The organism is Lacinutrix salivirga (assembly GCF_053604675.1).
Genome location: NZ_JBSHNP010000126.1, coordinates 1 through 115343 on the forward strand (window position 1 = coordinate 1; position 115343 = coordinate 115343).

At 31.0% G+C, this 115343-nt stretch carries 107 protein-coding genes and 1 tRNA gene (1 of these 108 running past the window's edge); 18 read left to right on the plus strand and 90 right to left on the minus strand.

Features of this window, described 5'->3' with window-relative positions:
- The first annotated feature begins 248 nt into the window (after nt 1-248).
- Nucleotides 249-758 (plus strand): acyl-CoA thioesterase, encoded by a 510-nt coding sequence (locus ACVC5O_RS11045; protein ID WP_452221538.1) that lies wholly within the window; start codon nt 249-251, stop codon nt 756-758.
- A 14-nt stretch (nt 759-772) separates the two neighbouring features.
- On the opposite strand, the gene ACVC5O_RS11050 is transcribed toward ACVC5O_RS11045, so the two are convergent.
- From ACVC5O_RS11050 to ACVC5O_RS11140, 19 genes are all read right to left on the minus strand, one after another.
- A complete protein-coding gene (locus ACVC5O_RS11050; protein ID WP_452221539.1) occupies nt 773-2002 on the minus strand; it encodes a murein hydrolase activator EnvC family protein in 1230 nt (409 codons plus the stop codon).
- Nucleotides 2002-2778: a DUF4292 domain-containing protein gene (locus tag ACVC5O_RS11055; protein WP_452221540.1), complete on the minus strand. Its 777-nt coding sequence runs from the start codon at nt 2776-2778 to the stop codon at nt 2002-2004. The genes ACVC5O_RS11050 and ACVC5O_RS11055 overlap by 1 nt, the downstream gene beginning before the upstream one ends.
- Nucleotide 2779: 1 nt before the next feature.
- Nucleotides 2780-4147 carry a tetratricopeptide repeat protein gene (locus tag ACVC5O_RS11060; RefSeq protein ID WP_452221541.1) on the minus strand — a complete coding sequence of 456 codons (1368 nt, stop codon included), beginning with the start codon at nt 4145-4147 and terminating at the stop codon, nt 2780-2782.
- Nucleotides 4148-4201: 54 nt separating this feature from the next.
- Nucleotides 4202-5221: a sugar phosphate nucleotidyltransferase gene (locus tag ACVC5O_RS11065; protein WP_452221542.1), complete on the minus strand. Its 1020-nt coding sequence runs from the start codon at nt 5219-5221 to the stop codon at nt 4202-4204.
- 123 nt (nt 5222-5344) lie between these two features.
- Complete coding sequence (gene dut / locus ACVC5O_RS11070; protein WP_452221543.1) at nt 5345-5779, minus strand: dUTP diphosphatase; 435 nt, start codon at nt 5777-5779, stop codon at nt 5345-5347.
- 48 nt (nt 5780-5827) lie between these two features.
- Nucleotides 5828-7288: an oligosaccharide flippase family protein gene (locus ACVC5O_RS11075; protein WP_452221544.1), complete on the minus strand. Its 1461-nt coding sequence runs from the start codon at nt 7286-7288 to the stop codon at nt 5828-5830.
- A gap of 56 nt (nt 7289-7344) precedes the next feature.
- On the minus strand, nt 7345-7818 hold the full coding sequence (locus ACVC5O_RS11080) for a hypothetical protein (protein ID WP_452221545.1): 474 nt from the start codon (nt 7816-7818) through the stop codon (nt 7345-7347).
- 216 nt (nt 7819-8034) lie between these two features.
- A complete protein-coding gene (gene atpG / locus ACVC5O_RS11085; protein WP_452221546.1) occupies nt 8035-8895 on the minus strand; it encodes an ATP synthase F1 subunit gamma in 861 nt (286 codons plus the stop codon).
- 99 nt (nt 8896-8994) lie between these two features.
- Entirely contained in the window at nt 8995-10575 is a 1581-nt protein-coding gene (atpA, locus tag ACVC5O_RS11090) for a F0F1 ATP synthase subunit alpha (RefSeq protein ID WP_452221547.1), read from the minus strand.
- A gap of 61 nt (nt 10576-10636) precedes the next feature.
- Nucleotides 10637-11176, minus strand: coding sequence for an ATP synthase F1 subunit delta (atpH, locus tag ACVC5O_RS11095; protein ID WP_452221548.1), 540 nt, complete (start codon nt 11174-11176; stop codon nt 10637-10639).
- A gap of 50 nt (nt 11177-11226) precedes the next feature.
- The gene (locus ACVC5O_RS11100; RefSeq protein ID WP_452221549.1) at nt 11227-11727 is read right to left on the minus strand and encodes a F0F1 ATP synthase subunit B; all 501 of its coding nucleotides are present in this window, start codon (nt 11725-11727) and stop codon (nt 11227-11229) included.
- A gap of 96 nt (nt 11728-11823) precedes the next feature.
- A complete protein-coding gene (atpE, locus tag ACVC5O_RS11105; protein WP_004569351.1) occupies nt 11824-12012 on the minus strand; it encodes an ATP synthase F0 subunit C in 189 nt (62 codons plus the stop codon).
- A 42-nt stretch (nt 12013-12054) separates the two neighbouring features.
- Nucleotides 12055-13173, minus strand: a complete 1119-nt coding sequence (gene atpB / locus ACVC5O_RS11110; RefSeq protein ID WP_452221550.1) for a F0F1 ATP synthase subunit A — start codon at nt 13171-13173, stop codon at nt 12055-12057.
- Nucleotides 13174-13284: 111 nt separating this feature from the next.
- Nucleotides 13285-13662, minus strand: coding sequence for a DUF6168 family protein (locus tag ACVC5O_RS11115; protein ID WP_452221551.1), 378 nt, complete (start codon nt 13660-13662; stop codon nt 13285-13287).
- Nucleotides 13659-13883, minus strand: coding sequence for an AtpZ/AtpI family protein (locus tag ACVC5O_RS11120; RefSeq protein ID WP_452221552.1), 225 nt, complete (start codon nt 13881-13883; stop codon nt 13659-13661). The genes ACVC5O_RS11115 and ACVC5O_RS11120 overlap by 4 nt, the downstream gene beginning before the upstream one ends.
- Nucleotides 13855-14259, minus strand: coding sequence for a bactofilin family protein (locus tag ACVC5O_RS11125; RefSeq protein ID WP_452221553.1), 405 nt, complete (start codon nt 14257-14259; stop codon nt 13855-13857). The genes ACVC5O_RS11120 and ACVC5O_RS11125 overlap by 29 nt, the downstream gene beginning before the upstream one ends.
- Nucleotides 14260-14276: 17 nt before the next feature.
- The gene (gene porW, locus ACVC5O_RS11130; protein ID WP_452221554.1) at nt 14277-16865 is read right to left on the minus strand and encodes a type IX secretion system periplasmic lipoprotein PorW/SprE; all 2589 of its coding nucleotides are present in this window, start codon (nt 16863-16865) and stop codon (nt 14277-14279) included.
- 124 nt (nt 16866-16989) lie between these two features.
- Complete coding sequence (locus ACVC5O_RS11135; protein ID WP_452221555.1) at nt 16990-17700, minus strand: ABC transporter ATP-binding protein; 711 nt, start codon at nt 17698-17700, stop codon at nt 16990-16992.
- 5 nt (nt 17701-17705) lie between these two features.
- A complete protein-coding gene (locus tag ACVC5O_RS11140) occupies nt 17706-19178 on the minus strand; it encodes a DUF5687 family protein (RefSeq protein ID WP_452221556.1) in 1473 nt (490 codons plus the stop codon).
- Between the two features lie 101 nt (nt 19179-19279).
- Between ACVC5O_RS11140 and ACVC5O_RS11145 the strand changes: the two genes are divergently transcribed.
- Complete coding sequence (locus tag ACVC5O_RS11145; protein WP_452221557.1) at nt 19280-20338, plus strand: 2Fe-2S iron-sulfur cluster-binding protein; 1059 nt, start codon at nt 19280-19282, stop codon at nt 20336-20338.
- Nucleotides 20339-20573: 235 nt separating this feature from the next.
- Here ACVC5O_RS11145 and ACVC5O_RS11150 read toward each other — a convergent pair whose 3' ends face one another.
- The 3 genes from ACVC5O_RS11150 to ACVC5O_RS11160 form a co-directional block, all read right to left on the minus strand.
- Complete coding sequence (locus ACVC5O_RS11150) at nt 20574-21587, minus strand: glycosyltransferase family 9 protein (protein WP_452221558.1); 1014 nt, start codon at nt 21585-21587, stop codon at nt 20574-20576.
- A gap of 58 nt (nt 21588-21645) precedes the next feature.
- The gene (locus ACVC5O_RS11155; RefSeq protein WP_452221559.1) at nt 21646-22254 is read right to left on the minus strand and encodes a DUF4254 domain-containing protein; all 609 of its coding nucleotides are present in this window, start codon (nt 22252-22254) and stop codon (nt 21646-21648) included.
- 85 nt (nt 22255-22339) lie between these two features.
- Nucleotides 22340-24700, minus strand: coding sequence for an SdrD B-like domain-containing protein (locus ACVC5O_RS11160; protein WP_452221560.1), 2361 nt, complete (start codon nt 24698-24700; stop codon nt 22340-22342).
- Nucleotides 24701-24909: 209 nt separating this feature from the next.
- Between ACVC5O_RS11160 and upp the strand changes: the two genes are divergently transcribed.
- Entirely contained in the window at nt 24910-25569 is a 660-nt protein-coding gene (upp, locus tag ACVC5O_RS11165) for a uracil phosphoribosyltransferase (protein ID WP_452221561.1), read from the plus strand.
- On the opposite strand, the gene ACVC5O_RS11170 is transcribed toward upp, so the two are convergent.
- A complete protein-coding gene (locus ACVC5O_RS11170) occupies nt 25558-26481 on the minus strand; it encodes a DUF6427 family protein (RefSeq protein WP_452221562.1) in 924 nt (307 codons plus the stop codon). The genes upp and ACVC5O_RS11170 overlap by 12 nt on opposite strands.
- A 38-nt stretch (nt 26482-26519) precedes the next feature.
- On the opposite strand from ACVC5O_RS11170, the gene ACVC5O_RS11175 reads away from it, so the two are divergent.
- Nucleotides 26520-26747 carry a DUF6341 family protein gene (locus ACVC5O_RS11175; RefSeq protein ID WP_452221563.1) on the plus strand — a complete coding sequence of 76 codons (228 nt, stop codon included), beginning with the start codon at nt 26520-26522 and terminating at the stop codon, nt 26745-26747.
- Here ACVC5O_RS11175 and purD read toward each other — a convergent pair.
- Nucleotides 26742-28013 carry a phosphoribosylamine--glycine ligase gene (purD, locus tag ACVC5O_RS11180; RefSeq protein WP_452221564.1) on the minus strand — a complete coding sequence of 424 codons (1272 nt, stop codon included), beginning with the start codon at nt 28011-28013 and terminating at the stop codon, nt 26742-26744. The genes ACVC5O_RS11175 and purD overlap by 6 nt on opposite strands.
- A gap of 64 nt (nt 28014-28077) precedes the next feature.
- Here purD and ACVC5O_RS11185 point away from each other — a divergent pair, with 64 nt between their 5' ends.
- Nucleotides 28078-29388 carry a phenylacetate--CoA ligase family protein gene (locus ACVC5O_RS11185; RefSeq protein ID WP_452221565.1) on the plus strand — a complete coding sequence of 437 codons (1311 nt, stop codon included), beginning with the start codon at nt 28078-28080 and terminating at the stop codon, nt 29386-29388.
- On the opposite strand, the gene ACVC5O_RS11190 is transcribed toward ACVC5O_RS11185, so the two are convergent.
- The 17 genes from ACVC5O_RS11190 to ACVC5O_RS11270 form a co-directional block, all read right to left on the minus strand.
- Entirely contained in the window at nt 29369-30169 is an 801-nt protein-coding gene (locus ACVC5O_RS11190) for a glycosyltransferase family 2 protein (protein WP_452221566.1), read from the minus strand. The two genes, ACVC5O_RS11185 and ACVC5O_RS11190, sit on opposite strands and share 20 nt — an antisense overlap.
- Nucleotides 30159-31568 (minus strand): exopolysaccharide biosynthesis polyprenyl glycosylphosphotransferase, encoded by a 1410-nt coding sequence (locus ACVC5O_RS11195; protein ID WP_452221567.1) that lies wholly within the window; start codon nt 31566-31568, stop codon nt 30159-30161. Before ACVC5O_RS11195 ends, ACVC5O_RS11190 begins: the two co-directional genes overlap by 11 nt.
- 6 nt (nt 31569-31574) lie before the next feature.
- Nucleotides 31575-32570, minus strand: coding sequence for a UDP-glucuronic acid decarboxylase family protein (locus tag ACVC5O_RS11200; protein ID WP_452221568.1), 996 nt, complete (start codon nt 32568-32570; stop codon nt 31575-31577).
- A 3-nt stretch (nt 32571-32573) separates the two neighbouring features.
- A complete protein-coding gene (locus ACVC5O_RS11205; protein WP_452221569.1) occupies nt 32574-33872 on the minus strand; it encodes a UDP-glucose dehydrogenase family protein in 1299 nt (432 codons plus the stop codon).
- Nucleotides 33873-33888: 16 nt separating this feature from the next.
- Nucleotides 33889-35847 (minus strand): polysaccharide biosynthesis protein, encoded by a 1959-nt coding sequence (locus tag ACVC5O_RS11210; protein ID WP_452221570.1) that lies wholly within the window; start codon nt 35845-35847, stop codon nt 33889-33891.
- Between the two features lie 36 nt (nt 35848-35883).
- Nucleotides 35884-37218, minus strand: coding sequence for a hypothetical protein (locus ACVC5O_RS11215; protein WP_452221571.1), 1335 nt, complete (start codon nt 37216-37218; stop codon nt 35884-35886).
- On the minus strand, nt 37211-38350 hold the full coding sequence (locus ACVC5O_RS11220; protein ID WP_452221572.1) for a DegT/DnrJ/EryC1/StrS family aminotransferase: 1140 nt from the start codon (nt 38348-38350) through the stop codon (nt 37211-37213). The genes ACVC5O_RS11215 and ACVC5O_RS11220 overlap by 8 nt, the downstream gene beginning before the upstream one ends.
- Before the next feature lie 3 nt (nt 38351-38353).
- Nucleotides 38354-39037 (minus strand): PIG-L deacetylase family protein, encoded by a 684-nt coding sequence (locus ACVC5O_RS11225; RefSeq protein ID WP_452221573.1) that lies wholly within the window; start codon nt 39035-39037, stop codon nt 38354-38356.
- 5 nt (nt 39038-39042) lie between these two features.
- Nucleotides 39043-40005, minus strand: coding sequence for a formyltransferase family protein (locus tag ACVC5O_RS11230; protein WP_452221574.1), 963 nt, complete (start codon nt 40003-40005; stop codon nt 39043-39045).
- A 34-nt stretch (nt 40006-40039) separates the two neighbouring features.
- Complete coding sequence (locus ACVC5O_RS11235; protein WP_452221575.1) at nt 40040-40642, minus strand: sugar transferase; 603 nt, start codon at nt 40640-40642, stop codon at nt 40040-40042.
- A gap of 1 nt (nt 40643) precedes the next feature.
- Nucleotides 40644-41501, minus strand: coding sequence for a sulfotransferase family protein (locus ACVC5O_RS11240; protein ID WP_452221576.1), 858 nt, complete (start codon nt 41499-41501; stop codon nt 40644-40646).
- Nucleotides 41502-41504: 3 nt separating this feature from the next.
- A complete protein-coding gene (locus tag ACVC5O_RS11245; protein WP_452221577.1) occupies nt 41505-42725 on the minus strand; it encodes a glycosyltransferase family 4 protein in 1221 nt (406 codons plus the stop codon).
- Nucleotide 42726: 1 nt separating this feature from the next.
- Nucleotides 42727-43863, minus strand: coding sequence for a non-hydrolyzing UDP-N-acetylglucosamine 2-epimerase (wecB, locus tag ACVC5O_RS11250; protein ID WP_452221578.1), 1137 nt, complete (start codon nt 43861-43863; stop codon nt 42727-42729).
- Nucleotides 43864-43930: 67 nt separating this feature from the next.
- Nucleotides 43931-45049, minus strand: coding sequence for a polysaccharide biosynthesis C-terminal domain-containing protein (locus ACVC5O_RS11255; RefSeq protein WP_452221579.1), 1119 nt, complete (start codon nt 45047-45049; stop codon nt 43931-43933).
- Complete coding sequence (locus ACVC5O_RS11260) at nt 45046-45483, minus strand: WxcM-like domain-containing protein (RefSeq protein WP_452221580.1); 438 nt, start codon at nt 45481-45483, stop codon at nt 45046-45048. The genes ACVC5O_RS11255 and ACVC5O_RS11260 overlap by 4 nt, the downstream gene beginning before the upstream one ends.
- Before the next feature lies 1 nt (nt 45484).
- Nucleotides 45485-46489 carry a polysaccharide biosynthesis protein gene (locus tag ACVC5O_RS11265; RefSeq protein WP_452221581.1) on the minus strand — a complete coding sequence of 335 codons (1005 nt, stop codon included), beginning with the start codon at nt 46487-46489 and terminating at the stop codon, nt 45485-45487.
- Entirely contained in the window at nt 46479-47498 is a 1020-nt protein-coding gene (locus ACVC5O_RS11270) for a glycosyltransferase (RefSeq protein ID WP_452221582.1), read from the minus strand. The genes ACVC5O_RS11265 and ACVC5O_RS11270 overlap by 11 nt, the downstream gene beginning before the upstream one ends.
- Before the next feature lie 100 nt (nt 47499-47598).
- On the opposite strand from ACVC5O_RS11270, the gene ACVC5O_RS11275 reads away from it, so the two are divergent.
- Nucleotides 47599-48477, plus strand: a complete 879-nt coding sequence (locus tag ACVC5O_RS11275) for an NAD-dependent epimerase/dehydratase family protein (protein ID WP_452221583.1) — start codon at nt 47599-47601, stop codon at nt 48475-48477.
- Here ACVC5O_RS11275 and ACVC5O_RS11280 read toward each other — a convergent pair.
- The 21 genes from ACVC5O_RS11280 to ACVC5O_RS11380 all read right to left on the minus strand — a co-directional run bounded on the left by ACVC5O_RS11280 (nt 48474) and on the right by ACVC5O_RS11380 (nt 70057).
- Nucleotides 48474-49346, minus strand: coding sequence for a polysaccharide deacetylase family protein (locus ACVC5O_RS11280; protein ID WP_452221584.1), 873 nt, complete (start codon nt 49344-49346; stop codon nt 48474-48476). The two genes, ACVC5O_RS11275 and ACVC5O_RS11280, sit on opposite strands and share 4 nt — an antisense overlap.
- A 4-nt stretch (nt 49347-49350) precedes the next feature.
- Nucleotides 49351-50265 carry a sulfotransferase domain-containing protein gene (locus ACVC5O_RS11285; RefSeq protein WP_452221585.1) on the minus strand — a complete coding sequence of 305 codons (915 nt, stop codon included), beginning with the start codon at nt 50263-50265 and terminating at the stop codon, nt 49351-49353.
- The gene (locus ACVC5O_RS11290; protein ID WP_452221586.1) at nt 50266-51513 is read right to left on the minus strand and encodes a lipopolysaccharide biosynthesis protein; all 1248 of its coding nucleotides are present in this window, start codon (nt 51511-51513) and stop codon (nt 50266-50268) included.
- Nucleotides 51506-52795 (minus strand): O-antigen ligase family protein, encoded by a 1290-nt coding sequence (locus ACVC5O_RS11295; protein WP_452221587.1) that lies wholly within the window; start codon nt 52793-52795, stop codon nt 51506-51508. The genes ACVC5O_RS11290 and ACVC5O_RS11295 overlap by 8 nt, the downstream gene beginning before the upstream one ends.
- Nucleotides 52792-53928 (minus strand): O-antigen ligase family protein, encoded by a 1137-nt coding sequence (locus ACVC5O_RS11300; RefSeq protein ID WP_452221588.1) that lies wholly within the window; start codon nt 53926-53928, stop codon nt 52792-52794. The genes ACVC5O_RS11295 and ACVC5O_RS11300 overlap by 4 nt, the downstream gene beginning before the upstream one ends.
- A 142-nt stretch (nt 53929-54070) precedes the next feature.
- Nucleotides 54071-54604 (minus strand): hypothetical protein, encoded by a 534-nt coding sequence (locus ACVC5O_RS11305; RefSeq protein ID WP_452221589.1) that lies wholly within the window; start codon nt 54602-54604, stop codon nt 54071-54073.
- Nucleotides 54605-54625: 21 nt separating this feature from the next.
- Nucleotides 54626-55879: a sulfate adenylyltransferase subunit CysN gene (gene cysN / locus ACVC5O_RS11310; protein WP_452221590.1), complete on the minus strand. Its 1254-nt coding sequence runs from the start codon at nt 55877-55879 to the stop codon at nt 54626-54628.
- 16 nt (nt 55880-55895) lie between these two features.
- Nucleotides 55896-57221, minus strand: a complete 1326-nt coding sequence (locus ACVC5O_RS11315) for a hypothetical protein (RefSeq protein WP_452221591.1) — start codon at nt 57219-57221, stop codon at nt 55896-55898.
- A 3-nt stretch (nt 57222-57224) separates the two neighbouring features.
- On the minus strand, nt 57225-58625 hold the full coding sequence (locus tag ACVC5O_RS11320) for an MBOAT family O-acyltransferase (RefSeq protein WP_452221592.1): 1401 nt from the start codon (nt 58623-58625) through the stop codon (nt 57225-57227).
- Nucleotides 58626-58698: 73 nt separating this feature from the next.
- Nucleotides 58699-59604 (minus strand): sulfate adenylyltransferase subunit CysD, encoded by a 906-nt coding sequence (gene cysD, locus ACVC5O_RS11325; RefSeq protein ID WP_452221593.1) that lies wholly within the window; start codon nt 59602-59604, stop codon nt 58699-58701.
- Nucleotides 59601-60200, minus strand: coding sequence for an adenylyl-sulfate kinase (cysC, locus tag ACVC5O_RS11330; RefSeq protein WP_452221594.1), 600 nt, complete (start codon nt 60198-60200; stop codon nt 59601-59603). The genes cysD and cysC overlap by 4 nt, the downstream gene beginning before the upstream one ends.
- A gap of 10 nt (nt 60201-60210) precedes the next feature.
- Nucleotides 60211-60663 carry a DUF2061 domain-containing protein gene (locus ACVC5O_RS11335; protein ID WP_452221595.1) on the minus strand — a complete coding sequence of 151 codons (453 nt, stop codon included), beginning with the start codon at nt 60661-60663 and terminating at the stop codon, nt 60211-60213.
- A gap of 1 nt (nt 60664) precedes the next feature.
- Nucleotides 60665-61456, minus strand: a complete 792-nt coding sequence (gene cysQ, locus ACVC5O_RS11340) for a 3'(2'),5'-bisphosphate nucleotidase CysQ (protein WP_452221596.1) — start codon at nt 61454-61456, stop codon at nt 60665-60667.
- An 82-nt stretch (nt 61457-61538) separates the two neighbouring features.
- Entirely contained in the window at nt 61539-62399 is an 861-nt protein-coding gene (gene rfbD / locus ACVC5O_RS11345) for a dTDP-4-dehydrorhamnose reductase (protein ID WP_452221597.1), read from the minus strand.
- A gap of 10 nt (nt 62400-62409) precedes the next feature.
- Nucleotides 62410-62955, minus strand: a complete 546-nt coding sequence (rfbC, locus tag ACVC5O_RS11350; RefSeq protein ID WP_452221598.1) for a dTDP-4-dehydrorhamnose 3,5-epimerase — start codon at nt 62953-62955, stop codon at nt 62410-62412.
- A gap of 2 nt (nt 62956-62957) precedes the next feature.
- Nucleotides 62958-63815, minus strand: a complete 858-nt coding sequence (gene rfbA / locus ACVC5O_RS11355; RefSeq protein ID WP_452221599.1) for a glucose-1-phosphate thymidylyltransferase RfbA — start codon at nt 63813-63815, stop codon at nt 62958-62960.
- A 38-nt stretch (nt 63816-63853) separates the two neighbouring features.
- Nucleotides 63854-64870, minus strand: a complete 1017-nt coding sequence (gene rfbB / locus ACVC5O_RS11360) for a dTDP-glucose 4,6-dehydratase (protein WP_452221600.1) — start codon at nt 64868-64870, stop codon at nt 63854-63856.
- On the minus strand, nt 64867-65973 hold the full coding sequence (locus ACVC5O_RS11365) for a hypothetical protein (RefSeq protein WP_452221601.1): 1107 nt from the start codon (nt 65971-65973) through the stop codon (nt 64867-64869). Before ACVC5O_RS11365 ends, rfbB begins: the two co-directional genes overlap by 4 nt.
- A gap of 1 nt (nt 65974) precedes the next feature.
- A complete protein-coding gene (locus ACVC5O_RS11370) occupies nt 65975-67657 on the minus strand; it encodes a DUF6909 family protein (protein ID WP_452221602.1) in 1683 nt (560 codons plus the stop codon).
- Between the two features lie 28 nt (nt 67658-67685).
- Complete coding sequence (locus ACVC5O_RS11375; protein WP_452221603.1) at nt 67686-69188, minus strand: GH3 auxin-responsive promoter family protein; 1503 nt, start codon at nt 69186-69188, stop codon at nt 67686-67688.
- A complete protein-coding gene (locus ACVC5O_RS11380; protein WP_452221604.1) occupies nt 69188-70057 on the minus strand; it encodes a M23 family metallopeptidase in 870 nt (289 codons plus the stop codon). The genes ACVC5O_RS11375 and ACVC5O_RS11380 overlap by 1 nt, the downstream gene beginning before the upstream one ends.
- A gap of 115 nt (nt 70058-70172) precedes the next feature.
- Here ACVC5O_RS11380 and ACVC5O_RS11385 point away from each other — a divergent pair, with 115 nt between their 5' ends.
- Nucleotides 70173-70361 carry a twin-arginine translocase TatA/TatE family subunit gene (locus ACVC5O_RS11385; protein ID WP_452221605.1) on the plus strand — a complete coding sequence of 63 codons (189 nt, stop codon included), beginning with the start codon at nt 70173-70175 and terminating at the stop codon, nt 70359-70361.
- A gap of 74 nt (nt 70362-70435) precedes the next feature.
- On the opposite strand, the gene ACVC5O_RS11390 is transcribed toward ACVC5O_RS11385, so the two are convergent.
- Genes ACVC5O_RS11390 through ACVC5O_RS11405 form a run of 4 tightly spaced genes read right to left on the minus strand, consistent with a single transcriptional unit; the run spans nt 70436 to nt 75914 of the window.
- Nucleotides 70436-71446 carry a DUF4837 family protein gene (locus tag ACVC5O_RS11390; protein WP_452221606.1) on the minus strand — a complete coding sequence of 337 codons (1011 nt, stop codon included), beginning with the start codon at nt 71444-71446 and terminating at the stop codon, nt 70436-70438.
- Between the two features lie 15 nt (nt 71447-71461).
- Entirely contained in the window at nt 71462-73039 is a 1578-nt protein-coding gene (locus ACVC5O_RS11395; protein ID WP_452221607.1) for a LysM peptidoglycan-binding domain-containing protein, read from the minus strand.
- A gap of 44 nt (nt 73040-73083) precedes the next feature.
- The gene (locus ACVC5O_RS11400) at nt 73084-74274 is read right to left on the minus strand and encodes a phosphoglycerate kinase (RefSeq protein WP_452221608.1); all 1191 of its coding nucleotides are present in this window, start codon (nt 74272-74274) and stop codon (nt 73084-73086) included.
- A gap of 11 nt (nt 74275-74285) precedes the next feature.
- Nucleotides 74286-75914 carry a hypothetical protein gene (locus ACVC5O_RS11405; RefSeq protein WP_452221609.1) on the minus strand — a complete coding sequence of 543 codons (1629 nt, stop codon included), beginning with the start codon at nt 75912-75914 and terminating at the stop codon, nt 74286-74288.
- Between the two features lie 155 nt (nt 75915-76069).
- Here ACVC5O_RS11405 and ACVC5O_RS11410 point away from each other — a divergent pair, with 155 nt between their 5' ends.
- A complete protein-coding gene (locus ACVC5O_RS11410; RefSeq protein ID WP_452221610.1) occupies nt 76070-77224 on the plus strand; it encodes a DNA polymerase III subunit in 1155 nt (384 codons plus the stop codon).
- Between the two features lies 1 nt (nt 77225).
- Here ACVC5O_RS11410 and ACVC5O_RS11415 read toward each other — a convergent pair whose 3' ends face one another.
- The 6 genes from ACVC5O_RS11415 to ACVC5O_RS11440 form a co-directional block, all read right to left on the minus strand.
- On the minus strand, nt 77226-79310 hold the full coding sequence (locus ACVC5O_RS11415) for a hypothetical protein (RefSeq protein ID WP_452221611.1): 2085 nt from the start codon (nt 79308-79310) through the stop codon (nt 77226-77228).
- Between the two features lie 159 nt (nt 79311-79469).
- Nucleotides 79470-79982 (minus strand): OmpH family outer membrane protein, encoded by a 513-nt coding sequence (locus tag ACVC5O_RS11420; protein WP_452221612.1) that lies wholly within the window; start codon nt 79980-79982, stop codon nt 79470-79472.
- A 200-nt stretch (nt 79983-80182) separates the two neighbouring features.
- Nucleotides 80183-81058 (minus strand): class I SAM-dependent methyltransferase, encoded by an 876-nt coding sequence (locus ACVC5O_RS11425; protein WP_452221613.1) that lies wholly within the window; start codon nt 81056-81058, stop codon nt 80183-80185.
- A gap of 143 nt (nt 81059-81201) precedes the next feature.
- Nucleotides 81202-83073 (minus strand): tRNA uridine-5-carboxymethylaminomethyl(34) synthesis enzyme MnmG, encoded by a 1872-nt coding sequence (mnmG, locus tag ACVC5O_RS11430; RefSeq protein WP_452221614.1) that lies wholly within the window; start codon nt 83071-83073, stop codon nt 81202-81204.
- Nucleotides 83074-83218: 145 nt separating this feature from the next.
- Nucleotides 83219-83638, minus strand: a complete 420-nt coding sequence (gene ybeY, locus ACVC5O_RS11435) for an rRNA maturation RNase YbeY (RefSeq protein ID WP_452221615.1) — start codon at nt 83636-83638, stop codon at nt 83219-83221.
- On the minus strand, nt 83638-87075 hold the full coding sequence (locus tag ACVC5O_RS11440) for a DUF4175 family protein (RefSeq protein WP_452221616.1): 3438 nt from the start codon (nt 87073-87075) through the stop codon (nt 83638-83640). Before ACVC5O_RS11440 ends, ybeY begins: the two co-directional genes overlap by 1 nt.
- A gap of 158 nt (nt 87076-87233) precedes the next feature.
- On the opposite strand from ACVC5O_RS11440, the gene ACVC5O_RS11445 reads away from it, so the two are divergent.
- On the plus strand, nt 87234-88286 hold the full coding sequence (locus tag ACVC5O_RS11445) for an alkane 1-monooxygenase (RefSeq protein WP_452221617.1): 1053 nt from the start codon (nt 87234-87236) through the stop codon (nt 88284-88286).
- 363 nt (nt 88287-88649) lie between these two features.
- On the opposite strand, the gene ACVC5O_RS11450 is transcribed toward ACVC5O_RS11445, so the two are convergent.
- The 3 genes from ACVC5O_RS11450 to ACVC5O_RS11460 all read right to left on the minus strand — a co-directional run bounded on the left by ACVC5O_RS11450 (nt 88650) and on the right by ACVC5O_RS11460 (nt 91636).
- Complete coding sequence (locus ACVC5O_RS11450; RefSeq protein WP_452221618.1) at nt 88650-88913, minus strand: hypothetical protein; 264 nt, start codon at nt 88911-88913, stop codon at nt 88650-88652.
- 215 nt (nt 88914-89128) lie between these two features.
- A complete protein-coding gene (locus ACVC5O_RS11455) occupies nt 89129-89482 on the minus strand; it encodes a hypothetical protein (RefSeq protein ID WP_452221619.1) in 354 nt (117 codons plus the stop codon).
- A gap of 6 nt (nt 89483-89488) precedes the next feature.
- Nucleotides 89489-91636: an EndoU domain-containing protein gene (locus ACVC5O_RS11460; RefSeq protein WP_452221620.1), complete on the minus strand. Its 2148-nt coding sequence runs from the start codon at nt 91634-91636 to the stop codon at nt 89489-89491.
- 281 nt (nt 91637-91917) lie between these two features.
- Between ACVC5O_RS11460 and gltX the strand changes: the two genes are divergently transcribed.
- Entirely contained in the window at nt 91918-93480 is a 1563-nt protein-coding gene (gene gltX / locus ACVC5O_RS11465) for a glutamate--tRNA ligase (protein WP_452221621.1), read from the plus strand.
- A 110-nt stretch (nt 93481-93590) separates the two neighbouring features.
- On the opposite strand, the gene ACVC5O_RS11470 is transcribed toward gltX, so the two are convergent.
- On the minus strand, nt 93591-94274 hold the full coding sequence (locus ACVC5O_RS11470) for a hypothetical protein (protein WP_452221622.1): 684 nt from the start codon (nt 94272-94274) through the stop codon (nt 93591-93593).
- A 75-nt stretch (nt 94275-94349) separates the two neighbouring features.
- Here ACVC5O_RS11470 and ACVC5O_RS11475 point away from each other — a divergent pair, with 75 nt between their 5' ends.
- Nucleotides 94350-95288 (plus strand): SPFH domain-containing protein, encoded by a 939-nt coding sequence (locus tag ACVC5O_RS11475; protein WP_452221623.1) that lies wholly within the window; start codon nt 94350-94352, stop codon nt 95286-95288.
- Nucleotides 95289-95351: 63 nt separating this feature from the next.
- On the opposite strand, the gene ACVC5O_RS11480 is transcribed toward ACVC5O_RS11475, so the two are convergent.
- The 4 genes from ACVC5O_RS11480 to ACVC5O_RS11495 form a co-directional block, all read right to left on the minus strand.
- Nucleotides 95352-96512 (minus strand): GNAT family N-acetyltransferase, encoded by a 1161-nt coding sequence (locus tag ACVC5O_RS11480; RefSeq protein WP_452221624.1) that lies wholly within the window; start codon nt 96510-96512, stop codon nt 95352-95354.
- Between the two features lie 66 nt (nt 96513-96578).
- Nucleotides 96579-97064: a DUF1761 domain-containing protein gene (locus ACVC5O_RS11485; RefSeq protein WP_452221625.1), complete on the minus strand. Its 486-nt coding sequence runs from the start codon at nt 97062-97064 to the stop codon at nt 96579-96581.
- Between the two features lie 97 nt (nt 97065-97161).
- A complete protein-coding gene (locus tag ACVC5O_RS11490; protein ID WP_452221626.1) occupies nt 97162-98010 on the minus strand; it encodes a T9SS type A sorting domain-containing protein in 849 nt (282 codons plus the stop codon).
- Entirely contained in the window at nt 97979-99994 is a 2016-nt protein-coding gene (locus ACVC5O_RS11495) for a glutamine--tRNA ligase/YqeY domain fusion protein (protein ID WP_452221627.1), read from the minus strand. Before ACVC5O_RS11495 ends, ACVC5O_RS11490 begins: the two co-directional genes overlap by 32 nt.
- 149 nt (nt 99995-100143) lie before the next feature.
- Between ACVC5O_RS11495 and ACVC5O_RS11500 the strand changes: the two genes are divergently transcribed.
- From ACVC5O_RS11500 to ACVC5O_RS11510, 3 genes are all read left to right on the plus strand, one after another.
- Nucleotides 100144-100344: a zinc ribbon domain-containing protein gene (locus ACVC5O_RS11500; RefSeq protein WP_452221628.1), complete on the plus strand. Its 201-nt coding sequence runs from the start codon at nt 100144-100146 to the stop codon at nt 100342-100344.
- Complete coding sequence (folB, locus tag ACVC5O_RS11505; protein ID WP_452221629.1) at nt 100344-100706, plus strand: dihydroneopterin aldolase; 363 nt, start codon at nt 100344-100346, stop codon at nt 100704-100706. The genes ACVC5O_RS11500 and folB overlap by 1 nt, the downstream gene beginning before the upstream one ends.
- A gap of 50 nt (nt 100707-100756) precedes the next feature.
- Nucleotides 100757-100827 (plus strand) — tRNA-Cys (locus ACVC5O_RS11510).
- A 589-nt stretch (nt 100828-101416) separates the two neighbouring features.
- On the opposite strand, the gene ACVC5O_RS11515 is transcribed toward ACVC5O_RS11510, so the two are convergent.
- The 5 genes from ACVC5O_RS11515 to ACVC5O_RS11535 form a co-directional block, all read right to left on the minus strand.
- A complete protein-coding gene (locus tag ACVC5O_RS11515; RefSeq protein WP_452221630.1) occupies nt 101417-101767 on the minus strand; it encodes a ribose-5-phosphate isomerase in 351 nt (116 codons plus the stop codon).
- The gene (locus ACVC5O_RS11520; RefSeq protein ID WP_452221631.1) at nt 101768-102448 is read right to left on the minus strand and encodes a LysE family translocator; all 681 of its coding nucleotides are present in this window, start codon (nt 102446-102448) and stop codon (nt 101768-101770) included.
- Between the two features lie 121 nt (nt 102449-102569).
- Entirely contained in the window at nt 102570-103253 is a 684-nt protein-coding gene (locus ACVC5O_RS11525) for a head GIN domain-containing protein (protein WP_452221632.1), read from the minus strand.
- A gap of 62 nt (nt 103254-103315) precedes the next feature.
- Entirely contained in the window at nt 103316-103639 is a 324-nt protein-coding gene (locus ACVC5O_RS11530) for a YbjQ family protein (protein ID WP_452221633.1), read from the minus strand.
- A gap of 104 nt (nt 103640-103743) precedes the next feature.
- Complete coding sequence (locus ACVC5O_RS11535; RefSeq protein WP_452221634.1) at nt 103744-105987, minus strand: ribonuclease R family protein; 2244 nt, start codon at nt 105985-105987, stop codon at nt 103744-103746.
- A gap of 753 nt (nt 105988-106740) precedes the next feature.
- Here ACVC5O_RS11535 and rpiB point away from each other — a divergent pair.
- The 3 genes from rpiB (at nt 106741) to ACVC5O_RS11550 (ending at nt 108628) form a co-directional block, all read left to right on the plus strand.
- Nucleotides 106741-107175, plus strand: coding sequence for a ribose 5-phosphate isomerase B (gene rpiB / locus ACVC5O_RS11540; RefSeq protein WP_452221635.1), 435 nt, complete (start codon nt 106741-106743; stop codon nt 107173-107175).
- Nucleotides 107176-107178: 3 nt separating this feature from the next.
- Entirely contained in the window at nt 107179-108096 is a 918-nt protein-coding gene (locus ACVC5O_RS11545) for a cation diffusion facilitator family transporter (RefSeq protein ID WP_452221636.1), read from the plus strand.
- An 85-nt stretch (nt 108097-108181) separates the two neighbouring features.
- Complete coding sequence (locus ACVC5O_RS11550) at nt 108182-108628, plus strand: GNAT family N-acetyltransferase (protein WP_452221637.1); 447 nt, start codon at nt 108182-108184, stop codon at nt 108626-108628.
- Between the two features lie 44 nt (nt 108629-108672).
- Here ACVC5O_RS11550 and ACVC5O_RS11555 read toward each other — a convergent pair whose 3' ends face one another.
- The 5 genes from ACVC5O_RS11555 to ACVC5O_RS11575 form a co-directional block, all read right to left on the minus strand.
- A complete protein-coding gene (locus tag ACVC5O_RS11555; RefSeq protein WP_452221638.1) occupies nt 108673-109521 on the minus strand; it encodes an OmpA family protein in 849 nt (282 codons plus the stop codon).
- Between the two features lie 191 nt (nt 109522-109712).
- On the minus strand, nt 109713-110573 hold the full coding sequence (locus ACVC5O_RS11560; RefSeq protein ID WP_452221639.1) for an OmpA family protein: 861 nt from the start codon (nt 110571-110573) through the stop codon (nt 109713-109715).
- A gap of 8 nt (nt 110574-110581) precedes the next feature.
- On the minus strand, nt 110582-112219 hold the full coding sequence (locus ACVC5O_RS11565) for a S41 family peptidase (protein ID WP_452221640.1): 1638 nt from the start codon (nt 112217-112219) through the stop codon (nt 110582-110584).
- A 4-nt stretch (nt 112220-112223) separates the two neighbouring features.
- Nucleotides 112224-112586, minus strand: a complete 363-nt coding sequence (rnpA, locus tag ACVC5O_RS11570; RefSeq protein ID WP_452221641.1) for a ribonuclease P protein component — start codon at nt 112584-112586, stop codon at nt 112224-112226.
- Between the two features lie 22 nt (nt 112587-112608).
- Nucleotides 112609-113421, minus strand: coding sequence for an XRE family transcriptional regulator (locus ACVC5O_RS11575; protein WP_452221642.1), 813 nt, complete (start codon nt 113419-113421; stop codon nt 112609-112611).
- Between the two features lie 346 nt (nt 113422-113767).
- Between ACVC5O_RS11575 and ACVC5O_RS11580 the strand changes: the two genes are divergently transcribed.
- On the plus strand, nt 113768-115343 hold the beginning of the coding sequence (locus ACVC5O_RS11580) for a hypothetical protein (RefSeq protein ID WP_452221643.1). It continues 2042 nt past the right edge of the window; 1576 of the gene's 3618 nt are visible here — the first part of the coding sequence; it begins with the start codon at nt 113768-113770; its stop codon lies beyond the right edge, outside the window.

The following is a 115343-nucleotide window of genomic DNA, read 5'->3' on the forward strand; positions in this document are numbered from 1 at the left end:
GAAGAATCTCATTAATATTAATTTTTAATATTCTTCGCTGCGCTCTGAATGACAAAACTTACCATAAATAGCGTTATATGTTACAATGTCATTCAGAAGGAAGTATGACTGAAGAATCTCATTAACATAATTTTTTTAGATTCTTCGCTGTGCTCTGAATGACAAAGCCTTAATTTATTATAAAAAACAAGCTTTAAAATCTTATTTCGTTTTACCTTTGCACCACATTTTAAAGAACTATAAAATTAATGGAAGCAAAGACACCTAAAGACTCACGTACAATTATGACAGATATGGTTTTACCTGGTGAAACCAATCCTATAAATAATCTTTTTGGTGGCGAATTATTAGCCAGAATGGATCGTGCTGCAGGTATTAGTGCACGACGTCACTCTCGTAGAATTGTGGTTACAGCCTCTGTTAATCATGTAGCTTTTAATCGTGCCATTCCATTAGGTAGTGTTGTCACTGTAGATGCTAAAGTTTCACGTGCTTTTAAAAGCTCTATGGAGATTTATATTGATGTTTGGATAGAAGATAGAGAATCTGGTATAAAAGACAAAGCAAACGAAGCTATTTACACCTTTGTGGCTGTAGATGAAACAGGACGCCCTGTTCCTGTACCAGAATTAAAACCTGAAACAAAATTAGAAATTGAACGTTTTGATGGAGCTCTACGTAGAAAACAATTAAGCTTAGTACTTGCAGGAAAGTTAAAACCTAATGATGCAACGGAGTTAAAGGCATTGTTTGAGTAGTAAAAAACTATTTATCACATTTTATAAACCCATTCTGCTGGATTTTGTGTTTTAGAGTCTTTCCACACTTGGAAACTTAACTCTGTTTCTCCTGTAGTTCTATTAGTAAATACTTCGCCTATTTCTTGCCTAGTTGTAATTTTATCTCCTGTTTTTACAATAACTTTAGAGAGGTTTTTATACACCGAAATATAATTACCATGTTTAATCATTACTGCCAAGTTTCCTCTTTTTATTTGTTGTACACGTATTACTTCACCTTTAAAAACAGCTCTAACTTTGGCATTGGCTTCAGTTGAAATTCTAACACCATTGCTTTTTATAGTAACCGTTTTTACAACAGGATGTGGTTGATTACCATAACGCAGTTTAACAACTCCTTTTTCTACAGGCCAAATTAATTTTCCTTTATTAGACGCAAAATCTGCAGCCAAAAGTTTAGCTTCTGGGGTTAATGCAAAACCAGACGATTTTGTGTTTTTTATACCAGCTTTCTTATTAGATTTAGCAATGGCATCGCGAATAATTTTTTCTATTTGTTGGTCAATTTTATTGGCTTCGCGTTGTTTTTGCTTTATCTCTTTAGTGTATTTACTAAGGTTTTTATTTATAGAAGCCATTACAGTTTCGTGCTGTTTTAAATCGGTTTCTAATGTTTTTTGCGTGGCTCTATTGTCTTCAATTAGTTTTTGCTTTTCGCTTTTTTGTACCAGTAAACTCTTATTTATCTCTTGTAGTTCCTGTGTTTTTTTCTTTATAGATTCGCCTTGCTGCTTTTGGTAATCTGCATATTGATTAATATACTTTGCGCGCTTAAAGGCTTGTTTAAAGTCGCTAGACGAAAGTAAAAACATCACTTTGCTTTGCTTACTCTTACTTTTGTAAGCTTTATTAATCATGTCTGCGTAGTTTTTTCGCAACAGCTCCAACTCTTCTCGTAAATCACTAATTTTATTTTGGTTAGTGTTTATCTCTCGAGTTAATAAATTGGCTTGTTGGTTAGTTACTTTTATTAAGTTTCTACGCACATTTACTTTCTGATTAATCTCTTCGATTATAGAGGTTTGCGATTTTTTTTGAGATTTGTTTTCGCTTAAAAGGCTATTAATTTTTTGTATTTGCGCTCTTAATTCCTGTCGTCTTTGCTCTAATTCTTTTTGTTTATTAGATTGTGACCACACCGAAACACTACTTAATAAAAAAGCAACTATAAAAATAAGTTTATGAACAGGTTTTAGCTTCATTATTTTAATTCTATTTCGTCGTAGCCAGAAGGTATGGTAAAAGGAAAACGTAACGATTTGTTAAGTTCTACATTTTTTAATTCTAACTCTATAGTGGTTTGGTCTAAGTTTTCGATTGCAATAATTTTTGTTTCCTGCGGAAGAATTTGCGTGCCTACCGTTTGATAGTTTAGGTAATCAATTTGTAAAAAACGAGACTCGCTTCGCTGTTCTATTTGTTGCGAATCCATTTTAAAGTGTGAAGGATTCATTAAAAAGAAAATTTCGAATAACTGATTTTGTTGTTTAGGCTGTAATAAATAAGAGTTTTCGTGTGTAGAAAGTTTGTAGTCTTTATCGTTTAACTCGTATAATGCTTCGCCTAAAAGCATATTTTGTACTTTCTCAAAATCTAAATCTGTACCTAATAAATCACTTAAATAAGAAAAATCTCCATCAAAATAAGTGTTGTCTAATTTATTATAAAAAGCAACGCGATTTGGAGTTATTAATGCTTTAACAATGCCAAGTTTACTCATCCAAATGGCTTTGTCTTTTTCCATTCGCATACTTACTGTATAGCTTTGCGAATTGTCTTTTTGAGTTACTGCGATTTTTAATCTGGCTGCTAACGTTTTAAATTTTGCATTGTTTTTAGTACTGTTTTTAAGTAGTTGTTTAGTAGATAAATTACTGTTTAACTCACCATTAGAAACTACACTTTTTGTTCCTTTACAGCCAAAAGCTAAAAGTAAAATAAGTAAAACGGCATATTTGGAGTACTTAGGTAAAGTCATATTAGTTAGTAGATTCTAATTGTTTCGCTTTATCAGTAAACGTCTTTGCTTTGGTAAAATTGTTTTGTAGCGTATATGCTTGACTTAATTGCTTATAAAAATCGATTTCCATTTTAGGATCGTCAATCACATAATCCAAGCCTGTTTCTAAACTTTCTATAGCTTTTTTTGGCTTATTAAGCTTATTATTAGCTACTCCATTTACTAAATACAAAACAGGTTGCGAAGGGTAATTTTCTAAACCTTTGCTGCTTTTTTGAGAAGCGATATCATATTTTTCGAGATCAATATACAAGAGCAATATGTTTCTTAAAATCCCAAAGTTATCTGGTTCTTTTTTATGTGCTTCTTCGTAAAAACTTAGTGCTTTTGCTTTTTCACCTTTTACTAAGTAGTATTGAGCAACTTCGACTAGCGTTTTTGCATTATCTTCTTTACTAGTAATTGAGGAAGTAACTTCAACTAAATCTTTTTCGTATTGCGGATTGTTACCAACAAATTTTACAAAATCGGATAATACTTTAAGCTTTGCTTCTGGATTAATTTTAGTACTATTTAGTGCTATTTTCATAGAACTAATGGCTTTTTCTGGTTGGCTATCGTCTAAATAAAACTTGTATAATGCTAAATGTACCAGTTCTGATTCTGGATTAACTTCAAGCAATTTTTTAGCGGTTTCAAATGCTTTATTGGTGTCGTCGTTTTTACTATATCTGTATATTAATGCTAAATAGTTTTCTTCTGTGTCTGGATTATTTTCTACACGCTCTTCGAGATTTTTTATTTGTGCTTTTTTACGTCCTGTTGCAGCATACGCTTGATTTCTTAAATAATCTCTTTGTTTAGACACTCCTAATTCTTCATCTAGTTCGTCTAAAATTTTTAAAGCATCGTTATACTTTTTTGTTTGCACATAAATGGCTGCTAAATCTTCTTTATAATCCGGATGGTATTTTACTAATTGCTTAACTGTTTTTATGGCTTTGTCAAATTCTTTTTGCTTAACATAAACATCGTATAACTCGTCTAAAAACCATTCGTTATCTGGTATTTTGGAGATGGCTTTTTTTAAAGCATCTTCTGCAGCTCCATAGTTTTTAAGTGCATTGTAATTTTTACCTAATTCGAAATATATTGTTGCGTCCGAATCGTTTATTTTAAGGCATTTTTCGAGAGCATCAACTGCTTTTTGATAATTTTCTATTCCTTTTTGTTTTAATGCTTCGAAAAAAAACTCCTGATAATCACTAGAAACATTACCTAAATCATCGTCTGGTGTTTTATTAAAATCCACTTGAGCAACACTAACTATTGGAACAAGTAGTGTTGCTAACAGAAATATGGTAAATAGGTGTTTCGTTGTTTTCATTTTAAATGGTCTTCGCTACGCTCTAAATGATGGTTTTATTTTGTAATTCAAGAATTATTCCATTATAGAATAATCGCCAATACTTAGTTTTGTAAAATTACCATCAAACTTTACGTGATTACCAATCATAGCCTCGTCTAAATTAGCGTTTTTGATTGTAGTTTGGTTTTGTATTAAGCTATTTTTAACGGTTGAGTTTTCGATAATACAATCGCTTCCTATAGAAACATTGGGTCCAACAGTTGTATTTATTAGCTTTACGTTTGCACCAATACAACAAGGTTCAATAATTTTTGAATTTTCTAAAGTTACTGAATTTGCAATTAATTGCTCCTCTCCATCTGTTTGTAAAAAGCCTAACATTCTTGCATTAGTCTCTAAGGTTACCGCTTTGTTTCCGCAGTCCATCCATTCACTTACTTCACCTGTTTTAAATACTTTTCCTTTAGACATCATACCTTTAATACCATCATTTATTTGGTATTCTCCTCCATTTATAATGTTATTATCGAGTACAATTTGTAATTCGTCTTTTAAAACGCTAACGTCTTTAAAATAGTAAATTCCAATAACTGCTAAATCGCTAACAAATTGTTCTGGCTTTTCTACAAGTTCCACAATTTCTTGCTTATCATTTAGTTTTACCACACCATAAGCTTCTGGTTCGTCCACTTGTTTTACCCAAATTACAGCATCTGCATCTGGATCTAAATTAAAATCTGCACGAATAAGTGTATCTGCGTAAGCAATAACTGCTGGTCCAGAAAGTGACTCTTTTGCACACATAATAGCATGTCCTGTTCCTAAAGGTTGATCTTGTCTATAAATAGATGCTTTTGCTCCTAAACCTTCAGCTAAGGTTTTTAAGCTTGTTACAACCTCATCTCCAAACCAAGCTGGATCTCCTAAAACAAAGGCGATTTCGTCTATGGGTTGGTTTAAGACTTTTACAATATCTTTTACTAATCTGTGAACTATAGGTTGTCCTGCAACAGGAATTAATGGTTTAGGAACAGTTAAACTGTGTGGTCTTAAACGTGAACCACGTCCTGCCATTGGTACTATTATTTTCATCGAAAAATTTATTTTTCGTTTCCACAAAAGTGGAAATCTGTTGGTTAATTATTTTATTTTACATCGACTATTATTAGTCTTTATTTTTATGCCTACAAGGTTTTAAAAACCTTGCAGGACTTTCTAAGAAGTTCCTGTACTTCCAAAACCACCTTCTCCACGTGAGGTTTCGCTTAGTGTTTCTACTTCTTCCCATTCTGCACGTTCATGTTTTGCAATAACTAATTGTGCAATTCGTTCGCCATTTTCTACAATAAAATCCTCGTTAGATAAGTTAACAAGAATCACACCAATTTCTCCTCTGTAATCAGCATCTACTGTTCCTGGTGCATTAAGCACAGTTATTCCTTTTTTAGCAGCTAAACCGCTTCTTGGTCTTACTTGCGCTTCTGTTCCAATTGGTAATTCTATAAATAGTCCGGTTTTAACTATGGTTCGCTCTAATGGTTTTAATGTAATTGCCTCTTTTATATTGGCTCTTAAATCTACTCCTGCAGAAGCTATAGTTTCGTAATGCGGTAATGCGTGATTAGAATTGTTTATTATTTTTATTTTCATGTTTACTTTGTTTAATCTGAGATTCTTCGCTTTGCTCTGAATGACAAATCAATTGCTTTTTAGTAATTGTTTTATTTCCTTTTTTTCAAGCTGAAATACTATGGCTAAAAATACAATTAATGCACCAATTCCAATAACATAATTACCTCTAAAATTATAGAAATATACCATTGAAAATAGTGTTGAAAGTCCTAAATACAAGATAATATTTTTTAGGTTATATGGAATAGGATAATATTTTCTGCCGAAGAAAAAGGATAGTAACATCATAACTGCATAAGCTGAAAGTGTTGCGATTGCAGAGCCTTTAAAACCTATTAAAGGAATTAACATATAATTTAATAGTAGCGTAATTAGTGCTCCAAAAATTGAAATATAGGCACCAAATTTTGTGCGATCTGTAATTTTATACCAAACAGAAAGGTTGTGGTAAATCCCTAAACAAAAGTTGGCTAAGAGAATAAATGGTACAATCCACATGGCTTCGTAATAGGCTTCGCTTCTAATAATATAAGGTTTTAAAACATCTGCAAAAACCACTACAGTTATAAATATTATTGAACCGAATGCCACAAAAAACTCTAAAATTTTAGCATAATTTTTTTGAGGGTTTTTTGCTTTAGAATGACTAAAAAAGTAAGGTTCAATGCCTAAACGGAAGGCGGTTGCAAACAAGGTCATAAACAATGCGAGTTTGTAACAGGCTGAGTACATTCCTATTTGCTCGTCTGCGATATTAGCTGGTAATAATTTTTCTAATAAAATACGATCGAAAGTCTCGTTTATAGAATAAGCAATTCCTGCAAGAAGTACAGGCATCGCGTAACGCATCATTTTTTTCCATAAAACAGCATCGAATTTGAATTTAATTTGAGTGTAAAATGGTAGTAATAACAATAACGTAATTCCGCTTGCGATTACATTAGAAATAAAAATATAACTGATTTCAAAATCGGGTTTATAGATACTGTTAAAAAACGAATTGCCTTCTGCTAAATTCTTTAAATACAATAACAGAAACACATTTAATCCCAAGTTAATGGCTACGTTTAGTATTTTAATAATAGCATAACGCATTGGTTTTGCTATGGCTCTTAACCATGCAAATGGGATAATTACTAAAGCGTCAAACAACAGTATTATAAATACTAAATTAAGATACTTGAGCTCGATATTTATTAATGAAGAAATTTGATGTCTAAATAAAAACGCCACGCCTAATAAGGCAAAAGAGCTAATTATTAACGAAATTGCAGACGTGCTTGTTACTTTTTGTTGGTCTTCTTCTTTATTAAAAAATCTAAAAAAAGCTGTTTCCATTCCGTAAGCTAATACCACGTTAAATAGTACAAAATAGGCGAATATGAAAGATACACGACCATATTCTGCTGTAGATAATACTTCAGGATCTGTATAGAGAGGCACTAAAATAAAACTCAACATTCTTGGTAGCACAGTTGCTAAACCATAAATAAATGTTTGCTTAAAGAGGGATTTTATTGCACTCAAAAAAAAGGGTTTTAATTGCTAAAAGTACGTTAATAATCAACGATTTGCAACGGTATTTATTTTAAAGCATAAGGATGGCCTTTTTCGTAATATACACCTTCGTTTTCTGCTATGTTGGATACTTTTAAGTACTTTTTCTCACCTTGCTCAATATAACTAATCACACATTCGTTGTTAGTGAGTTTAAATGGGAATTTAGATTTCTTATTTGCAATTTCTGCGAGTTCGTGTGCAGTTTTATGTTTAAGTATGGCTGTGTATTTTGCTCTTCCTTTTTCTAGTTTCCCCTTTAGATTTCTAAAAAACACACTATCTATTTCAATGGAGTTGGTGTTATTTAAGTTTGGGAAATACATATTAATACCTGTTCCACCTACTTTTACACCAGCAAACCATTCTTGAAAATACACGCGTTTAGTGTTTAAAGGAGTTTGATCTTGTAACTTATATTTAGAGCCACAGCTTTGAAGTGTTGATACAGTAATACTACCAATTAGTAGATAGAAGACTATTTTATTTAATAGTTTCATAGGAATGTAGGTTAAGATTTGGAAGACAAATATAGGTATAAATCCGATTAAAAACAAAAAACCTCGCTGAAAAGCAAGGTTTTGGTTTTTATGTTGTACTGAAATATTCAGTAGTATTGGATAAAGTTTTAGTTGTTTAACGCTTCCGCTGAATTAAACATTTGACTAACGTCTAATTGTTTAACGCTTCCGCTAAATTAAACATTTGACTAACGTCTAATTGTTTAACGCTTCCGCTCCACCAACAATTTCAAGAATTTCATTAGTAATTGCTGCTTGACGTGCTTTGTTATAAGTCAGTTTTAATTGATCTCTTAGTTCTGTAGCGTTATCGGTTGCTTTGTGCATAGCAGTCATACGTGCGCCATGTTCACTAGCAAAACTATCTCTAATCCCTTTGTATAATTGAGTTTTTAAAGATTTAGGAATTAAGTATTCTACGATTTCTAGTTTAGAAGGTTCAAATATATAATCTGAATTATTATCTGCTTCACCTTCAATAGGAACAATTGGTAAAAATTGTTCTGTCATTATAATTTGAGTGGCAGCATTTTTAAATTTATTGTAAACGATTTCAATTTTATCAAAATCACCAGCAACAAACTTCTCCATTAATAGTTCTGCAATATTTGCAACATTATCAAAAGTTAAATCGTCAAATATTTCGCTTTTATTAGCAATTACAATTCCTTTTTTAGAAAACGCATCGTTAACTTTTTTACCAATAGCTAAAACAGATACTTTTTTACCAGCGTGAACATTAGAAATTAAGTTTTGTGTTTGCTTAATAATATTAGAGTTAAAAGCACCTGCTAAACCTCTATTAGAACTAACTGCAACAATTAAAACGTTGTTAACTTCTCGTTGTGTAGAGAATTTACTTCCGGAATCTGCATCTAATGTTGCGCTTAAACTTTGTAAAAGTTCCGTTAACTTATCTGAGTAAGGACGCATTGCTGTAATAGCATCTTGAGCTTTCTTTAATTTTGCAGCAGATACCATTTTCATGGCACTTGTAATCTGCATCGTTGAAGATACTGATGATATTCTATTACGTATTTCTTTTAAATTTGCCATTTTTTCCTCTCCTAACCTCTCCAAGGGAGAGGGATTGATTAGTGTAATATAAAATTCCCGTTCCAATTACTCCTTCCCTTTGGGAAGGTTGGGATGGGATTAAGCTCTATACTTAGCTGAAAGGTCTTTACATACAGTTATTAATGTATCTGTAGCCTCTTCAGTTAATTTCCCTGCTTTTAAAGTATCTAATACATCTCTATGTTTTGCATTTAAAAACTCTAAATAGTTGCGTTCAAATTCTTTTACTTTCTCTACAGGAACGTCTTTTAATAAGTTTTTAGATCCAGCGTAAATAATTGCTACTTGATCTTCTACTTTAAACGGGTCGTTTTGTGCTTGTTTTAAGATTTCAACGTTACGTTTACCTTTATTAATTACGTTTAAAGTTACAGCATCTAAATCTGATCCAAACTTAGCAAACGCTTCTAATTCGCGATACTGAGCTTGATCTAATTTTAATGTACCAGATACTTTTTTCATAGACTTAATCTGTGCGTTACCACCAACACGAGATACTGAAATACCTACGTTAATTGCTGGACGAACACCAGAGTTAAATAAATCTCCATCTAAGAAGATTTGTCCATCTGTAATAGAAATTACGTTTGTTGGAATATATGCCGAAACGTCACCTGCTTGAGTTTCAATTATTGGCAATGCTGTTAAAGAGCCTCCACCTTTTACAATTGGTTTTAACGACTCTGGTAAATCATTCATTTCTTTAGCAATAGAATCATCATTAATGATTTTTGCAGAACGCTCTAATAATCTTGAGTGTAAGTAAAATACATCTCCAGGGTATGCCTCACGTCCTGGTGGACGACGTAATAATAAAGAAACCTCACGATAAGCAACGGCTTGTTTTGATAAATCATCAAAAACAATTAATGCTGGACGACCAGTATCTCTAAAATATTCTCCAATAGATGCTCCTGTCATTGGTGCATAAACTTGCATTGCAGCAGGATCTGATGCATTTGCAGCTACTATTGTTGTGTAGGCTAAAGCGCCTTTTTCTTCTAGCGTTTTAGCAATAAGTGCTACTGTTGAAGCTTTTTGACCAACAGCAACATATATACAAAATACAGGCTCACCTGCATCATAAAATTCTTTTTGATTTAAGATCGCATCAATACAAACAGCAGTTTTACCTGTTTGTCTGTCTCCAATAACTAATTCACGTTGTCCTCTACCTACTGGAATCATGGCATCAATTGCTTTAATTCCTGTTTGTAATGGCTCTGTTACTGGCTCTCTGTAAATAACACCAGGTGCTTTACGCTCTAAAGGCATCTCGTAAGTTTCACCAGTTATAGGACCTTTTCCATCTATAGGATTACCAAGAGTATCTACAACACGACCAACAATACCTTCACCTACATTAATAGATGCAATACGCTCTGTACGTTTTACTGTAGATCCTTCTCTAACTCCTACTGAAGTTCCTAAAAGTACGATACCTACGTTGTCTTCCTCTAGGTTTAGTACAATACCTTCTGCACCTCCTTCGAATTCTACTAATTCTCCATATTGAGCGTTAGCTAATCCGTAAGCACGTACGATACCATCACCTACAGTTAATACTGTTCCAACTTCATCTAAAGAAGCGCTAGCTTCAAATCCTGAAAGTTGTTGTTTTAAGATTGCTGATATTTCAGCTGGTTTTACTTCTGCCATCTTTATTTAGTATTTAGCTTTTAGTTGTTAGCCTTTAGCAGGTGCTAACCTAAAAACCTTATTAATTTATTGTAAATTCTTTTTTCAATTTATTTAATTGATTTGAGATACTAGCATTGTATTGCGTGTCTCCAACACGTAGGATGAAACCACCTAAAATGCTTTCGTCCACAATATTGTTAATCTCTATTTTTTGAGCACTTGTAAGTTCTTTAACTTTAGCAAGTACTTTGTTTTTTAAATCGTTTGTTAAAGGCACAGCTGTTGTAACGTTTGCTACTTCTATATTTTGTGACTTCTCATATAATTCGACATATTTAGAAGCAACATCACCTAAAATATTTATACGCTTATTTTGCACTAACACATCTAATAAGCCAGCAAACATTGGGTTTGCGTTAGGGAATACTTTTAATAAAGCTTCTTTTTTATCGCTAGCAGTTATTACTGCATTTTGAAGCATATTGCTTAAATCTTGGCTTTCGTTTACAGCATTGGCGATTTGTAACATGTCCTCATTAACTGCTGGAGCAGTTTTTTGAGTACTTGCCAAATCTAAAACCGCTTTTGCGTAACGTATTGCTGCTCTAGTTCCTGCCATATCCTATTTGCTAAATCCTTTTCAAAGAAAAAGACTGTTTAAATTTATTATTAATTTAATGTTGCTTCACCTAACATTGACTCTACTAATTTTAGTTGTTTGTCTTTGTTAGATAATTCTTCTTTAACTACTTTTTCTGCAATTTCTATAGATAATCCTGCAACGTGGCTTTTTAATTCTGCCATTGCTGCTTTCTTTTCGCTTTCTATAGCTGCTTGTGCTTGAGAGATCATGCTATCTGCTTGTGCTTGTGCTTCTGTTTTAGCCTCATCAATCATAGCATTTTTCATCTCACGTGCTTCTTTAAGCATTGCTTCGCGCTCTGCACGTGCTTCTTTTAAAAGATTTGCATTATCTGCTTGAAGGTTTTGCATCTCTAACTTTGCTTTTTCTGCAGAGTCTAATGCATTTTGAATACCTTCTTCTCTATCTTGTAAAGCGTTTAAAATAGGCTTCCAAGCAAATTTTTTCATTAATAAAATTAATATTAATAAAATAAAGGCTTGCATAAAAAATAAGCCAACTGAAAAATCATTTAATAAAGCTTCCATAGTGTATAGATTACTTAAGTTCTTTTTTTGTTTAATTTAAAACAGTTTCTGCAACCAACCGTTGCAGAAACTTGTTTTTTTGTTTTTAGGAAATTCTTATTTCCCTAAGATTAATGCTCCAAAGGCTAAACCTTCTAATAAGGCTCCAATAATGATCATTGCAGTTTGAATTTTTCCTGCTGCTTCTGGTTGACGAGCAATACCTTCCATTGCTTTTCCTCCAATTTGACCTAATCCGATTCCTCCTCCGATTACGATTAATCCTGCTCCAATTAAATTGTACATAGTAATTTGGTTTTTATAAATATTAATTAAACAAATTCTTTTTTAATGATGTTCGTGTTCTTCCACAGCCATCCCAATAAATAATGCTGATAACATTGTAAAAATAAACGCTTGTAAAAACGCTACTAATATTTCTATTACCATAATAAATAATGATAACACTAGTGACATTCCTGTAGAAACTACAGGTCCAAATGACGCTTTTAAAGTTATCATTAATGCAATTAAGCTCATTACCACAAAGTGTCCTGCAGTAATATTTGCAAACAAACGTACTAATAATGAGAATGGCTTAATAACAATAAACCCAATTAGCTCTATTACAGCTAATATTGGTCTTAAAATATAAGGTACTCCTGGCATCCATAATGTGTGTGCCCAAAAATCTTTACTACCACTAAAGATGTAAATAATCATTGTAAAAATAGCTAAACAAGCTGTTACTGCTATTTGTCCTGTAACGTTAAACCCTAATGGAGTTAACCCTAACATGTTTAAAATCCATATAAAAAAGAATACAGATAGTAAGAAGCCCATGAAATTACGGTACTTTTTCTCTCCAATATTTGGTCTTGCAATTTCGTCTCTTACATAGATTACTAATGGTTCTAACACTCTAGAAAACCCTTTTGGTATGCTATTGCCTTTTTTATAACCTCTTGCTAAAGCGCCAAAACCTAACAACATAAGTAAACCTGTTAATAGCATTCCAAAAACCGACTTGGTAATTGAGAAGTCTAATACTTTACTTGCATTTGTTGCATGGTGTGCCTCATCGAAACTTACAGCTGTTGCACCAGGCTCTAACTCATATATTTTGCTGTGTAATTTTACAAGGTTAACTCCATCTTTTTCCACAATTACTTGTCCATTATCATCATGATGGAATGCTGAAGACATAAATGTTCTAAGTCCTTTACTTGTCCATACAATTACAGGTAGTGGAAATCCGTAATGCTTACCTGTTGCATTGTTTGTATAAAAATGAAAGTCGTGAGAGTCTTTTAAGTGATGAGAAATATACTCTTTAATTTCACTTGGAGTGTCTATAAGATCTCCCTTTTTATCCTGCTGCTGCCCATCTTTAGCATACCCAGAAAAAGAGGTTAATGCTAAAATGAATATTACTATAAACTTGATAGATTTTTTTGCTACCGCCATACTTTCTAAATAATGAAATTGTGCATTTCAAATTTTGTGCAAATGTAAGGAATAAATTAAAAATTCAAACCCTTTTTTTAACTTAGTTTTTTTACGCCAAAAAAAGGAAACTTAGTGCGGTTTTTTATTTAATAATTTAGAGACAAAAATAGCCTCTAAAATTAAGAAAATAAATAGTGGTATAATTAGAGACAGACGTTCCTCTTTACTAAGAACATCTATTGAGAATACAGAGTTTTTAAAGACTAAAACAAATACACCCATTTTAATAAATACAGTTGTTAAATAGGCATAGCCAGCTTGGTTTGGTAGATTTTTATATGTAATTGCAACTAGTGCATACACAATTAAAGCTGCTATACCATGGTAAGCATAAATAGCATTTAATGAAAACCTAAGGGGTTGTGTTATTAATATAGAGTTTAGAAAAGCTACAGAAATAGATAAAATTAAGCATAAAAAAAAGACAGTTATAAAATCTTTAATCATTTATTTTGGTGTTTTGTAAATTTAATAACTTGCATTATTACGCTATAAATTGCTATAAACACAGCTAATAAAGTTATTGTATTCTCTAAATAAGTTAAAGCATATTTTTTATCTAACCACAATCCTAAAGCATTACCTAAATATATAGTAAGTCCCATTTGTAAGGCAATTGCAGTAAACCTAATATAAGGATTAAGCTGTTTTTTTTGTTTTTGAGTCACCTTTTAAGTCTTTTACAGTACTTTTCATGGTACAATTTACATTAAAATTTGCTCCTGGTTCAACAGCTAATTTACTAAGTGTTACTTCGCCTTCTATGGTTGCAGAGGCTTTAAGAGTAAGTGTGCCAGAAAGCGTAAGTGTACCAGAGAATGCACCTTCAAAATACGCATCGTTTGCTTCTAATGTTCCTTTTATTTTTCCTTCTTTTCCAACAACAACTTTACCTGGAGTTTTAATATTACCATCCACTGTTCCATCTACTCTTAAATCGCCATCACTAATAAAATCGCCAGTTATGGTTGCTCCTTTTGCGATAATATTTTGGTTAGAGAAAGTATCTTGACTGTTGCGGTTTTTTTTATTATCGGAAAACATAATTATTAAATTTGCTATTAATTACTACTTAAATAAGCTTCTAAATTTTTGTGTATTTGTACTATTTGATAGTTCTCTGAAGAGATGGCGAATACTGGCTTGGTAAACTTATAACGGTCTTCGCTTTTTAACATATCTGAAAAGCCTTTGGCTCCACTTATACTTTTTAATCCATGCACAACTACAAACGTTTTATTGCCATCATACACATCTATAGAGGTACGCAATCTATAATATTCGATTTTTGCAGTTGCTTCTGCTAGTGTTTTATTAAAATTTTCTATTTCTGAAGCTGAAGCATTTTCGAATGTATAAACTGCTTTAAACTTACTAGAGTCTTCTTCTGGTACAAATGTCGAGTTTTCTAATTTTGGTAAAGCGTCCTTTACTATGTTTTGAGCTTTTAAGCCTTCCGGAGTATTTGCAAAATTTAAAGCGACATAATTAATGGCTTCCTTATAGTCTTTAAACCCTTTTAAGCGACCAATTGCTGTTGCTTTTAATAATTCAAATTTTGAAACAATAGCATCGCCATCAAATTGAGTGATTAGTTTGTTACTATTATCTATAACGGCTTGGTAGTTTTGAGCTTCAAATAACTTATAAGTGCTTTCGTATTTACTCTCTGGACTTTCATTATCTTTAGTAGCTGCTAATTCTGGATTGTTTAAAATAAGTGCATAACGCGACTCTGGATAGTGACTTGTAATATCGTTTTTAGCGATTTGTGCTTCTTGGTTTTGGCCTAACAATTCATATATTTTAAACAAGTTGTATTTACTTGGAAGGATTAATTTTTCTTCTGGATTGTTTTCCAAAAGTGCTGTAAATCTATCTTTTGCTAAGTTATACTCTTTAAATTTCTCTTTATATATTAATCCTAACTGGTAGTAGGCATAGTTTCGCTCTTTACCAATACTATCTATTGCTTTAGTTTCTGTTGGGATTTTAGCAATATAAAATTCTGGATCAAAACGCTCTTCGTCGCTTGCAGAGGCTAAAATAGCGTTAGTTGTATTGTTATTGTCTAAGGTTATTCCGTTTGTGGACCATCTCCAATTGTCTTTATTTTTTCGGTCTCCCCAAACTTTCTGAAATTCATTTTTCCCGTACGCTACAGTTGATGGGTTATAAAAATAAAATGTAGGTGTTGCTCCTGGAGGCATCCCTCTACCTGCTCCTGGACTAGAAAGTGATGCGCTACTATTTGCGTTTACATTAGTTTTACCATTTTTATTATCTATAGTAACTATGCCTTGATTTTTACGTTCTGCAGCTTCTTTAGCTAATTTTTCTTTTTCGGCTTGTTGTTTAAGTTTATCAATGTAATTATTAATAAATAAAAGTTGCTCTGCCTTTGGTAATGCTGCAAGTTTAAGTACACTATCGTTTGCTTTGGCTATGTCTTCGTAATAAATTACATCGTCTAAATTGTCGCGTTTACGCTTAATAATTCTAAAGGGTTTACTGTCTTTAACTAAGCTCAACATTGTACTGTCGTAATAAGCACCTGCTTGCTTATAAATAGCATTATCAAAATTAATATCTCCAAGAATTTCGTAGTTTCTGGCTACTAAAATTTTATCTGCAGAGTTTGTACGTAGCGATTTGTTATAATAAGCAACAGCAAGAGAATCCATATCGTTTTGTAGATAATACTCTGCTATTTGGTGATTAATTTTATCTAAATAAGGTCTGTTTTCTCTATTTTTTTCTAAATCTCTTAGCGCTTCAATAAATTCTAATTTATTTCCGTTTTCGTAATCAAAATTCTTAGCTTTTTCTATGTGTGCACTAATGAGATATATACGAGGTGTTTTTCGGTTTAAATCTATAACCTTATTAAAAGCAATATTCGCACTGTCTTTATCATTAATTTTATTGTATAACTGTCCTTGAATAAAGCGGTAACGTCCACGCTCGTCGTTATTTTTTGTGTGTTTTGCAGCAATATTTATTTGAGTTAACGCACTATCTATAGCTTCTGTATTTATGTAGGCTTGTGCTAGCATTGAAGTAGCATCTGCTAAATCCTGATCCTCTAATTCTTCTTGTTCTATTAAGCGTTTTAGATTTTTAATTGCCAGCTCGTTATTATCTAACCTCATATTGGTTTTTTCTCTCCAAATTTTGGCTTGATTTATCTTGTCGCTTTCAGGATAATTGTATAGAATATGGTTAAAGGCGTCTAAAGTTGGCACAAAACGTTGGTCAAAATACCTCGCTTTACCTAGTAATAAATACGCTTCGTCTATTTGCGGATTTTTCTCTCTACCATTAATTTCCATACTGTGTTTTTGTATGGCTTTTACAGCTTTTTCTTCGGCAGTAGTAAAATTGGCATTTTTAGATTGACCAGGTAATACAATTTCATCTTCAATTTGCATGCGTTCTATTGGTAAAACGTCCCAATAGTTGTCTTGATAAGAGTCGTTTAGGGTTTTTCTGCCTTGTTCTAAGGCATTATAACCATTAAATAAGGCATTATATTCCGCAGTTACAGCATGAAAATTTCGACTAATAAAATTGTCTTTTTTTCGCGAACAACTTGTTATTACTACTGTTGTTACTGCTATTAACGCTATTGTTTTTAAAGTTACTTTCAAAGGTCTGTTATTTAATCTATTACATAACTACAAAGGCTTGTATTTATTATGTAAGCACGTAAAAATAAACATCTTTTTGAGTTTATACCAATTTAACCTTAAAATGTTGCAAAATGACTTGTGTTTATAAGGCTTGCGTGGTTCCAGAAAAATGAGATTCTAATTCTTTAAGTGTTGCTTCGCTGGTTACTAAGTCTTTTACAACTTCGCCTTTTTCTAAAACAACTATACGCTCGCAAACATCTGTAACATGCATTAAATCGTGACTAGATATTAATACTGTTACGCCTTGTTTTTCGGCTAAATCTTTTACAATTTGTTTTAATCTAATTTGAGTGGTTGGGTCTAAATTAGCAAAGGGTTCGTCTAAAATAATAACTTCAGGATTACCAATTAGTGCTGCAACAATTCCTGCTTTTTTCTGGTTTCCTTTACTTAAATCTCTTAAATATTTTTTTTGCTGAAGGATTTCTCCGTGAAAAAAATCTTCGAATTTAGATAGCAAATTATCGACATCAGATTTGTTTTGACCTCTTAATTCTCCTATAAAATAGAAATATTCTTCGGCAGTTAAATAGCCAATCAAAAAGGTTTCGTCTATAAATGCAGAGGTAAATGGTTTCCAATCTTCGCTTTCGCTAACCAAAATATTATTATTTTTTATATGTCCTGTTGTTGGCTGAATAAGGTCTAGCAAACAACTAAAGTAAGTAGTTTTACCAGCTCCATTATTGCCCACTAAGCCAAAACTTTGACCTTTTGGAATGTCTAAATTATCTATGCTTAAAACGGTAGTTCCGTTGTATGTTTTTGTTAAGTTTGAAGTTGTTATCATCTCAATTAGTTGTTTTGTTTGTAAGCTGCTAATGTTTTGTATTTTTCGGTTTTGTAAATTTTCTCCACAATAGCAAATACTTTATTTTTAAATAAGAAGCCTAAAATACCTGCTAGTGCAACTAGTAAAAAGCCTAGAATTTCGCCATGTAAAAAATGACCAACGGCGTAAATTGCCATTGGTAGCAATAATTTAGGAATGGTAAGCATTAACGTTTTTACATTAAATGCTTTTTTGTCTCCAAATGCCTTTTTATTAGACGTTAAATCTATTGGTGTTTTTATATAGGCTCCTCCCCAAAGTACGACATGCGAGTTTACACCAATATTATAAATTGCACCAACTACAACAGCTGCATACGCTTGCCAACCAAAATAGAGGTAAAAGGAAGCAATACCAGTAGATACAACTGTGGCAATTACCATTAAATACCACTTAGATTCTAAATACTCTTTATAGCGAATATTCTGGCTCATCATTAATGGATAATAAGCACTGTCCCAACTTGGCACAAATTGTCCAAAACTAAAAAGAAATCCTCCAGACACCATTATACCAGCAAAAACGCGCCAAAATGGTCCGTCGTAAGTTTCTACAGCACCTGTAAAAAAGAGCAGACCATAAAAAATAAACATCACACTCATTAATACTGTGGTTTTAGAGCGTTTGTTTCTTTTAATGAGTTTAATGTCGTTTTTTAAAAATGTAGATATGCTACCAAAACGATCTAAATACGACATATTATCCGTTTCTGCTATATCTACTTTTTTTGCTAACCCAGCATCTAAATAAAAGTTTTTTCTAAAATAACTAAACGCCATTTTATAAAGTACCACAGCTAATAGTATAGGAATAATTGCCAAGTATGGCATCTCGTAAAATGCAGTAAAGATTGGTGCTGTAAACGTTGTAATGTCAAACACATTAAAGTACATTAAGGATCCCAAAGCAATTAATAGTCCTACTATACTATAAAACACAACATCTTTACTATTTACAAATATGTTAATGAAGTTATTACAATATATAAGTGCTGCAATACTTAAATGCCATCCAATAACGTTAATTGCTGGATGCCCTTCTATTAATAAAACAATTGAAAATGGAATAAAGAAAAAAGCATGAATGCTATTAAAAAAAGAAACTATAGTTTTATTAATTCCAAAACTTACAATCTGATTTTTTTTAAGTGGTAAATAGAGTAGTGGTTTAATATTTACAATTGGCATTTTTTGTAAAAAATAGCGCATTGCTAAATCTGCAAAAACATAAAAAATTAGAATTTTATTGATCACTTTTAGAGGATCTTGATTTAATTGATCTTCTATTAAAAAATAAGAAGCAGCTCCCATTACAGAAAAGGAAACAATCATATAAAGTGCGAAAAAAATCATTAAGATTTTAAGTCCAAGATTCATTTTAAATGATGCTGAACGAAAAAAAGATTTCCACTCTAAACTAATAAAATGTTTAAGCATTGTTTATGGTTTGGTTTAAAGGTTAGTAGTAGTAATATAGTTTTTGTTACAATAAAAACATAAATAGTGTTGAGTTTGTTATTTTTACAAAAAAAAACAATATGTCTCAATTTCATACCTTAACAATTAAAACTATTGATAAAGTAACCGATAAAGCAGTTGCTATTACTTTTGAAGTGCCAGAGCATTTAAAAACAACTTATAAGTTTAAATCTGGACAGTATATTACTTTAAAAACTACTATAAATAATACAGAGGTAAGGCGAGATTACTCCTTATGCTCGTCTCCTAAAAGCGGAGAATTAACTGTTGCTGTTAAAGAAATTAAAGATGGTACATTTTCATCTTACGCTAATAATACTTTAAAAATTGGTGATACTTTAGAAGTCGCTACGCCTAACGGTCGTTTTGTTTTTGAACCCAACGATAATAAAACAAAAAACATTGCTCTTTTTGCAGCTGGTAGTGGAATAACACCAATATTGAGTATTATTAAATGTGCTTTGGAAGAAGAAGTACAGAGTAAACTAATTTTAGTGTATGGTAACAAAACGATTGAAGATGCTATGTTTTTTAACCAACTTTTAGAGCTTCACCACAACTATAAAGAGCGTTTTGATATACAATTTGTATTTAGCCAAAAAGATGAAGAGGATGCAATTTTTGGTCGTATTGAAAAAAGTACAGTTAACTATGTAATGAAAAATAAATATAAGCATATTGAGGCTAATGCGTATTATTTATGTGGTCCTGAAGAAATGATACATACAGTAAAAGATGTATTAACAGAGCATGGTATTGACAATGATAAAATTTATTTTGAATTATTTAAAGCTGCAAAACCAAGTGAAATAGAATCTAATACTGGCATTAGTAATGGGCAAACAGAGATTACTGTTACTGTAGATGATGAAACAACTACTTTTAATATGTCTCAAAAACAAACCATACTCGAGGCTGCTTTAGATGAAGATTTAGACGCTCCTTACTCATGTCAAGGCGGAATATGTAGTAGTTGTATTGCTAGAATTGTTGAAGGTGAAGCAACTATGAGACAAAATAATATTTTAACAGATAATGAAGTTGCCGAAGGATTAATTTTAACTTGCCAGGCACAACCAACATCCTCAAAAGTTAAAGTGGATTATGATGATGTGTAGTTAAAAATAAACAGAATGCTTATTGATAAACGCATTTAATCTATAAAAATATATTTTTTATCCTTATAATGTGTATTTCGTCGAATTTGTTGGTAATCCTTTTCCTAAATAATTTCTTAATCTAAAAAAATAAAATACATTCGTATCGACGTTAAGCGCTAAAATTAGGTTTAGGGATAACTTATTTATTACGTGTTTAATAACAGGCCTTACTTTTAATTAAGTAAGGCTTTTTTTATATCACATTTAAAAGTGTATTTACTACTTTTTCTGGAGTAATTGTAGAAGCTACATCTTCGTAATTTTTTGGATATTTGTTGCCATAAACAGAAGTTGGTAATAGTGGAAAATCTTTTTTACTAGGTAATAAAGCATTTTCTATAGGTTGCTGGTAAGGGTAAAACCCAGCATAAGGATGTGTAACACCCCAAATTGTAACTACTTTAACACCTTGCATTGCAGCTAAGTGAGCATTACCAGAATCCATTGCAAGCATCACATCTAAATTACTAATTATATCTATTTGATCGCCAAGGCCTATTTTACCTGCAATATTTACTGTGTTTGGGTAGTTTAAAGCAATTGTATCTAATATTTCAATTTCTTTATCTCCTCCTCCAAAAAGCAGTATTTGGTGGTTTTTAGACAGTGTTTCAATAACTTTTTCCATTAAGTTAACAGGATACATTTTTCCTTTAAAGGCTGCGAAAGGCGCGATTCCAATCCATGGTAACGTAGTTTTTCCTGTTAATAACTGTGCAGATTGAGATAATGTTTTTGGCATTATTTCTAAAGGGTTATCTAAGTTAATAGAGTAGCCAAGAGCTTCAAAAACATCTGCATAGCGTTGATGAGTTGTTTTTAATTGTTTGAAAATTTTATTTGTTGTTAGTGCTTTCTTTTCTGCTCTGCCTTTATCAATTTGCTTAAATTTTGTACCTAAAAAAAAGAGTTTTAAAATTTTAGTTCTTAGCACATTGTGTACATCTGCTACAGCATCAATTTTAAGTTGTTTGAGTTCTTTTGCCAGTTTGTATAACCCAAAAAAACCTTTATGACCATTACTAAAATCTGGCGTGTAAACAGTAACGTTTAAATCTCTAAATAGAGGTTTTAAAAAAGCTTTTGTTAAAATAGTGAGTTTTACTTCTGGATATTGTTTTTGAAAAGCAGCTAATACAGGAACCAACATAGCAACATCACCTAAAGCAGAGAGGCGGATTATTAATATGTGTTTAGGTTTTTGCAACTCAATAGTTTTGAGAATTCTCAAAAATGTAATACTAGATTAATAGTGTGTTAAGATTTTACTTTTGCGAGCGCAATACAGGGTTTAGCTCATCGTCATTATACATTTTCATTTGTTTATACACTTTCATGTACTTATCGCCTTTTTCTATATCGTTAAGTAAAGTATCTATTGCTGTAGATAAGTCTGTACGTTGTTCTAAAAGCACATTAAGTTTTGCTTGGCAGTTTGCTCTATGTGTTTCCGAAGCGTTTTCTCTAGTTGCTTCTTCATTCATGTGATATACTTTTAAAGCTAATATAGAAAGTCTATCGATTCCCCAAGCTGGACTCTCGGTATTTATTGTAGCATTTTCTTTAGGTGATACAGATTTATATTTTTCTAAAAAATAGCTGTCTATATACTCTACCATATCTGTACGGTCTTGGTTAGACGCGTCAATTTTTCGTTTTAACTTTAAGGCTGCAACAGGATCTATTTGAGGATCGCGAATTATATCTTCGTAATGCCATTGTACTGTGTCTATCCAACATTTTCTATATAATAAATGCTCTAATAGTTCTTTATCCTTATCATATACATTTGTAAAGGGTTGATCTACAGTGTTTATAATGTGGTATTTATCGATTACTTGCTGAAAAATGGTATTGGCTATTTCTGAAAACATACTAATTTATTTTAGAATACAAATATACATTAATGTAACAAAAAAGCCGCTTAAAGCGGCTTTTTGTAGATAATAATTATTTTAATTAGTTTTTATAAATTGTTTTAACAACGGTTTCTGAATTCACACTTAACCTTACATAATGAAGTCCTGTGTGTAATCTCGTTATATCAAGCCTTATAAGTCCTAGAGCATTAGCTTCTAGTGTGTTAGAAATTAGTACTTGTCCGTTTCTACCTAATACCTCAGCTTTTATTGTTTGACCAGCAAGTGCACTGTTCTCTAAATAAATAAAGTCTTTTGATGGGTTAGGGAACACTTTCATGCTCTGGGACAAATCACTATTTGTTTCTTCAAGTACTTGTGTACTATTTAGCGTTTTGTCTTCATTGGTTTTAATATCCTCGTTAGTCATCACTCTAGAGTTTCCTTGAATTTTATCGATACCAAAATCTACATCATTTTGTACTCCTAATAACTCGGTAGCATATATCCCATCAGGTTCTGTTGTACCAGAGTCTGGATCGTAAGTAACTTCGTAAGTTAAAAAAGGTAGAACATCGTCTGGCTTTACGGCTTCTACAATAAAAAACCCAGGATCTAAATCATTAAATTCATAATTAGGATTATTACTCGTTGTAGTAAATGAAGATAGTAAAGTATCTGAATTTTCTAAAACACCATTTTCATTAGTGTCTTGATACAGGTTAACAGTAACGTTTGCTAAATAAGTTTCGCCATCGTTAACATCTTTAACTCCATCTTTATTGTTATCATCCCAAACAACACCACTTATACCAAATGAATTAGGAGCTTCTTTTACTCCAAAATCTACTCCTGTTACATCTGTAGTAGAGGTTATTGCAATTACTTCTTCTGTAGTTAAAGTAAATGTGCTTAATACTCCTCCTTCTGGTAAAGTTATTTTTACTAAAACATTTTCTTCTGAGATGGCGCTAAACTCATAATTTCCTTCGGTATTACTAGCCGTATTACCTAACTCAGCATCTTCTGAGTCTAAACTTCCATTTGCATTAGTATCTGCAAAAAGAGTTAAGTTCACATCATTTATGTTTCCTTCTCCAGAATCCTTTATTCCGTTTTCATTCTCATCATTAAAAATGTTTCCTTGAATTTTGTAAAGGGTGTCCATATTAAGGTTTAAATAATCTGCAGCATCTGTAATTTTACCAACATCTGCAGATTGTAATCCAGAAATTTCATTTAAAGAACCCAATTGTATGTTATTATAGGTTTGTAATTGTGCTGGTGGAGTATAGCTTTGTAAATAGCTCTTTCTAGAACAATTACAATTATTGTCATCGTCATCATCGTCATCATCGTCATCGTCGTCATCATCGTCATCATCGTCATCATCGTTGTTATTATAATGGTTGTTAGAACACTGAATAACGTTTTTTGCTAATTGAAAATCATTGTTTTTGTCTTTGGCAATTTGCGCATAAACATCTTCGTTATTTGCCCAACAAAACGTGTTAGTATTAAAATCAAAGTGCTGTATTTGGTACGATGTAACTGCGTAAATTTCGCCATTTTCGCTAACAGCAATATCTCCTAATTCACCTCTATAAAGAAAACTAGAATATCCATAAATATCGTATTTAGGCGCTGCAGTTGAAACCGCAGAGGTGTTCCCTGTATTATCGCTTAAGTTATCAAAACAAACCTCTAAAAGGTATATTCTATTGTTATAACGATAGTAGTTACGTTGAGACATATTATCACTCAACTTTATTTTACCTGATTTGATCTTTTTTTCTGGAGAATAATCACTTAATGTTTCTCCTTTAATATTAGCACCATCAAGCTTTACAAATTCTGCCTTAGAGTCTCCTTTGCTTCCTGAGCCTCTTAAAGAATTATCTAAACCAGTATTTTTAATCGAACCTTTTTTTAAATTATTTGGTAATTGATCTTTTAATTCGTCCTTAACATTTACTTCACCACTAGAAGTTCTATAATTATAACAACGTGTTGGATATTCCATTGCGAAATATAATTTACCATTGTAAAATGTAGCTCCTCCAGACCCTAAGCCTCTAGATGAGTATGCATGGCCAGTTGCAGTAAAATATCCTCTAATGTCACCAAAAGATTTGTGAGTGTCTGTATATACATTGTAACCAAAAACAGTCCAATTATATCTAGAAGCTTCATTACTTACATAAAAAATCCATCCAGTAGTAGCATCTACAGCTAGTGAGTTAATTTCGGCAACATAAGGTGACGTTGTTAATAATGTGGCATTGTAAGTGGTTAAATCTACAGTGTAGATGTTGCATCGTGCTGAGACTATTAGTGAATTATCACTAGTAGTCATAATTTCGTTGTAATTGTCTGGCAGACAATTAGTGTCGCTTGCATTAACAAAATTTAATCCCATAAATAGTGTTAATAAAGCTAAAAGTGTAGTTTTTAATCTCATGTCAATCAGTTTAAATTATTAGTGTTTTAGCATTTAAAACCAGTAACGTAAAGAGGTTGATTCTGAGAGTAGAAATGTACTTAAGGGTATTGCAATTTATTTTATTAATTTTTAAAATCCTCTATTTTTAAATAAATTGGACAAACTACACTATAAATTAGATAAAAAACATAAATTGTAGCATTAAAAACTCTTTTACATAATTTAAAATGAAAATTTACAACATAGGCTTAGAGCAATCTGTACTAAACACTTTTATGTCTGAAATAAGAGACACTACAATACAAAAAGATAGTCTGCGATTTAGACGTAATATAGAACGTATTGGAGAAATTTTAGGTTATGAAATGAGTAAGAGTTTTGCTTACAAAAATACAGTTGTAAAAACACCATTAGGTGAAAAAACAATGAATCTTCCAGATGAGGAAGTAGTACTTTGCTCAATTTTAAGAGCTGGAGTGCCATTACATAATGGCTTATTAAATTATTTTGACACTGCTGAGAATGCTTTTATTTCGGCTTATAGACAGCATAAAAAAGATCCTGAGAGTTTTGAGATTGTTGTGGAATATTTAGCCTGCCCTAGTTTAGAAGGTAAAACCTTAGTGCTTGCAGATCCAATGTTAGCAACAGGACAGTCTTTAGTGGCAACTTTTGAGGCTCTAAAACCTTTTGGCACTCCAAAACATATTCATTTAGTAGCTGTAATTGGTGCCCAAGATGGTGTAGATTATGTAAACCAACATTTACCAGAGCATACAAATTTATGGATTGCAGGTATTGACCAAACTTTAAATGATAAAGGGTATATTATACCAGGTCTTGGAGATGCTGGTGACTTAGCTTTTGGAAATAAATTACAGCACTAAAAGTACAATTGGCACAATTATAAATATTGAAATAAAAACTTCTTTAAACCATTTTTCTTCAATCATTTCTATATAATTTGTAATTATAATTGCTATAGGAGCAAAAAGAAATAAAAACTCACTACCATTTTTTATAGGTGAAATTATTGCAAGACATAACGCTACTATTGATGTTATAAAAAGTAAAATAAGTGCTGGTCTTAATTTTTTCATTTTCTTTTTAATACTCCTTAAATAGTAAAATGAAGACCATAATGCTAAAGATAATATAAGCGTTAAACCAACAATAAATTGTGTGCTATTATAAGAACTAAAATCGAAACTAGGTAAATAGTCTTGTATTGAAATAGTATAAAATGAATTGGTACTAATAATTGAAATACTTTGTATTATTAATACACTTGCAAAGCAACCTACTATAGGAATCATTACATTTTTTATATCTACAATTCTGTAAAAAAACAATGCAAAAAATACAATTATAATAAATAGAAACGACCACACATAAAAATAAGAAGCAATAGTAATTAAAACCGCAGCATCTAAAAGCTTCTTTTTTATATCTATTTTAGAATGTAAACTAAGTAATCGTCTAAGCGCTAATAGTATAAATAGGTTTGCTAAAATTGTATCTGAGTGCAAAACGGTTTGAGGTAATACTAATAAAAACAGGCTAAACAATAAAATTTCATAATTATTTTTTTGAGTTAACCCATTTTTAGACACAATAAAATTTAAAAGTAAAATACTAAAATAGACGACACAAAAAAGTAGCATTATCTTTACAACATAAGCCGAAGTAAAAACCTCTGAATTATACCTAAAAATAGCTAAAACGAAAGCCGACAATGTTATAAAAAACACAATTATAAAATTAATTGGCTTGGATTTACTAAAAATACTTGTAATCATTATTGGTTTTTGTATTTTTGTTGTTTAAATATACAATTATGAAAGATTTCTTTTACGCTATACAAGATTTATTTGTTGATGTTCTTTTTGCTCCTTTTGATGCACTACGTGCTTTAGAGCTTGAGAATTGGTTTGCTGCAAATTTTATGTCTTGGGTTTTTATAATTATTGGTATGGTTGCCTTTGTGTACTGGATGCTTCAATTAAAAAAGTTTAATGATAATAATGAGGAAGATAAAAGTATTTCTTCTCATTCTTACTTATAAATCGAAACCAATATCTTTTCGATAATTCATCTTATCAAAGTGTAGTTTTTCTATATTTTGATAAGATTTTTTTATGGCCTCTTGGAATGTTTTTCCATAGCTTGTTATAGCCATAACACGTCCTCCAGAGGTTACTATTTTATTTTCTTTTAATTGTGCGCCTGCATGAAACACTAGAGAGTCTTTAATGTTTTCTAAACCTGTAATTTCTTTTCCTTTCTCGTAAGCTTCAGGATAACCACCAGAAACTAACATTACTGTCGTTGCTGCTCGCTCATCCACTTCTATTTCTATAGTGTTTAGAGTTTGGTTCGCAACAGCTTCAAAAACAGTAACTAAATCGTTTTTTAAACGTGGCAGTACCACTTCTGTTTCAGGATCTCCCATTCTCACATTATATTCTATAACAAATGGGTCTTCTCCTACTTTTATTAAACCAATAAACACAAAGCCTTTGTAAGGTAAGTTGTCTTTTATTAATCCATTAATTGTTGGTTTAACTATGCGCTCTTCTACTTTATTTAAAAATACTGAGTCTGCAAAAGGTACTGGAGATATTGCTCCCATACCTCCTGTATTTAAACCTACATCTCCTTCTCCAATACGCTTATAGTCTTTTGCTGTTGGTAATATTTTATAATGTTTACCATCTGTTAGCACAAAACAGCTTAGCTCTATACCATCTAAAAACTCTTCAATAACCACTTTTGCGCTTGCAGTACCAAATTTAGAATCTAAAAGCATCGCTTTTAATTCTGCTTTAGCTTCTTCTTTATTATTTAAAATAACTACGCCTTTACCTGCAGCTAATCCATCGGCTTTTAAAACATAAGGCGGTTTTAAGGTTTCTAAAAACGTATATCCTTCTTCTATGTTAGAAGCATTAAAACTTTTATAAGCTGCAGTTGGAATATTGTGTTTATACAAAAACTCTTTTGCAAATTCTTTGCTCCCTTCCAATGTTGCTGCAGCTTTTTGAGGTCCTATTACTGCTACATTTTTAAGATCTTTATCTGCTAAAAAATAATCGTGAATACCTTGTACCAAAGGGTCTTCTGGTCCAACTATTACCATGTTTATACTATGCTCAAGTACTGTTTTTTTAATGGCTTCAAAATCGGTTACCGAAAGGTGTAAATTTGTAGCAATTTTATCGGTTCCTGAGTTTCCTGGAGCAACGTAAAGTGCTTTACATTTAGGACTTTGTGCTATTTTCCAAGCAAATGTATGTTCTCTTCCGCCAGAACCTAATATTAAAATGTTCATAGTTGTAGTTGTTTGCGCAAAAATAATTATTTACTTTACAAATTCATATTTATAACTTTTTCTTTTGAATCTATTTGAACTTTCTCTAAAATTAAAAGGATTTCCTATTAAGGAAGCGAAAGTGGCATTGAAAAATATTCAAAATAAAACTGAAGCTAACTATTTAGACTATTTAGAAGCTTCTCGGCACTCTATTTTACAGTTTCATCTTAAACATAATTCATTTTATAAACTTAAAACAGATGGTATTGCAATTACTAATTGGAATTCTGTGCCAATTCTAACAAAAAAGGATTTACAACAGCCTTTGCAAAACAGGCTCTCTAAAGGGTTTACTCAAAATAATTGTTATGTAAACAAAACGTCTGGTTCGTCTGGCGATCCCTTTATTTTTGCAAAAGACAAATTTTGCCATGCGCTTAGTTGGGCTGGCTTTATAGAGCGTTATAGTTGGTATGCTATTAATTTTAAAACATCTAAGCAAGCGCGTTTTTATGGTATTCCGTTGGATAAAAAAGGCTACTATAAAGAGCGTTTAAAAGATTTACTTAGCAATAGGTTTCGGTTTTCGGTTTTTGATTTAAGTACTGCCCAATTAGAAAAAAATCTTGAAAAATTTAAGACCACAAATTTTAATTATATAAACGGTTACACTAGCGCTATTGTACAATTTGCTAAGTATTTAGAACAAAAACAAGTGGTTTTAAACTTAATTTGTCCTACTTTAAAAGCTTGTATTGTTACTTCCGAAATGCTCTTTGCTGATGATAAATTACTGCTAGAAAAGCAATTTGGCGTACCAATAATTAATGAGTATGGCTCTGCAGAATTGGGTTTAATCGCATTTCAAAACCCTAATAACCTTTGGCAAGTGAATAGTGATGATTTATATGTAGAAGTTGTAGATAATAATAACGCTATATTGCCTTATGGCGAAACAGGACGACTTGTTATAACTTCTCTTTATAATAAAGCGCATCCATTTATTAGGTACGATATTGGAGATATTGGAGCGCTAGACGAGCAAAGCACGCCTCAAAAACCAATACTAAAAAATTTAATTGGCAGAACAAGTGATATGGCGACTTTGCCAAGTGGAAAAAAAGCGGCAGGCTTAACCTTTTATTACGTTACAAAAAGTATTATTGAAGACGGTAGTACTGTTAAAGAGTTTGTTATAGAACAACTTAATTTGGAAACATTTAAGGTGATTTATGTTGCAACTAAGGCGCTTTCTGAAGAAAAAAAAGTACTTATTTGTAATAAAATAGACACTTATTTAGAGCCTAACCTCACAGTATTGTTTGAAAAGAAAGACATTATTAAACGGTCTAAAAGTGGTAAACTAAAACAATTTACGTCGTTTGTGAAGTAGTTGTTTGTTTGGATTTTACAAAGAAGTGTTCTTTTAAAAAAACAAGCATTCTATATACAGAGTTAACTGTAGAAAAGCCTAGTCCCTTTTTGTAAACCCAATAATTGTACTTTAATAAATGAAATTTATTTGAAGATATAGAATTGTCTCTTACACGATACAAGGCTAGAGATTGGCTTATACCTTGTGCTGGTTTGTTTGAAGCTTTTAAAGCCTTAAGCCATAATAACCAATCTTGGCGTTTTCGTAAATTTGGCGACTTTATTTTACCTAATTTTTTAGCATTATAAATACCTGTAAGGTTCCCTATATAGTTGCTTTTTAATAATTTTTTATAGGTTAAAATTGGTAAAGCTTGTACTGTTTTATGAAGTGAGTTTCCATTTTCGTCCATTAACTCATAGCTAGTAAAACAAACATCTACTTGTTTTTTAAGCATAAAATCTAGCTGTACTTCTAGTTTTTTAGGTAGCCATAAATCGTCTGCATCTAAAAAGGCTATAAAATCGCCTTTTGCAGCATCGATACCTTTATTTCTGGATATTGCTGCGCCTTGGTTGGTTTCATTTTTTATAAGTTGAATTGTAGGGTAGTTATTTTGGAATTTTTCTATAATTATTAGTGTTTCATCTGTAGAAGCATCATCTATTAAAATTAATTCCCAGTTGGTATAGGTTTGATTAATAACGCTATTTATGGTTTGGGTAATAAATTTTTCAGAATTATACGTTGGTGTAATTATAGACACTAATGCTGTAATATGTTTAGAATTAGTAAGCATTTTGATCGCCTTTAAACATTGTAATAAAAGTTTGAAAAATAATTTTTATATCTAAAAATAACGACCAATTTTCAATATAAAATATATCGTATTTAATACGGTTTACAATGTCTTCGTCAGATTTTATTTCGCCTCTATATCCCTTAACTTGAGCCAATCCAGTAATACCTGGCTTAACTTTATGTCTAAATATAAAGCTGTATTTATCTATTTTTTTAGAGTATTCATCTGTATAAGATAGCATGTGAGGTCTTGGTCCAACTACAGACATATCGCCTTTTAAAACGTTTATAAATTGTGGCAACTCATCTATACTTGTTCTGCGTAAAAACTTACCAATTTTAGTAACTCTTTTGTCGTCTTGTTTAACATAAGTGCCTTTAACAACTGTAGTTGTTTTTAATGATCTAAATTTATAACACATAAACTCTTTATAATCAATTCCGTTACGTTTGTGTTTGTAAAATAGAGGTCCTTTAGATTCTAATTTTATTAAAATAAATAATATTACAGAAACCCAAGACAACACAAATACAATTATAAATAGTGAAAAGAGTACATCAAAAATTCGCTTAATAAACTTATTTAACTCGTTATTTAACGACACTTCTTGTATAGTTAAAACAGGTTGATAGTTGTAAAAGTCTGTTTTAAATCGTTTAGTGTAAAGCGCTTTAGAATCTGAAATAAATTTTATGTTACAATGGTTAATATTAGCGTATTTAACGTATTCGTTTACTTGCGCCTCACTTAATTCGTCTATGGCACAGTAAATTTCGTCTATCCCTTTATTTTCTTCTAAAAAAATAAAACTATCTCTAATATTACCATCTAAATTAGCATCGTTTAAATCGCTAAAAATCCCTTTAAGTCTATATCCTAATTCTTTATTATTGGTAAATAGGGATTTTAATTCATCTGCACCACTGTTTTTGCCTATAATTACTACTTTACGAACGTTTCCTCTAAAGTAAGATCTGTATTTTTTTAGAGCATAAAAGCTAATAATTTTAAGCAATGCTATAAGAAGAAATGATAACAGTAAATATTTAAAAGTTTCAAATGCTTGGATATTTATACTTCTAAACACACCAATAAACGCATAAAATATTAATGTATATACTAAAAACTGTTTTATTAGAAGTGATAAAATATTTAATATAGAGGTGTAACGATACACTCTATAAAATTTTAAAAAATAGGAAGATAATAACCAAAATATAACCGAATAAACAATATAGAGTACGTGTTTATTGTTTAGAAAGTCATTGTGGAAAAAGTATAGTTTTTCTGAATTAAAGTCGAAATAATATAGTGATAATAAATTTATAACGGAAATATCAAAAAGCATAAGAAATGGCCTTAAAAGCCATGAGAACCTACCTCTTTTATATTCCATTTTTAATTATTTATTATTGTAGCTTGAAAAATCCTTATGTTCACTTTTATACAATTCGTCTTCTGTAAGACCTCTAAAATAGTCGAAAGTAATTTTCATACCTTGTGACCTTGATACTTTAGGCTCCCAATTTAATATTTTTTTTGCTAAAGTAATATCTGGTTGGCGTTGCATTGGGTCGTCAACTGGTAAATCTTTATAAATTACTTTTTGGTTTGTACCTGTAAGTTTAATAATTTCTTCGGCAAAATCTTTTATTGAGATTTCGTGTGGATTACCAATATTAACTGGTAATGCATAATCGCTTAATAAAAGTCTGTAAATACCTTCTACTTGGTCATCTACAAAGCAGAAAGAACGTGTTTGGCTTCCATTTCCAAAAATTGTTAAGTCTTCGCCACGGAGTGCTTGTCCCATAAATGCAGGAATTACTCGACCATCGTTTAGTCGCATACGTGGTCCATAGGTATTAAATATTCGTACTATTCTTGTTTCTAAGCCATGAAATCTATGGTAAGCCATTGTGATGGATTCTTGAAAACGTTTTGCCTCATCATAAACACCTCTTGGTCCAATTGAGTTTACGTTGCCATAATAGTCTTCTGTTTGTGGATGGACTAATGGATCTCCATACACTTCGGAAGTAGATGCAATAAGGATTCTTGCATTTTTTGCTTTTGCTAATCCTAATAAATTGTGAGTTCCTAACGAGCCTACCTTTAAAGTTTGAATAGGAATTTTTAAATAATCTATTGGACTTGCAGGTGATGCAAAATGTAATATATAATCTAATGTTCCTTCAATTTTAATAAACTCTGTAACATCATGCTCAATAAAGGAAAAGTTGGTGTTCTCTAATAAATGCTGAATGTTTTTTTGGTCTCCAGTAATAAAATTATCCATCCCAATTACTGAGTAATTTTCCTTTACAAATCGGTCACATAAATGCGATCCTAAAAATCCTGCAGCACCTGTAATAAGTATTCTTTTTTGTGTTGCCATATATTATCGTCCTATAGAGTAATAGTCGAATTGCTCTGAAGTAATATCATTTACATCGTAAAGGTTTCGGCCATCAAAAATAACGTGGCTTTTCATTAACCTTTTCATTTTATTTAGGTTTGGTGTTCTAAAAATACTCCATTCTGTGCAAATGACTAACCCTTCTGCATCTTGCAAGGCATCGTACATTGAGTTAGCATATTGTATTTTGTCTCCTAATTTACGTTTTACATTTGGCATAGCTTCTGGATCAAAAACTGTTAGTTCTGCTCCTTGTGACAATAACTCATCAATAACATAAAGTGATGGCGCTTCTCTTATATCGTCTGTTTCTGGTTTAAAGGCAAGTCCCCAAATTGCAAGTTTTTTCCCTTTTAAATTGTTTTTAAAATGGTTTTTTATTTTAGGAACTAAAATGGTTTTTTGTTTAGAATTAACATGAATTACTGCATCTAATATCTTAAAATCGTAATTGTGGTCTTGTCCTGATTTGTGTAACGCTTTTACATCTTTAGGAAAACAAGATCCTCCATAACCTATTCCTGGAAACAAAAATCGTTTTCCAACTCTGGAGTCTGTTCCCATTCCTATTCTTACTTTATCTACGTCTGCTCCAACTTTTTCACAAAAGTTAGCAATCTCATTCATAAACGTAATTTTGGTTGCTAAAAACGCGTTTGCTGCATATTTAGTAAGTTCTGCAGAACGTTCGTCCATTATAATTATTGGATTGCCTGATCTTACATAAGGTTTATAAAGTTTTTTAATTAACTCTGTTGCTTTTTCGCTGCTAGAGCCAATGACTATACGTTCTGGTTTTAAAAAATCATCTACGGCAAAACCTTCTCTTAAAAACTCTGGATTAGAGACAACATCAAAATCTACTTTTGCGTGTTTAGAAATTGTTTCTTTAACTTTATCAGATGTACCAACTGGTACTGTACTTTTATCTACAATTACTTTATAACTAGTAATTAATTTTCCTATATCGTTAGCAACACCTAAAATGTATTTTAAGTCTGCAGATCCATCCTCATCTTCTGGAGTTGGTAATGCCAGAAAAACAATATCTCCATGTTCTAAACCTTCTTCTAAAGATGTCGAAAATTTAAGCCTATTGGCTTTTATGTTTCTTTCAAATAACACATCGAGGTGTGGTTCGTAAATGGGAACTACACCTTTTTGCATTTGTTTAACTTTATCTTTATCTATGTCTATACACAGTACATCATTACCTGTTTCTGCTAAACAAGTTCCTGTTACCAATCCAACATAGCCTGTTCCTATGACACTAATTTTCATATATTTATTGTGTTGTTTAAGATGGAGAATCCAATCTTTCGTATTCTGAGTTAAGGCTAATATATTCTGGTACAATAACCTTCATTTGACTAACTATTTTATGATTATCTACTTGATTTGCGTAGTCTATTAAAATAGAAATTTCTTCGCTAAGTTTATTAAAATTGTTGCCTTCTACCTGAGCAATCATAATTTTTTTGTTGTAAGTAGGTAAGGTTTTAGATTTATCGTTAAGTAGCTCTTCGTATAATTTTTCTCCTGGCCTTAAACCAATTATTTTAATATCGATGTCTTTGTAAGGTATATAACCAGCTAATTTTATAATTTTTTTTGCTAAATCTATGATTTTAACTGCTTTACCCATATCAAAAATAAATATTTCGCCTCCTTTTCCCATAGATGCAGCTTCCAGAACTAATTGACAAGCTTCTGGAATAGTCATGAAATATCTAATAATATCTGGATGGGTAATTGTTAGTGGTCCACCAGCTTCTATTTGTTTTTTAAACAATGGGACTACAGAACCATTTGAGCCTAGTACATTTCCAAATCTAGTGGTAATAAAATTGGTTTTTAGATTTGCCGATTGTTTAGAGAAAAAGTGAAGTGATTGCACATACATTTCGGCAATACGTTTAGATGCTCCCATAACGTTACTTGGGTTTACAGCTTTATCTGTAGAAACCATAACAAACTTATCGACATCATATTTTAGAGATAAATCTGCAAGATTTTTAGAACCTAATACGTTGACTAAAATAGCTTCGGATGGGTTATTTTCCATTAAAGGAACATGTTTGTATGCTGCTGCATGGTAAACCACTTCTGGTTTATAGTGATTAAAAACTTTATCTAATTTATCATAATTAGATACATCTGCAATCACAAACTCAAAGTCTAAACCTGGATAAAGCCCTAAAATTTCTGAGCGTATTTGGTAAAGAGGCGTTTCTGCTTGATCTAAAATTATAATTTTTTTAGCTTTATAGTTACCTATTTGGCGTGCAATTTCACTACCAATAGAGCCAGCTCCTCCTGTTACAAGTACTGTTTTATTAAATAAATCTTTTGCAATTAATTTATTATCTAATACTATTGGGTCTCTTTCTAATAAATCTTCAATTTGAATATTTTGAATTTGATTAGTTAGCCTTTTATCATCTTCTAAATCAGATACTAAAGGTGCTCTAAATACTTTAAAATTAAATTCTAAACAGTCTTCTACAATCTTGATTCTTTTTTCTCTAGAAATGTTGGCGTCTGATATGATTAAAGCCTCTGCATTATTTGCTCTTAGTAGTACAGATATTTTTTTCTTTAAATGAATTATTGGTAACCCTAATATTTGCTTGCTGTTATTTTTATTGTCGTTTGTAACAAAGCCTAAAATTTTAAATCTAGATGGTATTTCTGCTTTTAATGCACTTGCAATTGCTATTGCATTTGCGTTAGAACCATAAATTAATACTTTAATGGATTCAGTACTATTGTCATTATTAAAGTAAGATACGAATACTTGTTTTACAAATAGTCTAAACAGATATAATAAACTAAATGATATTAGGAAATAAATAAAGAGAAAAGGCATCATAAACAACCGTTCATCAAACACATAAATAAATGTGTAATTAACAATTGTTAAGGTAATAAAGGTCAATACTGAAGTTAAAAATATTTTTATAGCATCTATATAGGTTGAATGCCTTATTAAACCTGCATAAGTTCTAAATAGTATAAAAAATACTGTATTTGTTGCAATAATGATTAAGCCCTCTGAAAGGAAAGATAGTGGGTCTTCAAAATTAATATTCCCAATAGAATTTACTACAAATAAAGAGGAGAGTAGTGCTAAGCAAACTATCCCAATATCCATACACAAAATCGCCCAACGTGGCAAATAGCTTAGATTCCTAAAGTCTATCTTTTTTTTAGTGGATTTTAATACTTGGTTTAATCCTTGTTTTAATCTATTCATTTGAAAGAAAATATACCGCAAATATGGTGATTTTTTTTAAAACGCTTTAATTTTTGACGTTTTTCTAAGTATAAAAAACAGAAGTAGAGTGAAAAATAAGTAGCCGCATAAGTTTGCGAATGAGGCTCTTAAACTCCCTCTTAATATTAAAAACTCAAAAGGGATTAAAAATAAATAAATAATTGTAAAATAACTTTCTTTTTGTGTATTAAACCAAAATCGCATATCGCAATACGAATTAATCTTAGCTAATAAAATTGTAAATAACGCTATACCAATGTATCCAAAATTTATGTAGCCTTCAGCAAAAAAACCAATAGCTACATTTGAAAACCCATCATACTCTAATGCATTTGCTAAAACGTAACTGCTACCAATTGGCTTAGACTCCCAATACACTGAAGGAATGTAAAAAAATATTGTGCCTAAAAACTGTTGACCATTAGTTATTATATCATTAACTATTATGTTTAATGAGTTTTGATACGAGTCAAAATCAAGTTCTGTGAACATATTAAAGTTAAATGGATTTACAAATAAATCATCATTATATCTAAAATGATGTAAATAAGGAAATACAACTAAAAAGCTAATTATAAAGAATGCTGTGAAATAATTTTTTCTTAAAAAAGGTTTAATATAAATTAAGCATAGCGGTAAAAAAGTAGCCGCAACTCTATATCTAGAAATACCTGTTGGGAAGTTGCTAATAACAATTAATATGAGTAATACAACCTCTAAAGTTGTATTTTTTTTGCCATTTAATTTAAAATATAAGAGCATTATTAAAGGTACACCTCGTATTACATTAAAAATTGCTACCATAGGTGTAGAGTAATTGTCAATTTCTAACCAAAGCACTTTGCGTGAAAAAACTGCTTCTAGATTAAATTCAAAATAACCAAAAACTACAAGTATGGACAGTATAGATATTGTAAATATATGACTGTTTTTAAAAGTACTTGTACATGTTTTAAAAGCCGTCATTAAAGCTCCATTATTTTTATAAGACGATTTGTTGCTAAAATAATAGTAAAGCAATGTATAAAGTATTAGCGTAGCTAAAAAAATTAGATTACCAAATATAAAATTAGTGGTTGTTAAGTGGCTTTTTTCTCCCATAAAAAACACATCTTTTTTATATTGTAATGCAGGTGAAATCCCTATAAAAAAAAGAAAGAATAGATTAGTGATTTTGTGTAATGAAAAAGGTAATGATTTACTAGAGAATATTTGATATGTTGTAAATACAATAATAGTGTAATTAAGAAGTAAGACATAAAAATTATATCGAACTCCATTATCTAAAAACACAATAAAACCTAGTGCTAATAGTATTAACGCTACTATTATTTTAATTTTTTTAGACATTAAAAGTTGTTCTTACTACCTTTTCAATTCTCTCTAAATCTTCTTCTTTTAAATTTGATCCACTTGGAAGACAAAGCCCGTTTTTAAAAAAAGATTCGCAATTGTTTTCTCCAAAATACACAGTGTTTTTATTAATCGGTTGCATATGCATGGGTTTCCATAGTGGTCTTGATTCTATGTTTTTTTTAGATAATTCATTAAAAAGATGCTCTTTTGTTACGTTGCTTTTTGCCTCATCAACAAGTATGCAGCTAAGCCAATGGTTTGAGTAATAATCATCAGATGGCTCAGAAAACACAGTTATTCCATCAATGTTTTTAAAAATTTCTTTATAAAAATTATTGTTTTTCCTTCTTAGTGCTATGTGTTTGTCTAAAACTTCCATTTGCCCTCTACCAATACCTGCCGAAATATTACTCATTCTATAATTATACCCAATTTCGGAATGTTGATAATGATTTGCTTTATCTCTAGCTTGAGTAGAGTAGAAAATTGTTTTTTCTTTTTCTTCTATGGTTTTTGTTACAAGGGCTCCTCCTCCAGATGTTGTAATAATTTTATTTCCATTAAAGGATAAAATAGAAAAATCACCAAAAACACCACAAGGTTTTCCTTTGTATTTAGACCCTAAAGCTTCTGCTGCATCTTCAATTAAAGGAATTTTGTATTTCGAAGTTATAGCTAATATTTCGTCCATTTTTGCAGGCATTCCATAGAGATGAACTAATATTATTGCTTTAGGTTTTTTTCCGTTTTTTATTCTGTCTTTGATTGCAGATTCTAAATACTCTGGACTCATATTCCATGTGTCTGTTTCGCTATCTACAAATACAGGTTTAGCTCCAACATAAGCTATTGGATTTGTTGTACCGCAAAATGTAAAGCTTTGACATATTACCTCGTCTCCAAAACCAACATTTAACTGAATTAAAGCTAAGTGAATTGCTGCAGTACCAGAGGATAAACATGCTATGTGAACATCGTTTTCTAAATACGACTCTAATGCGTTTTCAAAAGCTGTTACATTTGGTCCTAATGGAGCAATCCAATTAGTATCAAAAGCTTCTTTTACATATTTTTCTTCTGTTCCACCCATATGAGGTGAGGATAACCAGATTTTGGGATTTGCCATTGTTTAGGATTTAGAGAAAATTAATTTAAAAGCTTCAGCGTGCTCAACTCCTATCATGTTTCCAAAATATTTTGAAGAGTTATTAATCCCATCTATACTTCTTGGATGAGGATAATCTCTTAATTCTGTTTTATAGTGACTCATAGCATCTAACTTGTGAGATATGGTGTCTTTAATATCTATAAATACATTTGGTTTAAATGGATTATCCAATAAGATGTTTCCCCATTCTGTAGATGAGTTTACGTAGTACGAAAGCAAATGGTTAACTTTTTGATTTGGGTAAGGTCTGCAAGCTACTACTGTGCTTTCAAACAGTTCTCTATGGTCTTTATTTATGTCTGAACCATTTTGAATAAAAACAGTATCGTATTCCCCTTCACTAATAATTTTAGTAAGTGCTATGTTTTTATCTACATGTGCAACGGTATCTAATCTCATATCTGGAAAATCTAGCCTATTTAATAGTCTTGCTCCAACTGCTTCATTTGCTAGCTTAGCTTCTATAAATTTATCTTCTAAAATAGCTGAATTATCAAAGTATTGGGTACTACTTCCATCAGTAAAAATTAATACATCTACTTCTTTTCCCATTTTTGCTAGCTTAGACATGGTTCCACCAACACCTAAAATTTCGTCATCTGGATGAGCTGCAATTACTAATATTTTATTAAAAAGGTCTATCATTTTATTTATTTTAAAAACTTGTTTCTAAGAAAATAGATTTCATCTTGAATATTATATCCTAAACGGTCGCCAATTCTAAAAAATTTAGAATCTACAACTTCTTCATTTTCATTGGTTGGGTTATTTAACCATAAATTCCCATCTTGAAATTGAACTAAAATACCATTTTCCGATTTTTTATGTATTTGTCCTAATGTGCCGTAATTAACATTCTCAGAGTCGTTACTTACTTGCCAAAAAATTATTTTTTGATCTTTATAATAACAATATGCTCCTGGATAAGGTTTAGATACTGCTCTAATAAGTTTGTGATTAAAGTCTATTGTTTTAGAAAAATCTATTAAGCCATCTGCTGGTGTTCGTTTACCTCTTACTGTTAAACCTTTTTCTGACTGCGCCTTAAAATTGATTTTGGTATTTGAAATTAATTTTTGATAAATTAAATTAAAGCCCTTACCTAGTTCACTAGCTACAATACTGTATAACTCGTTTGCATAAACATTTTTAGGTATTTTAAATTCTCTTTGAAAGATTATGTTTCCTGTGTCTATTCCTGTATCTATTTTAAAAAAACTAATTGCTGAAGAATTAAGTCCATCTAATATTGTCCAAGGAATTGGAGCGCGTCCTCTTCCATATGGTAATTTTGAGGGATGAGTTCCAATTATATAATTGGAAAAACAGTTTATAAAATCTTGCTTAAATATTTGACTCCATCCCAAAGTGAACAAATAATCTGGTTGATTAGCTTTTATAGTCTCTATAGTTGCTTTTGAGTTAACGTTTGTTGTATCAATAACACTTATGTTTTGCTGATTACAAAATTCGTGCAAATCTACATAATCTGAAACACCTTCACTTTTCTTACTAGGCAAAGTAATAAGAGTGTCTATTTTACAATTATTGCTTACTAAATACTTCAAGGCTATATAAGATTCAAGGTTTGAGCCTATGCAATATATTTTCATTTCAAATTGTGTTAATGTATGATTAAACTACATTTTATTTCTTGATTTCCCACTCATCGTCAGAAACAGGATGTGTTTCTGCTTTATTAGTCAAAATAAGATTTATTGTTTTTATTATTATTTTAATATCTAATAAAAATGTCCATTTATTAATATATTCTATATCTAGATTTATTCTTTCTGGCCATTGCATAGATGTGTTGCCACTTACTTGTGACAAACCAGTTATTCCGGATTTAACCTTGAATCTCTGTCTTTGATGTGTCGTCATTCTCTCAAAATCTGATGCTACTGTTGGCCTAGGACCTACAATAGACATCGTGCCCAAAAGTACATTAATTACTTGTGGTAATTCGTCTAATTTAGTTTTTCTAAGAAAATTACCAAACTTTGTAACTCTTGGGTCATCCTTTACTGTAATGGTGGAGTTATAGCCTTTAATTTTCTTCATTGACTTAAGTTTGAATATTTTAAAGGGTTTTTCGTTTTTACCTATTCGTTCTTGCAAATAAAATCCATTTGATTTATGTACAATAGAGCTTATAATGAAACACAGTAAAATAACCCATCCAAAAAAGACCAGTATTAATAAAGAAAAAACGAAATCAAATACTCTTTTTAATAATTGAGACATCATTTTATATTTTATAATTAAGCTTTTGTAATGTGTCTTCTAATAGACTATTTAGCGTTTTAAGTTCGTCTTCATTAAACCTTTTTTTGTAATTGCCAACACTTTTTTTACTAACCCCTTTTACAAGTTCGTCTATATTTATTTTTTTATTAAATTTAAGAAACTCTAATAGCTTTACCATTTCTTCTTTGGGATTATTTACAAATGTTTCATATTTAATATCAAAAATATTCTCTACAGGTATTTGTTCTCTGTATCTAATTGTGTTTTCTGCACAATGCATCCATTGTTGAGCGCAAAGTTCCATTAATGATGCTTTTTCAATATCGTTATGAATACCTTTATATACAGGGCCCCAAAAAGATAAGCTTTCTTGTTTAAAGACTGTCTTTTTTATTCTATTGGCTCCAAATTTCCAAACATAATAAAATAAGTCTTGCAATGGAACATACCTTAGCTTTTTTAATGTGTATTTAAAATCAAAACTAGATTTCCATCTTTTCATTGCGCTTGGCACGACATCTCTTCCGTCTCTATTTATTATTATATATTTTGCATCCGGAAAAATTTCGTAAACATAGTCTAGGCGTAAAGAATTTGCACAAGTTTTCTCTACTATATATTTGGCATTATTTTTTTTATGGCGTTTTTTAAATCTATTTCTAATGTATTTTTTTATTTTATTTGATGCTTGATTTGGTGACAATTCGTCGGTTTCGTTGTCTCTATTGCCATATCTCCAAATTGGATTAATCTCATCACAATCCCAAGTATCAAAATCTGGTATAGATGTTATGATGTCTCTTAACATGTTAGTGCCAGATCTACCTGAGCCTATTATAATAACTGGTGTATAATTCATTTATTATTTTGTGATTTTTATGAAATTTTTCTCAAGCTTGTTGACGCTAGAAATTATGGATAAATTGTTTTTATAATATTCTTTGCCATTGTCTCCCATTTCTTTTATTTGGTCTGGACTTAAAGATATCATTTTTTTTATTTTTGTTTCTAAATCTTCACTGTTATCTGGCTCAAAAGTAAAACCTGCTTTTGCATTTTTTAATATCTCACTAGCATCTCCTTTTAATCCCATTAATATAGGCTTTCCAGATTTTAAATACGCTAATATTTTTGAAGGAATTGTAATTTCGAACAATGGATTATTATTTAAATGCACTAATAAAAAATCTGCTGCATTTAGGTATTTTGAAACCTCTGCAGATTCTACTCTTGGTATAAAACTAACATTTTTTAAATTGTTTGTTTGAGCGTATTCTTTTAAATTATTTTCATCTGCTCCTCCTCCTAAAAACACAAATTGTATTTTATTTAATTCTTGCTTTTGAATGCTTTTTGCTGTAATTAAAATAGTTTTTAGAGATTGGACAATCCCTAAATTTCCAGCATACAAAATATTTATTTTGTTTTTATCAAAATATGTGTTTAGTATGTTGTTGGGTAACATTTCGTCACTTATAACATCTCTACTCCAGTTAGATACTATTTCTATTTTTTTTTCTGGAACTCCTTTTTCTATTAGGCTTTTTTTAAATCCAGGAGTAGCTACTGTAATAAAATCTGCATTTCTGTAATTCCAATGGCACCACTTATTAATAAGCTTTAAAATAATAGGTTTACTCATCATTCCAGATGCTGCAACAGTTTCTGGCCAGAGATCATTAATATCATAAAGAAAAGGAATGCCTTTTAATTTTTTTAATACTATAGCTGGTATTGCTACTGGTATTGCTCCTTGATATACAAAGCATACGTCTGGTTTTTTTACTAACCACAATCCTATAAACGTCGCAGATATTGCATAAGAAATATAGTGTAAAAATCGTTTTAGACCAGATGCACTATGGTCTGGAAATATTGGCACTCTTATTAAACTTACACCTTCCATAGTTTCTCGTTTATAAAGTCTTTGCTTGTAACCTTTATATATTTTCCCAATTGGATAGGAAGGAAAGCCTGTTAATACCTCAACTTCGTGACCTCTGGCTACGAGCTCTTTTGCAAAATCTAAACTTTTAGCTGTAGGTTCTGGGTTAAATAATTGTTTGACAAGTAATATTTTCATTCTATCCTTTTGACCAAACAACTCTATTAATATAATCTGTGTAAGAAATAATTATTCTTACCATTTTCTCTGAAACATTTGGCATGGAATAATCTGCAACTTCTCTAAAATTACGTTTTGGGTTTCTTTGTTGAGCGTCTAATGCTGCTAAGCCTTGCATAATACGCTCTGGGTTCATACCAACCATCATTACAGAGGCTTCTTCCATGGCTTCTGGACGTTCGTGTGCATCTCTTATGTTTAATGCGTGAAAGTTTAGTATTGAAGATTCTTCGGAAATTGTTCCACTATCAGAAAGTACTGCAAATGAATGCATTTGTAAGGCATTATAATCGTTAAAGCCTAATGGTTTTAAAAACTGAATGTTTTTGTGTGTTTCCAACTTTTTAGCTTCTAACATATTACGTGTTCTTGGGTGTGTGGACACAATAACAGGGTAATCGTATTTGGCTGCAATTTGGTTTAAAGACTCTATTAGGCCTTCAAAGTTTTTAGGGTTACTAATATTTTCTTCTCTATGAGAAGAGACTACAAAGAATTTTTGTTTTTCTAATCCTAATTTATTTAGTACGTCCGAAGCTTCAATTTTAGTCTTAAACTTGTTAAGCACTTCGTACATTGGGCTTCCTGTTTTTATAACTCTATCTGGAGATAAGCCTTCGCGCAGTAAATACTCTCTAGCGATATCGCTATATGTGAGGTTAATATCTGATACGTGATCTACAATTTTACGGTTTGTTTCTTCTGGTACACGTTGATCGAAACAACGGTTACCTGCTTCCATGTGGAATACTGGTATTTGTCTTTTTTTAGCAGGAATTGCACATAAACAAGAATTGGTGTCTCCTAAAACTAAAAATGCATCTGGATTTTCTTGTTCTAAAATAGGATCTATTTTTATTAAAATATTACCTACAGTTTCTGTAGCGTTTTTACCAGCTGCGTTTAAAAAGTGGTCTGGTTTACGTAACCCTAAGTCTTCAAAAAAGATTTCGTTTAATTCGTAATCATAATTTTGACCTGTATGGACTAAAACATGCTCAATAGCTTCGTTTTTATCTAATGCTAATAATGTACAGGATAATCTAATAATTTCTGGTCGAGTACCAACAACCGTAATAACTTTTAATTTTTTCATAGAACTATTTTACAGCTGCAAAAATAGTGTTTTTTATTCTTCATATAAAACAATTAAACTACCGTTTTTACACCTCAACAAAATAAGTGTCAGGATCTTCTGGGTTGTATGGTTCGTTAATCCAAAATAGGGTTATTAACTCTTTGTCTCCAATATTTGTTATGTTGTGTGTGTACCAAATTGGCATATCTACATAAGCAGGTTCGTTGCCATCTAGCTCGTAATTAATAACCTCGTTGGTATTGATTTTACGAAGTTGAATGCGTGCTTTACCACTAATAACAGCAAAACGCTCTACTTTACGTGTGTGGTAGTGATTACCTCTTGTAATTCCAGGAACTGTTGTAGAATATGAAGATTGACCAGATGTATTTGCTCGCATTATCTCTACGAAAGCGCCACGATTATCTGTGTGTTTTATAAATTTACGTGGAAAATAATCTTTTGGAATAAAGCTAGTAAAGGTATTAAATAGGGCTAACTCAAACGGATCTCTTAAGTCTGCAACTACGCCATTATCCATATAACTTTCTTTGTAATGGTTGAGAAGGTTAAGTACTTCAGATACTTTTTTAGTGGCTGTATATGGAAGTGTTTTTGTTACTATGTTAGTTGTGTTGTCACTTTTAATTTCTCGGTAAAATGCTTCGGCTAACTCATTAATATAAATTAAATTTACTTCGCCATCGCTATTTATAGTTGGTGTTTCTCCATTAACTATTTGATGACAAAAAGTAGCGATAAACGAATTGTAAAATGGTTTCCCAAAAGGACCAAAAACATTAGGTATTACTAATGAGCTTACTTTTGCTCCAGAAGTTTTAGACCATTGCTCAAAAGCAGTTCTGCCATCTCGTTTAGATTTTCCGTAGAGATTGTCTTTTTCTTCTTGTGTGGAAGAAGAAAATATAATTTTAGGCGTTGCTTTTGTAGCTTCACAAGCTTCAATAAGTGTATTTACTAAACCTACGTTAGTGTTGTAAATTACTTGTTGATCGTCGTGTCTATTCATGGCTGCAATGTGTAGTATAACATCGCAATGGCTTACAAATGATTCTAGTTTCGAAGAATTTTCAAAAAAAGAGCGTTCAAAATCTATGAGTTCTATGTCTTCTTTTGTTCCTAAATAATTGTATAAATGACTTCCCATGAAGCCTGCTTGACCTGTTATTCCTACTTTTATCATTTGTCCCAATTTGTCCATTTATTACTATCAAACCTATAATGGTCGTCTTCTATTTCGTTTAATCCATAATTAGACATAATCATTAGTTTGGAGTCTTCAGTTTTTGCTTTAAATCCGTTTGCAAATCCATTTGGTATATATAATACTTGAGGACTATCTTCATTTAGTTCAAACTCAAAAACTTCACACGAATCAGAAGGGTTTTCCCAATCATCAATTTTTACAAGCTTAATTTTAAAGGTTCCTTTTACACAAAAAAACCATCGGCTTTCTATTTTATGTCCTTGCCATGCTCTTATGGTTTCTGTGCTTGGATGTGTTGTAAAATACATACGTTTTATTACAGCCATATCAAAATCATTAATAAATTGTAATGATCCTCTATGGTCTGAAAAAACGCCACCTTCAATAAGTTTTGGTTTGGAGTCTTTCATGTTACTTAATATCTTCTCTAATAAAATCTAGTTTTAATAATAGCTTTTTCATGCCTTCCACATCTAACTGCTCTGTATTATGTGAGTGGTAATCTTCTATTTTATTCATATCCACTTCGCCTTCAGAGAAATAGTTAGCATAATTTAAATCTCTATTATCTGCAGGAACTCTGTAATAATCTCCTAAATCTTCAGCTTTAACGCGTTCTTCTCTTGTTAAAAGTGATTCGTAAAGTTTTTCTCCATGTCGTGTGCCTATCACTTTTAGCTTACTATTGGATTTGTAAAGTTCTATTAGGGCTTTAGCTAAAGTTTCTACTGTTGCTGCAGGTGCTTTTTGAACAAACATGTCTCCTGGTTCTGCATGGTTAAATGCAAATAACACTAAGTCTACAGCATCTTCTAATGTCATCATAAAACGTGTCATTTTAGGATCTGTAAGTGTTAAGTCTTCGCCTTTTTCCATTAACTCTACAAACAATGGGATTACAGAGCCTCTAGATGCCATTACGTTTCCATAACGTGTGCCTGAAATAACTGTGTTTCCTGCATTTCTTGATTTTGCGACTAGTACTTTTTCCATCATTGCTTTGGAGATTCCCATTGCGTTTATTGGATAAACTGCTTTATCTGTACTTAAAACTACAACACTTTTTACGTTATGGTTTATTGCTGCTTCTAATACGTTTTCTGTACCTAAAACATTTGTTTTTACTGCTTCTACAGGGAAAAACTCGCAAGAAGGCACTTGCTTTAATGCTGCTGCATGATATATGTAATCTACTCCACGTACTGCGGTTTCTACAGAACGATAATCGCGTACATCACCAATATAGAATTTAACTTTAGGGTTAGATAAACGACGTCTTAACTCGTCTTGCTTTTTTTCGTCTCTTGAAAAAATTCTAATTTCTTTAATATCAGAATTCACAAAACGGTCTAATACTGCGTTACCAAATGAGCCAGTTCCTCCTGTTATTAATAATGTTTTGTTTTTAAATTCCATGTTTGTTGTCTATGAGTAAATTTACGTAATCGTCTAATTGGTTGACTACTTTTGATATTTGTTTTGTGTGTTCTAACTCTCCGTTTAAAAAGCGCTTCATTGTGTTTGCAATACTTTCAACATTTTCTGGATCAAATGTACTAACTTCCTCAAAAACATCAAATGCATAAGGTAAGTTAGATACTAATACTTTTAATCCAAGATCGTGAGCTTCAATTAATGGCATTCCAAAAGCTTCTGCTACAGAAGGAAAAATTAAAGCTCTAGATTTTAAATATACTTTTTCTATTTCTGAGTTATCTATATATCCAACATTAATTATTGCATTTTGGTGCTTGCTGTTTATTTCTTCTATTCTGCCTAAAAGATGATCTTGATGGCTTGGGATTGTTAATATTATGTTTGTTTTTATGCCTTGATTTAAAAGTAATTCTAAAGCATCAAAAAGTTTATTGTGATTTTTGTGAGGTGCTGCACTACTAATGTAACAAAAATCGTATTCTTTTTTTATGTTTATGCTTTTATCAAATTTTTTATAAATAGGTATGTTTTTAACGTGAGTACAATTGGTTTTTTCTCTAATTAATTTTTCTATGTGAGGTGATTGTACAATTACGGTGTCTATATTTTTATTAAATAGTTTAAACCATAGATTAAAAAGGGTGAATTTAATGCCGCTTTTAGAAAGCAAATTTTTCTTTTTAAAAAACAACTCATTGTAAAAGACTAAAAATGAATCTTTATTTTTTACAAAAGGTGGTAAATTACACAAAAAAACAACGTCTTTTCGCTTTTTTAAATACCTAAACATGGTGTCTCTGGTATTTGTTTTTATTATGTTTAAATTATTATATTTTTCTTCTTGTATTTCTTCAACTACATGTTTGTAGCCTAAATATATGTCTGCTTTAACGTTTAATTTATTTAATTCGTTTAATAGAAGTTTAAGAAGCACTAAGCCTCCACCTGAATAAATATTACTAGCTTCTAAAATAATTTTATTTTTCAATATTTTTTATTTTCGGCAAAATTAAACAAATGTTTTTAAAGGCTTCCTATTAAGTGTAATAAAAGCTAATTACCTTTGTGTTTAAATTTGATTTTTATTTATGTCTAAAAAAATAATACTCTTAACTGGTGGTACAGGTTTTCTTGGTAAAGAAATAATTAAATATTTAATTAGCGAAGATTATTATGTTCGTGTTTTAACACGAAATACTTCAAAGTTAAAAAATAGTGAGCGTGTTACTTATGTTAAAGGAGATCTTTTAGATACTAAAGCTTTAAAAATGCATTTATCTGGTTGTTTTGGTGTTATACATGCTGCTGGAGAAAAGAAGGATGTCTCTTTGATGGAAGCTATAAATGTTAAAGGCTCTATAAATATTTGTAATGTGGCTAACCAGAGTACAATTAGTTATTTTTGTTACGTAAGTAGTGTTGGTGTTGTTGGCTTAACTCCAAAAAATATTATAACAGAAGAAACCGATTGTAATCCCATAAATTTTTACGAAAAAACCAAGTTTGAAGGTGAGCTTTACTTTTTAAAGAATTTTAATTTAAAAGCATGTACTTCTGTTATTTTAAGGCCTACTAATGTTTTTGGTAAAAATCATTTAAATTTTAAAAATAGCTTTTTTGGCAAAATAAAACGCGCTATAAAAGGTAACGAAATTGCTAACTATATTTATGTTAAGGATGTTGCTTATGCTTGTGTTTATTTTTTAAATAAAAAAAATATAACTAAACAGGTTTACAATTTAAATGATGATTTAAAAAATAATACGTTTAAAAAAATAGAGGCAATTGCTACAGGTAAAAAGGTGGCTACTATAAATGCACCAGTGTTTTTACCGTATTTACTTCGTTTTTTAAAATTTGGTAAAAATAATATTGGGAATAAATACTATTCTAATACTAAATTAATTAATACTGGTTTTGTTTTTCCTTACGGATTGAAAAAAGGGATTAAAGATGCTTTGAGTTAGTTTGTTGTTTTTTCCCAGTATGTATTATCAACATGTGCTTTCTTTTGTGCTTTTCTTAAAAAATATTTAACGAATCTGAGTGGCTCTTTAAAAACAACCACGTCTCTTCTAATAGCAATGTTTTTATCTATTGTATTTGTTTTTTGATTTATATGGCAACCTCTAACAGCTGTAGCGCAAGTACTATACCCTAACTCATATACTGTATTTAAATATGCTTTTTTAAAATACTTAAAATGACCTCTTGGAAAAGCATAATGCTTAATCTTATTTTCTAATTTATTATTGAGGGCTTTTGTGCTTTTATCAAAATCTTGTTTAAACTCTTCTGGTGTTAAATCTCCTTGCACTTTATGATCTAAGGAGTGATTTCCTATTTCGTGTCCTTCTTCTATTAAGGTATTTACATCTTCCCAAGTTAAAATTTCGGTTAATGGAACTCCCAACCTTTCGGTACATACCATATTATGAAAGCTTACCTCTCTATTAGAGATTGTTTCTGGGTTTATAAAAAAGCAACAACTTATATTATGCTTTTTGAATATTTGCGAAGCTACTAAATTACTCTTTAAACCATCGTCACTACTAAAACAAATATAATAATCATCTATAGTATTGTTTTTAATTCTTTCTGTAGCTTCTGTATAACTAATAACTTTAAAATTATTTGCTATCCAACTAATTATTTTTTCTGCATTTTCAATTTCGTCATCATAGATATAATGAAAATATAAAAACTGAATACCTTTAAAGTTTTTATCTACCTTAGTGCTTATAGAAAGTAGGTTTAGGACTAAATGCCTTATTGTTCTTTTTGTTGCTCCTCCTCTCCATTTTAAGACGTCTTTATATGTTGTAGTGTAGTTCATATTACTATATCCAAGGTGTTTTACCTATGAGTTTTAATATCTCTTGTTTCTCTTGTTTATAATCTGCTTCTAATTGCATTATAACAGTATCGTCTATTGATTTTGGTGTGAGTTTTTGAGTGTTTAACTTTTTGTATAATGGACTAAAGATACTTTTAAGTACTTGTCCAAATTTTACTCCAACTTTACCTTTAAAAAGGTACTTAATATAAAAAGATCTTAATGCGTTATAAATTACATTTATACTTTTAGATCTTGTTTTTACTGTTTTATTGTAATGCTTAAAATCATAGTGATTATAAAATGTTGAATCTAAACCCACTCTTTTACTAAAGTTAATGATAAAGTTTGATGGGTTTTCTATTAATTCTTCGTAAAAGAAAACCTCTATGTTTTCTGAATCGAAATCTCGAAAAAATTTAATTAGATACTTAGAATAAAACCCTGTTTGATAAGCCATTAAGCTTGGGCTAGAATTGCCTTTATAATTTTTGGATTGTGTGTAAAAATCACTAAAACTAGTAGATTCTGGTAAATCTCCTTGTTGCTTACCAAAACTATACCATGACTTAAATCTTGATACTGGGTCTCTTAAAATAAAAATTAGCTTCGTTTTATGTGCTTTTGTAAATGCTTTTAATCTATTAGCACTTTCGTTGTAGTACATGTAATCTGGTGTCGCTTCCAGCTTAAAAGGTTGTGATTCTTGACAGGAAAAGTAATTTTTATAATTAACCATGTCGTTACTGTATTGATAAGTAGAATACAAACCTAATGTAGATTGCGTTTCGGAATCTAAAAAATAATTTGTTTGCTTAATACTAGATTCACATACATTAGGATGATCTGCTAAGTAATTAAAAACAGATGTTGTAGCTGCTTTGCTTGTGCCTGACAATATGAGATAAGTATCTTTCAATTAAAGTTTGTATGGATTTATACCTAATTTTTTCTTTACAATTAATAGTGAAGCAACGTTTTGAAATAACATATATACTAAATAATTAAGTGCAACAAAATTAATACTCAACGTTTTAGCTATTATTAATGTTGACAACACTAAATACAGAGATGTGATAAGAGTTAATGCATTATATATTTTTTCATTATTTGTTAACTGCAATACTATTCCTACTGGTCCAGACCAATTATTTACTAACTGCGCACAAACCAAAAGTGCAAATAAAACCCAATAAGATTGAAAATCTACGTTAAAATATTTACTATATATTATAAATACAATAGTCACAAATAACGCTGCAAAAGTACTCATAATCACTAACATTTTTGTAATCTTCCCTATATATTTTCTAAGATCATCTATTGCATTATTGTTAAATAACTTAGATGTCATATACATTACTCTTCCGTTAGTAGCTATTAATGGCAAAGCAATAACGAGCGAGAATTTTAGTACTCCATCGTAAAAACCTAATGTTTCTGTTGAGTAATTCGTTTTAATTATATAATATAAAACAGAGGTAGAAATAATAATTATAGAATTAGATAAAAGGAAATGATAAGCTTCTAAATAAATCTTTTTTAAACTTTCTACTTTTAAAAAAAGGTTTGCTTTAAAAATAACGTTGTTTTTAATAAAAAAATAAGAGAAAAATACTACTGCGAATACAACATTTACATATAAAATACTGTTTATAAAATTAAAATTAAAGTATTGAGTTAAAACTATTGAAATTAAAACTGTGGTTTGAAACAATACAAATTCAAAAAAGCCATATGCAATCATTTTATTTCTTCCTCTGTAAAAATGACTTGTAAACCTCCATAAGGCAAAGAGTATGCCACCAACTAAAAAGGAATACCCAATAGAAGCAAATTGGTTTATAACAATAAAAATTAATAGGCCTAAAACAAAATTTAAGAGTAGAGTTTTGCCAATATCAACAAAAGACTGCATGCTTTTGTTATTGTCATTAAGCTTTTTTACCAATATGATATCTAATCCGAAAACAAAAAAGATCATTAGTGCTTTTGACTGGGCCACAAAATTTGCAATCTCACCATTACCATATGCTCCAAAAAAGCGAAGTATTAAAAGTAAAGCAATGTAATTTATTACTATTCCACTTGCTTTAACAATCAAAAGACTGCCAACATTTTTATAAGCAAAATTTAATCCACTAAAAAGTTTCTTTTTTCTACTCATTATTATCTTTACTCTTTAAAGTAGATGAATTATTAGTATTAAAAATATACAAACTTGTGTAAAAAATGCTTAAAGCAAACCAATCATGAAAGCTTGGAAGACCATTGTTTCCACCAACCATCATCCTTATAATTACTAACAAAGGAAATCCGTAAATAAAATAATATTTAAAATTTTTACTTTTAAATTTTATTTTGTTGTAAAATTTTAGACCCAATTCTAAAACAACTATTAACGAAAATAGTAGTCCTAAAATTCCTGAAGAATACCATGCTGCAATAACAAAGTTGTGGACATGATTTATTTTACCATTTGTTTCAATTAAAGCGCCAAAACCTTTGCCTAAAATAGGGTTTGAAAATATTTCGTTAAATGTATTTATAAACATATATACTCGAGCATCTTCAGAGAATTCTGTAAAACGTTGAAACACACCAAAATCGAAAAACAACAATGCAACTAACAATACTAAAGGTGAAAAAAGAAGGACTAAAAATAGTTTTTTACTTTTTTTATTTACTAAATATTTTATAGAGAAAATAATAAGAAAAATTATCATTGTACTCCTTGACTGTGAAATAAATATTAAAACTATAAGAAAAACTTTAAGTGATTTTTCCCATCTACTAGGATTCTTTATAGTATCTAATATAGAATATACAATGATTATAGAAACTCCAAAAATATTTCTAAAAGAAGGTACATGGAAACCATCATCTCCCCAAACTAAAAAGTCAAAATCTAAAATTCTAAAATTTACTAATCTAAAAAAATAGCGATAGTTAATTTTATTAGCATTTTCACTAAAAACACCAAATATTGTTTTAAAAAAAATATCTTCTCCTAGCGCAATAGTAACTAGCACATTATAAAAAACAAAGATATAAATAGATAGTTTTGCGTATTTAATAATACGCCTTTTAAAATTATCAATATCTCTTAAAAAAAAATCACTTATTAATATGAAAAACACAAAATAAATAAAGTTTTTTACAAAAAGTGTTATACCATAAGACTTGTTTACTGACCAAAAAATGGATATAAAAAAAATAGTAAAAGATAAAAAGATAAAAAACGTAAAGTAAGTAGATGTAGGAATGATTTTTATTTTAGGGTTTAGTGTGAATTTTACTATTAATAACACTATTGCTATATGAAAAAATCGAACTTCAAAACTACTTCCTAAACTCCCAATACTAAACCAAGGCAACAAAAGTCCACAGAATACTAAAAAGTATATGCTTTTATCAAAAATAGTATTAATGTTTAGCTTTAGACTCATTGTGATAGACTCTGTTCATGATGTTTATAGGCAACTGCCAAAACATAAAAAAAGGTAAAAAAAGATATTCCTATGTAAATATTAAAAGCACATTCTGTAATATTAAAAAACAATATTAAACCTATAAATATAATTGATAGATTTTTACTAAAATTATTCATTGTTTTAATTTGCTTAAAGAAGACAAAAATTGAAATTAAATAAACAATTAAACCTACCACTCCAATTTCTAAAATAAATTGAAGATACATATTGTGAGAATCTAACTTTTTTATTTGAGCAGCAAAACCAAATTCTCCCTCTTTTGGATAATTTTTATCAAGTAATTTTTGTGCATTTTTTACTCCATTACCAAAGAAAAAATTACTAGAGTCTATAGAGTTTAAAGCGGTATGCCATATTAAAACTCTGGAGTCTATTTTCTCTAATTTTTCACTATCAAAATAGGATTGTTTTTCTTTTTGGCTTACTACTCCAAGAAAAAGAATAAAACCAGAAACTACAGTTATAATCATTGGCTTTTTTAAGCTTGGTTTTATTAATGAAAACACAACAAAAATCAACATTAATATTCCTAATACTGATGCTAATTGTAATACTCCCAAAATCAATAAAACAGAAAATAAATACTTTTGCTTTTTTGTAAACAGCTCTTTAACAGTATATAGTATTGCCAAAGACATAGAAAAATACATAGCTAAAGCTGTTGGATTCATGTCTAAAGTAAAATTAACACTCAAAAAGTTGTTTGTAAGTAATGGTGAGGCATTAGGGTTTACAAGCTCGTTTGATTTATGTGAGGCTAATGTGGTATCAAAAGATAGTGGGTTAAAGCTAAAAGAATTATAAAAGCCTATTATTAATGAGAGTAAATAGGCTACAATACAGCCATAAACAAAGTACTTTAATATTAACTTGTAGTTTATTGTATCAATACTTGTTATTGAAAAAACTAAAGGCAATGCTAATACAATAGCCTTTCTCTCAAACATTAAATTAACTATTTCAAAATTATCTCTATAATAACCTATTGCATAGAGTAGGTATAGTAAATAAAAGGGAATAAAAACCTTAAAAGTTTTATAGGAAAAATCTTTATAATAATAAAGGCTTGTTACGGTTAATACCAACATTAATAGGGTTGATATTCTTTGGTTTATTGGTAAAAAAAAAGAAAAACTCATTAATAAAACGATAAGGATATTAAACTTAGTTCGTTTTTTATTAATGAGCTTGTTTTCTAATAACAAAATATTGAAATTAAATTAATCGTTTTTACTTTAAGCTAAATAGTCTATTAATAAAACCTTGTCTTAAAGTAAGTGTTGGAGAGTGTTTACCTCCTATACTAATAGTTTCAACAATATTACTGTCGTTTTCTATTTTAACATACTTGTTAGCTGCGAAATATCTTTTTACATCATTTCCATTAACAATAATTTCTTTGTCTTCATATTTAAAAACCATTTTGTTTACAGTTAGTTTTTTAGGAGAGTTTCCTAGTCTTAACTGTACATTACCTGTAACATAGTCGCCAAACATTTCAAACTTTGACACACTAAATGTTTCGTTAGGCATTATGCTTTCAGTAATGACGTAAGCCCCTTTTTGGTTGTTAGTATTTAATTCAATTTTAGAAAACACGCACTGAATATTATCTTTAGTGTCTGTTTTACTATCGATTGTAATTACTAATTTACTTGGTTCTTTTACTTTTTGTTGTACTGGAGTTACTTCTTTTTTTGCTTCTTCTTGTTTACATCCTACAACTAAAGCAATGCAAAATAATGCTAATACTATTTTCTTCATTTTATAACTGTTTTTATTTAATTAAACTATCATTCCTGCTGCAACGGTTTCGTTTGTAGCATCGTCCACAAGAATTATACTTCCTGTGGTTCTATTTTCTCTATATGCATCTACCATTAGCGGTTTTGTTGTACGAATTTTTACTTTACAAATATCATTCATACCAAGCGTTTTATCATCGTTAATACGCTCTAAAGTATTGATATTATATTTATATATTACTTCTTTAATCATCGCTTTTTGATCGTTAGAAGTATGTTTTATAGTGTATTTCGCTCTTGGTTTTGCAGGATTATTGTGTAACCAACATAGCATAATTTCAATGTCTTGAGAGGCTTCTGGCTTGTTGTTAGAGCGCACAATCATGTCTCCTCGACTAATATCAATATCATCCTCTAAGGTTATGGAAATAGACATTGGAGCGTAGGCTTCGTCTAGTTCTCCATCTAAAGTATCTATTGTTTTAATTTTTGAAGTAAATCCTGATGGCATTACAGTAACCTCATCTCCTTTTCTAAAAATTCCACTTGCTACTCGTCCTGCATAGCCTCTGTAGTCTATAAAACCTTCTCGTTGAGGTCTTAATACAGTTTGTACAGGGAAACGTGCATCTACTTTATTAATATCGCTACTAATATGCATGGTTTCTAATGTATGTAACATTGGCGCTCCTTGGTACCAAGGCATGTTTTCCGATTTGTTAACCACGTTGTCTCCATTTAATGCACTCATTGGTATAAATCGTACATCTGTTACTAGCATTTTTGAAGAAATGTCTTCAAATTGTCTAATAATTTTATTGTAAACGTCTTCAGAATAATCTACCAAGTCCATTTTGTTTACACAAACAATAATATGTGGTATTTGTAATAATGAAGCTATAAAAGCGTGTCTTTTTGTTTGTTCTATCACACCATGTCTTGCATCTATTAATATGGTTGCCACATTTGCTGTAGAAGCTCCTGTTACCATATTACGTGTGTATTGGATGTGTCCTGGTGTATCTGCTATTATAAACTTACGTTTTGGTGTTGTAAAGTATCTGTAAGCAACGTCTATTGTAATACCTTGCTCACGCTCGTCTCTTAAACCATCTGTAAATAACGCTAAATCTACACCTTCATGACCTTTCTTTTTACTAGTGTTTGTAATGGCTTCTAATTGGTCTTCAAAAATAGATTTTGAATCGTATAATAAACGTCCTATTAGAGTACTTTTTCCGTCATCTACACTTCCTGCAGTTGTAAAACGTAATAATTGATTGTTGTCTAACATTTTTGCTGATTTCTAACTATTTTATATGTAATTCAAATTTATTTGATAAGCTTACTGCTTTTCTGTTTTTTGCTATAAATAACATAAAAACTACTTTTTCTATTTTTTCAAATTTTGACAAAGGTAGTTTAAAAACTAAAGTGTTACTTATATTTTCTTTACTGTTAAGCTTTTTATTTAGTACTTTAATCTTATTATTTGTTGAATCTAAATAATGAATCCCTAACTTTTCTTGATTAAAAGCACCTAAATCACCTCTAAAATGAAATAATAAAAATGAATTTGAATGGTCTTTAATCAATTCAATATTTTTAATTATAACACTATCGGTAAGCTTCTTATTTTTAAACTCATTAAAAGTAATTTGTTGCAAATAATTTTCTGTTGTTATATTTTGTTCTTTTAAATCATTGAATATTCTTTTTGTGAACATAATTCGTCCTTTTTTATTTAAATGGTCTGTATTTAAAAAATAACTTGCTTTATTTTCAAATTCCTGATCATGCGAGTAATCTAAAAAAGGGACATTATATTTATCATTAGATTTCTTTATTTTACTAATAACATTAGTATTAACCCAGTCTTTAGAAAAATGTTTATTATATTCTTTATGATAAGGTGTTATTAGTAATAATGGTTTAAAACCGTCTTCCTTTATTTCTTCTATTAGTGTTTTAAGATATTTAATATTTCTATCGTCTTTTATGTAAGCTGCTTTTTTTTTAAAACTTATAGATCTTCTTTTTCCGTGATCTTCAAAATTAAATTTTTTTAGACCTTTTTCTAAATTCCTTTTAGATAGATATGCATTTGCATTAAAATAAGAAGGTTTGCTTGTTTTATAATCTCTTTTAGCAGAAAATATTTTAGGAATGTTTTCTTTAATTGTTGTTGAAACTAAGTCTGAATGCTTACCTAAGCTATAATCCTTAATTTGGGTTGGTAATAATCTATGATAATATTCATCAACAAAATTATTCGTGTCTAAAGAATCTTCTTCAACCCAATCATTTTCTTCTTGTCCAAATGAAAAATATGATACAGGTACAATGACTAAAGCATCCTTTTTTAAATGTTTTTTAATACTTCTATATATTTGTAAATCATAATATATAGTATTTCCTCCTCTATTAAAACGCCTTCCATTTATACCATAGAAACCATATATGAAGCTATTACCATGTGAGGTTCCTAAATTTACAACACTATATTTATTATTGTCTTCTACTTTATATCTTATACTTGGATTATCTAATTTATAAATAACAGTTAAAGTACCAATTACTATTATTACTACTAGTAAAATTTTTAATCCTTTTTTTATTTGATTTGCAATATTCATAAATTAAAATTGAAAATAAATAAACTCACCGACTTCTATAGATCGATATACAAATATTATAGATACTATAATACCATAACTTGCCCACCTAAAAATCACATTTTGGTTATTAAATGCTTTATACAAATTGAATTTAGTTCTTAAATATTCGAATATTAATAATGCTACTATACTTAATAATGCAATATCAAAGTCTAATGCACTCCAGCCAATATCATATATACTAGAGTTTTTTACACTAAAGTTAAACATATTGCTAATTAATAGCATAGAGTCATTTAATGAATTGGCTCTGAAAAACAACCAAGCAAAACATACTATAATAAATGTAATTAATGAGAAAAACAATCTATTTGAAAACGTGTTTTTACTTAGACCTAGTTGGTCGTATGCATTTTTTCTAAAATTTACTGATGCTTTCTCTATCACTATTATTACTCCATGAATAAATCCCCAAATCACAAATGTCATAGCTGCACCATGCCAAAGACCACTTACAACAAATACAATAAATAAATTCGCATAAGTTTTATATTTGCCGTTACGACTTCCACCTAAGGGTATAAACACATAATCTCTAAACCATGTTGATAATGAAATGTGCCACCTTCTCCAAAACTCTGTAATTGATTTCGAAAAATATGGGCTATCAAAGTTTTTCATTAAATCAAATCCCATTGTCCTAGCTGCTCCAATTGCTATATCTGAATATCCAGAAAAATCACAATATATTTGAAACGCAAAGAGTACTGTGCCTAAAATAATTTCAAAACCATGATAATCTGTAGGGTTGTTATACACTTGGTTTACATAAACTGCAACCCTATCTGCAATTACCATTTTTTTAAAAAGACCAAAAGCCATTAATAAAAGACCAGATTTAACTTGGCTGTATTTAAATTTATGAGTTTCGTAAAATTGAGGTAATAAATGTGAAGCTCTTTCTATTGGTCCAGCTACAAGCTGGGGGAAAAACGATACAAATGCAAAAAAAGATAACCAATCTTTAGTAGGTGTTAATTGCTTTCTATAAATATCTATTGTGTAACTTAATGTCTGAAAAGTATAAAAACTAATACCTACTGGTAAAATAATATTAAGTGAATTAACTTGTATTGCCCTACCAAAAAAAGTGAAGGCATCAACAAATGTTTCTATAAAGAAGTTTGCGTATTTGAAATAAATTAAAAATCCTAAATTTACTGCAAGACTTCCGTAAAGTAAGAGTTTTCTTTTTTTTTGATTCTCAGTGTTTTGAAGTGCCTTTCCAATATAAAAATCTATAAAAGAACTAATTACTATTAAAATTAAAAAACGGGGATCCCACCAGCCATAAAAAATATAACTAGCAATTAAAATAAGTGCGTTTCTTAAAATAAGCTTTTTTGAAAATAACCAGTACAAACAAAAAACTATAGGAAAAAAAATCGCAAAATCAAGCGAATTAAATAACATTTAATAGAGATTACTTAGATTATTAGAAATACCCTTGGCGTTTTCTGTCTTCCATTGCAGATTCTGAGCGCTTATCGTCACTTCTGTTTCCACGTTCTGTGTTACGCATTCCTGCAACTTCTGCAGCAATTTTTTCTAATGTATCTGCTTCAGACTCATCACCTCCTGTTATTGTAATATCTCCTAAAGTTCTAAATCGTATTTTTTTAACTACTACTTCTTCATGGTCTTCTAGGACTAAAAACTCTGAGTTTGGAATCCAAGTATTTTGCCTCCAAACTACTTCGCGCTCGTGAGCAAAATAAAGAGATGGAATAGCAATATTCTCTCTTTTTATGTAATTCCAAACATCCATCTCTGTCCAATTACTTATTGGGAATGCTCTAAAGTGCTCGCCTTCAAAGTGTCTGCCATTAAATAAATTCCATAATTCTGGTCGTTGGTTTTTAGGATCCCATTGTCCAAAATCGTCTCTATGCGAAAAGAAACGCTCCTTTGCTCTTGCTTTTTCTTCATCACGACGTCCTCCTCCAATAGCACAATCTATTTTATTTGCTTCAATAGCATCTAAAAGTGTTGTAATTTGTAGTGCGTTACGTGTTGCATTTTTACCTTTTTCTTCTGCTACACGACCATCGTCAATAGAATCTTGTACAGAACCAACAATTAGTTTTACACCTAAATCCTTAATAATATCGTCTCTAAATTGTATAGTTTCAGGGAAGTTATGTCCTGTATCTACATGCATTAATGGAAACGGTATTTTTGCAGGATGGAACGCTTTTTTAGCTAAATGTGTTACTAAAATAGAATCTTTTCCTCCAGAAAATAATATTACTGGATTTTCAAATTGTGCCCAAACTTCACGTAAAACAAAAATTGCTTCACTTTCTAATTCATCTAAATAATTTAAGTAGTATTTACTCATTGCTCCAATTTTAATTTTGGTGTTATAAAGTTCATAATTTCCTGAACTGCTTTTTCCACTGTTTTTTCTTCTGTATTGATCTCAACATCTGGATGTTCTGGTGCCTCGTAAGGTGCCGAAATTCCTGTCATGTTTTTTATTTCTCCAGCTCTTGCTTTTTTGTAAAGTCCTTTAACATCTCTTCGTTCACATTCCTCTACACTAGTGTTTACAAAAACCTCGACAAAGTTAACATCTTTAACGATATTTCTAATGTTTTCGCGGTCTTTTTTGTAAGGTGATACAAATGCAGCTAAAACAACAAGTCCTGCATCAATCATTAAATTAGATATTTCTGCAATTCGTCTTATATTTTCTGTTCTGTCTTCTGGTGCAAAAGTTAAATCATTATTTATCCCTTTTCTTATATTATCTCCATCTAAGGTGTAGGTTTTAATGCCTTTTTTATATAATTCTTGCTCAACAACATTCGCTATTGTTGACTTACCAGAGCCAGAAAGGCCTGTAAACCAAATTAAAAACGAATTGTGGTGGTTGTTGTTTTGCCTATCTTCTTTAGAGATTTGATAGCTATGTGGAATAATATTTTCTTTCATCTGTAGGTAATTATTTTCTGCCTAAAAAGTAGTTTCTAATTTTTCCTAATGGTAATTTTAACCATATTTTTTCGTGTATATAGTACAATACGAATTTTGTAATTAATTCAGTTAATGCAATATAAAGAGCAACTTCGTCAAAACCATTTAATACAATTCCTGAAATTATAAAAGTCGTTGTAGTGGCAACAATTCTCCACGAAATGGATTTATAAAGTATTTCTTTATTTGTTGTTGCTTGTTTTCCTAAATAACGCAACCAAATTCTCTCGTGAAAATAAAATATTGCTAACTTTAATAAAAACTCTGAAGCTCCAATTTTTATTGCGCTTTCTATACTACATTCTCCTAATAAACAGGTGATTAAAAGCACTACTAAAACAGTGTCTGTAGTGGCAACAACACGCCAAGATATTCCTTTAAGAATACTCCTTATATGTGACGATTTTTTTAGTTTTCCCATATTATTTAGAGACTAAAAACCAAGGGTTTAATAAGTTTTCTTTATTATATAATAATGGTTTATTGGTTTGATTAGAAATAACCTCGACACCAACTGCATTGCATATTGCTTGTCCTGCAGCAGTATCCCATTCCATTGTAGGTGCAAACCTTGGATACACATCTGCATTGCCTTCGGCAACTAAGCAAAACTTTAATGAGCTGCCTTTAGACACTATTTCGACTGTTTTACCTTTTTGCTTTAAGTCTTCAACATAATCTAAAGTTTCTTTGCTCATGTGAGATCTACTTCCTACTACCTGAACTGTACCTTGTTTATTTTGTTTTGGTTGTAAGGGCTCTGCCTTTTTTATTACCTCTTCTAATGCAGTATCGTGCGATTCTAATTGGGTTTTATACCCTTCTTTTTTATCTACATCTGCAAAATAAATGGTTTTAGTTGCTGGTACATAAATAACACCTAGTTTTGGCTTACCGTTTTCTACCAAAGCTATGTTTACTGTAAACTCTCCATTGCGTTTTATAAACTCTTTAGTGCCATCTACTGGATCTACAACCCAACAGGTCTTCCATTTTTTTCTTTCCTCATAATTGGTTTGTTTATTTTCTTCACTAATTATAGGGAACTCTGTATTTACTAGGTAGGAGTTTATAACATCATTAGCTTTCTTGTCTGCTTCTGTTAATGGCGATTTATCGTCTTTAACTTCTACATTAAAAGCTGTATCATACACTTGCATGATCACTTTTCCTGCTTCTAAACTTGCTTTTATTGCGGTATCTAAACTATTCATTATTAATTGTAAAAGACTGCAAAACTAAGCTTTTATATTTAATTAGAAAGGTTGGCGTAAGGAATATATTTAGCGAATTGTTTTAGAGAAAGTTTTTAAGTAGGCTACTCACACTATCTTTCCAATTTGGAATTTCAATTGCAAAGGTATTTGTTGTTTTTTCTTTAGATAATACACTATAAACAGGTCGCTTCGCTTTGGTCTTAAAATTTGAAACAGGATCAATTTTCACTTTATTTTGTAAAGTTTTAGCTTTTGCAATTTCTAAAGCAAACTCGTACCAATTGGATTGTCCTAAATTAGAATAGTGATATAAGCCATAATTTTGAGATTGACTTATAATTAAATACACTATAAAATTAGCTAAATCTACACAACTTGTTGGTGTTCCTTTTTCTGAAGTTGTTATTTTAAGATCAACACCTTCTTTAATTTTACTAACAATTGTTTTTAGAAAGTTTTTACCAAAGGCAGAATACAACCAAGAGGTTCTAATTATAAAATAATTGCTTAAGTGCGTTGCTATATTTTGCTCACCTTTTAGTTTGGATATACCATATTGATTTATTGGGTTTGGAGTATCCTCTGGTGTGTAAGGCTTAGTTTTTGTGCCATCAAACACATAATCTGTAGAGATATGGATTAGCGTAGTCCTATTTTCGTTACAGGCTTTGGCTAAATTTGCTACTGCAATAGCGTTTACCTTGTGTGCTAATTCTGGATTATCTTCTGCAGCTTCAACATTTGTGTAAGCTGCACAGTTAATACAATATTGAAATTTATGAGTGCTAAAAGTTTTCGCAATGCTTGAGTTGCTTGTTAAGTCTAGTGTTTCTTTTGTGGAGAAAACAAACTCTATTGCTTCTTTATTGTTAGAAAAAAGTTCTTGAAGTGTTTTTCCTAATTGTCCGTTTGAACCTGTTACTAAAACTTTTATACTCATTTGTAGTTAGCTATAATACTAAATCTGAAAATGCAGGAAGTTGCTTGTCTTTTTCTGAAAGGATTATGTTTTTTTCTGAAAAATTCCAATCAATATTTAGTGTTTTGTCATTATAAATCACTCCGCTTTCTGAAGCTTTATTATAAAAATTATCGCATTTGTAACTAAAAATAGTGTAGTCTTCTAACACTAAAAAACCATGTGCAAATCCTCTAGGAACAAAGAGTTGTTGTTTTTTAACAGCATCTAATTCTATTGAAAAATGTTGACCATAGGTTTTTGAGCCTTTCCTTAAATCTACACATACATCTAATACTTTGCCTTGTAACACTCTAACCAATTTTGCTTGTGCGTGTACTCCTGTTTGCAGGTGTAAACCTCTTAGTACGCCTTTAGAGGATTTTGATTGATTGTCTTGCACAAAATTTACGGTTTTGCCTATTTGCCTATCAAATTTTTCTTTGTTATACGATTCAAAAAAATAACCTCTGCTGTCTTCAATCACAGTTGGTGTAATTACAAAGCAATCTTTTAATGGTGTTTCTACACAAGTCATATTTATTCTAAAAGTTTTAAATATTTACCATAGCCACTTTTTAGTAATGGTTCTGCTAATTTATGTAGTTGTGCTTTGGTTATAAAGCCCATTTTATAAGCTATTTCTTCAATACAACCAATTTTAAGACCTTGCCTTTCTTCTATTACTTGTACAAATTGTGAGGCTTGCATTAAACTATTAAAAGTACCAGTGTCTAACCAAGCTGTGCCTTTATCTAAAATCTGAACGTGTAGTTTACTTTGTTCTAAGTACTTTTTATTAACGTCTGTAATTTCTAATTCGCCACGTTTACTTGGTTTTATGTTTTTAGCTATTTCGATTACAGAATTGTCGTAAAAATAAATTCCTGGTACTGCAAAATTAGATTTTGGGTACTCTGGTTTTTCTTCTATAGAAATAGCTTTGTTATTGTTATCAAACTCTACAACACCATAGCGTTGTGGATCTAATACGTGATAAGCAAAAATGACGCCTCCATTTGGGTTTGTATTATTCGCTAACGTTTCATTTAAACCAGATCCATAAAAAATGTTATCTCCTAGTATTAAAGCGACGCTATCTTTACCAATAAATTGTTCTCCAATTATAAACGCTTCAGCTAAACCATTTGGCTGTTCTTGTACTGCATACTCAAAAGTACAACCAAAATCTGTTCCATCTCCTAAAAGTTCTTTAAATCTTGGTGTGTCTTTAGAGGTTGAAATAATTAATATTTCTCTTATTCCTGAAGACATTAAAGTGGTTAAGGGATAGTAAATCATAGGTTTATCATAGATAGGCATTAGCTGTTTACTAACCACTTTTGTAAGTGGATGTAGTCGCGTTCCTGAACCTCCTGCTAATATGATTCCTTTCATGTTAATCTTGTTTTTTTAATAAAGAGAATCTGTTTATTCTATTCCAAATATTTTTTCAAATACCAATCTATTGTTTTAATTATACCAGATTCAAAATTTTCTTCAGCTTTCCAACCTAATTCGTTTTCTAATTTAGTGGCATCTATTGCATATCTAAAATCGTGTCCAGGTCTGTCTTTTACAAAAGTAATTTGTTCTTTGTAGGAAGTGTTCTTTGGCTTAAGCTCATCTAAGATAGTACATATTTTATCAACTATATAAAGATTGTTTTTTTCGTTTTTCCCACCAATATTATAGGTTTCGCCTGCTTTTCCTTTATGATAAACAAGTTCAATTCCTTTGCAGTGATCTAAGACGTACAACCAATCTCTTATATTTTTTCCGTCGCCATAAATAGGAATATTTTCGCCTTGGATGGCCTTCCTGATTATGGTTGGTATTAATTTCTCATTATGTTGTTTTGGCCCATAGTTATTGGAGCAGTTGGTAGTGACCACGTTCATTCCGTAAGTATGAAAATAACTGCGTACTAAAAAGTCTGATGATGCTTTAGAAGCGCTGTATGGACTATTTGGCGCATAAGGTGTTTGCTCTGTAAATAAACCTGTTGCTCCTAATGTTCCATAAACCTCATCTGTAGAAATGTGATGAAATCTTGCATTTTGGAATCCTTTTTTATAACTGTTTGGCGAATCCATCCAATGGTTTTTAGCAACATCCAAAAGATTAAAGGTGCCTTGGATATTTGTTTTTATAAACGCATCTGGGTTGCTTATTGAGTTGTCAACATGCGACTCTGCAGCAAAATGGATAACGCCCTGGAAGTTATATTTGTCGAATAACTTTTGTATTAACTCTCTATCGCAGATATCACCTTTAATAAACTCATAATTACTATAATTAGCGATTTCTGTTAAATTAGAAAGCTCACCTGCGTAAGTGAGCTTGTCTAAATTAATTAATCTATAATCGTTATTATGCTCAATAAAATGAGGTATAAAGTTAGAGCCAATAAAGCCTGCTCCTCCAGTAACTAATAGTGTTTTATCAATCATTTTTTTAATAATCTGTCTTTACTTCCGTAGGTTTTTATAAAGTCTTTAAAGCCTAGATTAACATATATGTAATATATAAGAACTAATAGCATTAGTAAAATTGATAATAAAATAGCTTTACCTTTGTAATTACTTTCTTTTCTTATTGGTAAATCGAAATCTTTTTGTAGTTCAATTATGTTTGATTTTGTTCTCAACTCATCCTTTAAAAGTGTTAAATCCTCTAAAAGTTTAGACTGTTCTTGGAATAAATCAAACTCTTTAGTGTTAATTCTATCCTTTCCACTATTAGAAAGATTCAAATTAATTGTTGAACTCGTTTCTTTTTTTTCGTCAGATTGTCCGTAATAATTTTTTAATAAATCTAAATAATTTTTTTGAAGCGTATCTGAGTCTTTTAAAATTCGTTCAATGTCATTTATTTTATTATTTATTAGTGCAGTGTCTTTATTTTGTAATTCTGAAAAATACTTATTATCTGTTATTGCAGATAATATTCGAGGCGCTAAAGAATCATAAATCGAAGGATTTAAAGATCTAACAGAAACGTTTTGGATGGCAAAATCTTCAAGATTTTTTTGATCTAGAAAATTTTGATATGAAATTTGCAAATTAGAATCTGTTTCAACAAACCTATAATACTCCTCTAGTAGTTTGTTTCTATTGGCTCTGTGAACTATGTTAAAACCAGTGAGTTTAGAGGCTATACTAACATCAATACCTAATACTTTAGATAAAGAAATAGAATCTTTGCTTTCTGCAAGAGAGTTGTAATTATTAATAACGTCATATAAAACTCTACCTGTTTCGTAATTTTGCTTAATTATTATATTTGAAACATATTGAGGTTTTTCAGATTTTTCTAAAAGAAAAATTAACCCAAATCCCAAAACACCTGCAACTATAAATTTTATAAAATGTTGTCTTATAATATTTAAAGAAAATAGAAAGAATATTAATAACTTATTTAAAACCCATATAATAATTTTTACAATTTTGGTTATTAAATCCCCTATTTTTTTAAAAAGCTTTTCGATTGAAGTAAATATAACTCCTAAATCTACCTCTTCTGGCTTATTATTTTCTGGTAAATTGTTACTCATTTTAATTAAATATTTGTTGTAAAATTTTACGTGTTATTAAATAGGTTGGTCTTACTCCAGAGGTTCCTAAACCTCCAGAAGCTAGTGTGCTTCCTGTTTCTAAAGGGTTATCACTTGCATAATAGGCATAACGTACTTTAACGTCTGGATTTATACTCCCTCTAACTTTAGAGGCTGCTTGTATTGCTTTTTGATAATGTGCGCCTTCCATTTCTAAGCCTATAACATTCCATGTTGAGTTAAAAAAGAATTTTAAAATATCTTTGTTTTGTAAAGAGGTTCCTAAAACAGACACCATTGAGCCTTCGTAAACATTAACACCTTGACCTTCCAAATCTTTTTTACTAAGCTCGTTTTTAAATGGGTAATTATCTGCTGTACCTTCAAAAATATGAGCCGATGGAATCATAATATCACCTTTTCCTCCTTCTAAAATTCCTGCTTTTCCCATAATAGAAACAGACTCAATATCTAAATGTATTTTATTATTTCCTTCTCCATAAGGTTTTAATAGCTCGTCTATAGTTTCGTAAGCTTGCTCTCCAAAAGCGTAATCCATGACAAATATAACAGGATGATTGGAATCTTTATTCTTTTTTATATCTAAATCTGTTTTTGTTAAATCTAGTTTAGAGGTGTCAAAAATCTGAACATCTATATTTGTACCAGATTCATCTTCAATAAAAATCATTCCGTTTTGTAAAGCTGTTTGTGTCACTTTATTTCTTAACGCTTCATTCTCTTTACTACTTAAGGCTTCGTAAACCTGAAAAATATCTTTTTTACTGGCTAACTGTTTTAATGCAGTTGACGCAAAAAGTGTATTCATTACACTGTGTAAATTTGCGCTAATAATATGAATAGGTCGTTCTAAAAGATTGTGCTTTTTTAAAGTTTCTTTAATTTTATCTGCCCAAATTTCTCCATGGATATGGTGTCCTAAACGCTCTCTTAATACTGGACTAAACGTTACCGTTCTTTTTTGGTTATTTACAACCTCGTTAATGGCAAGCTTACCTAACCAATACACAATGTTTAATAAGCGTTCTGGCTGTTTTTTTGTAGCAAATTTTGGGTAAACTTCTGTGAGTTCTTTAAATGTGCGACCTAATATATTTGCTGTATGTGTTATGGCAATTTCGCGTTCCTTTTGCGTTAGCTTCTTTTTAGATAAAGCTGCTTGTTCTAATTTAATCCAATCTCTTGTTGTATTTCCTTTTTCGTCTATAATTACACGACGACTAATTTTATGAGATTCTATAAATAAAAAGGTAAGATGCGTTAAAATATCGTAGATTTCCGAGCGTCCTCTAGTGATTTCAATATTCATTTGCTCTTCATCTATTCGATAGCAATTACGCCTTCTTTTTGGTGGTATTATAACTTCGAAATGAGAATCTCCATAACCTTCATCACTAGTTAAATTTATAAATAGACATTCTTCTATGCCATAAGGTAGTCTATCTATAACGTAAAGCAATCCTTCTAGCTCTGCTTTTTCTTCTGCAATAGAACCATAGATTTCTGGTCTTAATACCAAAAGTGCTTCTCTAAGTGTTTCACCAGAAACTCCCATAGGTTTGTAAAACCCACGATTAAAAAGGTGTCGCATAGTAATATACATTCTCTCAATGGCATTTGAGCTTTCCTGAGCTCTCGTTCTTGCATGATGTTTTTTCTTCATATATCGTATTTAACAGGCAAATATAGTATTATTTCGCTAAAATAAAGTTATTTAAAGCGTCGGCAATTTTACGATCGTTGGCCAAACGTGGTAACTTGTTTTGTCCGCCTAACTTTCCAATGGATTTCATATAATTTTGAAATCCATTTTTTTCTATCGGTGTAATTTTTAAAGGCTGAAGTACTTTTCCTTTTATTAAATCGAAATAATAACTGTTTTGTTGCTGTAAAGAAGCATCTATTTTTTGCGCTAATGCGGAAAGATTTTCAGGTTTGTTTTCAAATTCTATAAACCATTCGTGGTATGGTAATCCTGAAGGAGGATTAATTTGTGGTGCCACAGTAAATTCGTTTATTCGTACTGTTGTATTTTCTATTCCTGCTTGTAAAGCTTGCTCTACCTCTTTGCCAATAACATGTTCTCCAAAGGCCGAAATAAAGTGTTTTATTCTACCAGATACAATAACTCTATATGGCTTGATGCTAGTAAATTGTACAGTATCTCCTAAATTATAAGCCCACAGCCCTGCATTAGTACTAATAATCATTACGTAATTTATACCAACCTCAACAGCTTCAATAGTAATGCGTTTTGGATGTTCTGAGAAAAACTCATCGGCTTTAACAAACTCATAAAAAATTCCGGAATTTAGCTGAAGCAACATACCCTTTTCAGCTTGCTTATCTTGAAAAGCAAAAAATCCTTCACTCGCAGGATACAGCTCTATACTATCTACTTTACGGCCTATTAAATTCTCAAATTTAGCCTTATAAGGCTCATAATTTACTCCTCCAAAAATGAATAAATTAAAATTTTTAAAAATATCTCCTATTTTTTTTCCTGTTTTTTCCTGAAGCTTTTCAAAATACATTTGTACCCAAGACGGAATACCAGAAATTACAGTCATATTTTCTGGTAATGTTTCTTCTACTATAGCTTCAACCTTAGTCTCCCAATCTTCAATACAGTTAGTTTCCCATGAGGGCATTCGGTTTTTTTGAAGATATTTAGGGACATAATGTGCAACAATTCCAGACAAACGTCCTAATTGAATGCCTTTCTTTTCTTCTAAAACTGGACTTCCTTGTAAAAAAATCATTTTACCGTCTATAAACTTAGTATTACCCGTTTCATGTATGTAAAGTAGTATTGCATTTCGTGCAGCCTTTACGTGTGTTGGCATACTTTCTTTAGTAATAGGTATATATTTTGCGCCAGAAGTTGTACCAGAGGTTTTAGCAAAATATAGTGGTTTACCTTTCCAAAGTATATTTTCTTCTCCTCTTACAACGCGTTCTACATAAGGTTTTAAGGTTTCGTAATCTCTTATTGGAACTCGGTTTACAAAATCACTATGTGTAGTTATAGTTTTAAAATCATGGTCTTTGCCAAATTGTGTTGTTGTTGCTTTATTAATTAACTCTTTAAAAACGTTTTGTTGCGTTTTAACAGGGTTTTCAGACCATTTTTTTATGGATTTAAAAATACGTTTTGCAAATGGTTTTGCTAGTGCTGATTTTATTGAGCGCATTATTTAAAATCTATAAAGTTTGTTGGGTTAACAGGATAGCCATCACTCCATAACTCAAAATGTAAATGAGGTCCTGTTGTTAAACTACCTGTATTACCTGAGGTTGCAATAACTTCACCTGCTTTTACTAAATCGCCTTGCGATTGTGTTATAGAAGAGTTGTGTTTATACACCGAAATTAAAGCATTACTGTGCTCAATTATTATTACATAGCCTGTGTCTGATGTCCAACTTGCAAATATTACTCTACCATCTGCAGTAGCTTTAACAGGCGTGCCTTTTGGGACAACAATATCTACTGCATAGTGTCTATTTTTTATGTCGTAACCTTCACTAATAGTGCCACTAACAGGAGGGAACAATACAAAATTAGCTTTAGACGTTGCCGTTTCGAAAAGGTTATATTTATCTTCTTTTTCTACTTTTTCTCTTAAAATAGAATCTGCTTCTATAGGTGTTAAATCCACATCGCTTAAATCTACTTTTGCAGCAGCAATTATAGAATCTCTATTAAAATTTACAGTTGATACTTCACCTTTTAAAACTTTTTTAATAGACTCGTAATATTTTTCGTTTAAGTTAATTACTTGTTGTAAAGAGTCTGTTTTATAACTTAATGCAACGGCTTGTTTTTTTAATTTAACCGATGAATATCCAGGTATATACTCTCGTAAAGGTGTGTAAGCAATTAATAGCGTGGTTAATACTATTAGCATAATAGAAGATAGCATTAATAGAACAAAAACATTTAGTCGTGTTAGTTTTAGTGATAATCGTTCTTCAAAAGTGTCTTCATTTAAAATTACTAAACGATACTTGTTAAGTAGTTTTTTTAGCCTCCTTTTCTCTTTGGGTTTTTTATTTGCCATTACAAGCAAAAGTAAATAAAATTATAATTCATTCTCTTTAACAATATGCTAAAGTTATCTTTAAAACGCTTTTATTAAAGTTTAATTATTAACTTTGTAATCTAAATTTTAAGTTATGAATACATTAAGTATATTATTAGGGTTTGTTGGTCCTTGGCAATGGGTTATTATTGGCTTGGCAATTCTTTTGCTTTTTGGAGGTAAAAAAATCCCTGAATTAATGAAAGGATTAGGGAGTGGAATTAAAGAATTTAAAGACGCTAGTAAGGAGGAATCTGAACCAGAAAAGAAAACTAAAGAGTAGTTTAATACACACAAATTAATACAAAAGCCAACGCAATGCGTTGGCTTTTTTTATAGGCTTATTTTACTTATTATTTATTTTATCTCTAAGGATTTTATAATAGCTTCTAGCTCAAACATGTGATCTCTTTTGCTAACTGAAGGTGCAAAAGTAAAGCCTTCTACAACAATATATCTATTATTTATTTTGTCCTCCACCATATAATTAATAAATGGACCAGACATAAAATCGCCTTTTAAATCCCAAACACCTTTAGTTTCTATAGTTGGTTTGTTATCTATTATAGTTTCGAATAAAAATGGTGCATAGGCTTTTTCTGTAATCATATAAGAGTTTATAACTTCTCCTTTAGCGTTTAATTTACCATCAGACCTTCCTTTAACATAAATACTACCAATAGAATCTCTTACACGAATAACTTGGCTTGCTATACTATCGTTACGCTTAACTGCGCTTAAAGGTAACTCATAAACCATAAAATTAGTGGTTCCTGTAGGAATGTCTTTTCTTGCCCAAAAAAATGTTCCGTCTTGTTTTGCAATTTTATAAGCCGATGGAAATTTTATACTTACACCAAAGTGTTTCTCTAAGCTGTCGTTAACATATAGGGATTTTTTAATGCGTTTTTGTCGTTCTTTTATTTCTGTATCTTTAAATGCTTTTACAATTTTTGGTCCACTCTCTTTAATTTGCTTTACAATATCTTGTACTGTCTCGCCAGAGACTATAGCTACTCTTTGTGGTTGTGCATAGACATTATTACCAATTTTAGTATCTGCAGGCTTTCCTTTTTCAATTTTTAAGATGGTTCTGCTTTTGGTTGTAAATCCAGAAAACACATTTGGTGGTATTTGGTTCATATTAAACAACGGTTCGTCTTGGTTTAAACCATCTACAGGAGCTGCCAAAACAGATCTAATAGCATCTCCAACACTACCTTCCCATAACTCATTATCTACAACTACAGAAACGTAATTAATCTTACCTGATGATTGAGATAATATTTTTTTGTTAGATTTTTTACTGTCTTCACAAGAAGTAAATACAATTAGAAAAAAGATGCTTAATAAGGATAAATAGCGCATAACTGTTATGTTAAATTAAATTTTAGACACTTTTAGTGTCATTCCAGGTTTTAAATTAGTACCACTAATACCGTTCCATTGTTTAATATCGCTAACAGAAATTCCAGGAAATTTTTGAGCAATGCTCCATAGAGAGTCTCCACTTTTAACTGTATAGGTTTTGCCTTTAAAGTTAGAAGGTATTGGTTTTACTGTACTTTCCTTCGTTTTAACACTTCTTGCTGAAGTATTTCGAGGGTATATTGTAAGGCGTTGTCCTATTTTTAAATTATTGCTTCGTAATCCATTCCATTGTTTAATTTGGCTAACTCTTACACCAAATTTTCTGGCTATTTTACCTAAATAATCTCCAGACTTTACTCTGTAGCGTGTTTTACTTTCAGAATTAAAGAGTTGTGGTAATGGTTTTTCTCTTTTATCTAATTCTGCTTTAGCAAATGCGTACAATTTATCTTCATTATTTACAAACTTACCTACAGATTCTCTAGGCAAACGAAGTGTATAATTTTTTCCTTTTATATAAGGAATAATATCTAGTTTATAAGAAGGGTTTAAAAACTGAAGCGTTTCCATTTCGACACCTGTGAATTCCGAAACCTGATCTAAAGTAATCATTTGTTTTACATGTATTGTATCGGTTTCTATGTGCCTAAATTCTGGTTTATGCTTTACAAAACCATGCTCATCGGCATACTCAAAAATATACATTGTTGCCAAAAACAAGGGAACATAGCCTGCTGTTTCTCGAGGGAGATTAGCTCTAATATTCCAATAATTCTCATAACCTCCAGAGCGACGTATCGCTTTACTAACATTTCCTGGTCCTGAGTTATAAGCGGCAAGTGCTAAATCCCAATCGCCAAATATTTGATATAATTTTGCTAAATAGCGCGATGCTGCTTTTGTAGATTTTATAGGATCGCTACGCTCATCAACATAACTACTTACATCCAATCCATATTGTTTTCCTGTAGCGAACATAAATTGCCATAAGCCTGTAGCTCCAACGCGAGAACGTGCTCTTGGTTTTAATGCAGATTCTACAATGGCAAGATATTTCATTTCTAAAGGAATGTCGTAATTATCTAATTCCTGCTCAAACATTGGAAAATAATATTCGCTTAATCCCATTAAACGCTCGAGTGATTGGTGTCTATTTTTTAGCCAAGATTTAATTACACTTTCTAAAATAGGATTGTATTCTACATTAAAAGGTGTTTTCGCATTTAAACGTTCTAATCTAGCTTTAAGAGTGTCTGTGGATAGTTCTGGGTAATAAACCGCTTCGTATTTTAAATTTGTTACATCTCTATAAATAGTATCAAACAGTGTTGTACTATACAGTTCGTCCATCCATTTTTTATCTATCCCTTCGGCTAATTCATTATCTAAGAGCGGTTCGTTTGTGTCTAATGGCTCAATAGTTTTTACTTCTTTTTTAAAAAATGCTTTACCATCAATTATAGTATCAATAACATAGCTTTGTCCTGCAACAAGTTGAGATTCGTCTATTCGAGTATTTTCTTCTTGAGATATTATTAATTGCGTAGAAAACAGCAATAGAATAGCGATTAAGCGTTTTAAGGGATTCATGTAAACAAGTTTTATATAAAACGTGAAGGGTTTGTTTTTGGTATTTAGTCTTCTAAAATAGCAGCAATTCCTGGAAGTGTTTTTCCTTCTAAGCTCTCTAACATTGCTCCACCTCCTGTACTTACATAGCTTACTTTTTTCTCAAAACCAAATTGTTTTACTGCTGCGACAGAGTCTCCTCCACCAACGAGAGAAAATGCGCCTTTTTTAGTAGCTTCGGCTATTGAGTTACCAAGTTCAATTGTGCCTTTGGCAAAATTTTCTAGTTCAAATACTCCTAATGGTCCATTCCATAAAATGGTTTTGCATTGCATAACGACCTCATGAAAGTTCCGTATGGATTGTGGTCCTGCGTCTAAACCTTGCCAATTATCTGGTATCTTATCTACATCTACAATTTGTGTGTCTGCATCGTTAGAGAAGGCGTTTGCTGCCAAAACATCTACAGGCAAGTGTATGTGCACGTTTTTGGCTTTTGCTTGTTTTAGAATCTCTAAAGCAAGCTCCATTTTATCGTCTTCGCAAATAGAGTCACCAATTGCTCCTCCTTGAGCTTTTATAAAGGTAAAGGTCATTCCGCCTCCAATAATTAGGTGGTTTACTTTATCGAGTATATTTTCGATTATAGTTATTTTAGACGATACTTTTGCGCCTCCAAGTACTGCTAGTACAGGTTTTTCTCCTGTTTCCATTACTTTTTTTATGCTTTCTATCTCTTTAGATAGCAGTGCTCCAAAACATTTTTTTTCTGGAAAAAACTGAGCTATTACTGTTGTTGAGGCATGTGCTCTATGTGCTGTTCCAAAGGCATCGTTTACATAAATATCTCCTAATTTAGACAATGCTTCTGCAAAATCCTTATCTCCTTCAGTTTCTTCTTTATGAAATCTTAGGTTTTCTAGAATTAAAAGTTGACCAGGTTTAAGGTCTTCGGCTGCTTGCTTGGCTTCTTCTCCTGTACAATCTGAAACAAATTTTGTTTCTACACCAATAATGTCTTCTACTTTACTTGTAATATGCTTTAGGGAGAACTCCTCTTGAACACCTTTTGGTCTTCCTAAATGCGACATTAATATACAGCTTCCTCCATCTTCTAATATTTTAATTATTGTAGGTTTGGCAGAGCGTATTCTTGTGTCGTCAGTGACTTGAAAGTTGTCATTTAATGGCACATTAAAATCTACTCGTATTAATGCTTTTCTATCTTTAAAATTGAAGTCGTTTAGGGTTTTCATTGGCTATTTTTTTACAGGTTGGCTTTTAAAATCCAAGTGTCCCATAATTTATTTTCTTGTTTTGTGTCTTGTAGTGTTGTAAAGGCTGTTTGTATGTCTTCGCTAGCATAAATATAAACGTAATGCCAGTTATTTGATGGGTTTATAAACGTAATTGGTTTAAAGCCTTTTGTAATTAAAAAACTCTCCCACTTGGCAACATTTGATGGGTCTGCAAATACATTAGTTACTACATAATAGCCAGGATCTATACCTTCGATAATTGCAGATCGACTATCTCTTAATCTATAAAAATCTCTTGATGTAAGACTTTTTCTAACAGGACGTTGCCTTACTTTTTTAGCACTACTAGTGTTTGTTGTTGCGTAAGTATTACTCGACGTGTTTGAGGTAGAACTTGAATTCACTGTTGAGCTTGTTGTTGAACTCGCAGTTGTTTTTGTATTAGAATTTGTATTGTAGTTAGCATAAGAGTTGTTGTTAGTGGTGTTTGCATACTCTGTATTGTCGTCATAAACAATATCCTGAGGAGAGTCATTAAAATAGGTCTGGCTAATCTCTGTTTGGAACGCTGTAAAATAGAAGTAATAACGGTCTGATTTTGTATTTAAACGTATTGTAGTTTCATTAACCTCGTTATTAATTATCGTTCTGTTATAATTAGGAATACTTAACTCTGCAATATCAAAACCTAATGTGTTAGCGCTATTTGGAACTCTATCGGTATTAATTTGGCCGTTTTTAGAAATGCTACTATTAAAAAAGTTGTTTGGTCGTCTAAACTTATTTCCTAAAGGTAAAAAAGAAGAGCCATCTGCTTTAATTATAGCGCATTGGTCTCTTTTTAGTGACGCATCACCTTCTAAAGCAGAAACCACAATAGAGGTTCTGGAGTCTCCTAAGTCTATACTTTTAAAGTTTTTAAAAGTAACATCTACTGGGTCTTTGTTTACTAAGGCAAAACCATCGAAAGTAGTAATAAACTTAGGGTTATCGGTTGGCGATTTATAAATAACATATAACATCCAACCTGCTGCACTACCTCCTGTAACATAACCTTGAGTTGCTCTTACGTTTGCAATAGTATAGAGTCCGTTTTTAGTGCTTGCATTTTTCACTAACTCTGTAACATCTGCGTAACAAACGTAAGGGGAATTTATTCTGTGTTCCTTTGTGTTGTGACCATCAAAAACAACAGAGCCTGTTATGGTGTTATACTCGCTTTCTGGCGTTTTAAATTTTATAACATTTATGTTATTATCTCGTTTTCCTTTGCTTTTGTAAATTAGGCTTCCGCTAAATTCTTCTTTTATACCTAATTCTTTATTGTAAGTTCCTGTCCAGTAAAGTCCTGCGTAAACCACTTCTTCTAAATTATCTGGTAGAGACAAACCTGCTTTACTAGAGCTAAATGTAGTGTCGTCGTTATCCACATCTACGTAGGTCATTTCCAGGTCGTCATTGTTATCTGTAGCATCGTTAAAAGCTTCGGTAGGATGCGTACTCATTATAGTATTTCCTATAGCTTGAGCATCTCCATAAATATAAAACTCGTTTTTAACTTTAAATTCTACACTATCTTGTGCTATAGCTGTAAAGCCGAAAACACAAAATAAAATGAGGCTTAAAAAATATTTCATTAGTTTAGTTTAAATAGCATTTTAAATAAAAGTAACATCAAATATATGCAAATCAAGTGATACTGTAATAAAATAGGTACAATAAAATGCATTTATAGGTTTAAAGGCGTTTGGTTTCCGCTCTGTTTTATCGAATAATAAATTATATTTGCGCTATGTATTTTTCCAGTATTTTAGGTCAACAACATATAAAAAAACACCTTACGCAAAGTGTAGATAATGGTAGAATACCACATGCTCAACTTTTTGTAGGACCTGAAGGTTCGGGTACTTTACCTATGGCAATTGCTTATGCGCAATACATTTTGTGTGCTAATAGCAATGGAGAAAATAACGGAGACAATACTGCCTGTAATTTAAAATTTGAGCACTTTTCGCATCCTGATTTACATTTTGCTTTCCCTGTAACTACAAGTGATAAGGTTAAAAGCAAACCTGTATCTAGTTTTTATTTAGAAGAATGGAGACAGCTTTTAAAACAACAACCTTATGGTAACTTATTTGATTGGTATAAATTACTTGGTGTTGATAATAAGCAAGGACAGATTGGTGTTGACGAAGCGCATGAAATTGTAAAGGCGTTAACCTTAAAATCTTACGAAGGTGGCTACAAGGTAATGCTGATTTGGATGGCAGAAAAAATGAATACTGCTGCAGCCAATAAATTATTAAAGTTAATTGAAGAGCCTCCAAATAAAACCGTTTTTTTACTTATTGCTGAAGATGAAGAGCAGATTATTAGTACCATTAGATCGCGTTGTCAGGTTTTACACTTTCCACCTTTAGCAGAAGAAACCATTAAACACGCTTTAATTGAAAACTTTAGTTTAAATGAAGCTATTGCAACAAAAATAGCGCACCAAAGTGACGGAAACTTTAATAAAGCAGCAGATTTAGTGTATCATGATAGTGAAGACACACAGTTTGAAGATTGGTTTATTTTCTGGATAAGAAGTGCTTTTAAAGCTAAAGGAAACAAAAGTGCAATACACGATTTAATTAATTGGAGTGAGGATATCGCCAAAACAGGTAGAGAAACCCAAAAACAATTTTTAAATTTTTGTTTAGACTTTTTTAGACAAGCATTACTGGTTAATTATAATGCAGAATCTCTTGTGTATTTGCAACCAAAAAATGAGAAATTTAAACTCGAAAACTTTGCGCCCTTTGTGCATGGCAATAATATAATGGATATCTCTAATGAGTTGCAAGATGCTATTTACCATATAGAGCGTAACGGAAACTCTAAAATTATCCTAACCGATTTGTCTATAAAATTAACACGTTTATTGCACGCAAAAAAGGAGTAGTTTATTGCTTAATGTTAATTATCCAACAATTTTTTAGTAGTTCTGTTTTAGAAAAGGCTTTACGTTGCATAAAGACATCGTAAAAATTTGTTGATTTAAATAAGTAAATATAAAACTTGTTGTTGTTTTGGTCCTCAATAATATTAGAGTTTATACCATTTACTTTTAATTCAAATTGCAAATCTATAGCGTCTTTTGCGTTAGTAACTATAGCGTTTATTATATAATATCCTTCTTCTGCACCTACTATTACTGTAGGTTTTTGATTGTAAACACGTTTAAAGGTTTGTGTTTCGTAGATGTAATCATCTGGAATTAATAATTCTTTATAATTTTCTCTTGTTAACTCTAAATAATCACCTATTAATCGTGATGATTTTGGACTAAATTTGGAAGTTTGTACCTTATTATTTTGAGTTATTGTTTTGTTATCGTTTTGTTTTAGCCAAACAGGTAACTCTGATGTGCCAGAAGCAATTTTTTTCTTAGCATTTGCTGCCATTTCAGGCATTTTTTGTTTTTGCTCTATAGGAACTATTTCTTTAAATTCTGGAGTTGATTCTGCTGCAGTTTGCTGTATTTCTGGTTTACGGAGTTTTTCTTTTTTAGTAAGCGCTTCTTTCTCACTTTTAAGTTTTTCTTCTTTTTCTTTTAATGCTTTCTCTCTCTTTTCTAATTCTTCTTTTTGTTTCTTAACTTTTTCTGCACTTTCTCGTTTTTCTCTAGCATCTTTATCTCTTTTTTCTTTTTCGGCTTTCTGTTTTTTAGCTTTTGCTTCTTTTTCTGCTTTAGCCTTCTTCTCTCGCTCCTCTTTTTCTTTTTTGTTTTTGGCTGCTTTCTCTCGTTTCGCTTTTTGTTTACGCGCATCAATTTTATTAGAAGAGATTTGAGCTATCGGCATTTCTTCTTTTAAAGCTTTAGGCCTTTCTATTACTTCAACTAAAGTTCCGCTTGAAATTTCTGAAGTTTCATTATTAAAATTATTGTTTTTTTCTTCATAAAACGCTTTACTTATTTCTGTTTGAAACGCTGTAAAAAACAAATAAAACCTATCTGATTTCGTATTAAATGCAAGAGTAATTTCTTCTGTATCATTATTAATAATAGGATTATCTGTTTTTGGAATATCTAAAGTGGCAATATCAAAACCTAAGGTGTTTTGGCTATTTGGCGTTCTATTGGATAAATAAGTGCCGTTAGTGGTTATTTTACTATTAAAAAAGTTAGATTTTTCTCTTAAGCTAGAGTTTAAAATTACACTTTGGTTTGTTTTTTTGTTTATAATTAAACATTCATCTTGGTCAATATCACTATCACCTTCTAAGGTTGCAATTGTAAGCGAAGTATTGATTTCGCCTATGTCTAAAGATTTAAAATCCTTAAAATTTACTTCGACAGTTTGTCTGCCTACATGAGCAAAGCCATTATATGTTGTTATGTATTTTGGGTTAGATGTTGGAGCCTCGTAAACCACATATAATAACCATCCTGCAGCACTACCTCCAGACACATAGCCTTTAGAAGCTATTACATTTGCAACAGTATAATCGCCATTTATAGTTTGCGCTTGTTTTAATAGTTTAGTAACATCTGCAGAGCATACATAGGGAGAATTAAGCCTAAATAATGAGCTTTTTGCACCATCAAACTCTACTTTACCTGTAATATTTTGATAGTCTCCATTGGGAAGTTTAAATTTTATTTTATTGATATTCCGTTTTTTAGGACGCTTACCTTGGAAGAAAAAACTGCCACCAGATTCTCTTTTAAACCCTTGCTCATAGCTGTAGGTTGCACTCCAATATAAAGTGGCATAAGCAATTTTAGTATGGTTTTGTGGTAGTTTAAGTTTGGCTGAACTTGAGCTAAATGTTGACTCGTCGTTATCTATATCTACAAACACCATATCAATATCATCATTAGTAGTTTCTAATGTATTGAAGGGTTGTTTAGCGTCTTCACTTAATATATTATTACCAATAACAACAGCATCGCCATAGATATAAAATTCTTTTTGAACCTTAAATGGAATGGCTTCCTGAGCAATGGTAAATAAAAAAAAAGTAAAGAAAATAAGAGTGAGCAAAAACTGCTTCTTTATCGTCTTTATAAAAATCATTAATAGCGACAGTAATAATTAATTGTCTCAAATATAAAGAATTATGTTAAGACTTGTACATCTCGGGTTTTAAAATAAAAAAAGCCAGACTAAACAGTCTGGCTTTTTGGTAAGGGATTAATTTTTTTATTTTTTGTAAGCGTCGTTAAGTGCTTTTGTAATTTCTTCGGTTAAATTGTTTTCGTCTATGCCATATAACACACTAGCAGAACCTTCACTAGTTCCTAAAATATAGGTGTAACCGTTTTTCTTTCCGTAATCTTTTACAAACTCTTTTACATTAATAATTACCGAGTCTATTTCTTTTTGAAACTCTTGAGTCAACTGTTGTTGTTCAAATTGCATTTGTTGCTGCAACATTTGTTGTTTTTGACCTAAGGCTTGGTAATTTTCTTGTGCTTTTGTTTTAGACATTTTTTGAGCAGCCATTTGAAATTTTTGAGCTTCTAATTGAAAGGCTTGTCCAATACTATCGGTTTTCTTTTTAAACGCTTCGTCTTTACCATCAAACTTTTTTTCAATGTCAATTTTGTGCTGGTAAGCATTTATTACTTCTCCAGTATCAATATATCCCATTTTTTGTTGTTGACAAGAAGAAACTCCTAAAATGATGAATAAAGCTAAAATTGTATTTTTCATAATAATTTTTTAAGTGTGCGCAAATGTAAAAATTGTTTTTATTATTAATTATAATAAATATTTATTGTTTTTATTTTTGAAATAAGAATAAACTATTAAAAATGAATTAAAATAAAGCGATTTAAGGCGGTTTTAAATTTTAATCATGTATTCTTACATCTATTCGCCTTTGGGTTTAAATTTAATGTTTATAATAAGAATTAGCTGTTTTTAATCACATAAATTAACGAAGAATACTCTCCAGAGCGTTTAGCTTTTAAATTTGATCGTAAACCAATCCAGAACCCTTTAAATGGATTCATTTTGCCTGATTTATATTTTTCGGAAAGTAACGACACATAATAAGCATCGAATTTCATAGGAAGCGTTTTTGTCACTTCCATTTCTACTTTTGAAAATAAAGAGGAAATAGAGTGTTTGTTAAAATGCCATAAATGTCTAGGCACATCAAAAGCGGCCCAAAACGCTTTGTAATATTTAGCATCGTAACTTTTATAATTAGGCACTGCAACTATAAGTTTACCTTCTGGTTTTAATACTAATTTCAGAATTGAAATGTGCTCTTCAAGGTTTGGTAAATGTTCTAACACATGCCAAAGCGTAATGACATCGAAACTATGTTTTTCAAATTCTAAAAGTTTATCGCTATCAAAAACTGCTTGATTAGTTTTTTGGTTAGCTATTTTTCGAGCAGTTGTGTTTGGCTCAATTCCAAATACACTCCAATTATTGGTTTTTGCTGTTTTTAAAAAATCTCCTGTTCCGCAACCAACATCTAATAGTTTTTTTTCTTCGGAAGGATTCTGTTCTGATTTTAAATTTTTAAACGAATTAATTAATTTTAATTTTCGTTTTAAAGAAAGACTTCTAACTAAATGATACGCTTTTTCAAATAGATTTCGTTTAGAATCTGTATGCGAAATGTAATCTTCGGTTTTATAATACGCAGGAAGATCTTCTTCTTTTGGCTGTGGAGATGTTTCTAAAAAACCATAGGTTGTGTTCTCAATTAATGAAAACTCTTCACCTGAAACAGAATGGTCTTTTACTTTTAAATAGCGTTCTTGTTTTTTCATTTTTAATAAATTCTGAAACAAATTCAGAATAGTAAATCCTTGTTTTTACTAAGACTAGTTTTGTGAACACTAATCATGTTCCACGTGGAACATGATTAGTGTTTTATATTATAATTAATAGAAATTCTACTTTGGCAAGACAACTATCTTCCCATATAAACTAACAATACAGAAATATCGTTTGGAGAAACACCACTAATCCTAGAAGCTTGAGACACTGTAGTTGGTTGTATTTTTTTAAGTTTTTCTCTTGCTTCCAAACTCATAGAGTTAATTTGAGAATAGTCAAAATTTTCTGGAATTTTCACATATTCAAGTCGTGTTAATTTATCTGCATTGCTTTTTTCTTTTGCAATATATCCAGAATATTTAACCTGTATTTCTGTTTGCTCAATCACTTCAGTATCTAAATCGTTATCTTTTATGTATTGATCAACAGCTTTAAATTTACGCACATCGTCTATAGTAATGTTTGGTCTAGAATAAAGTTTAAACATTTTATCAGACTGCTTTACTAAGGCAGACCCTTTGCTTTCTAAAACAGGATTTGCTTCTTCCGGAAGTACACTTGTAGTCCTAAAAAAATCCACAAACTTTTCTGCTGCATTATGTTTTTCTTCCATACGTTTTAAGCGTTTTTCGGAAGCTAAACCTAAAACGTAACCTTTAGGTGTAAGTCGAATATCTGCATTATCTTGTCGTAATAACGTTCTATATTCTGCACGCGAGGTAAACATTCTATAAGGTTCTTCTGTGCCTTTAGTAATTAAATCGTCTATTAAAACACCAATATAAGCTTCGTCTCTTTGAAGCGTAAAAGGTTCTTTTTCACTCACTTTTAAACTTGCATTTATGCCTGCCATTAAACCTTGCGAAGCGGCTTCTTCGTAACCAGTAGTTCCGTTAATTTGTCCTGCAAAATATAAACCTTCAACAAGTTTGGTTTCTAAAGTATGTTTAAGTTGAGTTGGTGGAAAATAATCGTATTCTATAGCATAACCAGGTCTAAAGAATTTAACGTTTTCGAAACCAACAACAGAACGTAAAGCTTTAAATTGTACATCTTCAGGTAAGGATGTAGAGAAACCGTTTATGTAATATTCTACAGTATTCCAACCTTCTGGTTCTACAAATAATTGGTGCCTATCTTTATCTGCGAATCTGTTTATTTTATCTTCTATACTCGGACAATATCTTGGTCCAAGACTTTTAATTCTACCATTAAACATTGGTGAGCGATCAAAGCCTTCGCGTAAAACATCATGCACTTGCTCACTAGTATATGTCATGTGACAAGAGCGTTGATGTGTTAATGGTTTTGTGATATCTAAATAAGAAAACTTCTCTGGATTGACATCACCAGGCTGTTCACTCATTTTAGAAAAATCTAAGGATCGACCATCCACTCTTGGAGGTGTTCCTGTTTTCATTCTGCCAGATTCAAAACCTAAATTAACCAATTGTTCAGTTATACCTGTTGCAGCTCTTTCACCAGCTCTTCCTCCACCAAAATTTTTATCTCCAATATGAATTAATCCATTTAAAAAAGTACCATTAGTAAGTACAACAGATTTCGCTCTTACTTCAATTCCTAAAGAGGTTTTTACACCTACTACTTTATTGTTTTCTACAATTAAACCAGAAACCATTTCCTGATAAAAATCGAGGTTTTTAGTTTGCTCTAAAAGCAATCTCCAATCCTCAGCGAAGCGCATTCTGTCGCTTTGCACTCTTGGACTCCACATTGCAGGTCCTTTACTTTTATTAAGCATTTTAAATTGAATCGCAGAAGTGTCACTCACAATACCACTATAACCACCAAGTGCATCAATCTCTCGTACAATTTGACCTTTAGCTATCCCTCCCATTGCAGGATTACAAGACATTTGCGCAATGTTCTGCAAATTCATTGTAATTAATAATGTTTTGCTTCCCATATTTGCTGCTGCTGCTGCTGCTTCACTTCCTGCATGACCAGCTCCTACTACAATAACATCGTAAATCTCATTAAACATTACTTTGCGTTTTATAAATTATGTTCCACGTGGAACACTATAATTCCTGCAAAGGCAGGAACCTGTAATTAGTATTAAAATGTATTAAACTTAAAACTGCCAATTAAGCAGTATAAAAATTTAAGTCTGCAAATATACAACGAATCTACAAACTACCTTTATACTGTTGTAAATAGAAATCTTCTTTACTTCGCATAACAATAGCTTCTTCTTCTGTTTTGTCTTTATAGCCACAAAAATGTAAAATACCATGTACTAATACACGTTGCAATTCTTGTGTAAATTCTACATCAAAATCTTTAGCATTATCTGCTACTCTTTCGGTAGAAATATATATATCTCCTTGTAAGTTTTTTCCTATGGAATAATCGAAGCTAATAATATCTGTTAGCGTGTCGTGATTTAAAAATTGTACATTTAATTTGTGTAAATACTTATCGTCACAAAAAATATAATTCATCTCACCTTCTATGCAATCTTCAGATACAATAACATTAGATATCCAATTAGAAACCTCAGTTTCACTATCTAATTCAAAATCGTTCTCGTAATTGAAACTAATCATTAATTATTTTTAAAATAGTCTTGTGCCTTTTGCTTATAAATTTGTTGCAAAGGTAAGGATTGCTTATTCAAAATCTCGGTAGAATTAAAATACTGTTTTGCAGTTGGAATTTGATTATTTGTGTTATTCTGAAACTCCTTTTTATTAGTTTGAGATTCTCTTTTATTTTCTTGGCCTTGTTTAAAAGTGGCGTTTTTAAGCTTTAGTAATTGATGTTGTAAATTCATCATTTTACTATGTGTTTTTTCAGTAAAACCTTTGTTTATTAAATCTAATTCCACATCTTCCATTTGTTTTAATAAACGTTTTGCATCTCCATTTTCTCCTAAACCTTCTTTTTCTAATCGCTCCTCTAAAGCCTGACGGATTTGTTGTTGTTGTTGGTAGATTTTATACAACTCTCCATTGACATCTTCGCTAAAGCCATCTCCATTTTGTTGACTTCCTTTACCTTCGCCATCCTGCTCTCCATTCTCGCCACCTTCTCCCTTTTCACCTTCCTTTCCATCTTTGCCTTGTTTACCTTTTTCTTTCCCTTCGCCTTCTTCACCTCCTTCTTTTTCTCCTTTTTGTTCTCCTTCTCCATTTTGAGGTTTGCCTTTGTCGCTCTTTTTCATTCCCTCTTTCATTTGCTCGTTAAGCTCTTCTTGACTTATAATAATATCTGGTAATGGCATTCCGCCTTCTCCTTGTCCAGGTTTTGGCATAGCCATAGCATTCATCATACTATCCAAAGCATCACTTAAAAAGTTAGCTAGATTATTTGCATGAGTTACTGTGTATTGCTGTGCTGCTGTGCCTTGATACAAATTGTTTTCGGCAAGTTGAGCCATGGCTTTATCTGTATAGAAAAATACCTCAGAAATCTCCTTATTTACCTGTTCGGATATTTTTGGTTGTCGTAAAGACAGAGCAAATAGACTGTCGTCTATATGCTCAAAATGAGAGCGTAAATCCTTTTGCTTTTTTAAATAAGTTGCATATTCATTATGGTTAACTTCTATACTTTTAAACTTATCCATTAAATCTTCTTCATCAAAAGAAAACAATACTAAATTATCTAAAATCTGACGTAGCATTTCTACATCTTCTTGTAGAGATTGCTCTCCAGAAGATTGCATAGCCTTAGACATTTTAGCACTCATGTTTTTCATTTTTTGCGCTGCTGCTTTCTGGCTTTTTTGTGCTTTACTGTTGCTATCTTGTTTCTTTTGTTCGTCTTGCGACTGTTCTTTTTCTTCTAAATTTTCTGAAGCCTTTTGTTGTTCTTTTTCAATGTTTTCTTCTTCATTTTTATTCTGAGGAATTCGCATTGGTTTTTTAAGCTCCTTGTTGTCTTTTTGAAGCTGCTCCATATCCTCTTGAAACTTTTTGAATTCTTTATTTAATTCATCTTGCTTCGCTTTTGTGTTTTCGTCTTTTTCTTTGTTGGCTAAATCGTTTTGCTTTTCGGCTAGTTTTTCAAGGTCTTTAGCAAGGTTTTCTAGTTTTTTAGTAATGTAGTAGCGCTTCGTAATTTCTACTAATTGCTCTAAACTGCGTTTTTGATTTTTGTTCTGTTTAGCAAGCTTATCTAATTTTTCAGAGATGTCTTCTTTACTTAACTTTTCTCTTAATTTTTCAAGTTCTTTTAGTAGTTTTTCGTCTTTTTGTAACTGCTCTTCATTTTCTTTAAGACGCTTCTTTAAATCTTCTTTAAATTGGTCTTTTTCTTTGTTTTCTTTCTGGAAGTCTTCTAAATTTTCTTTTAGTTTTTTATTAAACTTCTTCATCATGTCTTCCTGCTCTTTTTGTCGTTTAATAAAGTTTTCGAGCTTCTTTTTATCATTAAAATTTAACTCTGCTTTTTCCTTTTGGGTTTTAGATAGTTCTTGAAGCTCTTTTTCCTGTTCTTCAAATTTCTCCAAACTTTTATTTAAATCTTGAATGGTTTGGTTTTGCTCTTGTAGGTTTTTCTGTTCTTCTTCAGCTTTTGTACGTTTTCTATAACTAAACACTGTACTTTTTGTGCTTTTATAGTTATTAAGCGCATCATTATCAAACACCTGAAAATAGAGGTTATAACTGATGCCTTCTTCTATATTAAGTTGATTTGGAAACGCGCTTATAAACTCGTCGAAATTAGAGTTAGACACAGGAATATTTTCAATTTGAATATTGGCTTCATTTTCCGCAGGATAATACACTAATTGTAGTTTACTTAAGCCATAATCGTCACTAACTTTTCCTTGAAAATAAAGTGTTTGCTGGTCTAAAGAGTCGATTTTAGAGTTAATTATTAATTCTGGATGCTCATCTCTAACCACATTTATAGAATAGGCCAGATTTTCGTAATCTATTAAATAGGCGTTGCTTGTGCTTAAGTTGTAGTTAAACTGTTTGTAAACACGCTTAGAAGCTGTAAAATCTGTTGTGTTTTCCTTAGTAAAAGACAGCGTATCTTTGGCATATAATAATACTTTATCTGTTGCCTTTGTTTTTAATTTCCAAGTAACTTTTGTGCCTTGTGGAACGACAGCATTTCCTGTGCTTTTTAATACCTCATCGCGTTTTTTAGTGTACGATGGATAGTCTAAAACCATATCGAAACTGAGTAATGTTGGTACTTCAACCACATTTAAAGTATAGGGTTTTGAGGTTACATTATTTGCATTAAGCGTAAATGTGGTATTGGCTTTAGGTTGCTCAAAAACATACTCAAAATCGCCTCCACCAAGGGTTTTAAGGTAATAGGTTTCGTTATTAAAAGTAATTTGTGCGTTCTCTGGTATTACGTCTCCTGCTGTGTGAACGACCAAAGTAAATGGGTTATTTTCTGTGGCTTGCAAGTCTTCATTAACTACAAAAAACTGAAAAGGTGCTGGTGGCTCGTAAGCCGTTTTATAATTTACAACACGCTCATAACTATCGCTAAATAAATTAAATTTACCTGTTAACGCAGTTAAAGCAATTATAACTAAAGGTATTGCTGCGTATTTGAGATATTTAGCATTTTTCTTGAAATTAATAGCCAGTTTAAAAGGTATTGGTGTTAACTCGGCAGATTTTTGCTCAATACTTGCCAATAATAACTCCGATTGTGATTGTGATTGTTTTAATTGAAGCACATTAACCAACTTATCGTTAACTTCTGGAAAATGATTGCCAATAATTTTTGAAGCATCCTCATAATCTATCCCTTTTTGAAGCTTAAACAACTTCGCTAAAGGCATTACAATAAATTTTGTAAATAGTACCAATTCTACAACAATAAATAGCCAAAATAACACAGATCTCGCTGTGGTATTAAGCCACAAAAAGTGCTCTACGAGTAGTGTTAGCAAGAAATACAGCAACCCAATACTAAAAAATAAAATAATACCTTTAATTAACTCGTTGGTATAGTATTTTCTAATAAATTGCTCTAATTTGGATTGTATGGCTTTAAAATTATTCAAGTATATGTGTTTTAACTCACTAAAATACTATTTTATTTTTACACTTAAATGCTTAGATTTATAACTTATTGTTAAAGATTTTCGCTTTCGCGGAAATAAATTTGATTTAAACTAATACGTTTTCTTGTTTTAAGAGAATGAAAAACATCTTTTTAAAAATGAAAGACCTTAAATATTTAGCTGCATTTTCAATTCCATTAATGGCTTGTGTTGGCTTATATTTTAAAGGTTCTTTTTCATTTTTAGTACCTATTTATGCCTTTATACTGCTTCCCATTTTAGAAGTTGTATTGCCTGTAGATGATAGTAATTTAAAGGAAGAAGCATCGCACAACAAACTAAAAAACAATCTTTTTGATTGGTTGCTATACCTAAACGTGCCAATTGTTTTTGGCTTACTTATTTACACGCTAAACCTAGTGACCTCTCAAGTTTTAGAAACTTATGAGTTTGTTGGTTTTGCCTTTTCTATAGGAATTGTTTTAGCTATAAATGGTATTAACGTTGCACACGAGCTTGGCCACAGACAAACTACAAACGAGCGTTTTTTGGGTAAAGCCTTATTATTACCTAGTTTTTATATGCATTTTTATATTGAGCATAATTATGGCCATCATTTACATGCAGCAACTCCAGAGGATCCTGCTACTGCTCGTTATAACCAAAGTGTGTATTCTTTTTGGTTTACCTCAACATTTAGACAGTATTTTAAATCTTGGAGCATCCAAAACACACTTTTAAAAAACAATAATCAGTCCTTTTTTTCTATAAAAAACGATATGTTGTGGTTTACTATTTTTCAAGTCGCATATTTACTAGTTGTTTTTCTTGTCTTTGGTTTTAATGGGTTTGTTTTTGCTTTAGCTTCTGGTATTATTGGCTTTATTTTACTGGAAACAGTAAACTATATTGAGCATTATGGCTTATTGCGTTTAAAAACTAAATCTGGACGTTATGAGCGTGTAAAACAAATGCATTCCTGGAATTCTAATCACGTTATTGGTCGTATTGTATTGTATGAATTGACTAGACATAGCGACCATCACTACAAAACGAATAAAAAATATCAAATTTTGGATTGCCATGAGGATAGTCCGCAAATGCCTTATGGTTATCCAACATCTATGCTTATTGCGTTGTGTCCTCCTTTGTGGTTTAAAATTATGAATAAACGTGTGCCAAAGGAGATGGTAAATTTGAATTTGTTTTAGATACAAAAGCTACAATTTAAGAGTTTTTTCAAATCTAAAAAGAGCACCTAAATTAGGTGGTTTTTTTAATTACCATTTTAGTTATTGTACACAGGCAAAAATTAAATAAGGGGTTTTTTGTTTTATAGATAATAACGTTAATTACTTAAAAAAGCCATCCACTCTTCTAATAAGTCTATTAACTCTTCTAAAGGCCATTGCTAGCGCTCGTCTGTGACGAGTGCACACAATAGTATATATTACATCTTTAAAATACAAAAGCTACAGTAATTAAACTGTAGCTTTTTGTTGGTTTCTAATTTTTTCCTCACTCGTCACAGGCGAGCGCTAGCAAAGGGGTTAGTGTTTAAAGTATATAACACACTACTCTTCTTCTTTATTTTGTTGTAAATAATCCAATCCTTTGTTGGTTATTGAGTAATACCAATTACTGTCATCCGAAGATATTAGTTCTTCTTTTTGCATATTTTCTAAAATTTCTATTAATTCAAAACCCCAAATAGGCTTTTGAACTGATTCTTCATTATTAAATAACTTTGAATTAATTAGTATTTCGAATCTTTTGTATTCAATTTTAGATTCAGCTTTATAAGTCATTCTCAATATTTTTTTCTTATTATCTATCATTTTTTAAACTGTTCGTTAATAAATTACTTATAAAATAAACAGTGTCATTATTACACTCTAGCTCTACTTGCTAGCACTCGTTTGCATTAAGTATACAAAAGAGTTAATACTACATCTCTAAAATACAAAAGCCACAGTAATTACACTATGACTAATTATTGTTTTTGCTTATTGTTATTGTCACACTTCACAGACTAGCGCTAGCATTAGGTTTGTTAACTGTTTTCTTCTATAAAGGTTTTGAAGTCTTTTAAAAATTTTATAAACTGATCGTGTGTTAATTGTAATGTTATAATTTCTAAAGCTGTTTCTCCGCCTCTTTTTGCCAACATATCTACTAGTAATACACCGTTTTTATTAGCGTAAAGAGTTATATCTTCATTTGCCCATATATATTCGTCCTTTTTTTCTCTCTCTTTACTTTGCTCAATACCTTCTATGATTTTTAAAGCTTTACCTGATGTCCAATTAGAGTTTCCAAAATTTTGTATGACTCCAATCTCTGTTTTAATTAAATAAAATAGTTCATTTGTTGTATCTAATATATTTGTGTAAAATTTGTAATTCATAATTTTTTAATTTAAATATGGATATGCATTAATAATATTTTTGTTTTTTATTTCTATTTGAATCTTAAACCCATTAGTTGAAATTGCTCTATATTTTGAAATTCCAGTTGAAAAATTTTTCTCAATAAAGCCATTGTTATTAACAACAGTATTTTCATAAATATAAGAAACTTCTTCTTGTATTCTTTTAATGCTCCAGTTTTTTGGAAACATAGATGAAACTGTCTCTTTAGGGAAGCTTCTACCTTTTTTTGACTTTATAATAACCTTTGCTTTAAAAGGAAGATCATCTGGAATTTGAGATATATTTGTTACTCCTGGTGGGTAAATTATTTCATCAACTTTTAAAAATTTATTTAACCAATGTCCGCCTTCTCCTTTTGTACTAACATAAAATAACTCTTTAAAAAATATTGAAATTGTTTCATTACCTACATCTCCACTTATATGGTTTATAAAATTATCATCAAACTTATGTAACCATTTTTGTAAATATAATTTACGTAATCCTTCTTTATTATCAATAAGTTCAAAAAACTTACGTTTTAAGTAAGCAATAAGTTTGCCGTTTTTTATTGCCTCTATCAATTCTACCAACTCCTTTTTTAAATATTGTAAGAGCTCTGCAGTGTTTTTTGCTACTGTTTTACCAAACCCTTTTACAACGGTTTTTCCTTTTTGGGTAAGTTGGCTAGAAATCCTGTTTATTTTTGCAGCCGCTTTTGCAAAGGCAGCACTTCCGCCAGTGTATAGTGTTATAATAGCCTCTACAATAAACTCAAAAACAACTCCTCCTATACAATAGGCCCAAAAGTATTTACTTTGTTGTTTAGCGAGTTGCCACACCTCTAATACGAGCTTAAATAACTCTTTTTGTATAGTAAGCATTTGTGTGGTTATTTGCAGAAACAGCGTGTCTAAATTTGGTATAAGTAAGTCTATAGCATCTTCAATAAACTCTAATTTTTCTTGGTGTTTTGCTAAGTTGTTTGCGCTATAATTATTTATGTTTAAAATAAATACATTGTCTACCACCAAAGCAACTATGCTTAAAATAGCTTGCACTATACTTAATATGCCATTTATTAAACCACATAAAAAGGCATTAAGTAGTAGTAAATTATCGTCTATTTGGTCTATAAAGTCTTCAATTTTTGCTTTTATAGTTGCCATAAACTGTTTTAGTTTATTAAACAGTTTTTCTAAAACTTTGCCTAAATGCTCTTGTAAATACTGCTTTACTTTTATAATGGTTGCTAACAGTATATCGTCCTTTTTATTTGGTGTCGCTGCAACTACTGTTTTGGCTATTCCAAACACGAAGTCGTCAAAATTACTAACCACATTTGTTAATTGCGCTAAGCCTTTTTGTTTTACCACATCGTAAGGTTGCGGTCCTCCTTGAGTTAAAAACTGATACGTTTTTTTGTATAAATGTATTGGTATAATAGGTTCTAGCTTTTCGCCATACTTTTTATAGTCGTAATTTTTGTCTGTAAACTTAACATCGTCCAATGCAGAAACTCCACTTGTAATCCAATCTGCTAAGGTTTCGTTTATTCCAAAAATGGTGTTTATAATGTTATTATAGGCTGTTATTTCTTGTAGCTCAAATATTATAGCGCTTTCTAAAACAGAAGCTTCTAACTTATTATGCCATGTTGCCATATCTAGCGACCACACTTTTAAACTATTAGCTTCCTTGTTTTTAAGGGTTATTGTTTTTCTATTTTTGTATACTTTTTCCATTAATACTCTACGCTCTGCTCCCATTTTTACTCTACAGGCAGTCCCAAAAAAATTAGAGGCTTCGTCTGGATTTTCTTCATAAAAAATTAATAATTCTTTTGGTTTGGGTGTGTATTTAGGGTCTTTAGATTGGTAATGGCTAAATACATCTACTCCAGACTTACACCAAATAATACGATGTGTATAAGTGTCTATTATTTCTTGCTCAGAATATACTTCTGCAACTGTATGGAATACACTCTCTTTTCCTAAAGGGTTGTTTTTAATGTTTTCTGGCGTTATACTTGTGGCTAATGCATCTGTGTTTCCTAAATTGCTAATGGCATTTAGGGAAGTAAACATTGGATCTACTTCTACAGGAGACATGTATAGTGGTACGCCATCTATATATATTACAGTGTTCATTGTTTTTATTTTAAATTAAACATAAGTGTGTGAAAGCATTTAAACATATTGTTAAATACTTATTTAGTAATTAATACATTTTGGAATTTGATTAATGCCAAATACAAAAGTCTGTATTCACTAATCATGTGTCAAAAAGTGTTGTTGTAGAATTCTAAAACTAGATCACAAAGATATATTTTATTTGTAATAAAACAAATTAAATTCAAACAAATGTTTTAAACACTTTTCTTTGTTGTAAAATCATATCGCTATATCTTTGCAAACTCAAACAAAACAAGATGTCTAAACCAGTTAGAGTGCGTTTTGCACCAAGTCCAACAGGACCTTTACATATTGGAGGCGTTCGTACAGCGCTTTTCAACTATTTATTTGCTAAAAAACACAATGGTACTTTTGTGCTTCGTATTGAAGACACAGACCAAAACCGTTATGTAGAAGGTGCAGAACAGTATATTGTTGATGCACTAAATTGGTGTAACTTTCCTTTTGACGAAGGACCAGATAAGAACGAAAAATTTGGACCATACAGACAGAGTGAACGTAAACATTTGTACAAGCAATATGCAGACCAATTAATTGCTTCTGGTAATGCCTATTATGCTTTTGATACTTCTGAAACTCTAGATTTCCATAGAAAAGACCACGAAGCAAAAGGAAAAACATTTATCTATAACTGGCACAACCGTTTAAAATTAAGTAACTCCTTGTCGTTGTCTGAAGCTGAAGTAAAAGCAAAATTAGACGCAAACGAAGATTATGTAATACGATTTAAAAGTCCGCAAGGCGAAACGCTTCATTTAAAAGATATTATTAGAGGCGATATTAGCATTGATACTAACATATTAGACGATAAAGTGCTTTTTAAAAGTGATGGTATGCCAACCTATCATTTAGCAAATATTGTAGATGACCATTTAATGGAAATCACTCACGTTATTCGTGGAGAAGAATGGTTACCAAGTTTAGCCTTACACTACCAATTGTACAAAGCCTTTGGTTGGGAAGCACCTGAATTTGCACATTTGCCATTAATTTTAAAGCCAACAGGAAAAGGAAAATTAAGCAAACGCGATGGCGACAAATTAGGATTCCCAGTGTTTCCTTTAGAGTATACTTCGCCAAACGGAGAAGTGTCTAAAGGCTATAAAGAAGAAGGTTATTTTGCAGATGCTGTAATTAATTTCTTAGCCTTTTTAGGATGGAATCCAGGAACAGAACAAGAAATTTTTAGCATAGACGAATTGGTTTCTGCATTTGATTTAAAACGCGTAAATAAAGCAGGAGCGCGTTTTGATCCTGATAAAATAAAGTGGTTTAACCATCATTATATGCAAGAGCAAAGTAATGACGCATTGGCTGAGGCTTTTAAGCCAATCATCGAAAATAAAATAAACGAACGATCTAACACAGAGATTGCCACGTCGCAAATTCCTCGAAATGACATTGATATCGACGTTAACTACATCGCTTTAGTTGTTAGTTTAATTAAAGAACGTGCCACTTTTATAAGTGATTTTTGGGACTTAAGCAGTTACTTTTTTCTTGCACCAGAAACGTACGACGAAAAAGCCTCTAAAAAGGCCTTTAAAGACGATACTAAGTCTGTTATGACAGACGTGTTAAGCATTGTTTCAAATAATAATAATTTTGAAGTAGAAACGCTGCAGACAGAAATTAAAGGTTGGATTACTAAAAACGAGATAGGTTTCGGGAAAGTAATGATGCCTCTGCGATTAGCCTTAGTTGGTGCATTACAAGGACCAGACGTGTTTGATATTATGTATATGATTGGTAAAGATGAAAGTATTAAGCGTATTGAGAAAGTGATTTCTATACTTTAAAAGAAGATTTTTAGAATAAAAAATTCTTATTCTCGATACAAATTTTACGTATATACAGTCGTAAAATCTACTCGAATTGACGAATTTAAAATTATAAAATGAGGTTTTTTCTAAAACGTAATCATAGCAGTAAATGCTAACATACTTTGATTGCCTTTAAACTGTTTTTTCTCGCTAGTGTTAAACTCTGCATCATTTAGTTGGCCTAAAATATTAGTAAAGCCATAAATATATTGTGCTCTAAGTTTAAAAAAATCATAACCTAAAGTGGCTCCAATAGCACCATTTACATTAAAATTATTAAGATCTACAAAATCCTTTGCTAACACAGCGTCAAAGTCTGCAATAGTAAAATTTTCTTTCGCATCGTCTGTTAATTCTAAATCGGAATTATACTGTAACATTGGTCCAGCATCTATTGTTAAATGAGACGTTTTAAACGGTTTTATGTGAAACAAAAACGCTAATTGAGCTGTAAATATTTTATACTCTACAGGCTCAAAAACCGAAGACAAGCTAGAGGCTAATCCGTTAACGCTTATTTTATTTTCTGAGAGTTGCATACCATAACTTACATTGTACCATCTGTGTGGAAGGTCTGCTGTTGCGCTCATGTGAGCCATCCAACCATTTCCTTTTTGGGTTTCAAAATTATCTGTAATGATATTAAATTGCGTGAGTCCTCCACCAATGGCAAATCCATTTTTAATATCGTAAGTTCTGTGTTGCGAAAAAGAATGTGTAACAAAACATATAGTAAATGCTACTAATAAGATAAATTGAGGTTTTTTCATTTGTTTGGGATAAGTTGAACAAATATAACTTAATTTAGTAGTAATTATTTTCTAACCATTTTTAAAAATCATTTTATGGGACAATTTCTTTACATTCCAATTATTTTTTTCGGCTTAATCATATTGATTTCGGCCTTTTTCGTAGTAAAACAACAAACATCAGTAATCATTGAGCGCTTTGGTAAATTTCATAAAATTAGTCCTTCTGGATTACACATGAAAATTCCTTTAGTCGATAAAATTGCAGGACGTTTAAGTCTTAAAATTCAACAATTAGATGTTATTATAGAGACCAAAACGCTAGACGATGTATTTGTGCGTTTAAAAGTATCTGTACAATATCGTGTTATTAGTCAAAAAGTATATGACGCATTTTATAAACTAGATTATCCGCATGAACAAATTACAAGTTATGTTTTTGATGTTGTGCGTGCAGAAGTGCCTAAAATGAAATTAGACGACGTTTTTGTTAGAAAAGACGATATTGCAATTGCTGTAAAAACAGAACTAAACGACGCGATGTCTGATTATGGGTTTGATATCATTAAAACTTTAGTAACAGATATTGATCCAGATGCACAAGTAAAAGCAGCAATGAACAGGATTAATGCTGCAGATAGAGAAAAAACTGCTGCACAATTTGAAGGAGATGCTGCACGTATTTTAATTGTTGAAAAAGCAAAAGCTGAAGCAGAAAGCAAACGTTTACAAGGACAAGGTATTGCAGACCAAAGACGTGAAATCGCTCGTGGTTTAGAAGAATCTGTAGAGGTATTAAATAAAGTTGGTATTAATAGCCAAGAAGCCTCTGCCTTAATTGTTGTAACGCAACATTATGACACCTTACAAGCAATTGGTGGAGAAACTAATAGTAATTTAATTTTATTACCAAATTCGCCACAAGCAGGAAGCAATATGCTTAACGATATGGTGGCTAGTTTTGCAGCCAGTAATGAAATTGGCGAAGCTATGAAACAAGCAAAATTAAATAAAAAGAATAGCGAAAAAGAATAGCTATTTATAAACTATAAATAACCTCAAGGTGTAAATGCTTTGGGGTTTTTTTATGGATTAATTTTAGGGTTTAAAAGGATGTCTCTCCACCCAATTTGTTGTTGGATTTAAATATTTTACTATAAATTTTAATACTGTATTGGCAATAAAACTATTAGTATGTTTCATGTAAATATGCATCATTTTTGGCTTTGCGCCTATGGAGCTTTTTATTTCCATTGCTGTACGTGCATAAACAATAGTTTTAAATCCATTTTCAATGCCAAATTGAGCCATATCATACAACATGTTTAAATATATTTTATACTCGTTTTGTAATAATGGATTATAGCCTAAAAAATAGGTTTCTAGCTTATCATTATTAAGAATTAGTGTGTAAAACCCAATAAGTTCTTCGTTTAAAAAATAACCGAAAACCTTAAAATGATCTTGTAACTCTTCTTTTATATGGCTGAAATGTGCTTCATTTAAAATAAAAGAATTCACTCTAGCATTGTCAGACACGTTTTTATACAACTCAAAAAGCGTAGTTTGGTTTTGTTTAATAGTTGCTAAATCTAACTCCTTTTTTATAATCGATTTTGCTTTATTTCTAGCCGAATTAAAACGCTGTCTGTATTTTTTTGTAAACTCCGCTTTGTAATCTTCTAATGTTTTCCAATGCTCTGGAATATTAAAAACCATATTAGGTTGTACTTGTACTTTATATAAGTTTTGTTGCTTAAAAAAGGCGGTATTGTTATGTATAGCGTCGTTTTCAAAATAATCTTTGAAGGCTATAATTCTTATCTTTTTGTTATTCTCTTTCTTTATTTTAAGCCTAATAGCTTCAATTGCATCACCTAAAATATTTAAATAGGTTTCGTAGTTTATAGCTTCAGATTTAAAATACAGTCCATGTTGTCCTGTGTGCATTAAATTACCTATAACTAAAGCATTTCCTCTTACAATTTTAGAGACTAACTGTTTTGTAATTCTGGTTAAGTAGTTGTCTTTTGTGTTTCTAAAAATATCATCTAAATACATTTCTACTCGTTGTAAAATGGCAATCCCTATAAGTGTTTCAGCTTTAAAAATACCTACATAAAAAGGGGTTATGTTTTGCGGACACGAACACTCTAAAGCCTCTAAAAATTTAGTGGTTAAAAACAAATCGTTGTGTGGCAAAGCATCCCAAGAGTTTGGAAGCGTTTTTACCGAAGTATAAATTGTATAGTGAATCAAAATTTTAAACAAAAAAAGACTGAAAACAACCGTTATCAGTCTTTGTAAAGTTATTGTTTTTAGTGTTTACTTCCAACCACAAATAATGGCTCCAATAATAGTTAAGCACACCATCCAGAAACTAGAATTAATCATAATGTATTTCCAGCTTTTGCGCTCAAACATTCCGTTAATAGCTATTACAGGAAAAATCATTAAAAGACCAGCTAAAAAACCATGTAGAGCTCCATGTTTAAACGTCCTGTACGCGTTACCATAATCTGCCATAAAAGCATCGAAAGACGGTTTTGCTTGTGCAGGATCTCCACCTGTTAATTGGACTGCTCCCATTTGGTGGTTTGTTAATTGTTGTAAAAAGAAAGCCAGAATAAAGGATAACACTAGTGTAATTACAAAAATTACAGCCATGTTTCCGCTTTTCATTTTAGCTTCTGTCATTTCTGCTTCTCGCATCCAAGCGTTTCCAAATAATTTGGGATTGTACCATATAAATCCCAACACAATTGGTACAGTTGCAGCCACAAGAATGGCTAAATAATTAAATCCTTCCATGATAAATATTTTTTAAGTTAGTTGTTTTAAATGTACAAAAAAACCTCGACACGTGTTTATCGAGGCTTTGTATTGCTTTGTAAATGTGCTTATTAAGTTATTTTACAACGTGTTTTATTACAATAGAATTATTAGAGTTGCTTATTTTAAATACATACACACCTTGTGATACATTTAATGTGATAGGTTGTGATTTCTGAATGTTTTTTTGTGTTAAAATAACTTTTCCAGTGCTATCAAAAACCACCAACTCATCAATCGACTTTGTAAATTGAATCGTGCCTTTTGAAGGATTTGGATAAACAGAAACACCCTCTAAATAATTAACAGTTGGTGTAGATAGCGTATTACCTTCCTCAAAAACCACATTATCTATATAACCATCATTATTAGTGCCTGAATTTCTATCTGAAATTAAAGTAATTCTTACTGTTCTTGTTCCAACAGGAGCCAACCTTGCATCCGAATAAGAATCCCATTGTGCTTGGTTTGTTCCAAAACCAGTATCGTAAGTATGGAGTACAGAGCCAGAATTATCTCTATAAGTTACTATAGCTTTACTTGCATCAGCTGGAGCTTGATTAAATGATCTTAAATAACACGAAAATGAATAAAATTGAGTGCCTAAATCAATAACAGCACTGTTGCCAGAAACATCAATATCTTGATAGATTTCTGCGTAACTATTAGCTCCTGCAAAAAAATAGGCTGTTCCATCTTGTGGTGCTGGATTTGAACTACGTTGTGTCCAATTTCCAGAAACAACAGTCCAATCGTTTGTTATTGGAGCATTTTCTGCGCTTCCGTTAGTTACAAGATTTTGCGCTGTTGCGCACAGGCTAAACGTAAAGAGTAAAAGACAGGTAATGTTTTTCATAAATAATTTAATTAAATCTGTAATTATAAAATGTGTTTTATAGGCTTGAAACTGTCTTAGCTTCTGCAACTAACAGCTCGTTTTTATCGTCTAAAGCTTTAGTAATAAAGGCATTTATTGCTTCGTTTTTTTCTAAACCGTTTTGTAACAATACACCTAAACTTATCATCGTAATTATACGCGTACCAGCTTTTTTTACAGAGGTTCCAAATAAAGGTTCTAACTCTTCGTAAGAAATATTTTTAGCTAGTTCTTGGATTTCGGCTTTGGCTTTGTTTTGTTGCTCTACCTTCATTCTATCGTATTTTTTGCCATACGATTTAATTTGATCTATTGCAGAACGGTTATTTTGCTGAGCCTGTTTCTGTTGGTTTTGGTTGTTGTTTTCTTTTGGCTTTGCTTTTGCCCAAGAGTCTCTTAAACCTACTGTTTTATTAAAGACTAACGCTCCTGGTTTAGAATCATTATCTACATTAAAATAGCCTAAACGCTGAAACTGAAACTGCTCACCTACTTTAGCTTCTGCTAAACTTGGCTCTACAAAAGCTTCAATTATATTTAATGAGTTTGGATTAATAAATTCCATAAAGTCTTTGTCCTCATGACTGTCTGGTGCTTCATCTAAAAACAACCTATCATACTCTCTAACTTCGGCTTTTAAAGCATGTTTAATGGACACCCAATGCAAGGTGCCTTTTACTTTTTTAGACGTATCTTCTGTGTAAGTACAATGCGCTTCGGTTATGTTACCATTGCTGTCTTTTACAACATTTTCTGCTTTAATTATATAGGCGTTTTTAAGGCGTACTTCTCCTCCTAATCTTAATCTAAAAAATTTACTACCTGCTTCTTCTTTAAAATCTTCTTTTTCAATATATAATTCTCTAGAAAAAGGGACTTTTCTAAATCCTGCGCTTTCATCTTCTGGATTATTTTCGGCTTCTAACCACTCTTCTTTAGCTTCAGGATAATTAGTTATCACCAGTTTTAAAGGATTTAAAACAGCCATTACACGAGGTGCAATTTTATTTAAATCTTCGCGAATGCAAAATTCTAAAAGGGAAACATCTATAATATTATCGCGTTTAGCAACACCTACGCGCTCTATGAAATGACGAATGGCATTAGGAGTGTAACCACGTCTTCGTAATCCAGAAATAGTTGGCATACGTGGATCGTCCCAAGCAGAAACGACACCAGATTCTACTAATTTAAGCAACTTTCGTTTACTCATAATAGTATAACTTAAGTTTAAACGTGCAAATTCTCGCTGTTTAGGAAGCATTGGATACTCGTTTTTACCATAAGGATATACTTGCTCCTTAAACCAATCGTAAAGCTCTCTATGAGGCTTAAATTCGAGAGAACATAAACTGTGCGATACTTGCTCTATATAATCACTTTCACCATGCGTCCAATCGTACATTGGGTAGATACACCAATCATTACCAGTTCTATGGTGATGTTTTTTTAATATACGATACATAATAGGATCTCGCATTAGCATGTTTGGATGCTGCATATCTATTTTTGCACGTAAAATATGCTCACCTTCGTCGAACTCGCCAGCTTTCATTCGCTCAAATAAATCGAGGTTTTCTTCAACACTTCGGTCTCTAAAAGGACCATTAACGCCTACTTGTGTTGGTGTGCCTTTTTGTTCTGCCATCGCTTCGCTAGATTGCGAATCTACATACGCTTTGCCTTCTTTAATTAGTTTTACAGCCCAATTATAAAGTGTTTGAAAATAATCTGATGAGTAAAACTCATTTGCCCATTTATAGCCTAACCACTCAATATCTCGCTTTATAGCATCTACATATTCTTGCTCTTCTTTAGCAGGATTTGTATCGTCAAACCTTAAATTTACAGGAGCATTATATTTTTCGCCTAAACCAAAACTTATACCAATAGCTTTGGTGTGACCAATGTGTAAATAGCCATTTGGCTCTGGTGGAAAACGAAAACGTAATTTGCTTTTATCTAAACCGTTTGCTAAATCCTCTTCTATGATATGCTCTATAAAATTGAGCGACTTTTTTTCTTCAGACATATTAATTTTTCTGTTAAGTATTGATTTTTAAAGCTATTAATCAATAAAATCTTAAGCTGTAAAATTAGTGAAATTCATTAACATTTGTAACAATCTTTATCAATCTTGTACTAATATTGTATAACTATATAATTTAAGTTTTCAAATTTATGAATTATCAATGCCCAAAGTGTTCTAATACCAGTTGTAATATCGACCAAATGCAAGCCACAGGAGGTTTGTTTACAAAATTATTTAATATACAGAGTAAAAAATTTACTTCTGTGACTTGTGAAAAATGTACTTATACGGAGTTTTATAAAACTAAAACAAGTACAATTTCTAACGTTTTTGATTTTTTTACAAACTAATGGGAATTATTAAAGTTGAAAACATACGTGTTTACGCACATCATGGATGTTTAAAAGAAGAAACTGCTATAGGAAGTGATTATAGAGTAGATTTAAAAGTAAAAGCCGATTTAGAGAAAAGCGCAGTGTCTGATAACTTGGAAGATACAGTAGATTATGTCTTTTTAAATAGAGTTGTTATTGAAGAAATGGCAATACCAAGTGCACTTTTAGAGCATGTTGCAAAACGTATTTTAAATCGTATTTTTAAAGAAGATCAATTAATTACCATTGCTACAGTTGCTGTAAGTAAAATTAATCCACCAATAGGAGGAGACGTGCAAATGGTAACTATAGAATTGACTCAAAAAAGAAAAAGCTAAACTATATAGTGTAAAAAGGTAATTATTTTTATATTTGCCTTCCTAATTAGGGTGTCGTGGCCGAGTGGCTAGGCAGTGGTCTGCAACACCATCTACAGCGGTTCGAATCCGCTCGACACCTCAAGAAAGCGTTACTTTTTAAGTAGCGCTTTTTTTTATTTTTAAATTTTAAGAAAATTTAGAGTAATATAATACAGCGGTTCGAATCCGCTCGACACCTCAAGAAACCTTCAACACAAGTAGGAGGTTATTTTATTACTAATTTTTATGAAAGTGAGATTCCTCGTCGTGCCTTCTTCGGAATGACAGAATATTGGTTTTTGGATGAAGTGTTTTAGTCTTTATTGAATAATATAGTTTTATTCGTGCTTTTTTAATAATCTATAATTGTGAGATTCCTCGTCGTGCCTCCTTCGGAATGACAGAATGTTGGAGTTTAGGTGTAACATTATAGTCTATATTAGTATTAAACTTTTGTTTAGCTTTTTATATTAAAATTATGAAAAAGTGAGATTCCTCGTCGTGCCTTCTTCGGAATGACAGAACGTTGGAGTTTGGATTTAGCTTTATATTCTTAATTGATTAGTATAGTTCTATTCGTGTGTGTTTTTAATAATCTATAATTGTGAGATTCCTCGTCGTGCCTTCTTTGGAATGACATAATGTGAGAGATTATAATTTAATTAGGTTGCTACCTTCGCAGGAATTTGTTAATTAAACCAAACTGCATAACGTTGTCGTCTTAGCTCTAAAGCTAAAGTTTCTTCTAGTTTTAAAGCTTCTGCTCTAGTAGCAATTGGATTAATATGATTGTATAAACTTGGTCTTAAATACGAGCCATATTTTTCAACAATATTTGAGGACAATTTATGTCCTTTTTTGTTTCGGTAGCCTGTTTTATGTTGCAGAAATCGTTCTTTAGGTGTTTTACTCGTCATACCAACATATAAGCATTCTAAAACACCATTAAATTGTGGGTTTGCTGCTCTAAATTTAGCATGTTCTGTAAATACTTTTTTAGATAATTCTACAACGTAAATGTAATACTGGGTTTTTGGCATTTAATCCAACGGATTTATTTGCTCTATTTTTTCCTTTAGTCTTTCCTTTTCATTAGGAAAAAAGCCTTGTACTAATAACAATACTCCAAATGCTAAAATCACTAAAGCAATGATTTTTTTTGTTTTAAAAATAAGTTTTGGTGTGAGTTTATTTTTTAATCGTTTTGCAGCTGCTATTTTAAATAAATCTGTAATAAAATAACTGGCTAGCATTGTAATTATAAATACAATAACACCATTTTTGGATGTGGTTATAGAGTTTGCAATAACTATAAAACCCAACCAGCCAAGCAACACTCCAATATTGATAAAGTTGAGTAAAAAACCTTTAATAAATAGTTTTCCGTAGGCTTTTTGGATTTCTACTCTATGGTATTCTTTAACAATAGAACGAAAAGATCGAGAGGTTTTTACAAATGAAATTATTCCATAAACAACCAATAAAACGCCTCCAAATATTATAAAATTAGGATCGTCTTCAATTTTACTTACTAGTTTTTCTGTACTGTAAAAAGCAACAATTATAAAAAGGATATCTGCGAAGAAAACACCTAAATCAAAAATAAGTGCGCTTTTAAAACCTTTGGTTGCACTAGTTTCTAAAAGAACGAAAAAAACAGGACCTATGGTAAAGGCTAAAATAATACCAAATGGAATTGCTGTTAATATATCGTCGAACATAGTGTTTGTTTGTCTTTACTACAAAGTAAAGAAATATATAACATTAATACGAATTACCACTTAATATTAAAGCAAAAAAAATGAATAGTTTCCCATTCATTTTTTATAATTTTTTTTGTGTTTAATACTGTTTTGGCCTAGTTTCTATTCGGCCACCAAAAGTTGTTTTTTTGTTAATTTTTTCTGGATCTCCATAGATATAAATATCTCCTCCAGCTGTTATTTTAGCATCTACAGATTTAGAGGCATTAACTTCAGCTTCACCAGCAGCTCTAACTTTAACAGCTGTTGTTTTGGTTAAAAACTCTTTTCCTTCGTAAATACCTCCTGTATTAAGTGTAATGTCTTGTTTGTTGGCTTTACCTTTAGTTTCAATAATACCTCCAGAAACTGCTCTAATTTCTACAGTATTCACGTTTAAACCTATTAAAAGTTGAGCGCCTTCTTGTGCTCTAAGTTCAATGTGGTCTTGTTCTATAAGCTCGTTTCCAATAATTTTTGCACCTTCGTTACCATCTATTACATCTAAAGTGGTGTAATGTACTGCGACAAACGTTTTATTACCATCGAAAGCACGATCTAAATTCATGCGTATTTTTAACTTTCCATTTTTATTAACTACCTCTACATCGTCCACATCGTCTCCTGTAATTATAACTTTATTAACATCGGATTTTACAAGGCTAATTTTAATTAGATCAAATACTTTTACCTCATTAAAATTGCCTACGTTTTTTTCTAATGGATGTTGTGCAGTTAATGTAATTGTTAAAAATAATACTAGTGTTGTAATTAGCGTTTTCATATTATACATGTGTTTATATAAAGAGTAAATACTTTTTAATGTGTTACACTTTTATAAAAAAATTATGCGACTTGTACTGCAGTTCCTGTTATGGAAACGATTAAAGTTGATGTATTTGATAAAGGTTCTATATCTATTCTAATACCAACAACAGCGTTTGCTTGTAATGCTTTAGCATTGTCTTTTATTTTCTGAAATGCTTCTTCTTTAATATTTTCTAAGCCTGCTGAATATGCTTCGTAATATTTTTTTGCACTAAACATATCTTTAAAACTCATTTTTGTGCCTTTATAAGAATAGCTAGAGTTGTAAGATACACCTGTTACAATGCCTTTATAATCAATAATTTTAAAGCCTTCGATTGAATTTGTTGTAGTTAAAATCATTTTAAACGTTTTTTATTAGTTGTTGGGTTTTAGTATTCGTTACACAGTAAATTGTTTTCACTACAATTCTCGTGCGTCAAATCACTCGAACAGACGTTAAAATATTACTCGTCGTGTTTTCCTACTAAATTAAAATCTAAGTGACGCTTGGCTAAATCGGCTTGTTTTACATTAACAACAACCTCATCTCCTAATTGGTACATGTTTTTAGTTTCTCTACCAATAATTGCAAATTGATCTTGATCAAACTCGTAATAATCGTCTTTGATATCGCGAATTCTAACCATGCCTTCGCATTTATTAGCTATAATTTCTACATAAATTCCCCAATCTGTTACACCAGTAATTACACCAACAAAATCTTGGTCTTGGTGATCTTGCATAAACTTAATTTGCATGTATTTAATAGAATCACGTTCGGCTTTTGTTGCTAAATATTCCATATTACTGGAGTGCTTACATTTTTCTTCGTAAGCTTCTGCATTAGCCGATTTTTCGCCATCTAAATAACGTTGTAATAAACGATGTGCCATGACATCTGGATAACGACGAATAGGAGAGGTAAAGTGACTGTAATAATCGAAAGCAAGTCCGTAATGTCCAATATTATTAGTAGTATATTCTGCTTTAGACATGGTACGAATTGCTAAAGTATCGACAAGGTTTTGCTCTTTTTTACCATTTACATCACTTAATAAAGAGTTTAAAGAAGAAGAAATACTCTTTTTATCTTTAAAATTAAGCTTATAACCAAATTTAGAAACTACACCTTGAAGTGCAAATAATTTACTTTCGTCTGGCTCATCGTGTACACGATACACAAAGGTCTTTTCTGGTTTTTGTTTCCCAATAAATTCTGATACTTTTCGGTTTGCTAAAAGCATAAATTCTTCAATTAGCTTGTTAGCATCTTTACTAGTTTTAAAGAAAACTCCAACAGGATTTGCTTCCTCGTCCAATTCAAATTTTACTTCTACTTTATCAAAAGAAATTGCTCCAGAACTCATACGTTTAGAACGCATTTTTTTTGCAAGTTGGTCTAATTTTAATGTCGCAAATGCTATTTCTGAACTTGTTTTATACTCTTTTCCTGTAAGAGAAACTTCTGCAGGAATTGTGGTATTAATTTTAGAGGTTTCAACTGCGCTCGAAGTGATATTTAACTCTCTATTATTTTCTATAATGGCTTGTGCTTCTTCATAAGCAAAACGTGCATCACTATAGGTTACTGTACGACCAAACCATTGGTTTATAATTTCGGTTTTTTCGTTGATTTCAAAAACTGCAGAAAAGGTATATTTTTCTTCATGTGGTCTTAAAGAGCATGCTCCATTAGATAGTATTTCTGGTAACATTGGTACCACACGATCTACTAAATATACTGAGGTTGCACGTTCGTAAGCTTCATCGTCTAAAACAGTACCTTCTTGTAAATAATGCGATACATCTGCAATATGGATTCCTATTTCATAATTTCCGTTTTCTAAAGTGGTAAAGGATAACGCATCGTCAAAATCTTTGGCATCTTTTGGATCTATGGTAAAGGTTAAATCTTTACGCATATCACGTCGCTTTGCGATTTCTTCAGGCTTAATTTCTAAGTCTATTTTGTTTGCATAGTCTTCAACTTCATGAGGAAACTCGTAAGGTAAACCGTATTCTGCTAAAATAGAATGAATTTCGGTATTGTGTTCTCCTGGTTTTCCTAACACTTTAAGTACGCGTCCATTAGGAGAATCTGCTTTTTCTGGCCAATCCTCAAGAGTTACTAGTACTTTATCACCATCTTCTGCTTTATTAATTTTATTAATTGGAATAAAAATATCTGTGGACATTTTATTAGAATCTGGAACAAAAAATGCAAAGTTTTTGTTTTTATGGATTTGTAACACACCAACATACTCTGTTTTAGCACGTTTTATAATGTTAGTAATTTCACCTTCTAGCTTGCCACGTTTTCTGCGTTTATAGACATAAAGTTCTACTTCGTCTCCATTGAGAGCTTTATTTATATTATTTGAAGCAATATAAATATCATCTTCAAAATCGTCGGATATTACGTATCCAGAACCTTTAGAAGTAAGGTCTAAAATACCAGTGTGATATTCTGTATTATTTATAATTTTAAACTTACCGCGTTCTACTTCTTCAATCTCTTCTTTTGCTTTAAGTTGCGCTAATTTTTTTATAATTTGGTTGCGACTACTAGCGTCGTTAACACCTAATTTTGCTGCAATTTGTTTATAGTTAAAAGTTTGGTTTCTTTCTTTTTTTAAAATACTAATAATTGTATTAGTAAGGTTGGAAATTTTGTTATTAGATGGTTTCCTGTGTTTCTTTTTTGTCATTTAAATTGTAATATTATTATGTGTCATTCAGAGTGAAACGAAGAATCTCATGTATTAAAGAGATTGCCACGCTTTGCTTGCAATGACATCTGTTTTATAACTTAATATAGGAGGAGAGAAGTTATTAAGTTTATGCAAATCTACGTTTTTAATATTAAATGAAAATTAATACCATATTAATTAAACTTTAAGAGTTATAAACATTTATATATACTATTATCTTTTTCTTTTAAAAATTTAAAAAAATATTGATGTTTATTATTGCTTGTTAATAGTGGTATAACTTTTTTGTACTTTACTTTGGTATGTTACTTATAGCTTTCTATTAACAAGTTGTTAGCTACTTAAAGTCTTAATTTTAAAGTGGTTTAGTTTTACTATTAACAACTGTTTATAAATGCTGTTAACTACTAATTTTTAATAAGTATTTTATTTTTTAATGTTAGTAGGTTCAATTTTTTTACTCATAAGTAATACACAAAAAATGACTAACTTTTTTGGTAGATAGTTTTGAGTTTTTGTTTGAAAAATTTACTGGATAAACCTAATAAAAGTTTTAAAAAACAATGTTAAGATATTAACAAGTAGTCACAATTAATAGGTGCACTTGTTAACAGTGGTTATAAACACTATTAAAAAACCAAATTTTTCAAACCTAAAAAAAATGAATAAGTAAGTCTTTATAAGTTATGCATACTTGTAAGCAATTATTAACTTTATAGTCACAAACAATACAACTAAAAATAGTATAAAATGAAAATAGCAATAGGTAACGATCATGCAGGAACAGATTATAAATTTGCAATAGTTAAGCACTTAGAAGCAAAAGGATATACAGTTACTAATTATGGAACAGATAGTACTGATAGTGTGGATTATCCAGACTATGTTCATCCTGTAGCAAATGATGTAGAAAAGAAAGCAGTAGATTTTGGAATTTTAATTTGTGGTAGTGCCAATGGTGTGGCAATGACTGCTAATAAACATCAAAAAGTAAGAGCAGGAATTTGCTGGACAAAAGAAATAACAGCATTAACTAGGCAACATAATAATGCAAACATTTGTTGTGTACCAGCTAGATTTACAGCTGTACAACAAGCTATTCAAATTGTAGATACTTTTTTAGAGACTAAATTTGAAGGCGGAAGACACCAAAACCGAGTAGATAAAATACCTACTAATTGTTAGTATTTGGGACATACGCATTCACATAATCATACTCACAACCACAGTAATTTAAGAGGTAGAAACTTATTAATATCTATATTCTTAAATATACTAATTACAGTTGCTCAAATAATTGGTGGTTTACTTTCTGGTAGCCTTGCTTTATTAAGCGATGCACTGCATAATTTTAGCGATGTTATATCATTAATTATTAGTTATATAGCCGATAAATTATCTAAACGAAAAGCCTCTTTACATAAAACCTTTGGTTATAAACGTGCCGAAATTTTAGCTGCTTTTATAAATGCAGCAACTTTAATTATTATAGCAGTTTTATTAATTGTTGAAGCCATTGAGCGATTTCAAAATCCGCAAACAATTGAAAGTGATTTAGTAATTTGGTTATCGGTTATTGCTATTTTAGGTAATGGTTTTAGCGTATTATTATTAAAAAAAGATAGTGAGTCTAATATGAATATGCGCAGTGCCTATTTACATTTATTAACAGACATGATGGCAAGTGTAGCTGTTTTAATTGGTGGATTGTTAATGAAATTTTATGAGCTTTTCTGGGTAGATAGCGTACTAACTTTTGCTATTGCAGTGTATTTAATTTGGATGGGTTTTGATTTATTAAAAGAATCTACAAAAGTATTGATGTTGTTTACACCAGAAACTATACCTATAGATGAAATTGTTAAAGAAATTAATGCTTTTGAAGGGATAAAAAATGTACACCATATCCATGTTTGGCAATTAAATGAAGAGGAAATTCATTTTGAAGCTCATGTGGATTTTGAAAATAATATTACTTTAACTGAGTTTGATGTGATTTTAAATAAAATTGAAGAGTTACTCTATCATAAATTTGAAATAAACCACGTAAATATTCAGCCAGAATACGGAAAAGACGATGTGAAAGATGTAATTGTGCAGGATTAAAATTTTTATAAATTAGTTACAAATGTCATTCAGAGCGAAGCGAAGAATCTCTATACTTTCTTAGAGCTAACAACACACACACTCTATGCTAAAAATACAAACTAAAACATTTAAAGAATTAACAACTATAGAGTTGTACGATTTATTACAACTACGATCACAAGTTTTTGTAGTTGAGCAGGACTGCGTGTACCAAGATATTGATGGGAAAGACCAAAAGGCTCTCCACGTAATAGGTTTTAAAAACGATAAAGTTGTAGCTTATACACGTATTTTTAAACCAGGAGATTATTTTAAATTAGCAAGCATTGGTAGAGTAGTGGTTGCTGAAACTGAAAGACAGCATAACTATGGTTACGCTATAATGAACGCTTCAATTGAAGCGATACAAACACAGTACAAACACTCTAAAATTAAAATTTCGGCACAATGCTATTTAAAGAAATTTTATAACAATTTAGATTTTTTTGAAGTAGGTGAGGAGTACTTGGAAGATGGAATACCTCATGTGGCTATGATATATGATAAATAAAAAAACCTCACTATTTAGTGAGGTTTTTAGAGACTAAAACATAATTAATTTATAGCTATATGCTTTACTTTTAAAGCAATTGGTTTTTCTATACTTACATTTTTATTGGTATTTTTTACTTTTTTAGAGCTTAAGTAATTTACTCGCGTTGGATCTACACCACGCTTTACTAAATAGTTTCTAATTAATTTAGCTCTTTGTTTACTTAGTGCTAATTCTTGTTTTGATTTATTGATTGAAACTTTAGAGTTTTTTTCATGATTTAAATCCGATTTTATCACAAAAAATATTTCTTTTCTTTTAGAAAAATAATCTGCCATTTCGTTTAAATAGGCTTTCGATTCCGGAAGTAATGTTGTGGTTCCTTTTACAAATTTTACAGCTTCTAAGTTTACTTCAAAATCATCTTCAAGAGCGTTTTCATTAAACGTACTTTCAAATAAAGTTGGCAATATAACTTCTATAACTACCTTTCTATAATTTACTAAATCTTCTTCTTTTTGAGTGTTTTTTGAAAAGCAATCGTACTCACCAAAACCTTTTACTTCTAACTCACTTAAACCAAGAGACGTATTTTTAAGCACTATATTTTTAACGCTATTAGCACGTAAATTAGATAACTTTAAATTATAACTAGTATTTCCTACGTGATCGCTGTATCCATTTATTTTTATTTTTTTAAAATGAGTTTTTTCAACTGTTTTAATAAAGGCATTTAGACCTGCTAATTGTGCTTTAGAAATAGTACTCTCATTTTTTCCAAAATAAACATCGTAAGTCATAATGTTTGAGTTTCGGTCTTTTAGAGTTGTACTGTGTTCTAACGTTCCTGTATTAGCGTTTGTGTAATTAAACACTAAAACAACCAATAATAGTTTTAAATAATTTTTCATAATACATGTTTTTAGTGTTAATATTAGGACTGTATATAATGAAAACAATTAAATACTTCTTAACCCTACTTTTTTATAAAATATAATTTTAAGTGTTTGATTTAAAAAGAGTTATAAAAATGTAATTTTAAAAAACAGGTATAAAAAAACCTCTTAAATTTAAGAGGCTTTGTCTGTTTATTAAAAGTATGTTATTCTGTATTGCCAACATAAGTTACTAAAATTTCCACACGTCTATCAAATTGAGGATCGCCTCCAAGCGGAAATTTGCGTCGCATACCAACATATTTCATACGTCGTTTATTAACTCCTTTTTTGGCAAGATAATCGTAAATAAATTTTGCTCTTGCAACAGATAGGTTTCGTTTACGTGTTTTTTTATCTACAGCATCTCTACTGTTTTGAGTACAACATACATGGCCTTGTATTGTAAAATAAATATTATCGTGCTCCACTAAAATTTTAGCAATTTTTTCTAACGTTTTCTTAGATTCTGAAGTGATATAGCTATAACTGGTTTTAAAATAAATTTTATCTAAACGTATTTTATCGCCTTTTTTTATAGTACCATCTTCAATGTTTTTTGTAGTAATTTCTTTTTTTGGAGCTTCTGTAATAGCTTCAATTTCTACTTCTTTTTTTATTTGAGGCACTAATGGTTTAACAATAATTTCAACTTTACGATTTAGTCCTCTTACTTGGTGGATTTCGTCTTCGTTTAAAATTTTTAATAAAATTTCTCCTTTACCATTAACATTGGTAATTAAAGAATCTTCAATTCCATATCCCGAGAATAATTCTTTTATAGTATTCGCACGATGTTGTGAGAGTTTTAGATTGTAATCTGAAGTGCCTCTATCGTCACAAAACCCATAAATTTCTATTTTTTCTAATTGTATAGTATCTAGCGATGAAATAAATAATAATAGCCTATTTTCTTCGGTTAAAGGAACTACGTATTCGTCTGTGTCAAAATAAACGTCGTGCGACAATTCCTTTTGAGCAAACGCCAACTGGGAGAGTAAAAATAATAAGAATAGTCCTTTTTTCATTGTTGTTGTTATTGTCTCAAATAGTTTTGATAACTAGATGAATTTGCTAAGATTTGAGTCGCTTTCATAATTTCTGGATTATGAATTTTGTAATAATCGTATAACCCTTCTCTGTAAACATAGCGTTTAACAATCTCATCGGTTAAAAGATTTATTATCTGCGCTTTGTTTTCGTCTATAGCTTTAACTTTAGAGTTGTTTAAATTATTAATTAGCGTTGTATAATCGCGTTGTATAGCTTGGTCTAAATCCTCTTCTTTTGCAACCTCTAAGGCTTTGTTTAAGGCTTTTTCTGTTTTAGTTTCAAAAGAAAAATCGTTAGATTGAATAAAGCGTTTAAATTCAGAAAAATCTTTATCTGTTAATTCTAACGCATTAACATCTTCAGGTTTATTTTTATAATAGTATTTAGTAGCAAAATCAAATATTATTTGTTCATCTACAAGTGCTTTTGTAATTGCAGAGTGCTCTGTAATTTCTAATTTTTCGTCTGGCATAACGCCTCCACCATCATAAACTTTACGACCGTTTTTGGTTTTAAACTCGTTATAATTTTCTTTTTTAACGCGTACAGCATTTCCTTTATCGTCTCTATTCCAATAATCTAAAGATTGAATACAACGACCAGAAGGTGTGTAATATCTAGATATAGTTACTTTTAATTGTGTACCATACGTTAATTTTTTTGGACGCTGCACTAAACCTTTACCAAAACTTCTGGCACCAACCACAACTGCTCTATCTAAATCTTGTAATGAACCAGAAACAATTTCGCTTGCAGATGCACTACGACCATTAATTAAAACAACCAATGGAATCTCTGTATCTAAAGGTTCTTTTTTAGTGAAATACGTTCGGTTGTATTTTTTTACTTTAGATTTTGTAGTTACTACAAGTTGTCCTTTAGGTACAAATAGGTTAGTAACATTTACAGCCTCTCTTAATAAACCACCAGGATTATTACGTAAATCTAAAATTATGCGTTCTGCACCTTGTGCTTTTAAGTCTTTTAAAGCGTAACCTGTTTGCGCTGAGGCTTTTTCGTTAAACTTACTTAAAACAATATATCCTGTTTTATCGTCCACCATCGAAAAATGAGGTACAGCATTAATTTCAATTTCCGAGCGAGTGATGTCTGTAGTTTCTGTTTTGCCTTGTCTTAAATACGTGACTTTAAAAGAAGAATTTGGAGTCCCTTTTAAAAGGTTAGAAGGATCATCTTCATAATCTGCTACTACCACATTATCTACTTTAATAATTTCGTCTCCAGCTTTTAAACCTGCTTTGTCTGCAGGATAGTCTTTGTATGGCTCAACAATAATTAAACGGTCCTTAAGTGCAGTTACTCTTGCACCAATACCTGTATAATCTCCAGTACGTCTTATTCGCTCTGCTTCAACATCTTGTTCGTTATAAAAACGCGTATAAGGATCTAGATCGTTTAGCATGTTTTTAATGGCATTATCCATGAGTTCTCCTGGATTGGTTTCGTCCACGTAGTTCATGTTTAATTCCTTAAATAGCGTTGTAAATATTTCGATTTGTTTTGCAATTTCGAAAAAATCGTTATTAAATGCAGACCCTGAAAATAAAATAACAGTTGCAAAAACAGGAATAATTATTCTTTTCTTTAAAAATTTTTTCATCTGATTATTTTGTGATTGTAGTGTTAAATTTAGTTATTAACTGCTTCATTTTCAAATCTATAGTTTCAAAATCAGGCATTTCTTTACTAATATATAAAATCATTAACGAAAATGATAAGGGTTTGTTATTTAAAAGTTCGTTTTTATTTAACCTATAGCCTTCTCTAAGTAAGCGTTTAATGCGATTTCTGTGAACTGCGCTTTTAAAATGTCGTTTACTTACAGACACTCCAACCTTTAAATTGGTATCTGTTTCTGTATAAATTAACTTCAAAGGGTATGCCGAAAGTGATTTTCCTGCAGCAAATAACCGATCAATTTCTTTTTTATGCTTTAGTTTTTCTTGTTTTCCAAAAGTATAGTTCATGATTTGAGCACTAATAAGTCTATTAATTTTTAAGCGCTTTACTTTGCAACTTCTCCTGTAATGCTATCATCTTACTTTCTAATTCGTGTAACCTATCATAAACATCTACTGGTTCTGGCATTTGTTTAGAGGCAAACATTGTAACGTACCAAATTTCTACAATATCTTCTGCATCTATTGTAAAAGTTGGGTAGTTACCATCTTTATTGTCACTTTTTAGAATTAGTTTTTGACGTTCATTAATTCTATTAATTACTCTTTTTAGTACAATACCATCGTTTTTGCTTACAATAATGTAAACACGACCATCTTTTATGTCGTTTAGGTTTTCCACATATTTACCAAACACCATGTCGCCATCAAAAAACGTACGTACCATGGAGTTACCTTGTACTTCAAAACACCTGTAAGTACCATTATTAAGTTGTGGCATATGGAAAGAAGGTAAAGTTTCTATATACTCCGCATCTCCATAACCATCCAAATAACCAGCTCTGGCTTTTACAGGTACATACACCACATTTTCTTCTTGGTCCTGGTTTACAGCAATAACTTGAGGCATACCAGAATATGTTGTAATATGTTGCACATTTTCTTTTAGCATAATCTCACTTTTTCCAAAAAGGTAATCAGGATTAATGTCAAACTCATCTATAATGGCATGTAATACATCGTAACCAGGTTTTGTTTTTTTACGTGTGCCATCTGGTTGAGGTCTTCCGTTAACTATACTATCTATTGTAGTTCCTGTGACTCCAATACGTTTGGAAAACGCATAATTATTAAGATGAAAGTGATTAATAATAGCAGTAATTTTTTCGTCTATCTGTTCCATAGTGTTTAAAATAGGCAATACAACTTTTTACAAAACATTTTTGTTATTTGTTTATTTAATTTGTAAAATGTTTTATATTTGCAGTGTTATTCTTTCACAAATATACAAAAATCTTTCAAAATCAAACATTTGTATAAATTTAAGAATCACATTTTCTTAATTTTTTCCAATCCTAAACATTGTATTGAATAAATTTTAAGAGTTACTATTCGAAATTTTATTGAATAGTAAAATTTTTATGTCTTAAGTATTTAAGACTTGTATTAAGGTAAACCTGTTAGAAAAGCGAAACAAAAACAGTTCTTAATAGAACGAAAAATAATTAAAAACATAAAAATTAAAAACAATGAGTACAGCAATTAAACAAAACCTATTTAGGTTTGTAACTTTACGTAATCCACAATTAATTGAGAATAAAGAGAACCACAAAGGGTTTGTTTTTCATCCAAACGAATCTAACAGTGCTTTTTTTAATGCTATTGATGGTTTAGACGAAACACAAATTCAACACGCATTAAAATTACAAACCAGAAGCTTTTCTGCCTTAAAAACAAAAAAAGAAGTCAGTACGTTAAAAAGCGATCTTTATACTTTTTCGAGTTGGTTAATGCGAAATAAAAATCAACTTACTTTTTCTGAAATTAAGCAAAATAGTAATAATGTAGCACTCTTAGATGCTGCTAAACAAGAAGACATCCTGCTTTGGGATAATTTAATTTATCAAACTATTACTCAGGACTCTGTGTATGTAAGAGAAGCTATTATACAAATGCTGGTAGCTAATCAATTTTTGCAAGCGTTCACAGCATTTTCTTTACCATTACAAAACGATGTTATTTTTACAGAAGACCAGGAGAAAGATTTTGTAAGACGTGCCAATGCAAGTGTCGTATTGTCTAAACAACTATTTACTAAGGCTACTGTAAGCGATAAAAAACAGAGTAAAAAATTATCTAAAAGTCAAGAAAAAGCTTTTGAAAAAGAAGCTGTATTAGAATGTGCAAAACAAAGGCTACAAAACTATAAAACACTTTTAAAAGAACTTAAAAAAGTTGAGATTAAATATAATCAGGATACCCAAAAAACGTATGACGTTGCGTTAAAAGCACATAATGATGCTATTGAACAAATTAAAGCAGATGCTCAGCCAGTAATTGTTGAAGAAACAGATCCTAAAACAGGAGAAACGACACGTACTGAAACTTATCCTGATTTGGTATTTCCAAAATTTGGCTATACCAAACCAACAGCTGTAGATAGTAATTATTTATCTACTCGAATAACAGAAGAGTCTTTAGCAATTTTTGAAGGCCAAGAACTGGATATTTATGATGACTTGTCTGAAGTAAATATAGCTTTAAATGAGATGATACAAGAGGAGCAACAAACCATTATAAGTAATGCTCCAGAACCACCAACACATGTAAATATGGGAGGAACAGTGGTAACTGTTAATGAAACACCATATCAATTAGAGCCTTATTGTTTCCAAGTCTATTTTCAGTCTATTGCTGCATCACATAACAAACAGTTGTTTTTAGCATTAGGAACAGAAGATAGCGAAACAGAAATTGTGTCTGGTAGTTATACATTAACCAACAATAATGGAGCAGTATATGCAGGAAGCAATATTCAAAATTTAGGAAACACTTTAAATACTACAAAACACCTATTATTTACAGAGGGCATTCTATTACTAATGGGAATATATTCCTTTACAGGAGAATTTACATTAAGTAATGGCGTACAGCTCACTTTCGATGTTCCTAATATTATAATAAATAGAGGACAAAAAGGATTCCATGGTTGCACAGAGCAGATATCTTCTACTACACCACAAAATACAACCGAAGACGAAGTACAAAAAATTTATGGTGTAACCAATCTTGGTATAGCAGATTTTAGACGTGTAGAGCAAGAAG

Excerpts from the sequence above, each read along its gene's own strand:
- ACVC5O_RS11045 (WP_452221538.1), top strand. The coding sequence starts at position 249 with ATGGAAGCAAAGACACCTAAAGACTCACGTACAATTATGACAGATATG.
- ACVC5O_RS11050 (WP_452221539.1), bottom strand. The coding sequence starts at position 2,002 with ATGAAGCTAAAACCTGTTCATAAACTTATTTTTATAGTTGCTTTTTTA.
- ACVC5O_RS11055 (WP_452221540.1), bottom strand. The coding sequence starts at position 2,778 with ATGACTTTACCTAAGTACTCCAAATATGCCGTTTTACTTATTTTACTT.
- ACVC5O_RS11060 (WP_452221541.1), bottom strand. The coding sequence starts at position 4,147 with ATGAAAACAACGAAACACCTATTTACCATATTTCTGTTAGCAACACTA.
- ACVC5O_RS11065 (WP_452221542.1), bottom strand. The coding sequence starts at position 5,221 with ATGAAAATAATAGTACCAATGGCAGGACGTGGTTCACGTTTAAGACCA.
- dut (WP_452221543.1), bottom strand. The coding sequence starts at position 5,779 with ATGAAAATAAAAATAATAAACAATTCTAATCACGCATTACCGCATTAC.
- ACVC5O_RS11080 (WP_452221545.1), bottom strand. The coding sequence starts at position 7,818 with ATGAAACTATTAAATAAAATAGTCTTCTATCTACTAATTGGTAGTATT.
- atpG (WP_452221546.1), bottom strand. The coding sequence starts at position 8,895 with ATGGCAAATTTAAAAGAAATACGTAATAGAATATCATCAGTATCTTCA.
- atpA (WP_452221547.1), bottom strand. The coding sequence starts at position 10,575 with ATGGCAGAAGTAAAACCAGCTGAAATATCAGCAATCTTAAAACAACAA.
- atpH (WP_452221548.1), bottom strand. The coding sequence starts at position 11,176 with ATGGCAGGAACTAGAGCAGCAATACGTTACGCAAAAGCGGTTTTAGAT.
- ACVC5O_RS11100 (WP_452221549.1), bottom strand. The coding sequence starts at position 11,727 with ATGGAAGCTTTATTAAATGATTTTTCAGTTGGCTTATTTTTTATGCAA.
- atpE (WP_004569351.1), bottom strand. The coding sequence starts at position 12,012 with ATGTACAATTTAATTGGAGCAGGATTAATCGTAATCGGAGGAGGAATC.
- atpB (WP_452221550.1), bottom strand. The coding sequence starts at position 13,173 with ATGGCGGTAGCAAAAAAATCTATCAAGTTTATAGTAATATTCATTTTA.
- ACVC5O_RS11115 (WP_452221551.1), bottom strand. The coding sequence starts at position 13,662 with ATGATTAAAGATTTTATAACTGTCTTTTTTTTATGCTTAATTTTATCT.
- ACVC5O_RS11125 (WP_452221553.1), bottom strand. The coding sequence starts at position 14,259 with ATGTTTTCCGATAATAAAAAAAACCGCAACAGTCAAGATACTTTCTCT.
- ACVC5O_RS11135 (WP_452221555.1), bottom strand. The coding sequence starts at position 17,700 with ATGATAACAACTTCAAACTTAACAAAAACATACAACGGAACTACCGTT.
- ACVC5O_RS11140 (WP_452221556.1), bottom strand. The coding sequence starts at position 19,178 with ATGCTTAAACATTTTATTAGTTTAGAGTGGAAATCTTTTTTTCGTTCA.
- ACVC5O_RS11145 (WP_452221557.1), top strand. The coding sequence starts at position 19,280 with ATGTCTCAATTTCATACCTTAACAATTAAAACTATTGATAAAGTAACC.
- ACVC5O_RS11155 (WP_452221559.1), bottom strand. The coding sequence starts at position 22,254 with ATGTTTTCAGAAATAGCCAATACCATTTTTCAGCAAGTAATCGATAAA.
- ACVC5O_RS11160 (WP_452221560.1), bottom strand. The coding sequence starts at position 24,700 with ATGAGATTAAAAACTACACTTTTAGCTTTATTAACACTATTTATGGGA.
- upp (WP_452221561.1), top strand. The coding sequence starts at position 24,910 with ATGAAAATTTACAACATAGGCTTAGAGCAATCTGTACTAAACACTTTT.
- ACVC5O_RS11170 (WP_452221562.1), bottom strand. The coding sequence starts at position 26,481 with ATGATTACAAGTATTTTTAGTAAATCCAAGCCAATTAATTTTATAATT.
- ACVC5O_RS11175 (WP_452221563.1), top strand. The coding sequence starts at position 26,520 with ATGAAAGATTTCTTTTACGCTATACAAGATTTATTTGTTGATGTTCTT.
- purD (WP_452221564.1), bottom strand. The coding sequence starts at position 28,013 with ATGAACATTTTAATATTAGGTTCTGGCGGAAGAGAACATACATTTGCT.
- ACVC5O_RS11190 (WP_452221566.1), bottom strand. The coding sequence starts at position 30,169 with ATGCTTACTAATTCTAAACATATTACAGCATTAGTGTCTATAATTACA.
- ACVC5O_RS11195 (WP_452221567.1), bottom strand. The coding sequence starts at position 31,568 with ATGGAATATAAAAGAGGTAGGTTCTCATGGCTTTTAAGGCCATTTCTT.
- ACVC5O_RS11200 (WP_452221568.1), bottom strand. The coding sequence starts at position 32,570 with ATGGCAACACAAAAAAGAATACTTATTACAGGTGCTGCAGGATTTTTA.
- ACVC5O_RS11205 (WP_452221569.1), bottom strand. The coding sequence starts at position 33,872 with ATGAAAATTAGTGTCATAGGAACAGGCTATGTTGGATTGGTAACAGGA.
- ACVC5O_RS11210 (WP_452221570.1), bottom strand. The coding sequence starts at position 35,847 with ATGAATAGATTAAAACAAGGATTAAACCAAGTATTAAAATCCACTAAA.
- ACVC5O_RS11215 (WP_452221571.1), bottom strand. The coding sequence starts at position 37,218 with ATGTCTAAAAAAATTAAAATAATAGTAGCGTTAATACTATTAGCACTA.
- ACVC5O_RS11220 (WP_452221572.1), bottom strand. The coding sequence starts at position 38,350 with ATGGCAAATCCCAAAATCTGGTTATCCTCACCTCATATGGGTGGAACA.
- ACVC5O_RS11225 (WP_452221573.1), bottom strand. The coding sequence starts at position 39,037 with ATGATAGACCTTTTTAATAAAATATTAGTAATTGCAGCTCATCCAGAT.
- ACVC5O_RS11230 (WP_452221574.1), bottom strand. The coding sequence starts at position 40,005 with ATGAAAATATATTGCATAGGCTCAAACCTTGAATCTTATATAGCCTTG.
- ACVC5O_RS11235 (WP_452221575.1), bottom strand. The coding sequence starts at position 40,642 with ATGATGTCTCAATTATTAAAAAGAGTATTTGATTTCGTTTTTTCTTTA.
- ACVC5O_RS11240 (WP_452221576.1), bottom strand. The coding sequence starts at position 41,501 with ATGAATTATACACCAGTTATTATAATAGGCTCAGGTAGATCTGGCACT.
- ACVC5O_RS11245 (WP_452221577.1), bottom strand. The coding sequence starts at position 42,725 with ATGAAAATATTACTTGTCAAACAATTATTTAACCCAGAACCTACAGCT.
- wecB (WP_452221578.1), bottom strand. The coding sequence starts at position 43,863 with ATGAAAAAATTAAAAGTTATTACGGTTGTTGGTACTCGACCAGAAATT.
- ACVC5O_RS11255 (WP_452221579.1), bottom strand. The coding sequence starts at position 45,049 with ATGATAAAAGTAGGAATAACAGGTCAAGCAGGCTTCATGGGAAGTCAT.
- ACVC5O_RS11260 (WP_452221580.1), bottom strand. The coding sequence starts at position 45,483 with ATGAAAGACTCCAAACCAAAACTTATTGAAGGTGGCGTTTTTTCAGAC.
- ACVC5O_RS11265 (WP_452221581.1), bottom strand. The coding sequence starts at position 46,489 with ATGGAATTTAAAAACAAAACATTATTAATAACAGGAGGAACTGGCTCA.
- ACVC5O_RS11275 (WP_452221583.1), top strand. The coding sequence starts at position 47,599 with ATGTCTAAAAAAATAATACTCTTAACTGGTGGTACAGGTTTTCTTGGT.
- ACVC5O_RS11280 (WP_452221584.1), bottom strand. The coding sequence starts at position 49,346 with ATGAACTACACTACAACATATAAAGACGTCTTAAAATGGAGAGGAGGA.
- ACVC5O_RS11290 (WP_452221586.1), bottom strand. The coding sequence starts at position 51,513 with ATGAGTAGAAAAAAGAAACTTTTTAGTGGATTAAATTTTGCTTATAAA.
- ACVC5O_RS11295 (WP_452221587.1), bottom strand. The coding sequence starts at position 52,795 with ATGAGTCTAAAGCTAAACATTAATACTATTTTTGATAAAAGCATATAC.
- ACVC5O_RS11300 (WP_452221588.1), bottom strand. The coding sequence starts at position 53,928 with ATGTTGGTATTAACCGTAACAAGCCTTTATTATTATAAAGATTTTTCC.
- ACVC5O_RS11305 (WP_452221589.1), bottom strand. The coding sequence starts at position 54,604 with ATGAAGAAAATAGTATTAGCATTATTTTGCATTGCTTTAGTTGTAGGA.
- cysN (WP_452221590.1), bottom strand. The coding sequence starts at position 55,879 with ATGTTAGACAACAATCAATTATTACGTTTTACAACTGCAGGAAGTGTA.
- ACVC5O_RS11315 (WP_452221591.1), bottom strand. The coding sequence starts at position 57,221 with ATGAATATTGCAAATCAAATAAAAAAAGGATTAAAAATTTTACTAGTA.
- cysD (WP_452221593.1), bottom strand. The coding sequence starts at position 59,604 with ATGAGTAAATACTACTTAAATTATTTAGATGAATTAGAAAGTGAAGCA.
- cysC (WP_452221594.1), bottom strand. The coding sequence starts at position 60,200 with ATGAAAGAAAATATTATTCCACATAGCTATCAAATCTCTAAAGAAGAT.
- ACVC5O_RS11335 (WP_452221595.1), bottom strand. The coding sequence starts at position 60,663 with ATGGGAAAACTAAAAAAATCGTCACATATAAGGAGTATTCTTAAAGGA.
- cysQ (WP_452221596.1), bottom strand. The coding sequence starts at position 61,456 with ATGAATAGTTTAGATACCGCAATAAAAGCAAGTTTAGAAGCAGGAAAA.
- rfbD (WP_452221597.1), bottom strand. The coding sequence starts at position 62,399 with ATGAGTATAAAAGTTTTAGTAACAGGTTCAAACGGACAATTAGGAAAA.
- rfbC (WP_452221598.1), bottom strand. The coding sequence starts at position 62,955 with ATGACTTGTGTAGAAACACCATTAAAAGATTGCTTTGTAATTACACCA.
- rfbA (WP_452221599.1), bottom strand. The coding sequence starts at position 63,815 with ATGAAAGGAATCATATTAGCAGGAGGTTCAGGAACGCGACTACATCCA.
- rfbB (WP_452221600.1), bottom strand. The coding sequence starts at position 64,870 with ATGATTGATAAAACACTATTAGTTACTGGAGGAGCAGGCTTTATTGGC.
- ACVC5O_RS11365 (WP_452221601.1), bottom strand. The coding sequence starts at position 65,973 with ATGAGTAACAATTTACCAGAAAATAATAAGCCAGAAGAGGTAGATTTA.
- ACVC5O_RS11370 (WP_452221602.1), bottom strand. The coding sequence starts at position 67,657 with ATGAAGAAAAAACATCATGCAAGAACGAGAGCTCAGGAAAGCTCAAAT.
- ACVC5O_RS11375 (WP_452221603.1), bottom strand. The coding sequence starts at position 69,188 with ATGCGCTCAATAAAATCAGCACTAGCAAAACCATTTGCAAAACGTATT.
- ACVC5O_RS11380 (WP_452221604.1), bottom strand. The coding sequence starts at position 70,057 with ATGGCAAATAAAAAACCCAAAGAGAAAAGGAGGCTAAAAAAACTACTT.
- ACVC5O_RS11385 (WP_452221605.1), top strand. The coding sequence starts at position 70,173 with ATGAATACATTAAGTATATTATTAGGGTTTGTTGGTCCTTGGCAATGG.
- ACVC5O_RS11390 (WP_452221606.1), bottom strand. The coding sequence starts at position 71,446 with ATGCGCTATTTATCCTTATTAAGCATCTTTTTTCTAATTGTATTTACT.
- ACVC5O_RS11395 (WP_452221607.1), bottom strand. The coding sequence starts at position 73,039 with ATGAATCCCTTAAAACGCTTAATCGCTATTCTATTGCTGTTTTCTACG.
- ACVC5O_RS11400 (WP_452221608.1), bottom strand. The coding sequence starts at position 74,274 with ATGAAAACCCTAAACGACTTCAATTTTAAAGATAGAAAAGCATTAATA.
- ACVC5O_RS11405 (WP_452221609.1), bottom strand. The coding sequence starts at position 75,914 with ATGAAATATTTTTTAAGCCTCATTTTATTTTGTGTTTTCGGCTTTACA.
- ACVC5O_RS11410 (WP_452221610.1), top strand. The coding sequence starts at position 76,070 with ATGTATTTTTCCAGTATTTTAGGTCAACAACATATAAAAAAACACCTT.
- ACVC5O_RS11420 (WP_452221612.1), bottom strand. The coding sequence starts at position 79,982 with ATGAAAAATACAATTTTAGCTTTATTCATCATTTTAGGAGTTTCTTCT.
- ACVC5O_RS11425 (WP_452221613.1), bottom strand. The coding sequence starts at position 81,058 with ATGAAAAAACAAGAACGCTATTTAAAAGTAAAAGACCATTCTGTTTCA.
- mnmG (WP_452221614.1), bottom strand. The coding sequence starts at position 83,073 with ATGTTTAATGAGATTTACGATGTTATTGTAGTAGGAGCTGGTCATGCA.
- ybeY (WP_452221615.1), bottom strand. The coding sequence starts at position 83,638 with ATGATTAGTTTCAATTACGAGAACGATTTTGAATTAGATAGTGAAACT.
- ACVC5O_RS11445 (WP_452221617.1), top strand. The coding sequence starts at position 87,234 with ATGAAAGACCTTAAATATTTAGCTGCATTTTCAATTCCATTAATGGCT.
- ACVC5O_RS11450 (WP_452221618.1), bottom strand. The coding sequence starts at position 88,913 with ATGATAGATAATAAGAAAAAAATATTGAGAATGACTTATAAAGCTGAA.
- ACVC5O_RS11455 (WP_452221619.1), bottom strand. The coding sequence starts at position 89,482 with ATGAATTACAAATTTTACACAAATATATTAGATACAACAAATGAACTA.
- ACVC5O_RS11460 (WP_452221620.1), bottom strand. The coding sequence starts at position 91,636 with ATGAACACTGTAATATATATAGATGGCGTACCACTATACATGTCTCCT.
- gltX (WP_452221621.1), top strand. The coding sequence starts at position 91,918 with ATGTCTAAACCAGTTAGAGTGCGTTTTGCACCAAGTCCAACAGGACCT.
- ACVC5O_RS11470 (WP_452221622.1), bottom strand. The coding sequence starts at position 94,274 with ATGAAAAAACCTCAATTTATCTTATTAGTAGCATTTACTATATGTTTT.
- ACVC5O_RS11475 (WP_452221623.1), top strand. The coding sequence starts at position 94,350 with ATGGGACAATTTCTTTACATTCCAATTATTTTTTTCGGCTTAATCATA.
- ACVC5O_RS11485 (WP_452221625.1), bottom strand. The coding sequence starts at position 97,064 with ATGGAAGGATTTAATTATTTAGCCATTCTTGTGGCTGCAACTGTACCA.
- ACVC5O_RS11495 (WP_452221627.1), bottom strand. The coding sequence starts at position 99,994 with ATGTCTGAAGAAAAAAAGTCGCTCAATTTTATAGAGCATATCATAGAA.
- ACVC5O_RS11500 (WP_452221628.1), top strand. The coding sequence starts at position 100,144 with ATGAATTATCAATGCCCAAAGTGTTCTAATACCAGTTGTAATATCGAC.
- folB (WP_452221629.1), top strand. The coding sequence starts at position 100,344 with ATGGGAATTATTAAAGTTGAAAACATACGTGTTTACGCACATCATGGA.
- ACVC5O_RS11515 (WP_452221630.1), bottom strand. The coding sequence starts at position 101,767 with ATGCCAAAAACCCAGTATTACATTTACGTTGTAGAATTATCTAAAAAA.
- ACVC5O_RS11520 (WP_452221631.1), bottom strand. The coding sequence starts at position 102,448 with ATGTTCGACGATATATTAACAGCAATTCCATTTGGTATTATTTTAGCC.
- ACVC5O_RS11525 (WP_452221632.1), bottom strand. The coding sequence starts at position 103,253 with ATGAAAACGCTAATTACAACACTAGTATTATTTTTAACAATTACATTA.
- ACVC5O_RS11530 (WP_452221633.1), bottom strand. The coding sequence starts at position 103,639 with ATGATTTTAACTACAACAAATTCAATCGAAGGCTTTAAAATTATTGAT.
- ACVC5O_RS11535 (WP_452221634.1), bottom strand. The coding sequence starts at position 105,987 with ATGACAAAAAAGAAACACAGGAAACCATCTAATAACAAAATTTCCAAC.
- rpiB (WP_452221635.1), top strand. The coding sequence starts at position 106,741 with ATGAAAATAGCAATAGGTAACGATCATGCAGGAACAGATTATAAATTT.
- ACVC5O_RS11550 (WP_452221637.1), top strand. The coding sequence starts at position 108,182 with ATGCTAAAAATACAAACTAAAACATTTAAAGAATTAACAACTATAGAG.
- ACVC5O_RS11555 (WP_452221638.1), bottom strand. The coding sequence starts at position 109,521 with ATGAAAAATTATTTAAAACTATTATTGGTTGTTTTAGTGTTTAATTAC.
- ACVC5O_RS11560 (WP_452221639.1), bottom strand. The coding sequence starts at position 110,573 with ATGAAAAAAGGACTATTCTTATTATTTTTACTCTCCCAGTTGGCGTTT.
- ACVC5O_RS11565 (WP_452221640.1), bottom strand. The coding sequence starts at position 112,219 with ATGAAAAAATTTTTAAAGAAAAGAATAATTATTCCTGTTTTTGCAACT.
- rnpA (WP_452221641.1), bottom strand. The coding sequence starts at position 112,586 with ATGAACTATACTTTTGGAAAACAAGAAAAACTAAAGCATAAAAAAGAA.
- ACVC5O_RS11575 (WP_452221642.1), bottom strand. The coding sequence starts at position 113,421 with ATGGAACAGATAGACGAAAAAATTACTGCTATTATTAATCACTTTCAT.